Annotated in this window: 102 protein-coding genes, 1 tRNA gene, 2 pseudogenes and 1 riboswitch (1 of these 106 running past the window's edge); of the genes and pseudogenes, 53 read left to right on the top strand and 52 right to left on the bottom strand. The window is 56.7% G+C overall.

Annotated elements, in window-relative coordinates; translation table 11 throughout:
• The 9 genes from ACR0MI_RS10915 to ACR0MI_RS10875 all read left to right on the top strand — a co-directional run.
• Positions 1-742 carry the 3' portion of an Ldh family oxidoreductase gene (locus tag ACR0MI_RS10915; RefSeq protein ID WP_170614804.1) on the top strand. 269 nt of this gene lie to the left of the window's left edge, so 742 of the gene's 1,011 nt are visible here — the last part of the coding sequence; the start codon falls outside the window, past its left edge; it ends in the stop codon at positions 740-742.
• Positions 743-843: 101 nt separating this feature from the next.
• The gene (gene iadA, locus ACR0MI_RS10910) at positions 844-2,010 is read left to right on the top strand and encodes a beta-aspartyl-peptidase (protein ID WP_170614805.1); all 1,167 of its coding nucleotides are present in this window, start codon (positions 844-846) and stop codon (positions 2,008-2,010) included.
• 56 nt (positions 2,011-2,066) lie between these two features.
• Complete coding sequence (locus tag ACR0MI_RS10905) at positions 2,067-2,954, top strand: cyanophycinase (RefSeq protein WP_170614806.1); 888 nt, start codon at positions 2,067-2,069, stop codon at positions 2,952-2,954.
• A gap of 23 nt (positions 2,955-2,977) precedes the next feature.
• The gene (cphA, locus tag ACR0MI_RS10900) at positions 2,978-5,779 is read left to right on the top strand and encodes a cyanophycin synthetase (RefSeq protein WP_480854356.1); all 2,802 of its coding nucleotides are present in this window, start codon (positions 2,978-2,980) and stop codon (positions 5,777-5,779) included.
• Positions 5,780-5,794: 15 nt separating this feature from the next.
• Positions 5,795-7,531, top strand: coding sequence for a Mur ligase family protein (locus ACR0MI_RS10895; RefSeq protein ID WP_170614808.1), 1,737 nt, complete (start codon positions 5,795-5,797; stop codon positions 7,529-7,531).
• Positions 7,532-7,641: 110 nt separating this feature from the next.
• Positions 7,642-7,844, top strand: a riboswitch (cobalamin riboswitch).
• A 101-nt stretch (positions 7,845-7,945) separates the two neighbouring features.
• Positions 7,946-8,302, top strand: coding sequence for a DUF1636 domain-containing protein (locus ACR0MI_RS10890; protein WP_170614809.1), 357 nt, complete (start codon positions 7,946-7,948; stop codon positions 8,300-8,302).
• Positions 8,299-9,084, top strand: a complete 786-nt coding sequence (locus ACR0MI_RS10885) for an ABC transporter ATP-binding protein (RefSeq protein ID WP_170614810.1) — start codon at positions 8,299-8,301, stop codon at positions 9,082-9,084. The genes ACR0MI_RS10890 and ACR0MI_RS10885 overlap by 4 nt, the downstream gene beginning before the upstream one ends.
• Before the next feature lie 18 nt (positions 9,085-9,102).
• Positions 9,103-10,050, top strand: a complete 948-nt coding sequence (locus tag ACR0MI_RS10880) for an ABC transporter substrate-binding protein (protein ID WP_170817171.1) — start codon at positions 9,103-9,105, stop codon at positions 10,048-10,050.
• Position 10,051: 1 nt separating this feature from the next.
• Complete coding sequence (locus tag ACR0MI_RS10875; RefSeq protein ID WP_170817170.1) at positions 10,052-11,059, top strand: iron ABC transporter permease; 1,008 nt, start codon at positions 10,052-10,054, stop codon at positions 11,057-11,059.
• A 54-nt stretch (positions 11,060-11,113) separates the two neighbouring features.
• Here the strand turns inward: ACR0MI_RS10875 and tcuB are convergent, their stop codons facing one another.
• Genes tcuB through ACR0MI_RS10860 form a run of 3 tightly spaced genes read right to left on the bottom strand, consistent with a single transcriptional unit; the run spans position 11,114 to position 14,257 of the window.
• A complete protein-coding gene (gene tcuB, locus ACR0MI_RS10870) occupies positions 11,114-12,181 on the bottom strand; it encodes a tricarballylate utilization 4Fe-4S protein TcuB (protein WP_170614813.1) in 1,068 nt (355 codons plus the stop codon).
• The gene (gene tcuA, locus ACR0MI_RS10865; protein WP_170614814.1) at positions 12,171-13,565 is read right to left on the bottom strand and encodes an FAD-dependent tricarballylate dehydrogenase TcuA; all 1,395 of its coding nucleotides are present in this window, start codon (positions 13,563-13,565) and stop codon (positions 12,171-12,173) included. The genes tcuB and tcuA overlap by 11 nt, the downstream gene beginning before the upstream one ends.
• 11 nt (positions 13,566-13,576) lie before the next feature.
• Entirely contained in the window at positions 13,577-14,257 is a 681-nt protein-coding gene (locus ACR0MI_RS10860) for a GntR family transcriptional regulator (protein WP_170614815.1), read from the bottom strand.
• A gap of 122 nt (positions 14,258-14,379) precedes the next feature.
• Here ACR0MI_RS10860 and ACR0MI_RS10855 point away from each other — a divergent pair, with 122 nt between their 5' ends.
• Positions 14,380-15,399 carry an AbrB family transcriptional regulator gene (locus ACR0MI_RS10855; RefSeq protein ID WP_170614816.1) on the top strand — a complete coding sequence of 340 codons (1,020 nt, stop codon included), beginning with the start codon at positions 14,380-14,382 and terminating at the stop codon, positions 15,397-15,399.
• Here the strand turns inward: ACR0MI_RS10855 and ACR0MI_RS10850 are convergent.
• The 5 genes from ACR0MI_RS10850 to ACR0MI_RS10830 all read right to left on the bottom strand — a co-directional run bounded on the left by ACR0MI_RS10850 (position 15,368) and on the right by ACR0MI_RS10830 (position 20,930).
• Positions 15,368-16,348: a D-2-hydroxyacid dehydrogenase family protein gene (locus tag ACR0MI_RS10850; RefSeq protein WP_170614817.1), complete on the bottom strand. Its 981-nt coding sequence runs from the start codon at positions 16,346-16,348 to the stop codon at positions 15,368-15,370. The two genes, ACR0MI_RS10855 and ACR0MI_RS10850, sit on opposite strands and share 32 nt — an antisense overlap.
• Positions 16,345-16,581, bottom strand: a complete 237-nt coding sequence (locus ACR0MI_RS10845) for a hypothetical protein (protein WP_170614818.1) — start codon at positions 16,579-16,581, stop codon at positions 16,345-16,347. Before ACR0MI_RS10845 ends, ACR0MI_RS10850 begins: the two co-directional genes overlap by 4 nt.
• A 51-nt stretch (positions 16,582-16,632) precedes the next feature.
• Positions 16,633-17,721 (bottom strand): 4-oxalomesaconate tautomerase, encoded by a 1,089-nt coding sequence (locus ACR0MI_RS10840; RefSeq protein ID WP_170614819.1) that lies wholly within the window; start codon positions 17,719-17,721, stop codon positions 16,633-16,635.
• An 8-nt stretch (positions 17,722-17,729) separates the two neighbouring features.
• The gene (locus tag ACR0MI_RS10835; protein ID WP_480854351.1) at positions 17,730-19,760 is read right to left on the bottom strand and encodes a tripartite tricarboxylate transporter permease; all 2,031 of its coding nucleotides are present in this window, start codon (positions 19,758-19,760) and stop codon (positions 17,730-17,732) included.
• An 81-nt stretch (positions 19,761-19,841) separates the two neighbouring features.
• Positions 19,842-20,930 (bottom strand): type 2 periplasmic-binding domain-containing protein, encoded by a 1,089-nt coding sequence (locus tag ACR0MI_RS10830; RefSeq protein ID WP_170815755.1) that lies wholly within the window; start codon positions 20,928-20,930, stop codon positions 19,842-19,844.
• Between the two features lie 139 nt (positions 20,931-21,069).
• Between ACR0MI_RS10830 and ACR0MI_RS10825 the strand changes: the two genes are divergently transcribed.
• Together ACR0MI_RS10825 and ACR0MI_RS10820 are read left to right on the top strand one after the other, a co-directional pair.
• Positions 21,070-21,738, top strand: coding sequence for a response regulator transcription factor (locus ACR0MI_RS10825; protein ID WP_170614822.1), 669 nt, complete (start codon positions 21,070-21,072; stop codon positions 21,736-21,738).
• A complete protein-coding gene (locus ACR0MI_RS10820) occupies positions 21,735-23,102 on the top strand; it encodes a sensor histidine kinase (protein WP_480536208.1) in 1,368 nt (455 codons plus the stop codon). The genes ACR0MI_RS10825 and ACR0MI_RS10820 overlap by 4 nt, the downstream gene beginning before the upstream one ends.
• A gap of 184 nt (positions 23,103-23,286) precedes the next feature.
• Here the strand turns inward: ACR0MI_RS10820 and ACR0MI_RS10815 are convergent, their stop codons facing one another.
• Positions 23,287-24,132 carry a LysR family transcriptional regulator gene (locus ACR0MI_RS10815; RefSeq protein ID WP_170614823.1) on the bottom strand — a complete coding sequence of 282 codons (846 nt, stop codon included), beginning with the start codon at positions 24,130-24,132 and terminating at the stop codon, positions 23,287-23,289.
• Positions 24,133-24,218: 86 nt separating this feature from the next.
• On the opposite strand from ACR0MI_RS10815, the gene ACR0MI_RS10810 reads away from it, so the two are divergent.
• From ACR0MI_RS10810 to ACR0MI_RS10800, 3 genes are all read left to right on the top strand, one after another.
• Positions 24,219-24,686, top strand: coding sequence for a cytochrome c (locus ACR0MI_RS10810; RefSeq protein ID WP_170614824.1), 468 nt, complete (start codon positions 24,219-24,221; stop codon positions 24,684-24,686).
• Between the two features lie 13 nt (positions 24,687-24,699).
• Positions 24,700-25,608: a c-type cytochrome gene (locus ACR0MI_RS10805; RefSeq protein WP_170614825.1), complete on the top strand. Its 909-nt coding sequence runs from the start codon at positions 24,700-24,702 to the stop codon at positions 25,606-25,608.
• Positions 25,609-25,814: 206 nt separating this feature from the next.
• Entirely contained in the window at positions 25,815-26,612 is a 798-nt protein-coding gene (locus tag ACR0MI_RS10800; RefSeq protein ID WP_480442190.1) for a hypothetical protein, read from the top strand.
• Positions 26,613-26,687: 75 nt separating this feature from the next.
• Here the strand turns inward: ACR0MI_RS10800 and ACR0MI_RS10795 are convergent, their stop codons facing one another.
• The 3 genes from ACR0MI_RS10795 to ACR0MI_RS10785 form a co-directional block, all read right to left on the bottom strand.
• The gene (locus ACR0MI_RS10795; protein WP_170614826.1) at positions 26,688-27,335 is read right to left on the bottom strand and encodes a response regulator transcription factor; all 648 of its coding nucleotides are present in this window, start codon (positions 27,333-27,335) and stop codon (positions 26,688-26,690) included.
• On the bottom strand, positions 27,332-28,657 hold the full coding sequence (locus ACR0MI_RS10790; RefSeq protein ID WP_170817167.1) for a sensor histidine kinase: 1,326 nt from the start codon (positions 28,655-28,657) through the stop codon (positions 27,332-27,334). Before ACR0MI_RS10790 ends, ACR0MI_RS10795 begins: the two co-directional genes overlap by 4 nt.
• A 180-nt stretch (positions 28,658-28,837) precedes the next feature.
• On the bottom strand, positions 28,838-29,236 hold the full coding sequence (locus tag ACR0MI_RS10785) for a MerR family transcriptional regulator (RefSeq protein WP_170614828.1): 399 nt from the start codon (positions 29,234-29,236) through the stop codon (positions 28,838-28,840).
• 98 nt (positions 29,237-29,334) lie between these two features.
• Here ACR0MI_RS10785 and ACR0MI_RS10780 point away from each other — a divergent pair, with 98 nt between their 5' ends.
• Together ACR0MI_RS10780 and ACR0MI_RS10775 are read left to right on the top strand one after the other, a co-directional pair.
• On the top strand, positions 29,335-29,658 hold the full coding sequence (locus ACR0MI_RS10780; protein ID WP_170614829.1) for a PQQ-binding-like beta-propeller repeat protein: 324 nt from the start codon (positions 29,335-29,337) through the stop codon (positions 29,656-29,658).
• A 4-nt stretch (positions 29,659-29,662) separates the two neighbouring features.
• Positions 29,663-29,881, top strand: a complete 219-nt coding sequence (locus ACR0MI_RS10775; RefSeq protein WP_480442187.1) for a GDCCVxC domain-containing (seleno)protein — start codon at positions 29,663-29,665, stop codon at positions 29,879-29,881.
• Positions 29,882-29,950: 69 nt separating this feature from the next.
• Here ACR0MI_RS10775 and ACR0MI_RS10770 read toward each other — a convergent pair whose 3' ends face one another.
• The 4 genes from ACR0MI_RS10770 to ACR0MI_RS10755 form a co-directional block, all read right to left on the bottom strand.
• Positions 29,951-30,988 carry a glutathione S-transferase C-terminal domain-containing protein gene (locus ACR0MI_RS10770; RefSeq protein WP_170614830.1) on the bottom strand — a complete coding sequence of 346 codons (1,038 nt, stop codon included), beginning with the start codon at positions 30,986-30,988 and terminating at the stop codon, positions 29,951-29,953.
• A gap of 10 nt (positions 30,989-30,998) precedes the next feature.
• Positions 30,999-31,565, bottom strand: a complete 567-nt coding sequence (locus ACR0MI_RS10765; RefSeq protein WP_170614831.1) for a hemerythrin domain-containing protein — start codon at positions 31,563-31,565, stop codon at positions 30,999-31,001.
• Between the two features lie 74 nt (positions 31,566-31,639).
• Entirely contained in the window at positions 31,640-33,172 is a 1,533-nt protein-coding gene (locus ACR0MI_RS10760) for a glutamate synthase-related protein (RefSeq protein WP_170614832.1), read from the bottom strand.
• Positions 33,173-33,175: 3 nt separating this feature from the next.
• Positions 33,176-34,156 (bottom strand): glutathione S-transferase family protein, encoded by a 981-nt coding sequence (locus tag ACR0MI_RS10755; RefSeq protein WP_170614833.1) that lies wholly within the window; start codon positions 34,154-34,156, stop codon positions 33,176-33,178.
• Positions 34,157-34,302: 146 nt separating this feature from the next.
• Here ACR0MI_RS10755 and ACR0MI_RS10750 point away from each other — a divergent pair, with 146 nt between their 5' ends.
• Positions 34,303-35,214 carry a LysR family transcriptional regulator gene (locus tag ACR0MI_RS10750; protein WP_480491805.1) on the top strand — a complete coding sequence of 304 codons (912 nt, stop codon included), beginning with the start codon at positions 34,303-34,305 and terminating at the stop codon, positions 35,212-35,214.
• Positions 35,215-35,500: 286 nt separating this feature from the next.
• On the opposite strand, the gene ACR0MI_RS10745 is transcribed toward ACR0MI_RS10750, so the two are convergent.
• On the bottom strand, positions 35,501-36,394 hold the full coding sequence (locus ACR0MI_RS10745) for a LysR family transcriptional regulator (RefSeq protein ID WP_170817166.1): 894 nt from the start codon (positions 36,392-36,394) through the stop codon (positions 35,501-35,503).
• Between the two features lie 157 nt (positions 36,395-36,551).
• Between ACR0MI_RS10745 and ACR0MI_RS10740 the strand changes: the two genes are divergently transcribed.
• From ACR0MI_RS10740 to ACR0MI_RS10730, 3 genes are all read left to right on the top strand, one after another.
• Positions 36,552-36,962, top strand: coding sequence for a GFA family protein (locus ACR0MI_RS10740; RefSeq protein WP_321254612.1), 411 nt, complete (start codon positions 36,552-36,554; stop codon positions 36,960-36,962).
• A gap of 33 nt (positions 36,963-36,995) precedes the next feature.
• Entirely contained in the window at positions 36,996-37,202 is a 207-nt protein-coding gene (locus tag ACR0MI_RS10735) for a DUF1059 domain-containing protein (protein WP_170614837.1), read from the top strand.
• A gap of 561 nt (positions 37,203-37,763) precedes the next feature.
• Positions 37,764-39,530, top strand: coding sequence for an adenylate/guanylate cyclase domain-containing protein (locus tag ACR0MI_RS10730; protein WP_170614838.1), 1,767 nt, complete (start codon positions 37,764-37,766; stop codon positions 39,528-39,530).
• A gap of 546 nt (positions 39,531-40,076) precedes the next feature.
• On the opposite strand, the gene ACR0MI_RS10725 is transcribed toward ACR0MI_RS10730, so the two are convergent.
• Positions 40,077-42,362 (bottom strand): adenosylcobalamin-dependent ribonucleoside-diphosphate reductase, encoded by a 2,286-nt coding sequence (locus ACR0MI_RS10725; RefSeq protein ID WP_170614839.1) that lies wholly within the window; start codon positions 42,360-42,362, stop codon positions 40,077-40,079.
• A 129-nt stretch (positions 42,363-42,491) separates the two neighbouring features.
• Here ACR0MI_RS10725 and ACR0MI_RS10720 point away from each other — a divergent pair, with 129 nt between their 5' ends.
• The gene (locus ACR0MI_RS10720) at positions 42,492-42,923 is read left to right on the top strand and encodes a DUF1489 domain-containing protein (protein WP_170614840.1); all 432 of its coding nucleotides are present in this window, start codon (positions 42,492-42,494) and stop codon (positions 42,921-42,923) included.
• On the opposite strand, the gene hisG is transcribed toward ACR0MI_RS10720, so the two are convergent.
• Genes hisG through hisS form a run of 3 tightly spaced genes read right to left on the bottom strand, consistent with a single transcriptional unit; the run spans position 42,924 to position 46,249 of the window.
• Positions 42,924-43,613 (bottom strand): ATP phosphoribosyltransferase, encoded by a 690-nt coding sequence (gene hisG / locus ACR0MI_RS10715; protein ID WP_170614841.1) that lies wholly within the window; start codon positions 43,611-43,613, stop codon positions 42,924-42,926.
• Positions 43,610-44,698 carry an ATP phosphoribosyltransferase regulatory subunit gene (locus ACR0MI_RS10710; RefSeq protein ID WP_170614842.1) on the bottom strand — a complete coding sequence of 363 codons (1,089 nt, stop codon included), beginning with the start codon at positions 44,696-44,698 and terminating at the stop codon, positions 43,610-43,612. Before ACR0MI_RS10710 ends, hisG begins: the two co-directional genes overlap by 4 nt.
• Positions 44,699-44,701: 3 nt before the next feature.
• Positions 44,702-46,249, bottom strand: coding sequence for a histidine--tRNA ligase (gene hisS, locus ACR0MI_RS10705; protein ID WP_170614843.1), 1,548 nt, complete (start codon positions 46,247-46,249; stop codon positions 44,702-44,704).
• A 131-nt stretch (positions 46,250-46,380) separates the two neighbouring features.
• Between hisS and ACR0MI_RS10700 the strand changes: the two genes are divergently transcribed.
• Positions 46,381-46,575 (top strand): SlyX family protein, encoded by a 195-nt coding sequence (locus tag ACR0MI_RS10700; protein ID WP_170614844.1) that lies wholly within the window; start codon positions 46,381-46,383, stop codon positions 46,573-46,575.
• A 4-nt stretch (positions 46,576-46,579) separates the two neighbouring features.
• On the opposite strand, the gene ACR0MI_RS10695 is transcribed toward ACR0MI_RS10700, so the two are convergent.
• From ACR0MI_RS10695 to dnaE, 3 genes are all read right to left on the bottom strand, one after another.
• A complete protein-coding gene (locus ACR0MI_RS10695; protein ID WP_170614845.1) occupies positions 46,580-46,948 on the bottom strand; it encodes a hypothetical protein in 369 nt (122 codons plus the stop codon).
• Between the two features lie 47 nt (positions 46,949-46,995).
• Positions 46,996-47,214 (bottom strand): YMGG-like glycine zipper-containing protein, encoded by a 219-nt coding sequence (locus tag ACR0MI_RS10690; RefSeq protein WP_170614846.1) that lies wholly within the window; start codon positions 47,212-47,214, stop codon positions 46,996-46,998.
• A 90-nt stretch (positions 47,215-47,304) separates the two neighbouring features.
• Positions 47,305-50,805, bottom strand: coding sequence for a DNA polymerase III subunit alpha (gene dnaE / locus ACR0MI_RS10685; RefSeq protein WP_170614847.1), 3,501 nt, complete (start codon positions 50,803-50,805; stop codon positions 47,305-47,307).
• 343 nt (positions 50,806-51,148) lie between these two features.
• Here dnaE and xdhA point away from each other — a divergent pair, with 343 nt between their 5' ends.
• The 7 genes from xdhA (at position 51,149) to ACR0MI_RS10650 (ending at position 60,537) form a co-directional block, all read left to right on the top strand.
• Positions 51,149-52,510: a xanthine dehydrogenase small subunit gene (xdhA, locus tag ACR0MI_RS10680; RefSeq protein WP_170614848.1), complete on the top strand. Its 1,362-nt coding sequence runs from the start codon at positions 51,149-51,151 to the stop codon at positions 52,508-52,510.
• Positions 52,507-54,909 carry a xanthine dehydrogenase molybdopterin binding subunit gene (xdhB, locus tag ACR0MI_RS10675; RefSeq protein ID WP_480854330.1) on the top strand — a complete coding sequence of 801 codons (2,403 nt, stop codon included), beginning with the start codon at positions 52,507-52,509 and terminating at the stop codon, positions 54,907-54,909. The genes xdhA and xdhB overlap by 4 nt, the downstream gene beginning before the upstream one ends.
• Positions 54,909-55,844, top strand: coding sequence for a xanthine dehydrogenase accessory protein XdhC (gene xdhC, locus ACR0MI_RS10670; protein WP_170614850.1), 936 nt, complete (start codon positions 54,909-54,911; stop codon positions 55,842-55,844). The genes xdhB and xdhC overlap by 1 nt, the downstream gene beginning before the upstream one ends.
• Positions 55,841-57,358, top strand: coding sequence for an ABC transporter ATP-binding protein (locus tag ACR0MI_RS10665; protein WP_170614851.1), 1,518 nt, complete (start codon positions 55,841-55,843; stop codon positions 57,356-57,358). Before xdhC ends, ACR0MI_RS10665 begins: the two co-directional genes overlap by 4 nt.
• Before the next feature lie 63 nt (positions 57,359-57,421).
• Complete coding sequence (locus tag ACR0MI_RS10660) at positions 57,422-58,504, top strand: ABC transporter permease (protein WP_170614852.1); 1,083 nt, start codon at positions 57,422-57,424, stop codon at positions 58,502-58,504.
• A gap of 3 nt (positions 58,505-58,507) precedes the next feature.
• Positions 58,508-59,428, top strand: a complete 921-nt coding sequence (locus tag ACR0MI_RS10655; RefSeq protein WP_170614853.1) for an ABC transporter permease — start codon at positions 58,508-58,510, stop codon at positions 59,426-59,428.
• A 35-nt stretch (positions 59,429-59,463) separates the two neighbouring features.
• Positions 59,464-60,537: a BMP family ABC transporter substrate-binding protein gene (locus ACR0MI_RS10650; RefSeq protein WP_170614854.1), complete on the top strand. Its 1,074-nt coding sequence runs from the start codon at positions 59,464-59,466 to the stop codon at positions 60,535-60,537.
• A gap of 229 nt (positions 60,538-60,766) precedes the next feature.
• Here ACR0MI_RS10650 and ACR0MI_RS10645 read toward each other — a convergent pair.
• A pseudogene (locus ACR0MI_RS10645) lies at positions 60,767-61,999 on the bottom strand (HlyD family secretion protein).
• 3 nt (positions 62,000-62,002) lie between these two features.
• Positions 62,003-62,404, bottom strand: a complete 402-nt coding sequence (locus tag ACR0MI_RS10640; protein WP_480442174.1) for a hypothetical protein — start codon at positions 62,402-62,404, stop codon at positions 62,003-62,005.
• A gap of 129 nt (positions 62,405-62,533) precedes the next feature.
• Between ACR0MI_RS10640 and ACR0MI_RS10635 the strand changes: the two genes are divergently transcribed.
• The 3 genes from ACR0MI_RS10635 (at position 62,534) to ACR0MI_RS10625 (ending at position 64,661) form a co-directional block, all read left to right on the top strand.
• Positions 62,534-63,607 (top strand): FAD-dependent oxidoreductase, encoded by a 1,074-nt coding sequence (locus ACR0MI_RS10635; protein WP_170614856.1) that lies wholly within the window; start codon positions 62,534-62,536, stop codon positions 63,605-63,607.
• Positions 63,604-64,257: a DUF938 domain-containing protein gene (locus ACR0MI_RS10630; protein WP_170614857.1), complete on the top strand. Its 654-nt coding sequence runs from the start codon at positions 63,604-63,606 to the stop codon at positions 64,255-64,257. Before ACR0MI_RS10635 ends, ACR0MI_RS10630 begins: the two co-directional genes overlap by 4 nt.
• A gap of 65 nt (positions 64,258-64,322) precedes the next feature.
• Positions 64,323-64,661, top strand: a complete 339-nt coding sequence (locus tag ACR0MI_RS10625) for a carboxymuconolactone decarboxylase family protein (RefSeq protein WP_170614858.1) — start codon at positions 64,323-64,325, stop codon at positions 64,659-64,661.
• A gap of 68 nt (positions 64,662-64,729) precedes the next feature.
• On the opposite strand, the gene ACR0MI_RS10620 is transcribed toward ACR0MI_RS10625, so the two are convergent.
• The 4 genes from ACR0MI_RS10620 to ACR0MI_RS10605 form a co-directional block, all read right to left on the bottom strand.
• Positions 64,730-67,237 (bottom strand): GcvT family protein, encoded by a 2,508-nt coding sequence (locus ACR0MI_RS10620; protein WP_170614859.1) that lies wholly within the window; start codon positions 67,235-67,237, stop codon positions 64,730-64,732.
• 180 nt (positions 67,238-67,417) lie between these two features.
• Positions 67,418-68,815, bottom strand: a complete 1,398-nt coding sequence (locus ACR0MI_RS10615) for an FAD-binding oxidoreductase (protein WP_480854324.1) — start codon at positions 68,813-68,815, stop codon at positions 67,418-67,420.
• 23 nt (positions 68,816-68,838) lie between these two features.
• Positions 68,839-70,632: a gamma-glutamyltransferase gene (gene ggt, locus ACR0MI_RS10610; protein ID WP_170614861.1), complete on the bottom strand. Its 1,794-nt coding sequence runs from the start codon at positions 70,630-70,632 to the stop codon at positions 68,839-68,841.
• A gap of 70 nt (positions 70,633-70,702) precedes the next feature.
• The gene (locus tag ACR0MI_RS10605) at positions 70,703-71,689 is read right to left on the bottom strand and encodes a 2-hydroxyacid dehydrogenase (RefSeq protein WP_170614862.1); all 987 of its coding nucleotides are present in this window, start codon (positions 71,687-71,689) and stop codon (positions 70,703-70,705) included.
• A 138-nt stretch (positions 71,690-71,827) separates the two neighbouring features.
• On the opposite strand from ACR0MI_RS10605, the gene ACR0MI_RS10600 reads away from it, so the two are divergent.
• Positions 71,828-72,349 carry an SH3 domain-containing protein gene (locus ACR0MI_RS10600; RefSeq protein ID WP_170614863.1) on the top strand — a complete coding sequence of 174 codons (522 nt, stop codon included), beginning with the start codon at positions 71,828-71,830 and terminating at the stop codon, positions 72,347-72,349.
• 15 nt (positions 72,350-72,364) lie between these two features.
• Here the strand turns inward: ACR0MI_RS10600 and ACR0MI_RS10595 are convergent, their stop codons facing one another.
• Positions 72,365-72,871: a ferritin gene (locus ACR0MI_RS10595; RefSeq protein ID WP_170614864.1), complete on the bottom strand. Its 507-nt coding sequence runs from the start codon at positions 72,869-72,871 to the stop codon at positions 72,365-72,367.
• 252 nt (positions 72,872-73,123) lie between these two features.
• On the opposite strand from ACR0MI_RS10595, the gene ACR0MI_RS10590 reads away from it, so the two are divergent.
• Together ACR0MI_RS10590 and ACR0MI_RS10585 are read left to right on the top strand one after the other, a co-directional pair.
• The gene (locus tag ACR0MI_RS10590) at positions 73,124-74,113 is read left to right on the top strand and encodes an NADPH:quinone reductase (protein ID WP_170614865.1); all 990 of its coding nucleotides are present in this window, start codon (positions 73,124-73,126) and stop codon (positions 74,111-74,113) included.
• Between the two features lie 89 nt (positions 74,114-74,202).
• A tRNA-Gln gene (locus ACR0MI_RS10585) sits at positions 74,203-74,277 on the top strand.
• Positions 74,278-74,499: 222 nt separating this feature from the next.
• Here ACR0MI_RS10585 and ACR0MI_RS10580 read toward each other — a convergent pair.
• From ACR0MI_RS10580 to ACR0MI_RS10570, 3 genes are all read right to left on the bottom strand, one after another.
• Entirely contained in the window at positions 74,500-74,853 is a 354-nt protein-coding gene (locus ACR0MI_RS10580) for a hypothetical protein (protein ID WP_058279967.1), read from the bottom strand.
• A gap of 188 nt (positions 74,854-75,041) precedes the next feature.
• Positions 75,042-76,037: an HIT domain-containing protein gene (locus ACR0MI_RS10575; protein ID WP_058279966.1), complete on the bottom strand. Its 996-nt coding sequence runs from the start codon at positions 76,035-76,037 to the stop codon at positions 75,042-75,044.
• A 181-nt stretch (positions 76,038-76,218) separates the two neighbouring features.
• Complete coding sequence (locus ACR0MI_RS10570; protein WP_170623303.1) at positions 76,219-76,776, bottom strand: hypothetical protein; 558 nt, start codon at positions 76,774-76,776, stop codon at positions 76,219-76,221.
• Between the two features lie 90 nt (positions 76,777-76,866).
• Here ACR0MI_RS10570 and ACR0MI_RS10565 point away from each other — a divergent pair, with 90 nt between their 5' ends.
• Positions 76,867-77,433 (top strand): Crp/Fnr family transcriptional regulator, encoded by a 567-nt coding sequence (locus tag ACR0MI_RS10565; protein WP_170623301.1) that lies wholly within the window; start codon positions 76,867-76,869, stop codon positions 77,431-77,433.
• Between the two features lie 247 nt (positions 77,434-77,680).
• Here the strand turns inward: ACR0MI_RS10565 and ACR0MI_RS10560 are convergent, their stop codons facing one another.
• The 7 genes and pseudogenes from ACR0MI_RS10560 to ACR0MI_RS10530 all read right to left on the bottom strand — a co-directional run.
• Positions 77,681-78,376, bottom strand: a complete 696-nt coding sequence (locus ACR0MI_RS10560) for an ATP-binding cassette domain-containing protein (protein ID WP_170623299.1) — start codon at positions 78,374-78,376, stop codon at positions 77,681-77,683.
• A complete protein-coding gene (locus tag ACR0MI_RS10555) occupies positions 78,376-79,545 on the bottom strand; it encodes an FtsX-like permease family protein (RefSeq protein ID WP_480442303.1) in 1,170 nt (389 codons plus the stop codon). The genes ACR0MI_RS10560 and ACR0MI_RS10555 overlap by 1 nt, the downstream gene beginning before the upstream one ends.
• Positions 79,542-80,876 (bottom strand): HlyD family efflux transporter periplasmic adaptor subunit, encoded by a 1,335-nt coding sequence (locus tag ACR0MI_RS10550; RefSeq protein WP_170623297.1) that lies wholly within the window; start codon positions 80,874-80,876, stop codon positions 79,542-79,544. Before ACR0MI_RS10550 ends, ACR0MI_RS10555 begins: the two co-directional genes overlap by 4 nt.
• Before the next feature lie 322 nt (positions 80,877-81,198).
• Positions 81,199-81,459 (bottom strand): DUF302 domain-containing protein, encoded by a 261-nt coding sequence (locus ACR0MI_RS10545; RefSeq protein WP_480854401.1) that lies wholly within the window; start codon positions 81,457-81,459, stop codon positions 81,199-81,201.
• 867 nt (positions 81,460-82,326) lie between these two features.
• Positions 82,327-82,428, bottom strand: a complete 102-nt coding sequence (locus ACR0MI_RS10540; protein ID WP_480490951.1) for a DUF2474 family protein — start codon at positions 82,426-82,428, stop codon at positions 82,327-82,329.
• On the bottom strand, positions 82,425-83,426 hold the full coding sequence (gene cydB, locus ACR0MI_RS10535) for a cytochrome d ubiquinol oxidase subunit II (RefSeq protein ID WP_170613850.1): 1,002 nt from the start codon (positions 83,424-83,426) through the stop codon (positions 82,425-82,427). The genes ACR0MI_RS10540 and cydB overlap by 4 nt, the downstream gene beginning before the upstream one ends.
• Positions 83,427-83,488: 62 nt before the next feature.
• Positions 83,489-84,469: pseudogene (locus tag ACR0MI_RS10530) on the bottom strand (cytochrome ubiquinol oxidase subunit I); the annotation flags it as partial.
• A gap of 116 nt (positions 84,470-84,585) precedes the next feature.
• On the opposite strand from ACR0MI_RS10530, the gene ACR0MI_RS10525 reads away from it, so the two are divergent.
• Together ACR0MI_RS10525 and ACR0MI_RS10520 are read left to right on the top strand one after the other, a co-directional pair.
• Positions 84,586-84,966, top strand: a complete 381-nt coding sequence (locus ACR0MI_RS10525; protein ID WP_170613811.1) for a hypothetical protein — start codon at positions 84,586-84,588, stop codon at positions 84,964-84,966.
• The gene (locus ACR0MI_RS10520) at positions 84,963-86,180 is read left to right on the top strand and encodes an HlyD family secretion protein (RefSeq protein WP_170613854.1); all 1,218 of its coding nucleotides are present in this window, start codon (positions 84,963-84,965) and stop codon (positions 86,178-86,180) included. The genes ACR0MI_RS10525 and ACR0MI_RS10520 overlap by 4 nt, the downstream gene beginning before the upstream one ends.
• 317 nt (positions 86,181-86,497) lie before the next feature.
• On the opposite strand, the gene ACR0MI_RS10515 is transcribed toward ACR0MI_RS10520, so the two are convergent.
• From ACR0MI_RS10515 to gntH, 3 genes are read right to left on the bottom strand one after another with little or no spacing between them, the layout of a single operon-like run.
• A complete protein-coding gene (locus tag ACR0MI_RS10515) occupies positions 86,498-87,721 on the bottom strand; it encodes a HupE/UreJ family protein (protein WP_170613855.1) in 1,224 nt (407 codons plus the stop codon).
• Positions 87,722-87,773: 52 nt separating this feature from the next.
• Positions 87,774-89,540 (bottom strand): hypothetical protein, encoded by a 1,767-nt coding sequence (locus tag ACR0MI_RS10510; protein ID WP_170817404.1) that lies wholly within the window; start codon positions 89,538-89,540, stop codon positions 87,774-87,776.
• A gap of 54 nt (positions 89,541-89,594) precedes the next feature.
• Positions 89,595-90,788 (bottom strand): guanitoxin biosynthesis MBL fold metallo-hydrolase GntH, encoded by a 1,194-nt coding sequence (gene gntH / locus ACR0MI_RS10505; RefSeq protein ID WP_170613857.1) that lies wholly within the window; start codon positions 90,786-90,788, stop codon positions 89,595-89,597.
• Positions 90,789-90,914: 126 nt separating this feature from the next.
• Between gntH and ACR0MI_RS10500 the strand changes: the two genes are divergently transcribed.
• Positions 90,915-91,496 (top strand): TetR/AcrR family transcriptional regulator, encoded by a 582-nt coding sequence (locus ACR0MI_RS10500; protein ID WP_480854316.1) that lies wholly within the window; start codon positions 90,915-90,917, stop codon positions 91,494-91,496.
• A 371-nt stretch (positions 91,497-91,867) separates the two neighbouring features.
• Here ACR0MI_RS10500 and ACR0MI_RS10495 read toward each other — a convergent pair whose 3' ends face one another.
• Positions 91,868-92,197, bottom strand: a complete 330-nt coding sequence (locus ACR0MI_RS10495) for a hypothetical protein (RefSeq protein WP_170486693.1) — start codon at positions 92,195-92,197, stop codon at positions 91,868-91,870.
• The gene (locus tag ACR0MI_RS10490; protein ID WP_170486695.1) at positions 92,194-93,000 is read right to left on the bottom strand and encodes a VOC family protein; all 807 of its coding nucleotides are present in this window, start codon (positions 92,998-93,000) and stop codon (positions 92,194-92,196) included. The genes ACR0MI_RS10495 and ACR0MI_RS10490 overlap by 4 nt, the downstream gene beginning before the upstream one ends.
• Positions 93,001-93,569: 569 nt before the next feature.
• On the opposite strand from ACR0MI_RS10490, the gene ACR0MI_RS10485 reads away from it, so the two are divergent.
• A complete protein-coding gene (locus ACR0MI_RS10485) occupies positions 93,570-95,486 on the top strand; it encodes an adenylate/guanylate cyclase domain-containing protein (RefSeq protein WP_170817402.1) in 1,917 nt (638 codons plus the stop codon).
• 59 nt (positions 95,487-95,545) lie between these two features.
• Here ACR0MI_RS10485 and ACR0MI_RS10480 read toward each other — a convergent pair whose 3' ends face one another.
• Positions 95,546-97,180 (bottom strand): winged helix-turn-helix domain-containing protein, encoded by a 1,635-nt coding sequence (locus ACR0MI_RS10480; protein WP_170817401.1) that lies wholly within the window; start codon positions 97,178-97,180, stop codon positions 95,546-95,548.
• 166 nt (positions 97,181-97,346) lie between these two features.
• Here ACR0MI_RS10480 and ACR0MI_RS10475 point away from each other — a divergent pair, with 166 nt between their 5' ends.
• The gene (locus tag ACR0MI_RS10475; protein ID WP_170609804.1) at positions 97,347-97,763 is read left to right on the top strand and encodes a hypothetical protein; all 417 of its coding nucleotides are present in this window, start codon (positions 97,347-97,349) and stop codon (positions 97,761-97,763) included.
• A gap of 177 nt (positions 97,764-97,940) precedes the next feature.
• Here ACR0MI_RS10475 and ACR0MI_RS10470 read toward each other — a convergent pair whose 3' ends face one another.
• Positions 97,941-98,888 carry a DMT family transporter gene (locus ACR0MI_RS10470; RefSeq protein ID WP_480441988.1) on the bottom strand — a complete coding sequence of 316 codons (948 nt, stop codon included), beginning with the start codon at positions 98,886-98,888 and terminating at the stop codon, positions 97,941-97,943.
• A 327-nt stretch (positions 98,889-99,215) separates the two neighbouring features.
• Here ACR0MI_RS10470 and ACR0MI_RS10465 point away from each other — a divergent pair, with 327 nt between their 5' ends.
• The 3 genes from ACR0MI_RS10465 (at position 99,216) to ACR0MI_RS10455 (ending at position 103,056) form a co-directional block, all read left to right on the top strand.
• Positions 99,216-102,488, top strand: a complete 3,273-nt coding sequence (locus tag ACR0MI_RS10465) for an AAA family ATPase (protein WP_480854313.1) — start codon at positions 99,216-99,218, stop codon at positions 102,486-102,488.
• Between the two features lie 146 nt (positions 102,489-102,634).
• The gene (locus tag ACR0MI_RS10460; RefSeq protein ID WP_480854310.1) at positions 102,635-102,883 is read left to right on the top strand and encodes a hypothetical protein; all 249 of its coding nucleotides are present in this window, start codon (positions 102,635-102,637) and stop codon (positions 102,881-102,883) included.
• Positions 102,880-103,056 (top strand): hypothetical protein, encoded by a 177-nt coding sequence (locus tag ACR0MI_RS10455; RefSeq protein WP_480491491.1) that lies wholly within the window; start codon positions 102,880-102,882, stop codon positions 103,054-103,056. The genes ACR0MI_RS10460 and ACR0MI_RS10455 overlap by 4 nt, the downstream gene beginning before the upstream one ends.
• 182 nt (positions 103,057-103,238) lie before the next feature.
• On the opposite strand, the gene ACR0MI_RS10450 is transcribed toward ACR0MI_RS10455, so the two are convergent.
• Positions 103,239-103,715 carry a nucleoside deaminase gene (locus ACR0MI_RS10450; RefSeq protein ID WP_170619917.1) on the bottom strand — a complete coding sequence of 159 codons (477 nt, stop codon included), beginning with the start codon at positions 103,713-103,715 and terminating at the stop codon, positions 103,239-103,241.
• A 248-nt stretch (positions 103,716-103,963) separates the two neighbouring features.
• On the opposite strand from ACR0MI_RS10450, the gene ACR0MI_RS10445 reads away from it, so the two are divergent.
• The 4 genes from ACR0MI_RS10445 to ACR0MI_RS10430 all read left to right on the top strand — a co-directional run bounded on the left by ACR0MI_RS10445 (position 103,964) and on the right by ACR0MI_RS10430 (position 108,912).
• Positions 103,964-104,950 (top strand): M14 family metallopeptidase, encoded by a 987-nt coding sequence (locus ACR0MI_RS10445; RefSeq protein WP_480854308.1) that lies wholly within the window; start codon positions 103,964-103,966, stop codon positions 104,948-104,950.
• An 890-nt stretch (positions 104,951-105,840) separates the two neighbouring features.
• Positions 105,841-106,206 carry a hypothetical protein gene (locus ACR0MI_RS10440; RefSeq protein ID WP_480491689.1) on the top strand — a complete coding sequence of 122 codons (366 nt, stop codon included), beginning with the start codon at positions 105,841-105,843 and terminating at the stop codon, positions 106,204-106,206.
• The gene (locus tag ACR0MI_RS10435) at positions 106,181-108,133 is read left to right on the top strand and encodes a prolipoprotein diacylglyceryl transferase family protein (RefSeq protein ID WP_170817433.1); all 1,953 of its coding nucleotides are present in this window, start codon (positions 106,181-106,183) and stop codon (positions 108,131-108,133) included. Before ACR0MI_RS10440 ends, ACR0MI_RS10435 begins: the two co-directional genes overlap by 26 nt.
• 632 nt (positions 108,134-108,765) lie before the next feature.
• Positions 108,766-108,912, top strand: a complete 147-nt coding sequence (locus tag ACR0MI_RS10430) for a hypothetical protein (RefSeq protein WP_480442435.1) — start codon at positions 108,766-108,768, stop codon at positions 108,910-108,912.
• A gap of 18 nt (positions 108,913-108,930) precedes the next feature.
• Here ACR0MI_RS10430 and ACR0MI_RS10425 read toward each other — a convergent pair whose 3' ends face one another.
• Positions 108,931-109,149: a hypothetical protein gene (locus tag ACR0MI_RS10425; RefSeq protein WP_170808434.1), complete on the bottom strand. Its 219-nt coding sequence runs from the start codon at positions 109,147-109,149 to the stop codon at positions 108,931-108,933.
• A gap of 88 nt (positions 109,150-109,237) precedes the next feature.
• Between ACR0MI_RS10425 and ACR0MI_RS10420 the strand changes: the two genes are divergently transcribed.
• Positions 109,238-110,143: a LysR family transcriptional regulator gene (locus ACR0MI_RS10420; RefSeq protein WP_480854303.1), complete on the top strand. Its 906-nt coding sequence runs from the start codon at positions 109,238-109,240 to the stop codon at positions 110,141-110,143.
• An 854-nt stretch (positions 110,144-110,997) separates the two neighbouring features.
• Here ACR0MI_RS10420 and ACR0MI_RS10415 read toward each other — a convergent pair.
• Complete coding sequence (locus ACR0MI_RS10415) at positions 110,998-112,401, bottom strand: SpoIIE family protein phosphatase (protein ID WP_480854302.1); 1,404 nt, start codon at positions 112,399-112,401, stop codon at positions 110,998-111,000.
• A gap of 88 nt (positions 112,402-112,489) precedes the next feature.
• Positions 112,490-112,867, bottom strand: coding sequence for a hypothetical protein (locus ACR0MI_RS10410; protein WP_170614900.1), 378 nt, complete (start codon positions 112,865-112,867; stop codon positions 112,490-112,492).
• Positions 112,868-112,987: 120 nt separating this feature from the next.
• Between ACR0MI_RS10410 and ACR0MI_RS10405 the strand changes: the two genes are divergently transcribed.
• From ACR0MI_RS10405 to ACR0MI_RS10395, 3 genes are read left to right on the top strand one after another with little or no spacing between them, the layout of a single operon-like run.
• On the top strand, positions 112,988-113,542 hold the full coding sequence (locus ACR0MI_RS10405) for a SiaB family protein kinase (protein ID WP_480854300.1): 555 nt from the start codon (positions 112,988-112,990) through the stop codon (positions 113,540-113,542).
• A gap of 9 nt (positions 113,543-113,551) precedes the next feature.
• Entirely contained in the window at positions 113,552-113,941 is a 390-nt protein-coding gene (locus ACR0MI_RS10400) for a DUF1987 domain-containing protein (protein WP_170614902.1), read from the top strand.
• The gene (locus ACR0MI_RS10395; RefSeq protein WP_170614903.1) at positions 113,938-114,993 is read left to right on the top strand and encodes an adenylate/guanylate cyclase domain-containing protein; all 1,056 of its coding nucleotides are present in this window, start codon (positions 113,938-113,940) and stop codon (positions 114,991-114,993) included. Before ACR0MI_RS10400 ends, ACR0MI_RS10395 begins: the two co-directional genes overlap by 4 nt.
• The last annotated feature ends 350 nt before the right edge of the window (positions 114,994-115,343 follow it).

The following is a 115,343-nucleotide window of genomic DNA, read 5'->3' as shown; positions in this document are numbered from 1 at the left end:
ACATTCCGCCATCGATCTCGGGTTCGAGGCGCTGACAAAGGCTGCGCGCGAGCAGGGCGTGGCAGTGCTTGCAATCCGCAACAGCTATAACTGCGGTGTTCTGGGATATCATACATATCGGCTGGCGCAGGCCGGTCTGGTGGGTCTGGGCTTTACCAACGCCCCCGCTTCGATCGCACCATCCGGAGGATCGAAACCTGTGGTTGGCACCAACCCGTTCTCGGTTGCGGTTCCCGGCCCGGACGGGCAGCCATCGCTGCTGATTGATCAAAGCGCCAGCACCATCGCCAAAAGCGAAGTGATGAAACACGCGCGCGAAGGCAAGGCCATTCCTGTCGGCTGGGCGCTGGATCCCGATGGCAACCCGACAACCGACCCCAATGTCGGCCTCAAAGGCTCGATGGCGCCGTCCGGCGGCTACAAGGGCGTGGGCGTTGCATTGCTGACCGAGGTCATGGCCGCCGCGCTGACCGGAGCCACACTGGGCATCCATGCATCGCCGTTTTCGGGTACCGCCGGTGGCCCACCCAAGACCGGCCAGTTCTTTATTGCAATCGATCCCGCCGCCACATCCGGCGACAGTTTCGCCACTGGGATAGGCGCGCTGTTAGATGCAATCAGGGCGCAGTCGGGCGCCCATCTTCCGGGGGACGGTCGCGGCGCGAAGCGCGCTGCGTCACAGACCGATGGGGTGGCTGTCAATGTTGCCACCCTGGACAAAATCGAAACCTTCCTGAACTGAATCTGGCGGAACATGATCCACAGGTAATCGCACGGAATTGTTTGAGCTTTGCGAAAGGGTCAAATAAAGAACGTTCGTTTTGTATATGACGGACCGCAAATATGCTGACCCTGATCAGGAATGCCAATCTTTTTACCCCCGAGCCCTTTGGGATCGGTCATCTTTTGGTCGCTGCCGGACAGATCGTTTATCTGGGCCGGGACCTGCCTGATCTGGGCGGGCCGTTGCAGGTTGACGTGTTGGATGCCGAAGGCGCGCCGGTTGTGCCCGGTCTGATCGACGGCCATGCCCACATCACGGGTGGGGGCGGCGAAACCGGACCTGCCAGCCGAGTGCCGCCGATGGTATTGTCCTCGTTCACGCGGGCGGGCGTCACCTCGGTCGTTGGGGTTTTGGGGACCGACGATCTGACCCGCAATACGCAGACACTGGTGCAGCAAGCCTACGGTCTTCGCGCAGAAGGACTTTCGGCCTGGTGCCACACGGGCGGCTATCACGTCCCGCTGACCACGCTGACCGGGTCCGCCCGTGGCGACATCGTGTTCCTTGACCCGGTCATCGGTGTCGGTGAACTGGCGATCAGCGATCATCGCTCCAGCCAGCCGACACTGGACGAGTTCCTGCGCATTGCCAGCGAGGCGCATGTTGCAGGGTTGATGACAGGCAAGGCCGGGATCGTTCATTGCCATATGGGGGATGGCGTGCGCGGGCTTTCGATGCTGGAACAGGCGATCGAGACCAGCGAAATTCCGGCCCGGGTCTTCAATCCGACCCATGTCAACCGCAACAAGCCGCTGTTCGAACAGGCCGTCGCCCTTGCCCGTCATGGCTGTTTCATTGATGCCACGGCCTTTCCCTGCGCGCATGTCGATCCAGGCATTTCCGCTGCCGAAGCCTATGTTCAGTTTCGTGATGCCGGCGGGCGGACAGACCGCTTCACCATCAGCTCCGATGGTGGCGGCTGCCTGCCCGCATTCGACCATGAGGGCAATCTGACCCGTTTTGGCGTTGGCCTGTCTGACACATTGCCCGAAACGCTGGCCGAGATGGTGGGCATGGGCGTACCTCTGGATGAGGCTCTGCGCCCGTTGACATCAAATGTCGCCGACCTGCTGAAATTGCATGGAAAAGGCCGGTTGAGCAACGGAAAAGACGCCGATCTGGTGGTTCTTGACGAAAACCTTGGCATACGGCATGTGATGGCGCGGGGGGAATGGCATGTCCGCAGCGCCCAGATAGCCCGGCGCGGCATGTATGAACAGATATAAGCGCCTGTGCGGCCCCGGCGGCTGCCCCGCTTCAGGACGAAGAAGGTAATCTTGACATGTGCCCTGCACCCGTTGATGCAGACACCCCTCGCGGGTTCATCATTCCGATTGGTGGCGGCGAAGACCGCGTGAAGGAAATGCAGATCCACCGCAAGTTCGTGGAGCTGTCAGGCGGCGCGGATGCCGACATCGTTGTGATCCCGACCGCCTCGATGCTGGAAGAAACGGGGCCGGACTATAACCGCATCTTTTCCGAGCTTGGCGCGGGTCAGGTCGAATTCCTGCCCATCTCGCGCCGCGCCGACTGTGACAACCCCGATTACGCCGGAATGCTGGACCGGGCGACCGGCATTTTCATGACTGGTGGCAACCAGTTGCGCCTGTCCGCGATTCTCGGCGGAACGCTGGTAGCGCAGAAAATCCGCCGCCGGAATGCGGCGGGCGTGCCGGTTGCCGGAACCTCTGCCGGGGCGTCGATCATGTCCGAGCATATGGTCGCCGGAGGCAGCAGCAACTCGGCCCCCGCCGAAGGCAACATCACGCTTGCACCGGGCATGGGCCTGACCAACGCGGTGATCATCGACCAGCATTTTACCCAGCGCAATCGGCTGGGGCGCCTTCTAACCGCCTCATCTTTCAACCCTTTTCTGATCGGCCTTGGAATTGACGAGGACACCGCCGCCTTTATTGGCCCCGACAACGTCCTGGAGGTTGTTGGCAGCGGCACGGTCACGGTCGTTGATGCCAGCCATCTGACGCATTCCTCGATGTGGGATGCACGCCGGGGCGAAGCACTGAGCCTTTTAGGTCTTCGGCTTGACGTTCTGGGCGAAGGGTGCCGTTATGACCTGATGGCTCGCCAGGCTTTTCCGCCAGATGAGCATATGGCGTTCTGCACCTTGCCCGATTTGTCCGGCGACGAGGACGCCTCCGGGGGGAAATGAACAATTAATAAACGAGGAGCCTTATGAAAATAATCTCTACCAATGTCTTCGTCGGTCCCAACGTCTGGGCAAGTTTTCCGGTTATTCGACACGTCATTGATCTGGGATTGTTGGAAGATTGGCCCTCGGCCCGAATAGGCCCCGAATTCATCGACGCATTGGTCGCGGCCCTCCCCGGCCTTGCCGAGCATGGCTGTTCCTATCGCGAGCCCGGCGGCTTTATCCGCCGTCTGAGCGAGGATGAAGGCACCTGGCTGGGTCACGTGCTGGAACATTGCGCCATCGAGGTTCAGAACGTGGCCGGCACGGATGTGACATTTGGCCGGACGCGGGGCACAGGCGAACCCGGCCAGTACAATATGGTCTACGAATACCGCCAGCGCGACGTGGGACTTGATGCCGGGAAACTGGCCATGCGCCTGCTGATGCACCTGCTGCCGCAAAACCTCAAGGAAGCCCTGGACTATGATTTCGATCCCGATTTCGATTGGGACGACGAGTTGCGCAGCTTTGTTCTGCGTGCCCAACGCAAGGAATTCGGTCCCTCGACCGGGTCGTTGGTCAAGGCCGCCGAAGAACGTGACATTCCATGGATCCGCCTGAACGAAGGATCGCTGGTTCAGTTCGGGCATGGCAAGTATCAGCGACGCATTCAGGCGACCATCACGTCCGAGACCAAACATATCTCGGTCGAGATTTCCTGCGACAAGGAAGATACCCACAATCTGCTGAACGATCTGGGTCTGCCGGTGCCACAACAGCGCATGGTCTATTCGGCCCGCGAAGCCGCAAAAGCAGCTGGCCGGATCGGATTTCCGGTGGTGGTCAAACCGCTGAATGCCAATCACGGCCGCGGAGTATCGATCAATCTGAACTCGGAATCCGAGGTCGAGGCCGGTTTTGCCGAGGCCAAGGAACACTCGCGAAGCCGCGCCATTCTGGTTGAAAGCTTCATTACAGGATTTGATCACCGGATGCTGGTGGTCAACAACAAGCTGGTCGCCGTCGCCAAACGGGTTCCGGGTCATGTGATGGGGGATGGCAAGCATACGATTGCTGAACTGGTCGCCATCGTGAACCAGGACCCGCGCCGGGGCATCGGGCACGAAAAAGTGCTGACCATGCTGGAGATCGACAATCAGGCCAAACGCCTGATGGAAAACGCCGGAGTGACCGAAGAAACCGTTTTGCCGGAGGGCGAGGTTTTCTATTTGCGCTCTACCGCGAACCTGTCCACAGGCGGCACGGCCATCGACCTGACCGATGTGGTTCATCCCGACAACCGCGACATGGCTGAACGCGCCATCATGGCGGTTGGGCTGGATGTAGGCGGTGTCGATTTTCTGATCGACGACATCACCAAGTCCTACAAGGATATCGGCGGCGCGATTGTCGAGGTGAACGCAGCCCCCGGATTCCGGATGCACGTGGCTCCGTCCGAAGGCCAACCGCGCGATGTTGCCGGTCGGGTGATCGACATGCTGTTCCCGGTCGGGGACAAGACACGCATCCCCATTGCGGCAATCACGGGAACCAACGGGAAAACCACAACATCGCGGATGTTGAACCATATCATGAAAACCAGCGGCAAGACCGTTGGCATGACCTCGACCGACGGGGTCTATGTGGATGGCAAGCTGAGCGTCAAGGGCGACATGACCGGGCCCAAGTCGGCCCAGATCGTGCTGCGCGATCCGATGGTCGATTTCGCCGTGATGGAGACCGCGCGTGGCGGGCTGGTGCGTTCGGGCCTGGGCTATCAACGCTCGAACGTGGCCGCCTGTCTGAACGTATCCGCCGACCATCTGGGGCTGGGTGGCATCAACACGGTCGAAGAGCTTGCCGTGGTCAAACGCGTCGTGGTGGAAAGCGCCACGGATACGGCCGTTCTGAACGCCGACGACATCAACTGCCTGAAGATGGCGGATTATGCCGGGGCAAGTCAGATCTTCTATGTCACGACCAATCCCGGCCACAGTCTTGTGAAAGAACATATCAAGGAAGGCGGCAAGGCCATCGTGCTGGAAAAAGGCATGAACGGCGACATGCTGACCATATACGACAATGGCCTGCATATCCCCGTGCTCTGGTCGCACCTGATCCCGGCGACACTGGAAGGCAAGGCGATCTTCAACGTGCAGAACGCCATGTTTGCTGCCGCCATGGCCTATAGTTTTGGCGTTGATCTGGACAACATCCGCCACGGGCTGCGGACCTTTGACACCAGCTATTTCCAGGCACCGGGGCGGATGAACGTTTATGACGAACATCCGTTCAAGGTAATCCTGGATTATGGCCACAACCCCGCCGCCCTGAAGGCAATGGCGGCGCTGGCCGACCAGCTAGAGATCAAGGGCCGCAGGCTGTGCGTCGTATCGATGCCCGGTGACCGTCGTGACGAGGACGTCGAGGATGCGGGCGCGGCGCTGGCCGGTCATTTTGACCACTTCATCTGCAAGGCTGACGACCGCCGCCGCGGACGCGGGCATGACGAAATTCCTCAGATGCTGCGGCAGGCGTTGATTGCAGGCGGCACGCCGGATGAGGCGATCACAATCATCCCTGATGAGGTCGAAGCGGTGACGGCGGGTCTTGAAATGGCAGCTCCCGGCGATCTGCTGGTGATATTCGGCGACGACACCACCCGCTGCTGGAAACAGATCATCTACTTCAATTCGGATGGCGACGCACCTGAAGCTGAAGCAATCGGAAAGCCTGCCCCTATTGAGACCTCTTTCGAGGACATATTCGACAGCGATCAGGCCCTGATCCGGGACGAGCGCGGCGTGCGTCTGGCCCGCGAAATCAGCGAAGACGCGGATTGAGCCGAGGGCACCGGAATGGACAGAATTGAAGAGCTTGAGACCGCGCTGACCATCCCCAGCGCGACCAGTGACGCGTTTCGGGTAGACGATGCGCGCCGGCTGACCGGGCCCGGGTTGCTCTGGGATCACCCGGGCGCAATCATGGACGTCTTTTTTGACCAGGAGCAGTCTTCGCGTGTCATTGAGCTGTGGCAGCATCATGCACGTCGTGTGCTGGATGCTCTCGGCTGGCACCAGGAAAAGCTGACATATCGGGTATTCACCGGCGGCGTGAACCTTGCGATTTCAGCGCCGATGGATCAGCTATATTCAGCGATCTTTGCGGTCCAGACCGCATGGCATTTCTGTGCCGCGGCGCTGGTCGGGGAAACACCCGGCGATTTCGACAAGATGATCGCCAACGTCCGCGACGTCATGGCCAAAGAGGCAAATCCGGCCCTGATCGCCCTGATCCAGGCGGCCTCGGCGCGGGGCGTCGATATCCTGTGTGACGACGACGAGATTTCGATCGGCCACGGGGTCGGAAGCCGGACCTGGGCCTGGAACGCTCTGCCTGCGCCTGATGAAGTCGAGTGGGACGCCTTGCACAACATCCCCGTCGCCTTCATCACCGGAACCAATGGCAAGACCACAACGACCCGGCTGCTTGAGGCGATCGCCCGGGCGGCGGGCAAGGTTGCCGGGCTGACCTCGACCGAGTTTGTCCGCGTCGGCGACGACATCCTCGACCGTGGTGATTATTCCGGCCCCGGCGGAGCGCGCATGCTGCTGCGCGACCGGCGGCTTGAAGTCGCCTGTCTGGAGGTTGCCCGTGGTGGAATCCTGCGCCGGGGTCTTCCAACCCATGCCGCCTCGGCTGCGGCTGTCACAAATGTCGCCAATGATCATCTGGGTCAGTATGGCGTCAACACGGTTCCGGAGTTGGCGCAGGCCAAGTTCGCCGTGCACCGCACCCTTAAGAAAGATGGCGTTCTGGCCCTGAACGCGGATGACGCGTATGTCCGGGATGAGGCACTGAACACGTCCTGCAGGATCTGGTGGTTCTCGCTGGACCAGAAAAACGCACTGATCCAACAATCCCGCGAGCAAGGACATTGTTGTGCCTTCCTGCGGGACGAGATGATTGTGTTCTTCGATGGCTTCTCGGAACAACCGGTGATTTCGGTTCACGATGTGCCGCTCGCCATGGGCGGGGCTGCCAGGTACAATATTCTCAACGCAATGACTGCGCTGTGTCTGGCCCGCGCACTCGATATCCCGATAAAGGCCATTCGCGCCGGATTGTCCGGGTTCAAGCCAGACGCCAAAGATAATCCTGGCCGGTGCAACGAGTTTTCACATAACGGCGCCCGTGTCTTTGTCGATTTTGCGCATAACCCACATTCGGTCGCAGCGGTGTGCGAGGCTTTGTCCGGACTTCCGGCAAAGCGCCGCTTCATACTGCTAAGCCATGCCGGGGACCGGTCCGATCAGGACATCATCGATGTCACGCAAACGGCCTTGCGGTTCCAGCCGGATGTGGTCGTCGCTGCCGAGCTTGAGGGCTATCTGCGGGGACGCAACCTTGGTGAGATTCCAAAGCTGATTAAGCAGGCGGCAATGGACAAGGGTCTTCGGGATGAGCAGATCCTGAGCGCGCCTTCCCCGACCGAGGCGAGCAGGACAATACTGGATCAGATCGAACCGGGCGATCTCGCCCTGTTGCTGGTCCTGTCCGAGCGCGAGCAAGTCTTAAAACTGCTGGAAAACTGAACCCCTACGCTGAATCCGAGAGCCTCGGGCGGTGAAATTCGAACACCGCCCTGCCCAGCCGATCCGATTGTCCTGCCAATAATTCTGTATTGACGCATGCCCGGGTCTGAGGCACTTAGCTAGTAGATGGTTCCCGAAGGAAGACCCGAGGGATGAAAAGGGAATACGGTGCGGCCCTGAAGGCCAAGTCCGTAACTGCCCCCGCAACTGTAAGCGGTGAGCGACGCCAAACACCCACTGGCCGAATAGGCCGGGAAGGAAGGCCAAGCAAGGACCCGCGAGTCAGGAGACCTGCCATCAGTGTTCAACCAACCCAGGGCGGGGCGCCCTGGAAGGAGGCTTAGATGGCACGTCAGTCACGTGTTTACATGATCAGCACCTTCTGTCCGCGCTTGGCAACAAGTGGAGCGGACCATGTCAGACGCCACTGATCATATTCTTCTGATCTGTTCGACATGCAACGGTGATTTGTCTGCGGACAAAATACGCTCTTCTTTGTCAGATGCGCTACCTTCCGGGTTTGCCATTCGCACGGTCGATTGCATGGCCGGGTGTGCGCAGCCGACAACTGTTGGGTTTCAGGCCGCCGGCAAAGCCCAATACCTGTTCGGTGACATCCGGACCCCGCATGACATCGCGGCCTTGGCCGAATTCGCGTTGCAATATCAGAACAGTGCCGATGGATGGACATGCGCGTCCGACAGGCCGAGCGCGCTTTTTGACAAAACCCTTTCCCGTTTGCCCCGAATGATTTTGGAGGAGCCTTCATGACGACCTCTGCATTTCTTGCCGTGCGTGACGTCGAATACTATGCGCTGAATGGTGATGTTCTGCTGCAAGCGGCGTCTTTTGAACTGGAAGAAGGCGCAATCCTTGCAATTGCCGGGCCGAACGGGGCCGGGAAGACGACGCTTCTGAACCTGTTGTGCGGCACGGCCGAACTGGTGCTGGGCGACGTTTTGATCAATGGGCGCAGCCTGAAACACATGCCCGCCAACGAGCGCGCCCGAATGATCGCTGTTGTCAGTCAGCACGAACTGCCGGATAGCAGACTGTCTTTGCGGGAATATGTGGCCTTGGGGCAAATCCCGATCCGGGCTGATCGGTCGAAAGAGGGCCACGCCGCCGAACTGGACAGGGTTTTGAACCTGACAGGTCTGAGTGATCTGGCGGACAAACGAATGGGCGTACTTTCCGGGGGTGAACGTCAACGTGCGCATATTGCGCGCGCTCTGGCACAGAACCCTTCGCTTTTGTTTCTGGACGAACCGACAAACCATCTGGACCCCGACGCCAAGGGGCGGATGCTGTCGCTGGTTGCCGAGTTGGGCATCACGGTGGTTATGATCGTCCACGACCTCGTCATGATCCCCGAATTCGCCACCCATGTGGCCATGATGAAATCCGCGCGGCTCACGGGCTTTGGTCCCGTGGCCGATGTGCTGACCTCGGACCAGGTTCGGGAAACCTTTGGCGTCGACTACCTGTACTTTCACCATGAGGGCCGCGTGATTCCGGCGCTGGATATCCGAAAAACCTCGGTCTCAAACTAACCCTAGGAGCATCTTTGAATGAAACAGATCTGGTCGGTGGTCCTGACCACAGCCCTGGCAGGCGGTGCGTCGGCACAAGAAATTGCCGTCGACAATTGCGGCAAGCCGCTGGTTTTTGAAACTGCGCCCGAGCGGATTGTCGTGCACGATATGAACATGACCGACATGGCCTTTGCGCTGGGTCTGCAGGACAAGATCGTCGGGCTGACCGGCATCACCGGATGGTACAAGACCAGCCCGGAATTCGATACGCTGCGCGGCGACATTCCCGAGCTTGCGCCCAAATACCCAACGGTCGAGAACCTTGTGGCCGCCGAACCCGATATGTTCTTCGCGGGCTGGTATTACGGGATGAAGCCGGGCGGAGACGTGACCCCTGACACGCTGGAACCCTTTGGCATCAAGACCTTGATCCTGTCCGAAAGCTGCGTGCATCTGGACAAGGACCGCCCCGAAGCCAGCATGAACCTGCTGTTTGATGACGTTCTGCGCCTGGGCCAGGTCATGCAGGTCGAAGACAGGGCGAAGGAACTGGTTGATGGTTGGAAAGAAGAACTGACCGAGATCGAAACCCGGACCGCCGATCTGCCCAAACCGCGCGTTTTCCTGTTGGATGGTCCGGCTGATGCGCCCTTCACCGCGGGCAAGTTTGCCATTCCCGATGCGATGATTTCCGCAGCGGGCGGTGAAAACGTGACCCATGACATGGATACAAGCTGGGGCCGCACCTCGTGGGAAACGGTGGCGGCCGCCAACCCCGAATTTCTGGTGCTGCTGGATTACCAGACCGGCAACGGCGCCGAGGATACCTTCAAATTTCTGCAGGAGCATCCGGTGATGTCCCAGACCGATGCCGTCAAGAACGAGGCCTGGATTGGCCTGCGGTACGAGGAACTTACCCCCGGACCGGCAAATATCGAGGCGATCCTGAAAATGGCGCAGGCCATGCATCCGGATCTCAACTGATATGGGTCGACTTGGCCTGACACTTCTGCTGGGGGCGGTCGTTCTGGCCGCCCTTTTGCTGATCTCAACCATCTACGGCACCACATCCATTCCGGTTTCCGACACGTTCACCGCTGTCTTGCTGGGAACAGGTCTGAGTGACCGGGAAATGTCGCCGTTGCACCGGATCGTGTTTGATTTGCGCCTGCCGCGCGCCCTGTTCGCGGCCGTAATCGGCGCCGGGTTGGGCATCGTCGGCGTCGTCCTGCAAACCACAACCCGCAACGATCTTGCTGATCCTTTCCTGTTCGGCCTGTCCTCGGGTGCGGCGGCCGGCGCCGTGTTCGTGATCACCGTGACCGGCGACGTGCTGGGCTTTTGGACCCTGCCGTTGGCCGCGTTCTGCGGCGGGCTTGTGGCGTCGGGCATCGTGCTGGCGCTGGTTCACGGTTTACGCACAAGCGCGCCCGAAAAACTGATCCTGGCCGGGCTTGCGGTTTCGTTCCTGTTCTCGGCCATCACCAACTACCTGATTTTTGCAGGCGACAGCCGCGCCGCGCATTCCGTGATTTTCTGGATGCTGGGCGGTCTGGGCCTGGCCCGCTGGGAGACGTTTCCGCTGGTCTGCGCAGGCCTGCTTCTGATCCTGAGCTTTTCTCTCTACCGCAGCCGCTGGCTCGACGCGCTGCTGACCGGCGACCTTACTGCCTCTACCCTCGGCGTACCCGTGCGCGGACTGCGGTTCAGCATGTTCTTTGTTGCGGCGCTGGCAACGGCGGTGTTCGTCTCGGTCGCCGGTGTCATCGGTTTCGTCGGTCTGATGGTCCCTCACATCGCCCGCGGAATCGCGGGGCCGCTGCATGGCCATCTGCTGCCGACCGCAGCTCTCGTCGGCGCGGCATTGCTGACGGGCTCGGATATTATCAGCCGTTTGTTGCTGGCCCCGCAGGAATTGCCTGTCGGGATCGTGACAACCTCAATCGGATCGGCGTTCGTGTTCCTGCTCCTGTTCAGGACCAGAGCCCGCTGACCGGACCCTTTCCACCTTCCATCCAGGGCGCAAGCAGCGGCTGGTGCGAACCATTTATGTGCCCCGCTTCCTCTGTGCATCTCTGACAAGTGCGGCGAGGCGATAGAACCCGTGTGCCATCTTGGTATAGGGCATGAGCAGGAAGAAGGTCAGAACCGACCCCAGATGGATGGCCAGAAGAGCGGGCATCACTGTGGTCGAGCCGAGCACGTAGAGGACAAGGCCGCTGAGGCCAACAAACCCCAACAGCAGGATAAAGCCCATCTCTGCACCCCACGCGGACGTGTCGCCTAGGTCACGATCGGATTTCTGCTTCAACATGACCATGCCGCCACAGCCGATGGTCAACAGGATACCGCCTGAGACGCCAAGCAGTTTGGGTAATGACCAGAATCCGTAGGGTGCATACAGGCCAAAGCCGTAATGCATCGCTGTCGCAACCGAGGTTGAGGCAAAGCAAAGCAGGAACCCATACATGATCGCCTGATGCATGTGTCGGCGGGCGTGGCTGAACCGGTCTTCATCTTCGAAATTGCAGCCTTCGCCGTGGCCGGCCGCAAGATCCTGCATCGTCCCGGCGCGTTTGAACGCCGCTGTCAGATCGGCCCATTGGACTGACTTTCCGTCAACCGCACGCCAATAGCGGCGCAAGCTGATGGCGATGCTGAACAGCGGCAGCAGGAAGGCGGGCATAAAGATCGCCACCATCGCATTGTGGGAAAGAACCGCATAGAAACCTTCGCCGCCAGAAGACCCGATTGCCCGGATCGCCCAAAACAGCGCGGCAAAACCGAGGACCAGCGCAAGCGCAATTGCCCCTCCTTGGGTGTGGAAGCGACGCGCCAAAGGCTGGGGCCAGGCGAAGCTTTCCCAAATGTCCCGGCGCACTTCGGCCAAAGCAGCAGGCAGGTTCAGATCAAACTCGTGCGGGGCGGTGTACTGGCAGGCATAATAGCAACCCCTGCAATTGTGACAGAGGTTGGCAAGTTGTGTGATGTCGCCATCCGAGAACGCGCGCTCGGCGTGCAATGACGGGAAAACCGAGCAGTAACCCTCGCAATACCGGCAGGCATTGCAAATCTCGGCCTGACGGCGGGCTTCCTGTATCAGTTCAGTTTGCATAAGCGGCGGCCTCACGTCCTGCGATACGTCCGAAAACCGTTCCAATGGTCATGCCGAACCCGGCCAGATACCCCTGCCCCAGGATCGAGCCGGCCATGGTTTCCCCCGCCGCCCAAAGGTTCCTGATCTTGCCGTTAGGGGTCGAACACTGTGCCGTCTCGTCGACCTTGAGCCCCAGATAGGTGAAGGTCACACCGGTGCGCAGCGAGTAGCCATAGAACGGCGGTTCCGAGATTGGGCGGGCCCAGTTTGTCTTTGGTGGTGTCAGGCCGGATGTGGAAACTCCGTCCAGCTCGGTTGGATGGAAGCCGCTGACGTCGCCACAGGCGGCATTGAATTCGGCGACCGTTGCCTTCAGCTTTCCGGCAGGCAAGTCCATTGTGTCGGCCAGTTCATCCAGAGTATCAGCCTGAAGCGGCGGGAAAACAGACGGCATGAACAGGTTCAGCGATTTGGCGTCGATGATCACGTAGCCCACCTGTTCCGGCTGAGCTGCCACCAGACGACCCCAGATCGCGTAACGCTTGGGCCAGACATCCTCGCCCTCGTCATAGAACCGCTCGGCGTTCTTGTTCACGACGATGGAGAACGGCACGCAGTCAAGACGGGTGACAATGCCGCCGTCAAACTTGGGCGCGCGTCCGTCGATCGCAACGGCATGGCATTGGGTCGGGTCGCCGACACTCTCGACACCCTGATCCAGCAGATCGGCCAGCACCACACCGCGATTATAGGGCGTTCCACGGACCAGGAAGTTTTGCGCCGCCGGTCCCCAGGCACGGGTCAGCCAATCGGTGTCGGCCTGAAACCCGCCCGAGGCGACAATGACGGCCTTCGGTGCGATGCGGTGGGACTGCCCCTCGTGGGTATAGTCGACCCATTCGACCCTGTCGCCATTCAGTTCCAGATGGGTGACGGCAGCCTCGTACAGCACTTCAACGCCCAGCCCTGCCGCTGTTCTGTAATACGCATTAACCAGAGACTTGCCACCACCCATGAAAAACGCATTTGTTCGCGCCAGCGACAGGGTCCCCGAAAGCGACGGCTGGAACCGGACCCCGTGTTCTTCCATCCAAGGCAGGCATTCCTCGGAAGTGCGGATCGCCAGCCGTGCGAGACGCTCGTCAGTTTGTCCGTCGGTCACCTTCAAAAGATCGGACAGGTATTCGTCCTCGCCATACGCTTCGACAAGCGGGCCCAGTGGGCCCGAGTGCATGCAGCGAAAGTTGCGGGTGTGGCGCGAGTTTCCACCGCGATAGGGTTTCGGTGCTGCCTCCAGGATCAGGACACGGGCGCCCGCCTCGGCTGCCGTCATCGCGGCGCAGAGGGCGGCATTTCCCCCGCCGATCACTGCAATATCATAAGCTTCGGTTTGAGGTGCCATTTCCGATTGTCCTATTGGCCTTGATCGCTGGTGCGATCTCGTTCCTGCAATGCGCGAATGCGCATGCGTTGCGCAGCCTGGATATGCGCTCGCATTTCCGTCTCGGCTGCCGCCCCGTCACGTGTTTTGAGGGCGGCCATGATACGGCGATGTTCGGCCACGGCAGCCTCAGCCCGATCGCTGTCCAGCAGTTGCGATGGGCCAAGGATCAACAAAGCCTTTTGCAAGGACAGCATGGATTTTGCCAGAAACCGGTTCTTGGCCGCATCCAGTAGCGTTGCGTGAAAAATCCGGTTGATCCGCGCCGCATCCGGACCTGTTCCCGCCTCGGCCAGACGCTCATTCAAAACCTCAAGCTCGTCCAGTTCCACGTCCGACGCGGCCCGCGCAGCAAGGCGCGCTGCAGTGCCTTCAAGCACGGCGCGCATCTCGTACAGTTCCATGACCTCGGCGTAATCCAGGCTGCGTACCGTCGCGCCCAATCGTGGGACATGCGTGACCAACCCGTCGGCCTCAAGTTGACGGATGGCTTCGCGGACCGGCGTTCGGCTGACGCCCAGCCGATCGGACAGCTCAATCTCCCGCAGTCGTTCACCAGGCAACAACGACCCTTCGCGGATCTCGTCCAGCAATCTCTGATAGGCAGAGCTGCCTTGCGGGCCGGGCTGTAATGGGTCGTCCTGAATAGTCATAACACTCACACTTGCATATTGCGTCCACTTGTATACATTTGGATACATAGTGAGTCAACAGCGTCGGAAACCAACCTTTGTCCACCCCAGGAAACCAGACTTCGCTCTTCGTGAAGCGGTCGATGACCCTTGGCCTCGCGGTGTTCGGCACTGCGATCTTCTGGGCGCTGGACCTGCCGCTGCCGTTTTTGTTCGGTCCAATGACCGCTTGCCTGATTGCGGCACTGGCTCACGCACCAATGGAAGGCTTTGGTCAGGTTTCTGTCGCAGCCCGGACCATTCTGGGTGTCGCTGTTGGTGCCTCGATCACGGCTGCCCTGTTCGCCGATCTGCCCAAGATGGCAGCATCGATCATGTTAATCCCCTTCTTCATCATTCTGATCGCGCTGGTCGGCGTTCCGTTCTTTCGCAAGGTGTGGGGGTTCGATGAGAAAACCGCATTCTACGCCGCAATGCCGGGCGGATTGCAGGACATGATCATCTTCGGGACCGAAGCCGGCGCCGATCCACGCACCCTGTCGCTGATTCACGGCACGCGCGTTCTAATTATTGTCACTTTGGCACCGCTGTTTCTGACAGTGTTCTACGATGCTGAACTGACCAACCCCATCGGGCAGCCCGCAAGCAATCTGCCGGTGCACGAAATTCTGCTCATGGTTCTGGCCGCTTTGGTCGGCTGGAAAGGCGGAGAGAGAATTGGCCTGTTCGGCGCATCCATCCTCGGGCCGATGATCCTGACCGCTGCTCTGTCCGTGGGGGATTTCATCCACTCCCGTCCTCCGCGTGAAGCTATTCTGGCTGCGCAGTTCTTCATCGGGTGCGGGATCGGAGTGAAATTCGTTGGCGTCACATGGGGCGAATTGCGCCGTGTCGTTGCCGCCGGTGTTGCCTATGTCGTTGTTCTTGCCATCTTGGCTGCGGGTTTTACGGCTGTTGTCACCACACTCGGGCTGGGTCGCCCTGTCGAGGCGTTCCTTGCTTTTGCACCCGGAGGTCAGGCCGAGATGACTGTGCTGGCCATTGTTTCAGGCGCGGATTTGGGATTCGTGATCACTCATCACCTGACGCGGATTGTGCTGGTGATCATTGGGGCGCCCATCGCGGCCAATCTTATTTTGCGCTGGTCCAGACCTCGGGATTGATCATATGGATCGGAGCGCCTTCGGCAAAGGCGTTCACCTGATCAAAGATATCCGCAAATTGCAGGTCAAACTCATCTTCGGTCACAAAACCGATATGCGGCGTTGCGATCAGGTTGGGATGCGACAGCAACGGGTCGTCAGGATCGGTCAGCGGTTCGGTGTCAAACACGTCAATTGCCGCATTTCCGGGGCGGCCGTTATTGAGCGCCTTCAACAGCGCGCCGGGTTCGATCAGACCGGCCCGCGACGTGTTCACAAACAGCGAACCGGGCTGCATCGCCCGCAAGTCGGCTGCCGTGATGATACCGCGGGTTTCCGGTTTCAGGCGCACATGGATCGAAACGACATCGCTGCCGGAAAAAAACTCCTGTCGGCTGGATGCGACCGCCGCACCATCGGCGGCTGCGCGGGCGCGGCCATCTTCAGACGACCACCAAACAACGCTCATGCCAAACGCCTCGGCATAGCCCGCAACGGCCCGGGCAATACGCCCATAGCCATAAAGGCCCAGTTGTCGCCCGCGCAGTGTCTTGCCGACCCCGGCTTGCCAGCGCCCCGCCTTGACCGATTCCATTTGCGCCGGCAGGTTCCGCATTCCGGCCATGGTCAGCGCCCAGGTCAGTTCAGCAGCAGCGTAAGACGGCGTGCCCGCGTGCATGTTCGAACAGAACAGCACTATGTTGTCAGTACATGCCTGAACGTCCACATGCGGATAGACGCTGCGCTGGCTGATCAGGCGCAAGTTGGGAAGTTTCTCAAGCAACTCACGGGTTACCCTGGTGCGCTCCCGGAACAGGACCAGCGCTTCGGCGTCCTGCAGGCGCGCGGCCAGGGTATCCGTATCTTCGACGTGATCTGTCCAGACCGTGACCTCATGGTCGGCCAGCTTTGAAAAGCAGGGCAAGCCGCGCAATGTGTCGAACCAATCATCGAGAACATGGACTTTCACCGGCTTTCAATACCCCGCTCGGCTTCGAGCTTTCTTGGAGTTGGGACAAAATGCGCTGCCTCAAGCGCTGCCAATGCGTTGCGAACGCGCTCGCTCTGATCAAGCAGGTGATTGAACTGTTCATCGCAGCCCGCAATCGGTGCCGGATACTCGGTCATGTCCCGTCGCAGCGCGGCTTGCGCCAGTTTGAGTTCCTGTCGAGCAATGTCGAGGCATTCGGAATAGTGGTCCATCGTGACACCTCCTAACTGTATACCAAAGTATACCAATTTAGATTTACCCGATCAACTCCCATCCCACACACTGCTAGGAACATAGACATGACCATCCGCCAGTTTGCGTGCGGTGCGCACCAATCCAGCTGAGTTCAGGGCAAATCCGCCCTCGTTGGAGAAATCCACAAGGACGTCGATCTTGCCCGAAGCGTGCTCCAATACCACCTCAGCCGGACTGGTTTCCATTTGTTCGACTAGCCCGGCTGCAACCGTTTCCGGCGTCAATGCACAGGAGGCCATGCATTGCGCGCCCGTAACGGCCATTGTTGGATGAGTCTTCCAGGGCATGAAGTACCTGACCGCGATCGTACCCCCATCTTTCGCAGGGGCCAAGATACCAAACTTGGGCGTCACGGATTTCGACACATCGCCCATTCCCATCCTCTGACCCGCTTCGATCCGAATGGCCTCCATCCGTTCAAAGAACGCGCGGTTTGCGTCCAGTTCTTCTGCGTTTTCATATCCGGTCAAACCAAAATCGGCAGCCCGGGCGATGGCCATCGGCATCGCGACATCCATGCAGGTCAGTTCGATCCCCTGGACCGTATCACGCAGGTTACCGGTGGGCAGGAACGCGCCGGTGGATGATCCGACGACCCCCATGAAACCAAGCTGTATCGGCGCTGCGGATCCCGGGACACCGGCTATTTCAACGGCGCCATCATAGGTCAGATGGCCCGCCGGCGTTTGCACCTTTGCCACCACCCGCGCCCCGGTATTGACGGCGCGGATGCGGATTTCGGTTTCACCACCTTTCGGCGTGATCAATCCCATCTCAATCGCCGCCGGGCCGACCCCGGACAGAATATTCCCGCAGGTAGGTTTGAAATCGATCAGCCTTTCTTCAACCGACACCTGGGCAAAGAAATAGTCGACATCCGCCCAGTCATCGTCGCTGGCCGACAGCATAGCGACCTTGGTCGTAACTGCCGCGCCGCCGCCTATGCCGTCGATATTCAGCGGGTGCCCGGCACCGAGGGCGGCAATCAGAACCTCGGCCAGCAAATCCAGATTCTCGGGCAGGTCAGAACGCCGGAAATACGGGCCGCGCGAGGTGCCGCCGCGCATGAAGACAAATGGGATCGCTGTCTGGGGCATCGCGCGGCTCATTTCAGCGGCCATGGCAGATCAAGCATGTCCTGCAGCAGACCAGGCGGAAAGTCGCGGTTCAGAGCGCCCGCCATAAAGCACATGAAGCCGACACCGCAGGCGGTCAGGATCAAAGCCATCGGCCAGCTTGACCCGGCGCGCACACGTAGGAACGCGATCAGAAAGCCGATCAGGGCAAGGATAAAGCCCACAACCCATGTTGCCGCGATCAGGCTGGCAAACCAGGCCAGTGTGGACCACAGACCGTGTGGGGCGCTGGCGTCCTCACCCGCTACTTCTTTGTCCGCGAAAATCGCATCCCCCTCGGGCCGACGCATCATCTGGAGCAAAAGGATCACGCAGCAGAACAGTGAAACGCTGCCGATCACCAGCGGGATGATCTTGTCGGTCATGTTGTAGTCGGGGATCATGTTGGCATTGACCAGTGTAAAGATCAGATAGGCCATGATCACCAGCAGGAAGACCAGCGGCGCGCGCTTGGTGCCCGCCTGAACATCGCCCTCGGCCATGATCATCTTGGCCTGTCGGATGCCCAGAATGACCGAAACGACTGTGACCACGATCAGGACGATCACAATGGGGCTGAAAACATACTCCATGCCCTCACCTAAGCTCTTGCGGAAGCGGAACGAGGCGATCTGGAAAGCCTGATTGGTGAATTTCTCAACCGGGTTCGAAAGCACGAAACCGATCAGGAAGGCCGGGCGCGACCAGTCGAAGCGGCGCAGGAAAATGCCGATCAGACCTATAACGAACAGGGCCAGCAGGTCTTCGAAATTCTGACCGGACTGAAAGGCCGCAAAGCTGATCAGCATGAACAGGAACGGTGCAAGATAGGTAAAGCGGATCGTGGTCAGCTTTGCGATCCCGCCCGAGGCCGCTATGCAGAGGATCGTCCCCACAACATTGGCCAACGCCAGCAGCCAGACGATCGAATAGGTGATGTCGAGATTGTCTTTGAGCATGCTCGGACCGACCTCGATATCGCCGGATCCCAGCAGAGCAACCGCGCCGATGAAGATCGCCATGGAGCCGGAACCCGGAATACCGAACAACAAGGTCGGAACCAGACCGCCGCCCTCTTTTGCATTGTTCGAGCTTTCCGGGCCTATGACCCCGCGCACTTCGCCCTTGCCGAAGTTGCTTTTGTCCGGCGTCGATTGCACCGAATGACCATAGGCGATCCAGTCAACGACCGACCCTCCCAAACCGGGGATGATGCCGACAACCACACCGATGATCGAACAGCGGATCGACAGCCAGATATTGGCGAACCAATCCTTGACACCGTCCAGCCATCCGGCACCCAGCGAAGCCCCTTCGGCAATCGATCGGTCCTGCCGCAAGAGCGAGACAATCTCGGGTACCGCAAAGATACCCAAGCCGACGATGACCAGTTTCAGACCGTCGGTCAGATACGGGATGTCATAAGTCGCCATGCGCAGAGACCCGCCCGCGTCGGCCTCACCAATAGTTCCGACCATCAGGCCAAGTCCGGCCGCAGCAACGCCCTTTAGCGGTATGCGACCGGCCAGAATGGCAACCATAGACAGGCCGAGGATGGTAATCATCAACATTTCGGGCAGGCCAAAAGCCAGAACGATCGGTCGTGCAACCAGAATGAACATGGTCAGGAAGGTCGCCCCGACCAGACCACCAAACAGGGACGAGGCAAAGGCGGCGGAAAGCGCCCGCGCCGCTTCGCCCTTCTTGGCCATCGGAAAGCCATCGAGCACCGTCGCCTGAGATGCGGAACTGCCGGGTATTCCCATCAGAACCGACGCAAAAGTGTCAGATGTCGGGACAACGGCGACCATCCCTATCATCAGCGCCAAACCCAGGATCGGGTCCATTCCGAACATGAAAGGCAACAGCAGCGACAGCCCGGCGATTCCGCCAAGTCCCGGGAACACCCCAACGGCCAATCCCATGACGACGCCAAGCACCAGATAGCCCAGAACGATGGGTTGCAGGATCAGACCCCACGCGTCACCAAGCGCAGGAAGAGCGGTGGCGAAAACCTCCATAGCGGCCGCCTTTCATATGATTTTGATGGAACTCAGAAAGCGCGCGCCTCGTAGTGAGGGCGCGCGCTGAATTGGGCCGGCTTAGTTGAGCTCGACGCCGTAGGCTTCCTTGAGCCAGTTCAGGACATATTGCTTGGCGTTGTCGTCAACGCTTGTCGCGGTTTGCAGGGCCGCTTTTGAGCCGTCACCAACAAACACCGGGTATTTGCCAACGCGTTTCGAGGAGATTTCCGCGAAGTCGCCGCGCTCGGTCACAGCCTTAAAGGCCGCAGTATATGCGTCGACAACGTCCTGAGGTGTATCACCGGGCAAAAACGCAAGCTTCTGAACCGGAAAACCGGCTACAAAGAAGGCTTTCCAGGCATCCCATGCCTCGCCGCTGGTTTCGCATCCTTCGGTTGCTTCGCAGACCTCCTTGAAGGTCGGCATGTCCGGGAAAGTCGGGTCACGCACGATGTTGCCATCCGCATCCAGGGCACCCCATGTCATCATCGGCACGGCCTGACCGGATTCGACCAACGGGCCCGAGCCACCCAGATAGCCGGACGATGTCTGGTAGTCGATATTGGCCTCGCCACGTTCAAACATCAGGCGACCGTCACCGCGACCCTTGATGCCAAAGACAGGCTCAACATTCATGCCCAGCATCTGCCATGCCAGCAGCGGCACCAGGTCCAGCCGGGTGGCGCCCTGCGATCCGTAGATGAAGTTGATATCTTTCAGCGCATTGGCGGAACCGTCAAACTTGGCGCCATCTTCAGCGTTCAGATAGGCAACACCACCGGTTCCCGACGCCATGACCGGAATCCAATCATTGTATTCATAGCGCACGCGCGGATCGCTCAGCAGATAAGGAAACTGCGTCGATCCCGACGTACCGAACAGCAGCGTGCCGTCATTATGCTTTTGCTCCTGAAACCAATTCGCGCCCTTGGTCGACCCTGCGCCCGGCATGAATTTTACAACCACAGTCGGCTGACCCGGCAGCGCCTCGGACAGAAGCGGAGCGAAAAAGTTGGCCCATTTAGCCGAACCGCCCGTTTCCGAAAACGGTATAACCCATTCAATGGTCTTGCCCGAGAAATCGACCTCGGCAGTGGCGGGTACCGCGATGCCGGCAGCGGCGATCAGCCCCACGACGGCGCGACGGGTAAAGCTGGAAATGGTCATTGGTTCCTCCCTGTTGACCAGACAACCACGCCAACGGCTCTCGCGCCACCGTGATTGCAAATAGAACTGCGGGGTTGATTCCCCCTCCCATCTGGCAATCATGAGGGGCCAACCTTGCGCGAAACTTGCAGGAGACCCGATGCGGATCGTCATTGTCGAGGACAACGAAACGCTGGCCAACGCCATTGCCTACCGGCTGCGCGATCGTGGTCACGCGGCAGATATTCTGACCGACGGCGACGCAGCCGACCTTTTCCTTGAGCAGGAGGGCGCAGATTTGGTGGTACTGGACATCAATCTGCCGGGGCAGTCCGGGCTGGAAATCCTGCGAACCCTTCGCAACCGAGGCGATGGCGTGCCGGTCATACTGCTGACGGCGCGTTCCGAAACCAGCGACCGCGTGTCTGGCCTGGACATGGGGGCTGACGATTATCTGGTGAAGCCGTTTGAAATGGACGAACTGGAGGCCCGAATCCGGGCATTGTCACGCCGCAAGCAGCTTGACTATGGCGCGAAAGAGACCATCGGAGGCCTGGAATTCGATCGTGCCGCAAGACAAGCCAGTGCGCGGGGAGAGGTATTGGACATTCCGCGCAGGGAATTGGCGGTTCTGGAATGCCTGCTGGAACGACGCGGCAGAATTGTCCCCAAAAGCCAGCTGAACGACTACGTTTATGGTGTCGGTGCAGATGTCGAGGATTCGGCGGTTGAACCCCACGTGTCGCGCCTGCGCAAGCGGCTTCAGCCATTGGGGATAAGGATCAAGACTGCCCGTGGCCTTGGGTATCTGCTTGAGGTGCAACAGTGATTGGGCACGGATCGCTCAGGCTGCGATTGTTTCTTCTGATCCTGACACCTCTGGTCTTGCTTGCCGTTCTGCTTGGGTTCTGGCGCTTTACGGTCGCCCAGAAAACGGCCCAGGAATTGTTTGATGACAGCCTGCTGTCTGCCGGTCTCGCAATCTCGCGCGATGTCGCCATTTCAGGGGGGGACGCTTTGCTCCCCTCAACGCGCAGCATGATCCGCGACTCGTCGGGCGGAGAGGTTTTCTATCACGTGACAGGGCCCGGCGGCATTTACGTTACGGGTTATGCCTATCCGCCGACCTCAACCGACGCAGGCGATCAGGATCCTTATGAACCATTTTTCTTCGAAGCTGTTTATCGCGATGAACCGGTCCGCGTCCTGCGGATGACGGAACGCGTCACTTTGGAGAACCTCGCTGGTGACGCAACTGTTACGGTCTGGCAGCTCATGGCCGACCGCAACGCCTTTGCCAATCAGCTGTCGATCCGGGCCGGGATACTCATGGGTATCCTGCTCGCCACTCTGGCAATCGTCGTCTGGTTCGGTGTGGCGCGCGGTCTGCGGCCCTTGCTGGATTTGCAGGACGCAATCGACCTGCGATCGCCGGATGACCTAAGTGAAATCAAACGCCCCGTTCCAGTCGAAGTGCTGGGTGTCGTCAAAACCCTGAACCGGCTTTTTGGTCAGGTTGAACGCAGCATCAACGCCCATCAGACATTCATTTCCGAAGCCGCGCATCAGCTAAGGAACCCAGCAGCTGCGGTCCAGTCCATGGCCGAGGCCCTGCGGGATGCAAAAACGGAGGACGACAAGGAACAGCGCATTCAGGAACTCATGACCGCTGCCAAAAACTCGGCCACTGTGGCCGAACAGTTGCTGTCCCTCGAAAGGCTCCGATATCCAGCACATCTGGAACAGATAGGAGAATTCGACCTTCGTTCGGTTGTCGAGGAGGCCTGCGCAGAAATGGGTGTCCACATCCTGGCGAAGGGGATCGAATTCGAAGTTGCCATGCCGGATACAGCCGTAATGGTTTCGGGCGATCAGGTTTTTCTGAACGAGGCTGTCAAAAACCTTCTGGACAACGCGCTGAAGCACGGCGGCGGTCTTCTCAGCCGGATTTCGGTTACGCTGCACCGCGATGACAAGGTCGTGAAGCTGACTGTGGCCGATGACGGAAAAGGCCTAGACCCCGACCACAGCGAGGCAGCTTTTGGGCGATTTTCACAACTGGAGCACTCCGAAGGCAGCGGGCTGGGCCTGTCCATCGTTGCCGCCGTCGCACAGCGTCACGGTGGGCAGGTTTCAATCAACAAAGCCGCGCGTGGCGCAAGCCTAACGCTCGAGCTTCCTTGTGTTCCGTAAACTCTGACCGGGTTTCAACGTTGCCCACCCTTCCCATCTAACTGGTCCATTTCATCACCGGACATGGTTCTATCGAGATGATAATTTCAGACACAGGCGCGCGTTGGCCCCGCGTAAACGCGGTGGTTCTATGTATGGCTGTTCTGCCGAATAGATGGCCGCAGTACTTCTTTTCGGTATGATGTCAACGTGCCAGTGCTTTGGGTAACCGTCCAGCCAAAGCCCGCTGAACAACGGCAAACCTCGGGGTGTGCGCGATTTCCTCAAGTGTCGCGACCCAGAGCGGAACCTCAAAATCCGGAACCGCGTCGTCCGACCTGCGAAGCCGGGCGTCCGCGTCGCCAATGAATGTGGGCAGAAAGGTCTTGCCCACGCCCGAAGCCGCCATCTGCTGGAGGACCAGAAAACTGTCTGCTCCGTTGGTCATATCGTCAGCATTCACGTGTTCCGCCATCCATTTAGCCGGGAGCGAGCGGCTTAATGCGCCATCAAGCCTCATCCATTTTAGATCTGGGCAACCATCATCGTAAACTCCGAACGACAATGTACCCGAGCGTTCCCCAACCAGACCTTCCCCAAGCTGAACCGACGGCCGTACTGCGATATCTGCGGTCAGCCGGGGCAGATCATGGTGGCTGTTTCCACTCAACAAAGTCAGTTCCAAGCCGGGATACAGCATTGAAATCTCGGTCAATATTTGTGGAAGCACAAGCTGGCAAAGACTGTCAGTGGAAGCAATGCGCACGCGACCGACAGGGGACCGGTTTGCGCCCACAATTGCCCGCTCCACCGAAAGGACCGCGTCTTCAACGCCTTCCATGGCAGAAAGAACTGCTCGGGCCTCGGGGAGCGCGCAATATCCCGACGGGCTTTTCTGAAAGATAGTGCAGCCATTTCGCTGTTCGAACGCGGCCACTCTGCGCAGGACCGTTGCATGTGTGACACCCAAGGCAGACGCCGCTGCATTCAACGATCCGTATTTGGAGACGGCAAGCGCGTATCGGATATCATCCCAATTGTCGTTGTTCATAAATTAACAGGGGACGACGAATAACAAACAATTACAAGAAAATTCGTTCAAGCTAACATTCGGTGTATTGAACAGGGAGAAATACCATGAAGAAGAAAATTACGATTTTCGCGGCAGGTCTTTTGTCGGTAGCCGCAATAGGAACAGCCATCGCCCAGGAAAGTCAGAACCCGGCTGTAAAAGCTCGGACCTCAATCATGAAGCTTTATGCCTTTAATCTGGAAACACTCGGCGGAATGATAAAGGGAGAGGTAGAATACGATGCCGAGGCGGCAACTCGGGCTGCCAACAATATTGTCGTTCTGACGCAGATCGATCAATCCGCAATGTGGCCGGCTGGTTCCGACAATGCGTCCGACCCCGCCACCCGTGCCCTGCCCGCCATCTGGGAAAACTTTCCCGACGTCGGAGCCAAAGGGCAAGCGATGGCTGAAGCCGCCGTTGCGATGCAGGCTGCGGCAGGACAAGATGTGGAAGCCGTGAAAGCGGCGATGGGACAATTGGGCGGAGCCTGTACGGCATGTCACAAGGCATACAGAGCGCCAGAAAACTGATGAGGCACTGAAGGTGCGGCGTTTCTTTCGATTGGCCGCTGGTGTCGTAATTTTGGTCGGGTTGGCCGGTGTTCTGCTGACCCGACCGCAAAGAGTGAATCCGGCGCAACTGAATGATGTCACCGCCGATCTCGTCAGAGGTGAGGCTGTTTTCTATGCAGGCGGGTGTGCGTCCTGCCACTCACCACCAGATGCCACCGGAGAGGAGAAGCTTAAACTCGCCGGAGGGCGTCGGTTTGAAACGGGTTTTGGCACATTCATAGCCCCCAACATATCCAGTGATCGGGAAGCCGGAATTGGCTCATGGTCTGCGCTGGATCTGGCCAACGCCCTGCTTCATGGCACGGGTCCCGAGGGGCAACATTATTACCCGGCTTTTCCTTATACGTCTTATGCCAACATGACCTTGGAGGATGTTGCGTCTCTCCATGCCTTCCTCGGCACCCTGCCAGCGGTGGCCACGGAAAGTGACGCGCATGAGGTCGGCTTTCCTTTCAACATTCGACGCGGGCTGGGGGGATGGAAGCTATTGTACCTGCAGCCAGGCTGGGTGGTTGAAGGCGATCTGACGGACCAACAAGCCCGAGGCCGATATCTGGTCGAGGCGTTGGGACACTGCGCTGAATGCCACACACCGCGAAATGCCTTCGGTGGTCTGCAACGTGATCTGTGGCTGGCAGGCGCGCCAAATCCAAGCGGGAAAGGTCGCTTCCCCGGCCTGACCGCCGACCAGCTTGATTGGTCTGAAGCTGACATAGCGGAATACCTGAGATCCGGTTTCACACCGGACTATGACAGCGCGGGTGGTGAAATGGCGGAAGTCATCGAGAACACATCACAGCTTACAGATGACGACCGCTTGGCGATTGCCGCCTATCTCAAAGCCGTTTCCCTGCCGTCCGCTGCGCCTGTGCCGGAGTAACTGCCGTTCGAGGAAATGGGTCTTTGGTATCGGGAAACCGCCCCTGTGATGCGCCCCGAAACTGACGGTGGTTCAAAAGGCCACAGGATCTTAGCTAAGACGTTCGGCTTGAAATTCGTCAGACCTAAGCCCGATGTGGGAAGGCCCGACCAAGGGTAGCCTGTCTTCAGTATCAAAAATCGCGTCAAACGGCAATGGAGGCGGAAATGAAAGCCCGGAAAAAGTTAGGTCAACTTCTAAGCACAGTGGCATTGGCTTCGTTGATTGCTGCGACGCCCTACGTGCCAAAGTTTGACGCAGACGGTCGCCTTCAGTTTGAACCGGTCTACGCGTTCGCCAAAAGCGGCAAGGGCAAAGACGGGGATGATCGCGACGATGACCGGGACGACAACTCGGGATCGGGAAATAGCGGCCGTGGCGGTGACCGCGACAATGACAGGGATGACGATCGAGACGACGACCGGGATGATGATCGTGACGACAATTCAGGATCGGGCAAAGGCGGTCGTGATGTTGACGACGACGATGATGACTCAAAGCGCTCCAACAGGGGCAGCGGTAAAAAGGATCGGTCTCAGACCGGTGGCAGACCAACTGGTTCGGCCGGGATAACGAAGGTTGAGACAAATGCGAGCGGCATCGAAGTTCGTTACGCCGACGGAACCAAGGAAGAGATCGAAAACGGCCGCTATGAAAGAAAGAATGCGCAGAACCGAACCGTCGAGGAACGTCCCGCGACTGGTGCTGACGTCTCACGGCTGCGGTCTTTGGCGAACGGCATCTCTATCAACAACGTACGCTCAAGTGGCCAAGGCGGCGCATCTGGCAGCCGCCCCACGAAAATTGAACGCCAAGGCGACAACATCGAAGTGAACTACGCCAATGGGTGGAAAGAAGAGATCGAGTTTGGGCGCTATGAACTGAAAGATCCGTTCAACCGGACTGTTGTTGAAAGAAACGCAACCGCCTCGGATCGACGCAGATTGCAGGCAATCGCAAATTAAACGGCGCTCCTGGCAGAAGTACCCCAGGCGGTCTCTCATAAGCAGAGACCGCCTTTATCATCGAAGACACCGCGACTAGTCTCCTTTGTTCCAAGCATCGTGCGCTATCAAAGCGGCCTCCACCCGATTTCTCGCATGAAGTTTGGACAGGATCGCCGTCATGTAGTGCTTCACGGTTTTCTCCTGAAGACCCAGCGCTACGGCGATTTCCCTGTTGCTCAACCCCTTGGCCACATGGCGCAGGATTTCCTCCTCGCGATGCGTGAGATCATTCAGGATGTCTCTGTTTTTGCGGGCACCGTTTTCGCTGTTGATCTTAAGCAGCACGCGTGAAGCAAGACCCGGCGAGACAAACCCTTCGCCCGCAGCAATGCTGCGCAGAGAAGCTGTCAGTTCGCTCGCTGTCACGCCCTTGACAATGTACCCTATGGCGCCGGCTTCCAGTGCATCCGCAACGTCACTGCTGTTTTCCGAGACCGTCAGGATCGCAATGAAGGGTGGGTTTGTCATTGCCGCAATCTTGCGTGTCGCGCTTATCCCGCCTCCCGGCATCGAGAGGTCAAGAATGGCGATGTCTGGCTGATGCGTTCCGACGAGCGCTATCGCCTCTTCCGCACTTGAACCGGCGGCGAGAACCTCGAACCCGTCGGCCTCATCCAAAGTACGCTGCAGGCCGTCCCTGAAAATCGGATGATCATCCGCTATAACGACAGATGTGGTCATAATGCACTCATCTTTCTGGGAAATAATGTCATTGCTATTATGGTGCCGTTGCCGGGGCGCGACGAAACACTGAACCTGCCACCAATGCTCTCGACCCGATCTCGCAAGCCCAATAATCCCTGCCCACCATCGTCGCGCAAAACGGTTTCGTCCGAAGTGTCAAACCCGGGTCCGTCGTCGCTGACCTGAATGACGATGCGGTCACTTTGCACTTCACTGGTGACCGTGCATCGGGAATCCGGGGCATATCTTGCTGCATTGGAGAGTGTTTCCTGCAAAAACCGAAAAACACACAACTTGTCGGACAGTGACAATTCCGGCGACTGGCGCCCTTGAAACGAAATCTCCGGCCGCAACGGGCTGTGTTCCGAGTGATCTTCTACAGCCCTCTTCACGACATCAATGAGCGTAAGGTTGTCGATGTCCGGAGCCGACAACCCCCGCGACAATGCACGAATTTCTGTAAGGGACTTCTGCAAAGACTGATGAATTTCTTCAGCCTCTTTGGGCCTTGCAGACCCTTCCGGAAACGCTGCCTCCAATCGAAGGGCGGCCAAGGACAGGTACTGAGCGGGACCATCATGCAGTTCGGCACCAAGCTTCTTGAGAAACCGATCCGTTTGCGTGGCGTATCTTTCCGACGCTTCGACGACACGCGACCGCAACTGGGCGTTCTGCTCGGCCATCTGTTCGCTTTCTGCAAGGCGCTTTTCCAGAAGACGCCCCTGTCGCTGAATTGTGTTGTCGCCAATTGCAACAATCGAAAACAACACGATCGTGCTGGCCACAAATGCCGAGCCGACAACCAACCAGCTTGTTCTTCTTGCCTTGGCAAGGTCCAGTTCCAGTTGATCAGCCCTTTCGTAGAACTCGGCAACCGCAATGATTTCACCGGACCAAAGCTCGCGAATGGGGCTGTACACTTCAAGCAAAGGTATCCCAAGGGCCGCTTCGGCGGCGCTTTCGGCATGATCAAGCTCTTCAAAAGAGCCGGAGATTTTTCCGCCCCAAGCTTGCTTCAGATCGTCGGTTGGACTGAATCGGCTGCCAATTATCGCAGTATCCGAGGCGTGGGCGATGACACCTCCTTGTTTCCAGAATTTGTAGGAGACAACGCGGTCGCGCATTGGCTGGGTCATGAATATCTCGTCCAGTGCCCGGCTTGCCTGCTCTGAAATTCGGTCGCCGTGCGCCAATTCCTGACTGAGGGGGGAAACGATGCTTTCCATATAAAGCGCGGCAGAGTTGGCGGAGTTCTGGACGACAGCATTCTGAATTCGATTTGACACCCAGACCCCGACTATCGCGGTAGCAGTGCCCATCACGGCAATACTGGCCGCAAGAAAAACTCGCGACAGCGACCAATTGCCAATTGTCAGGTCAGCTATTTTTCCTCTCATTGTGAAATCGACTATGAACTACAATCTCTTAACGCACCACAGACCTTGGTCTGACGTGAACTGTCGGCTACTCGAAACCCAGGTTCTGACCCAGAAGCCAAGTCAGGTGTCTTCCATCTTTCTCAGTCTTTGCAGCATCGGGCAGTGAACGTTGCCACTATCACAATTGGCTGTAAGCTCGCTCAAGGCGCGCTCCAGGCGATTGAGTTCATCAATCTTGCTACGAACACTGACAATGTGAGCCTCGGCTAATTCTTTGACTGATTGGCAGTCATCGGTACTTCCCTCTGACAGTTCCAAAAGCGCCTTGGCGTCTGAAAGCGGAAACCCCAGGTCACGGCACTTCTTCAGAAAGTGAAGTCTTCCGACATCGTTCGGTGAATAGAGGCGACGATTGTTCAGAGCTCGCGCGGGTCTTGGTACGATACCTTCGCGTTCGTAATAGCGGATGGTTTCTATTCCGACACCGCTTTGCCGGGAAGCCTCTCCTATCGCAATCATGTGAAGTGACCCTCTTGATCCTGTAGTCGCTACAGGAGTTATACAATCTGACAGTTGGTGCCTCAACTTGATCAAATTTAATACCCACGGAGTGAAAGATGAAGAAATACGTGATCCTAAGCTACCTTGGATCGGTTTCCGCTCTGGGCGTCGCAACATGCTGTGTTCTTCCAATGGCCGTGATGTTGCTGGGCTTTGGAGGCAGCTGGTTGGCGGTATTCGGAAAAATTGCTGCGGGAAGTTATTACGTTCTCGCCATCTCCACAGCACTGGTCGCGATTGCGTGGTTTCTATCTCATCGAAACAGGGCTTTGTGCCAGTTGAAATGGTGGCTAGTAGGAAGCTCGTTGATCACCGCACTGGCATGGGTCATCGTGTTCAAAGAGGCTCAGATCAACGACTATCTAATCATGAAGATGTGAGACAATGACGAAACAAACCGTGGTGCTCGACAGTACTCTGACTTGCCCTGAATGTGGGCACGTCGAAACCGAGAAAATGCCAACAGACTCCTGCCAGTGGTTCTATGAATGCAAGTCATGCAAGGCCGTTTTGAAGCCGCTGGAGGGCGATTGCTGTGTATTCTGCTCTTACGCGACGGTCCCATGTCCGCCAATCCAGTTGGGGGATGACTGCTGCAGTTAGTATCGCATATGGGGCGGCAACTTTGGGTCCGTCGATGTTGAAACGTTACATGCGCGCCCAAAATGAAGATCACTTCGCTTGGCGATGGTCCGCCAGTTCCGGATGTTTGTAGGCCTCGGGGTATGTCATTGGTTTCGAGGGGCCAAGGGGTACAACACCATTCCAGCTTCGACCAAAATACCCTTGGCGGCAGTGTTCAATTGAACCGCTGTTTTCCACGCCCGGCACGGAATGCGCGCGGCAAAGCCAGCGCCATAGGTTCCGGTAGTCAAGGATCTGGGCACCGTTGAGCTTCATACGCAGGTAATAGACCGGGTCGTGTCGATACAGCGTCGGAAACAGGCGAAGGTCTGCTTCGGTGAAATGATTGCCGGTCAGAAACATGCGACCGTCGCTGGCAAGGCGGGCGTCAAGCCGTGACAGAGTGTCAAAATAGGCGGTGAAAGCCGCCGCATATACGCTTTGATCAGACGAAAATCCGGCTTTGTAGGCACCGTTGTTGATATTGACGTAAATCAGCTCGTTCAGCTCGTCGATTTCTGTCCGAATGGCCGGATCATCCGGGTAAAGAACTGGCCGTTCATCATTGCCACGCGAACTGCCCAGTTCGACCGCATTGCGATCCAGCATGCGAATGATCTCGGCGCTTTCGTTATTGACGATGCGCTTTGACTTTTTGTCGTACAGGATTGGAACCGATTTTTCTTCAGAACTTTCTGCCAGATATATGTCGCGCACCAGCCTGAAACCCTGGCCAGTGCCGGTTTCGGCGGTGCATTCCGGAAGTGTTGTTCCAGTCAGCGAAGCCACGAGGTCAGGTGCGAATTGCCAGTGGTTCGGGCCTTCAGGGTCTTCTTCGTCTGTTCGGTTGGGAAACACCACATCCATCGAAATACTGCCCTGCAGGCCCAACACGTTGCGGGCCAGTGTAACCCGGTGGCACCACGGGCAGTTGAGCGCGACAAACAGGTGATACCTGCCCGGTTCTGCGGGAAAATCAGTATCGCCGATGGCATGCCGGAAACCGCTGACGCCGCGCACGAATTCCCCTCGGGCGCGGCGCAGTTCGGCATTTGACTGATCTTCCTGTTTAGAACGGTCCGTCATTGTTCAAGCTTCACCCTCTCAGACGGTGGTGCAGAATGATAGGCACCGCAAGCTCTTCTTCATCACTTAGATGGCGTTTCAGAAAGGCCTCGATCACTTCCGACGTGTCGCGCAGCGCTCCGACCTCTGAACGTGCCTGGGCCTCATCCAGATGGATCAGCTTGATCGCCCGATTGGCTGTTCGGGTGTATTGATCAAGGACCAGATCAAGATCTGCATGATCCTTTTCCAGTACCTCCAGGCCCGCATCAAAGCGGGGGTCCGCCGCAGAGAGTTCGGGGAAATAACTGCGATCTTCCCAGCCGTGATGGCCGTGCAGATTGCCGACAAGCGCGTTACCATAATAGGACAAACGGGCGGCGTACGCGTCGGGTGACACCGTTCGGTTCAGAAAATGCTCGGCATCGGTCCGAACCAATTCGGCAAGACGGCGAAACATCTGATGGGCGCCCAGCCAGTGCCGCGTTTTCTCTTTGAAGCCGGGATGGGAGTCCCAGCTGTCGCGCGGATATTTGTCGAGCAAGACCTGCATCTCGCCCGGCATGTTTTCGGTGCGGATATTGTGGTTATCAAGCATGAGCTTACTCCTTTCCGCAAGGATGTGTGGCCCAAATGTTCCGACCGTTAGACCCACGGCTGCACAGCCGCTGTCTATGTCCGCACACCGGCAAAGCGAATTCCGCTCAAATCCGAGACACTGCGTTTCCATGTCGTGATATCGCGCAGACTGAAATCGCTCAGCGATGGGTGACCGCAGGCTCTTGCCAATACTTGCATCAGTTCGACACTCGCACCGAAGTAGCGCGCAAGCCTCTCCGCGCTGACTTGTACATCCAACCTTTTCCGCAGCTCGTGTTTCTGCGTCGCTACGCCAACCGGGCAATTGTTGGAATTACACATGCGAGCCGCAATACAGCCAACGGCCTGCATGGCCGAATTGCTGACCGCAATTGCATCAGCGCCCAAAGCCATTGCCTTGGTGAAATCCTCGGCCACGCGCAGCCCGCCGGTGACAACCAGTGTAACTTCGTGGCCTGTTTTTTGATCCAGATGCGCCCGGGCACGTGCAAGCGCCGGGATCGTGGGTACCGAAATATGATCACGGAAAATCAGCGGAGCGGCGCCAGTGCCACCGCCCCGACCATCCAGAATGATGTAATCGGCGCTGGCCGCCAGCGCAAAGTCGATGTCGTCCTCGATGTGATTTGCGGACAATTTGAAGCCAATCGGAATACCGCCAGAGCGTTCCCGCACCTCATCCGCCAGTTTGCGGAAGTCTTCCGGGCTTTCCAGATCTGGGAAGGTCGCAGGCGAAATCGCGTTTTGGCCCGGCTCCAGCCCGCGCACCTCGGCAATTTTTCCCTGCACCTTTTCACCAGGCAGGTGGCCACCGGTCCCGGTTTTCGCGCCCTGTCCCCCTTTGAAATGGAAGGCTTGTACGCGTTCCACCAACTCCGGCCGCCATCCAAACCGGGCCGAGGCGAGTTCGTAGAAGTAGCGAGAGTTTTCCGCCTGCTCTTCCGGCAACATGCCACCCTCTCCGGAACAGATGCCGGTCCCGGCCAGTTCGGCGCCACGTGCCAATGCGGTCTTTGCCTCCTCAGACAGGGCCCCAAAGCTCATGTCGGAGACAAATAGCGGGATATCCAGTTTCAGCGGCTTGGTGGCCCGTGGGCCGATTGTGACCGAGGTCGATACCAAGGCGCCATCCAGCAGTGGCTTTCGCGCCATCTGCGCGGGCAGAATCTGGATGTCGTCCCAATGCGGCAAATCTTTGCGCGGCACGCCCATGGCGCCCATTTCCCCGTGGTGACCCAACTTGGAAAGGCCGTCCCTTGCCAGTTCATGAATGCGGGCAACCGTTGGCTCTTCGGGGGTCGGCGTCGCCTTGGGCACATCGCTCACCGGTTCGGGTGCCGGGTCGCCCTCGGACAGGTCACCCAGTCTGGTGTGGCTGCCGTCGCAGAACGGAGCATTGGCGCTGGCTTTACAGCGGCACAAAACAGCCGGGCCGTCCTTTTCTGCCATGAACTTCAGCGGGGCAATCCCGGTTCCGGTGTGGCTGCCGTCGCAGAAGGGCTGTTTTTGTGAGCGCCCGCACCGGCACCAGAAATAGGTTTTACCTTTCTCAAGCTCGACACGTTCCGGGGTCTTAGCGGCGATGATGGGTGGTGTGGTTGTCATGTCTTAATCCAATCTGTCGCGATCATGGGGTAAGGAGTAGTCGATACAGGGACCTATCGGGATGACCCGCGACGGGTTCACCGTTTCGTGACTGGCATAATAGTGGTCCTTGATATGCGCCATGTTGACGGTCGCTGCGACGCCGGGCTGTTGGTACAGATCCCGTACATATTCCGACAGATTAGGATAATCCGCGATCCGGCGGATATTGCATTTGAAATGACCCACATAAACCGGGTCAAAACGCACAAGCGTCGTGAACAGGCGCCAGTCTGGCTCGGTAGTCTTGTTTCCGGTCAGGTAACGCTGTTTGCCCAAACGCTCGTCCAGCCAGTCCAGGGTTTCGAACAATGGGACGACCGCCTCTTCATAGGCATCTTGCGTGGTGGCAAATCCCGCCTTGTAGACCCCGTTGTTCACGGTGTCGTAAATCCGGTCATTCAGGGCATCAATCTCGGGGCGCAGCTCCTTTGGATAGTAGTCCCCCGGCTTTGCTCCGATCCCGTCGAACGCCGTGTTGAACATCCGGATTATTTCGGGGGACTCGTTCGAAACAATGGTCTTGGTCTTTTTGTCCCAGAGAACCGGTACTGTCACCCGCCCGGAATAGTCCGGTTTTGCAGCGGTATAGACCTGGTCCAGAAAATCTGCGCCGTTGATTGTATCCGGCACGGCACCTGGACCTGGTCGAAATGTCCAACCGTTCTCTGCCATGTACCAATGCACGACCGAGATCGAGATCATTTTCTCCAGTCCCTTGAGTGTGCGAAAGATCAGCGTTCTGTGCGCCCAAGGACACGCCAGAGAAACATAGAGATGGTAACGCCCGGCTTCGGCCTTGAACCCGCCTTCGCCGCTTGGTCCGGGCGCGCCGTCTGCTGTGACCCAATTCCTGAACTGTGGTGCCCGCCGCACGAACCGACCTGCGGTATCCGAGGTGTTGTACCATTGATTTACCCAGCGTCCTTCCTGCAGAAGTCCCATGAGCTGTCCTTTCCAAGCCGCAAACCGTGCCACGTGTTAAGACGTGCCGCATCGTTTCGCTTCAGACTAACTGGTTCATTTTCTTCAACCCAGAGACTAATATTAGCCCACTTTGTTCTAATTTGGAGAACGATGCCGTGGGCTAGATGGAAGACATGCGACTGTTCGTTGCAGTCATAGAAGCGGGCAGCATAACGCGGGCTGCCCAGAGCCTTGGAATTGCAAAATCCGCTGTCAGCCGAAGGGTTTCTCTGCTGGAGGGTCGCTATGAAACTGTTCTGATCGACCGGCAGCGTGGAAACTGGGAAATAACCGAGACCGGCCGCGAACTGTTTCAGAGAGCAACCCGACTGCTACAGGATATGGATGAAATCACGGATGATTTCACAAGCACTTCCGCCGTGGTCGAAGGACCGTTAAGTGTGAGTGTTCCGCTGGAGTTTGGTGTTTCATTCCTTCAGCCCGCACTTTTTGACTTTAAGCGGAAATACCCGCAAATCCGGCTCACCGTAAACTTCGACGAACGCCAGGTGGATCTGTCCCGAGAGAATTTCGATCTGGCTATCCGGATAACGAACGAACCTGAGGCCAAGCTACTCGCAACGCGTGTCGGCTCTGTTTGGCATGGACTGTTTTGCAGCCGAGGGTATCTGGAGACTCATCCTGCCCCAAAAGAACTGCGAAATCTCCATGACCATCAGTTGTTGTACTTTGGATCAGCCCACCGCGCAACATGGGAGTTTCTTTCAACACCCGGAAAGACGGAAATCTTTGAGTTCCAACCATACCTCAACTCCAACAGCGGGACGTTCTTGCTGAACGCCGTGAAGCAAGGATTAGGAATAGCCCGCCTTCCCAATTTCATCCTTGGAGATCTGCAACACTCAGACGACATTGTTCAGGTGCTACCTGAAGTGAAAATCGAAAACTGGGGCATTTTTCTGGTGCATGCTGAAAACAGACGTATGAACCGCCGCATGAGGTTATTTACCGAAGCCATCAAAACCTTCTGCGCCCGGTCACAAAAAAGCATCCAGGTGTCTGACACCGCATTTTAGGGTGGCCGCAATCTATTCGGCTTGCCTTTGCGAATTCCCGCTTCAACAGTGTGATCGTGGCTTGGAATGAGAATCCCAATTGCGCTGGACACGACAAATTCTTTCATGCCGCGCACATGAAGCTGCGACAGCCCACTCCCGGATGCTGTCTCAATCACAATGCAGGAATACGGACCTGTTCCCAATATTCTTGGTCTTAGTCGGATATACGCGGCGGGCGCGGAATTCTCCAAAAGGGCTCAAACGACCAGCTTCAGCGAGCATTTGGTTTTTTTGGCACTTCCCGCTAAACACCCGCCTCTGTTGACACAACTTCTGACTTCGATCGGAGCCACTTGAGAAACAGCATTACCTCCGGTCGATGATGATCCGGCAGAGTGTGGATGTAGTAGACGCCAAATAATGGCTCAGAAAACAACTCCACCATTCTGCCTGCCTGAAGATCATCCTGAAAAAAAGCACGCGCTGTGTAGGCAATGCCGTCGCCCCTACGAACGGCAGCCATGATCAGGTTACCCGGCATGTGATTGACTGAGAGAGGCTGCTCTGGAACGACACCGTGGAAGGTAAACCAGTCGCTCGCTTCGTTTGTTCCTAATTCTTGCAACCACAGAAACTGCGTTAATGATTCCGGACTGTTCAGGTCCTTACCTTCAACCAATTCCGGCGTAGCGACGACAATCATGTCAGAAATCAGAACCGGGTCTTCATCCGGCCTTGGCCTACGTTTGTCATGATATCGAATTGCTATGTCGATCCCACCCGGACGAGGTTCAACCAACTGTGACGTTGGATTAAGCATAAGTGTAATTTCCGGGTGTGCGCGTTGAAATTCAGCCATACGCGGAAGTAACCACTCCACGGCGAAGGCTGGTGACATCGTGACCTGTACTGGCTGGTTTGTTGCTGCCTCTGTTACGCGCTCCACGCCTCGGCCAACAATTTCAAAGCCTATACTGAGCTCGCGAGCCAAACGTTCCCCCTGAGAGGTCAACGAAATACCTCGGCCACGTTTTTCAACCAAAGGTATGCCCAGGTGCTTTTCCAGGGACTTTACCTGCTGACTGACTGCAGCTTGCGTTACGTTCAAGCATTCTGCGGCCAAGGTGTAGCTGCCCACTTCTGCCACGGCAGAAAAGGCGCGGAGGGCGTTCAAAGACGGCAGGTTCAACCAATTCATATGATAGTTTTTCTAATATATGGGTAGAACAATTGACTCGCATAACGGCGACGAATTGGCAATGCTTGGGTGAAGACAGTCGAACTCTATCACGCCGACTTAGCGAAAAAACTATCGTCCGTGTCGCGCCAACTCTCGAACAAAAGGAGCTATCCAAATGCAAGGTTTTGAAGGTGGTTGCTACTGCGGTGCAGTTCGTTACCGGATTAACACGGCCCCAGTCTGGTCTGGCCATTGCCATTGCAGATCATGTCAAATGGCACTTGGCGGGGCTTTTGTCACTTGGGCAAAAGTGGCGTCCGAGGATTTTGCTGTAACAAAGGGCGAAATCCGAACAGTTCAAAAAACACCAGGTGTCACGCGCGGCTTTTGCCCGCAGTGCGGCACCACTCTGACCTATGCAGCCGAGGGGGAGATCGAAGGTCAGGACTGGAGTAAGGACGCTTGGTTTGCCGCTTCCACCTTGGACGATCCATCCGCTGCAGAGCCCAAGGCCCATATTTTCGTTTCTCACAAACAACCGTGGATCAAGCTCAATGACGGCCTTCCTACGTTTGAGGAGTTTTAGACGAACCGCGGAGTTACACTGGAGGAAAACACAATGAGTACTGCGTTTTCGTACGCCTGCAAAGACTGCGACGGCATGGAAACCTGCCCCGGCAAGGTCGTGGCTTCTACAGAAGATGAAGTATGGAAATTGATGGAACTTCACGCGGTGATCGCGCACGGAGAAGATCCGAGCACTTGGGATGCTGAGACACGCGATTATCTAGGCAAGCTGATAAAAACTCACGACTTCGGCAAATAGTTCGCATTCAGCGAAGTGTTGGGATCGGTACGGGTCCACCCCAGCCCGAATACTTGCCAAAGAACCTTCGTTCCAATTCGGAGTTCACTGGAATGTTAATGGTAGCGGTTCACTTGCTGCTGCATCTGGGTACAAAGACGCAGGATACGAACCAATGGGCGAACGAAACCTGCTGTGTGTGCGGTCTGTGCAAACGTGGCGTTTGAGGTCTGACGAAGCATATCGATCTCCTGTGTCTGACCTTACGTTAACCGCCATCACAGGAGAGGTCTGTGAACTAGGACACAGACGTTTGCCAATCGCTTTGGAGGCCACCGACGCAGCGTGATTGGTATGCAAGGCGAGGCTCAACGAAGTCGAACAGCCAGATCCCTTGCGGAGGCTTTTTCAAAGCTTGCCTATAAGCTGGAAGCAACAAGTTTTGCCATTGGCCTTCAATCCGCTTGCTGTCGCTTTGGCATTCAGCATTCTTTCTGATTTTCCTCCGGTCCCCACTGGGAACAATCGATTTAAGTCTTTCAAAATGATATACTGCTAAAGCTTGTTAGCCGGGAGATCAGAATGGAACGGCGTCTTGCCACAGTGCTTGCGACGGACGTTGTCGGATACTCCGCGTTGATGCAACGCTCTGAAGCGGACACAGTTAAGCGCCTTAAGCGATTGCGGGATATCGTCAGCGATTTGGCGGAGCGTCATGGTGCTCGGGTCATAAGCTGGGCTGGTGATGGAGCGTTGGCGGAGTTCACCAGTCCGGTTTCAGCGGTCCGAGGGGCCTTTGAATTGCAGCGTGAACTATCGGCCCCTCATAACGCACAGGAAATCGGCCTCCAGTTGCGGATCGGCATACATCTTGCCGATGTGATTGTTGATGGGAAAGATCTTCTGGGAGACGGTGTGAATATCGCCGCGCGCATTCAGGCAGAGGCTGAGCCGGGCGGAGTTCTGGTTTCAAGCGCAGTATTCGAACAAGCCAAACGTGGGGCGCAGGTGCGGTTCATGCCCATGGGTCACCGGCGTTTCAAAAATATTGAAGATGCAATCGAACTTTATGCGATTGAGGGAGACCTCGGACTGCACAGTTGCATGCTTACGAAAGGCTTGCCTCAATCACAGGCTGCCAAGCCTCAGCAACGTGATAACGGTGTTATTGTTCTTCCCTTCCAGAACCGCAATATCGATCCAGAGCAGCAGTACTTTGCGGAAGGTTTTACAGAAGACGTTATCACAGAGCTTTCCCGCTTCACCGAGTTGTTCGTGATTTCACGAAATGCCAGCTTCTCGTTGGAAGGACGCGATTGCGCGCCAGAAACGATATGTAACGAAACGGGTGTTCGGTATGCGGTTGAGGGGGGCGTAAGGGTTTTGGGAAACCGCGTGAGGATTTCCGCGCATCTTTTTGATGCGGCTCGTGGTGCGCAGGTTTGGTCCGAAAACTACGACTGCGACGTGCACGAATTGTTCGATGTTCAGGACGATATGGTTGCCAAAATCTCGGCCGCCGTCGCGGGTCGCGTCGAGCGGCAAGCGGAAAAATCTGCCCGGGAAAAACCTACGGAAGACATGGCGGCTTATGATTGCTTGAAGCGAGGGCTTCACCATCACCGCATTGGCGGGGTCACACGCGAGAATGCCGAATCCGCCATTAAGTGGTTTAATAGAGCCTTGGAAAAAGATCCGGCGTTCGGTCGCGCTCAGGCATGGCTGGCCTGTGCTGTAGCAACGCGGGACGAATGGCTTGGGATAAAGGACGAAGACCGCTACTGGGAAATGGGGCGGCGCGCTTTGGAACTGGACTGTAATGATGCTGAAGTGCATCGGATCATGGGGTCACTGTCCCTTTACAAAGAGGACTTTGACAATGCGCTTTATCATTACACGCGCGCGCTCGAGATTACGCCAAACCACGCGTACATAGTGGCGCACGCGGGCAATGTTCACAATTATCTGGGCGACGGAGAAAAGGGGTTGGTCTTCCAAAGGCGCGCCGAAGCTCTTGACCCGTTCCTTCCAGAGTATTGCCGGGAAGTGGGCGTCATTGCGCATTATGTTTTGGGGGACTGGGAAGCCTGTTTTCAGGCAGCAACAGCATTCCCACGAAGGACCCGGCGCGCAGCCGCATATCGAGCCGCAGCTGCCCTGCATTTAGGCGACCCAGAGCGGTTGAATCGCGCCATTCGACGATTGGCCACGATTGATCCGGAATTCGATATAGAAGGGTTTCTTTCTGTCGAACGCTTCCAAGACAAGCGGCGCAATGAGCAGCTTCGGGAAGAGATGTACCAGGTGCTGGCCATCATGAACAACGGTCTCTTGCGTGCGGTCGTGTGACAAACTTTCAAAACACGGCAAATGCTTCCTTGCAAACCCGCCACACAGGCAAACACACGAGATGTGTCGAACCCTCTTTTTCATCAGAACGCATTTGTTCAGAAACAACTGACGGCGCGCAAAACCAGTTCGTGACACCTGCTGAGGCGGCTCCAAGCTCCGCCGTATTGCCTGTTGCAACATCAGCGAGAATTTTTATTGCCCATGTTGCGTGAAGCTGCCCCGGACAACCGCTGCTGCCTCCGAAATTGGGTTTTGGGTTCGTCTGCACGTTAAAAAGCTCGTTCCGCGCAACTCAAACATTGACGGCAGGCGCAGTAGATTTCGCTTTCTGACGCCTGTTGCCTTCAATTATCGTCTGGCTTCGGCGCGCACTAGCAAACTCGAACCAACAAAACCAAGGCGCCGGCGATTAATGACCCGGCGTCTTATTTCCCTTTTTGGGCTCAGATTTTCGAATAATAGGCGCTACTGACCTTGTTAATGGGTGCCAAAACCGCCGAAATGGGTTCGTATTGCCTGGCGGTTCACAGCGCGGCTCAAGCATCATCCGTCACATTTGGAATGCCCGCAGCTCCGGCATGTCATGCAACCTTCGATCATCACCATGTCGAATTGGCCACATGAAGGGCAGGCCTTTCCGCGTGGTGCGTCCATGTTCACCACCTGTGCCTGCGGGTCGGACTTCAAGCCCATGCCTTCGCCCTCAAGAAAGCCGATGTTGATCAAGTGCTGCTCGATGACTCCGCCGATCGCCGCCAGAATCGAGGGGATGTATTTGCCCTTGACCCAGGCGCCGCCGCGCGGATCGAACACCGCTTTCAGCTCCTCGACCACGAAGGACACGTCGCCACCGCGCCGGAACACGGCCGAGATCATGCGGGTCAGGGCCAGCGTCCAGGCGTAATGCTCCATGTTCTTCGAGTTGATGAATACCTCGAATGGTCGACGACGGCCCGCGATCACGATGTCATTGATCGTCAGATAGATCGCGTGCTCGCTGTCCGGCCATTTCAGCTTGTAGGTTGAACCTTCCAGCGATTGGGGTCGGTCCAGCGGTTCGGACATGTAGATGACATCGCCGCCATCGGCTTCGTGTGGGGCGTCGGCGCTTTCGCCGGGTGCCTTGTCCGAGCTTTCCGAGACGGTCAGAACCGATCCGGTCACATCGTTCGGGCGATAGGTGGTACAGCCCTTGCAGCCCTGATCCCAGGCCTGCATGTACACGTCCTTGAAGGCATCAAAGCTGATGTCTTCGGGGCAGTTGATCGTTTTGGAGATCGAGCTGTCGATCCACTTCTGCGCGGCAGCCTGCATCTTCACATGATCCAGCGGTGTCAGAGTTTGTGCGTTCACGAAATAGTCTGGCAACGCCTCGTCACCGAACTTGTCGCGCCACATCTGCACGGCGTAATCCACGACCTCTTCCTCGGTTCGCGATCCGTCTTTCTGCAACACCTTGCGCGTGTAGGCATAGGCAAAGACCGGCTCGATCCCTGACGACACGTTCCCGGCGTACAGGGAAATCGTTCCGGTCGGTGCAATCGACGTCAGCAAAGCGTTGCGGATACCGTGTTCGCGGATTGCGTCGCGCACATCGTCATCCATCTTCTGCATCGTGCCGCTGGCCAGATATTTCTCGGCATCGAACAGGGGGAACGCGTCTTTTTCCTTTGCCAGGTCCACCGACGCCAGATACGCGGCGCGGGCTATCGCGTGCAACCAGCGCTCGGTCTGACGCGCCGCCTCGTCTGAGCCATAGCGCAGGCCCAGCATAAGCAGAGCATCCGCCAGCCCGGTCACACCCAGGCCGATACGGCGCTTGGCCTGTGCTTCGGCGGCTTGTTCAGGCAACGGGAATTTTGACGCATCGACCACATTGTCCATCATCCGAACCGCCGTGGCGACCAGTTCCTGCATCGCCGCCTCGTCCAGATGGGCACCTTGTTCGAACGGTTCTGCCACCAGTCGCGCCAGGTTGATCGACCCCAGCAGGCAAGCGCCGTAGGGCGGCAGAGGCTGTTCGCCACACGGGTTCGTGGCCGCGATGGTTTCCACGTAGCTAAGGTTGTTGGCCTGGTTGATCCGGTCGATGAAGATCACACCCGGTTCGGCATAGTCATAGGTCGCCTGAATGATCTTGTTCCACAGATCGCGCGCCTGAACGGTGTGATAGATCTTGTCGCCGAACACCAGCTCCCACGGCCCGTCCGCCTTGACCGCCTCCATGAAGGCATCCGTCACCAGCACCGACATGTTGAACATGCGCAGACGGGCCGGGTCGGATTTGGCGGTGATGAACTGCTCGATATCCGGATGGTCACACCGCATGGTTGCCATCATCGCGCCTCGGCGCGATCCGGCGGACATGATGGTTCGGCACATCGCGTCCCACACATCCATGAACGACAGCGGACCGGATGCGTCCGCCGCGACCCCGTGCACATCCGCGCCCCGCGGACGGATGGTCGAGAAATCATAGCCAATCCCCCCACCCTGCTGCATCGTCAGGGCGGCCTCTTTCAGCATATCGAAAATGCCGCCCATGCTGTCAGGCACTGTTCCCATGACAAAGCAGTTGAACAGGGTCACACGCCGCGCGGTTCCTGCGCCTGCGGTGATGCGGCCCGCTGGCAGGTATTTGAAGTCTTCCAGCGCCTCGAAAAACTTCTGCTCCCAATGCGCCGGGTCGTTCTCGACCTGCGCCAGATCGCGGGCGATGCGCCGCCAGGAATCCTCGACCGTCTGGTCGATGGGCGTGCCATCCGCCTTTTTAAAGCGGTATTTCATATCCCAGATCTGCTCGGCGATGGGGGCGGCAAAGCGGCTCATTGGTGATTCCCTGTACTGAAAGAGGTATCCAGACTACCCCAAACCCTGCCCCTACCACAACACCTTGATGACTGCGCCTTACGAGCTACAATATAAAGATGCACTTCGGGACGACTCTGTGGGAAAGCTGTGGATAAGTACGTAAACCTCATAAAACTATCCGTCGGCTCGGAAAGCGTAGACACGCTGATGGCGTGGCAGGACGGCCGCATAGCGCTTTATGAGGACGGCTGCCCGCGCCACGTCACCCGTATGTGGCCCAAGCGTGAGGCCGAAATTCTGAACGGCGGATCAATCTATTGGGTGATCAAGGGCGTCATCCAGTGCCGCCAACGCATCCTGCGGCTGGACGAGGTACGCGGCGAAGACGGCATCCGCCGCTGTGCCATCGTGCTGGACCCCGAGATACACCGTACGCAGACCGCGCTGAAACGCCCGTTTCAAGGCTGGCGCTATCTGAAACCCGAGGATACTCCGGCCGATCTGCCACAGGGACGCGAGCAGGACGATGCCCTGCCCGATGATCTGAACCGCGCGCTGGCAGAGATTGGTGTGCTGTAATTAGCCCAGCCGGTCCAGCAGATCGGACAGAACGGCCTTGTCATCAGCGTCATAGCTCGCGACGCGGCTGCACCAAAGTGTCGCCTGCGACTGCAGTATAAGTCCATCCGACAGGATTTTCAGATGGTTGGCCCTCAGGGTTTCCCCGGTTGACGTGATGTCCGCGATTGCCTCGGCGGTTTCATTCACCACCGTGCCTTCGGTCGCGCCCTGGCTGTCGACCAGAGTGTAGTCGGCCACGCCCGCCTCGGTCAGGAATTCACGCACCAGCCGATGATATTTGGTGGCAATGCGCAGCCGGTGGCCGTGCACCTTGCGGAACGCCGCCGCTGCAGCATCCAGATCGTCCAACGTGTCCACATCGACCCAACAGGCAGGTGTCGCAATGATCAAATCGGCATTTCCGAACCCCAATGGCGCGATCTCTTCGACCTGTTGTTCCCAGCGGGGCAATTTTTCGTGGACAAGGTCCGTTCCCGTCACGCCCAGATGGATCCGCCCTGCTGCAAGTTCCCGCGGAATCTCCCCCGCCGACAGCAGGATCAGCGATACGTTGTCGATCCCCTCAACCTTGCCCGAATACTCGCGGTTTGATCCACTGCGCGACAGGGTGATGCCACGCTTTTCAAACCAGGCGAAGGTCTTTTCCATCAGCCGGCCCTTCGAGGGAACGCCCAGTTTCAGGCTCATCTTGCGCCCTCCTCGATCTCGAGCATCAGGTCGGGGCGCAGGACACCACCCACTGCGGGAATTTCCGCGCCGTTGCCCAGTTGCCGGGTCAGCGCGTCATAGCGTCCGCCGGTTGCGATGGGCGGCAGATCGGGACGGCCTTCGGCGTAGAAGCCAAATACGAACCCGTCGTAATACTCCATGGATGTCCGGCCATAGGCGGCTTCGAAATCCAGCCGTTCCACGTCGACCCCACGCGCCTGAAGCGAGGCAATCCGCGCCTCGAGCCGATCCAGCGCAGGGGTGATCTGCGGCAGATCAACGGCCACATCGCGCAAGCGCTCAAGCGCGAAAGGCATCGTTTCGCGGACATTCAGCAGCGTCTCCAGACCGGCCAGTTCGCTGTCCGAAATCGGAGGCGTCTCGCGGTCTTCGCGCAGTGCCGCGATGCGGGCTTCGATTTCCGATGAGCGCCGCTTGCCGATCATGGGGGATTCAAATGTCATCGGATCGGACGCGTCCAACAAAGCGTCCCGGCCCGCCGGAGCGGGTTTACGTCCGGCAAACCGGTCCAGAAGAACACGGAACCGGCGGGGTCGCCACAGGTGCCGCATCAACGCGGCCTTACGTCGTTCAGTCGTGCTCAGGCCCTGAACGGCTGCGGTCAGTATACCGATATCGCCGGTGGCTGCGCGCAGGGGCAGACCACGAAGCTGCAGCGCAAAAAGCGAGAACACCTCGGCGTCCGCTCCGGCGGGATCGTCGCGATCAAAAACCTCGTACCCGACCTGAATGTATTCGTTTGCGCGGTCCAGATCGTGTTCCTGACGCCGGAAAACCTCGCCCGAATAGGTGTAGCGCGCGGGTTCGGCACCTTCGCTCATGTGCATCTGCACCACGGGCAGGGTGAAATCCGGGCGCAGCATCTGTTCGCCGCGCAGCGCGTCCGAGGTCACATAGGCCCGGGCGCGGATGTCCTCGCCGTAGAGATCCAGCAGCAAGTCTGCCGATTGCAGCAAAGGCGGATCGACCACCTGCGCCCCGGCGGCCTCGAACCGGACGCGCATCATCGCGGCGCGGGCCTGAATCTGAGAGCGGTTGGGCATGCGTCAGTCCTGACTGTTCAGAATTTCACGCACCTTGGCGACCAGATCGCCGCGCGGCACTTCGAACTGGCTGGGGCGTTCTTTCCATTCCTCGAGCGTGGCGCTTTCGGCAATCTTCGCGCCCAGGATAAGGTCCTTGATCTGCACGATGCCACCCGCCTTTTCGTCACCGCCTTCGATCACTGCAATCGGAGAGTTCCGTTTGTCCGCATATTTCAGTTGGTTGCCAAAATTCTTGGGATTGCCCAGATAAACTTCGGCCCGAATGCCTGCGTTGCGCAGTTCCGCGACCATTGCCTGATAATCAGCCATGCGGTCACGGTCCATGACGGTGACAACCACGGGGCCAGTGGCCTGCGCTGCGATGCGGCCCTTTTCCCGCAACGCGGCCAGCAGGCGATCAACACCGATGGAGATGCCAACAGCAGGCACTTTCTGCCCCGTGAAACGGGCAACCAGATCGTCGTAGCGCCCTCCCCCTGCAACGGAACCAAATTGCCTTTTACGTCCCTTCTCGTCGAAAATCTCAAAGGTCAATTCGGCCTCAAAGACAGGGCCTGTATAGTAGCCCAATCCGCGCACCACTGACGGGTCAATGACGATACGGTCCTCATCGTAACCTTGTGATGCAAGTAGTTGCACAATTTCCTGAAGCTCAGCGATTCCTTCAGCACCTATCGCGCTATCTCCAACCGCAACCATCAGTTTTAGCAAAGTGTCGGCATTAGTTGAGCCGCGTGCCGTAAGGAAATCGATCACTGGTTTAACTTGTTCTTCGTTAAGACCGGCACCTGCGATAAACGCTCCCGAAGCGTCCTTGCGTCCGCGCGTTAGCAACTCGCGAACGCCCTGTTCACCGACCTTGTCAAACTTGTCGATAGTACGAAGTACGTTGTTCACAACGATGTGATTGTATTTCTGAACTTGTTTATTAAACGCTTCTTGAGGACTTGCTGTTTGCCCCGCTTTTACGTCTCCTAAACCGATGGTCTCCAACACACCATTCAGAACCTTGCGGTTATTCACCCGCACCAGATAGTCGCCGCGCGGGATGCCGACGGTTTCCAACGTATCCGACAGCATGGCGCAGATCTCGGCATCGGCGGCCATTGAGGCCGTACCGACCGTATCGGCATCACACTGATAAAACTGGCGATACCGCCCCGGACCCGGCTTTTCGTTCCGCCAGACCGGCCCCATTGCATAACGGCGATAGGGCGTCGGCAGATCGTTGCGGTGCTGTGCGTAGACCCGCGCCAGTGGTGCGGTCAGGTCGTAACGCAGGGCCATCCAGTCGCCCTTGTCGTTCTCGTCCACTTCCTGCCACGCAAACACGCCTTCGTTCGGGCGATCCACGTCGGGCAGGAATTTGCCCAGCGCCTCGACAGTTTCCACTGCGCTGCTTTCCAGGGCGTCAAACCCGTACCGATGATAGACGTCCGCAATAGCCCGCAGCATCTCGGTGCGCTGCGTGACTTCCTGGCCGAAATAGTCGCGGAACCCTTTCGGCGTCTCGGCCTTGGGGCGGGGCTGTTTCTTGGGCTTGGCCATGTGGGGCGTCCTTGGGAGTTTTCTTGTTCCGCGCGCGGTCTATCCCATGGTCTGTTTCGGGGCAAGGCGCGCTTTCTCTGGCCACGGCGTCACAGGGTCGCTATGACCAGCCCCAGAGACAGGAGCCACCCATGCAGCATCTGGAAGAACAGATCGCCCACCTGACCCGTACAGTCGAAGACCTGAACGCGGTTGTCACGCGGCAACAAACCGAGATTGAACGCCTGACCCGCAGAGTTGAGATGCTGTTGCAACGTGAGGCTGAGCGCGCGCAGGAAGGGTCCGGCGGTGTCGTATTCGGCGACGAGCGCCCGCCGCATTACTAAAGGGTTACAGTCCCAGCGTCGATTTCACCGCACTGTCCACAACACCGCCCAGCAGCGCATCCTCGTCCCCGGTGCATCCTTCGGTCAGCGCGGCCAGGAAGGTTTCGCGCAGCTTGGCTTTGTCGTCCTCGGACGCGGCGTATTGTTCGATGTCGATCTGGCGATTGTACAGAGACAGGGCCGTCATCTTTCCGACCACGTCCAGGACGTACTCGTCATTCCCGTCTGCCTCTTCGATGACTGATGCGCAGGTATGGTACATCAGCGGCAGCGCTTCCTGCATCATCTGGTCCGCTTCGTCATCGGCCAGCGCAAATCCCGGCGCGGCGATAAAAGCGACCATCGAAATCAGTTTGAACCCGTGAAAACGCATGGCAAGTCCTCTCAAATTGGGCAACGATCCTATTTTGGGATCGGTGGTCACTTTTTATTGGCGCCGATGATGGCCCCGACAACAGCCCCCGCAGCGGCCCCTTTGCCATCGCCGACCAAAGCACCAACGCCCGCGCCGATCAAAGCGCCTTTGAGCGCGTCTTCCTGCTTGTCCTTATCCGCCAAAGCTTGAGTTGCGGGCAACAATGCCAGTGACGCCACAGCAGCAGCGACCAGTATTCCCAGACGTCTTCCTGAAATCCCCATTTGGCGTCCTCCCATGACTTAACCCAAATGAATATAGGTAGAATTCCAGCCTAGCTTGGTGGCAATCTTCTGGCAACAAGCCGTTGGACGTCAGATTTCCTCGACCGACATCACGCCATCCAGCGATTTGATCGCGCCTTTGATCTGCGGGTTGATCGGAAAATCCTGCCCCAGATCCATTTCCACATCCCCAGGCAAGCCCGGGTCAAGCAGACACAGATGGATCGGCCCCTTCGCCGCGCCCTTGGCTGCACCGGCAGCGTCTTCCAAAACCTTGGCGACGGTGGGCAGAACCTGCGGCTGATCCACGAAGATGCGCAGCCCGGTTGCGCCCGCCTCGGCCACCACCGAGTCCACTGGCCCAACAGATCGCCCGAGCAGTTTCAACTGATCCGACTCCATCGTCGCCTCGGCGGTGAGAACCACCTGCGCGCCGGTTTCAAGAAATTCCCGGCATTTCTCCAACGTATCCGAGAACAGCGTGACCTCATAAGCTCCGGTCGGATCAGAAAGCTGTGCAAAGGCAAAGCGGTTGCCGCGCGCTGACTTGCGCTCCTGTCGTCCGGCAACGACACCGGCCATCTTGGCGATCAAAGGGCCGGAACGCGCCTTTTCGGTCACTTCGTCCAGGGTCAAAACCTGCTTGCGCTTCAGCGCAGGCATGTAATCGTCCAGTGGGTGGCCTGAAAGATAGAAGCCGATTGCCTTGAACTCTTCGCTCAAGCGTTCTGCCGGCAACCAGTCGGGCGTCGCGGAAAGCCGCGGTTCGGGCAGATCATCCCCGGCCTCACCAAACAGCGACACCTGGTTCGAGTTCTTCTGGTCGTGGATCGCCGCCGAGTACTGCACCAGTTGCTCAAGGCTTTCGAAGACGCGGCGGCGGTTCTTGTCGAGCTGATCAAAGGCCCCCGCCCGCGCCATCATTTCCAGTGGACGTTTACCGACCTTCTTCAAATCGACCCGGCGGGCAAAGTCAAAGAGGTTCACAAACGGCTTGTCCCCACGCCCTTCGACAACAAGGTTCATCGCCTCGACGCCTACGTTCTTGAGCGCGCCCAGCGCGTAAACCAGCTCTCCGTTCACAACGTCGAACGTCGCCAGCGAGCGGTTTACACAGGGCGGCACATAAGGAAGCTCAAGCCCTTTGCGGACCTCTTCAAAATAAACGGCCAGCTTGTCGGTCAGGTGGATATCGCAGTTCATGACCCCCGCCATGAACTCGACCGGGTGGTTCGCCTTCAGCCAACCGGTTTGGTAGCTGACCACTGCATAGGCAGCCGCGTGGGACTTGTTGAAACCATAGTTGGCGAACTTCTCCAGCAGGTCGAAAACCTCGCTGGCCTTCTTGGCATCCACGCCATTCTCACCCGCGCCCTTTTCGAATTTAGGGCGCTCGGCGTCCATCGCCTCTTTGATCTTCTTACCCATCGCGCGGCGCAGCAGGTCCGCGCCACCAAGGCTGTACCCCGCCATCACCTGCGCGATCTGCATCACCTGTTCCTGATAAACGATGATGCCCTGTGTTTCCTCAAGGATATGGTCGATCAGAGGATGAACCGAGGTGATCTCGCGCAGCCCGTTCTTGACCTCGCAATAGGTCGGGATGTTTTCCATCGGGCCCGGACGGTACAGCGCCACAAGGGCCACGATGTCCTCGATGCAGGTCGGCTTCATGCGCTTCAGCGCATCCATCATGCCCGAGGATTCCACCTGGAACACCGCCACCGTCTTAGCCGCCGAATAGAGTTTATACGTGGCCTCGTCATCCAGCGGAATGGCGTTGATCTGGTTTTCCGCCCCTTCGGCGGGTTCATAGAGCTCCGTACCATCCGCCGCCACATGCAGGGGCCGCCCGGATTTGAAGATCAGATCCATCGCGTTCTGGATCACGGTCAGCGTCTTCAGACCCAGAAAGTCGAACTTCACCAGCCCGGCCTGTTCGACCCATTTCATGTTGAACTGGGTTGCGGGCATGTCGGACCGCGGATCCTGATAAAGCGGCACCAGCGCGTCTAGCGGGCGGTCCCCGATCACAACACCCGCCGCGTGGGTCGAGGCGTTCCGCAGCAGCCCTTCGACCTGCTGGCCGTAGGTGAGCAGGCGGTCCACGACCTCTTCGTTGCGCGCTTCTTCTCGCAGGCGCGGCTCGTCCTTCAGCGCCTTTTCGATGGAAACGGGTTTAACGCCTTCAACCGGGATCATCTTGGACAGGCGGTCCACCTGGCCGTAGGGCATCTGCAACACCCGCCCGATATCGCGCACGGCGGCCTTGGACAGCAACGCGCCGAAAGTGATGATCTGCCCCACCTTGTCGCGCCCGTATTTCTGCTGCACGTAGCGGATCACCTCTTCACGGCGGTCCATGCAGAAGTCGATATCGAAGTCAGGCATCGAGACCCGCTCCGGGTTCAGAAAGCGTTCGAACAGGAGTGAATAGCGTAGCGGGTCAAGGTCGGTAATCGTCAGCGCATAGGCCACCAGAGAACCCGCGCCCGACCCCCGCCCCGGCCCCACCGGAATGTCGTGGTCCTTGGCCCATTGAATAAAGTCCGCAACGATCAGGAAGTAACCTGGGAAACCCATCCCTTCGATGATGCCCAGTTCGAAATCCAGCCGTTCCTGATACTCCTCAGGCGTCACGGCATGCGGAATCACGGCCAGACGTTTCTGCAAGCCCTCATTTGCTATGCGACGCAGTTCGGCAACCTCGTCATCTGCGAATTTCGGCAGGATCGGATCGCGGCGATAGGCCATGAAGGCACAGCGTCGCGCGATCTCGACCGTGTTCTCGATCGCCTCGGGCAGATCGGCGAAAAGGGTCACCATTTCCTGCTGCGACTTGAAATAATGCTGCGCGGTCAGACGGCGGCGGCCTTCCTGCTGGTCGACATAAGCCCCTTCCGAGATGCAGATCAGCGCATCATGCGCCTCATACATATCCGAGGTGGGGAAATAGACGTCATTTGTGGCGACCAGCGGCAGGTTCTTGGAATAGGCCATCTCGACATGGCCACGCTCGGTCAGACGTTCCGCTTCGGGCTGGCCATCCTCGCCCGGGTGGCGTTGCAGTTCAATATAAAGCCGGTCCGGAAACATCGCGGCCAACCGGTCAACCAAAGCCTCTGCCGCCGGGCGCTGCCCCTGTTGCAGCAACCGCCCGACCGGCCCGTCGGGACCGCCGGACAGGCAGATCAGGCCGTCTGAGCGGTCGGCCAGTTCATCCAAGGTCACCTGCGGAAGCTGCCCGCCCTTGTCCACATAAAGGCAGGAGCTGAGCTTCATCAGGTTCTCATATCCAACCTCGGACTGCGCCAGCAGCACCAGCGGCGCGGGCGCCTTGGGTTTTTCGCCGGGTTGCGACTGCACATAGGTAAGATCGACCTGACAGCCCATGATCGGCTGCACACCGGCACCGCTGGCCGTTACCGAAAACTCGAGCGCGGAGAACATGGAATTGGTGTCCGTCACGGCAACGGCAGGCATCTCCATCCTCTCGCACAGGGCGGGCAGCTTTTTCAGCCGCACAGCGCCTTCGAGAAGAGAGTATTCTGTGTGAACGCGGAGGTGAATGAATCGAGGGGAACTGCTCATGCCGTCTACGCTATCCCACCCGGCGGAGTTGCAAAAGCAGGAACCGCAGCTTTGAAATGCCGGAAAAATCGGCGGCGATTATTCGGCTTTTTCAGAAGGTGCTTCGGGGACGGCAGACCCATTCTACCAAAAATCGCTTTAATAACAACCGACTGACCGTTATGAAAAAGCGACATTCACAAGTCGCGGGTGCCTAATGGTGTATCATACAGGCAGTTTTTCTTGCCAGACAAGGCGCGCTGTTTCTAACATCTGACGGCAAGCTATCCGCCCGCCACTCTTTCTACGTCGCATCGAAGGAGGGCCTAACGGGCGCAACTGGGTAACGCGACGGGTTTCTCGTATGAATATCACGTTTCTTCTGAACGGAGAGACAGTGGAGCTGGCGGACGTCAATCCGACAGCGACCCTGCTGGACTGGTTGCGCGAAGATCGTGGCCTGACCGGCACCAAGGAGGGCTGCAACGAAGGCGATTGCGGGGCCTGCACCGTCATGGTGACGGATGAGGGTGGCCACAAGGCGCTGAATTCCTGCATCCTGTTCCTACCGCAATTGCATGGCAAAGCAGTCCGCACCGTCGAAGGTGCCAGCGGCCCGAATGGCGAGTCCCATCCTGTTCAGCAGGCGATGGTTGATCTGCACGGGTCGCAGTGCGGCTTTTGCACCCCCGGTTTCGTCATGTCGATGGTGGCAAGCCACGCCAATGGTGCCACGGATCACGACACACAGCTTGCCGGAAACCTGTGCCGGTGCACGGGATACGCCCCGATCATTCGCGCGGCTGCAGCGGCCGAGGCGCAACCGGTTCCGGTTTGGGTCAAGGACAAGCCGGTGGCAACGCGGGTGACTTCGCCCATGCTGCCGGGGTCAACGGATGAACTGGCGGCAGTTTATGCTCAGCATCCTGACGCCACCCTGGTTGCCGGCGCGACCGATGTTGGGCTTTGGGTCACGAAACAACTGCGGGATCTCGACCCGGTGATTTTCCTGAACCGTTGCGATGACCTGAAGGAAATCACCATCACGGATGATGACATCCGTTTTGGTGCGATGGTCGACATGAACCGCATGGGTGAGGCGCTAACCGATCTGCACCCCTCCTACGCCGAGATGATCCGCCGTTATGCCAGTGTTCAGGTGCGGCACGCGGCGACCGTTGGTGGTAATATCGCCAACGGCTCGCCCATCGGGGACAACCCGCCCGCCCTGATTGCCTTGGGTGCAACGCTGCATCTGCGCAAGGGTGACGCGCGTCGCTCGATCCCGCTGGAAGAGTTCTTCATCGACTATGGCAAGCAGGACCGCGCGCCGGGCGAATTCGTCGAAGCGGTCAGCTTCGCACGTCAGGAAGATCGCCTGAAAGCCTACAAACTCAGCAAACGGTTTGATCAGGATATTTCGGCCGTTTGCGGGTGTTTCAACATCATTGTGGCAGACGGTGTCGTCGCTGATGCGCGTATCGCGTTCGGCGGCATGGCTGGCATTCCCAAGCGCGCTTCGAATGTCGAAGCGGCCCTGACAGGCAAACCCTGGACACATGAGACTGTTCAAGCCGCTATCCCAGCCTTTGCCAACGACTTCACGCCGATGACGGATATGCGCGCCTCGGCCACCTACCGATTGGAGACCGCAAAAGCGATGCTTGAGAGGTACTTCCTCGAAGATCAGGGTGAAGTCACAAACGTTTTGGAGGTGTCGGCATGAGTGTGACCAAACCCCTCCCCCATGACGCGGCGCCGCTGCATGTCTCTGGAACCGCGCGCTATGTGGATGACATTCCGACACCCAAGGGATCGCTGCATCTGGCCTTTGGCCTTAGCCCGATTGCCAAGGGTACGATCACGTCGATGGATCTGTCAGCGGTGAAAGCTGCCGATGGGGTCGTCATGGTCATGACCGCCGATGATCTGCCTTTTGCAAATGACGTCTCTCCGTCGATCCATGACGAGCCCTTGCTGTCGGATGGCACGATCCACTACATTGGCCAGCCCGTTTTCCTTGTTATCGCCACCAGCCATCTGGCCGCGCGCAAGGCAGCCCGGCTGGGCAAGATCGACTACGCCGAAGAAACCCCGATCCTGACGGTCGAAGAGGCTTTGGCCGCGGACAGCCGGTTCGAAGATGGTCCCCGTATTTATGCCAAAGGTGACGCTGATGCCGCCATCGCCGGGGCCGCGCATGTCATCGAAGGCACGTTCGAGATCGGCGGGCAGGAGCATTTCTATCTGGAAGGTCAGGCCGCGCTGGCCGTGCCAAATGAGGGCGCGGATATGCTGGTGCACAGCTCGACCCAACACCCGACCGAGATTCAGCACAAAGTGGCGGATGCCTTGGGTGTTCCCATGCATGCCGTTCGTGTTGAGACCCGCCGCATGGGCGGAGGTTTTGGCGGCAAGGAAAGTCAGGGCAACGCTCTGGCCGTATCCTGTGCCGTGGCCGCCCGCGCCACCGGCAAGACCTGCAAGATGCGCTATGACCGCGACGATGACATGATCATCACCGGCAAACGCCACGCCTTCCGTATCGCATACAAGGCCGGTTTCGATAAAAACGGGCACATTCAGGGTGTTTCCTTCCTGCAATATGCCATTTGCGGCTGGGCGCAGGACCTGTCCCTGCCTGTCGCCGACCGTGCGATGCTGCATTCCGACAACGCCTATCTGTTGCCAAATGCGCGGATCGAAAGCCACCGGCTGAAAACCAACACCCAATCCGCCACCGCTTATCGCGGCTTTGGCGGGCCGCAGGGTATGGTTGGTATCGAACGCGTCATGGACCACGCAGCCTATGAATTGGGCTTGGACCCGGTCGAACTGCGCCGCCGGAATTATTACGAACCGACTCATGCTGTCGCGGACGCTGAGCCTGCGGAAAAACCTCTGGGCCATCCCGATCCGCACGAAGACCTGACCAGCCGCGGCGCTGTTGAGATGGGGGACGCCCCCGTGCGCCCCTTGCCCGCAGGCGGCAACACCACGCCCTACGGGATGGAAGTCAGCGATTTCGAATTGCACGGAATGACCGAAAAGCTGCTGAAAACCAGCGATTACGCGTCACGCAAGACGGCCATCGAGAAGTGGAACGCCGAGAACAGAGTGATTAAGAAGGGCATCGCTTTTGCCCCGGTCAAGTTCGGTATTTCCTTCACGCTGACCCACCTGAACCAGGCGGGTGCGCTGGTGCATGTGTATCAGGACGGCTCTGTCCACCTGAACCATGGCGGCACCGAAATGGGTCAAGGCCTGTTTCAGAAGGTCGCGCAAGTTGCGGCCTCGCGCTTTGGTATTCCGCTCGAGATGGTGAAGATCACCGCAACCGATACCGCGAAGGTACCCAACACCTCGGCGACGGCAGCTTCGTCGGGCAGCGATCTGAACGGTATGGCGGTGAAAGCCGCCTGCGACACGATCCGCGACCGGATGGCCGATTATCTGGCCGAACGCCATCAGGCCGATCCGTCGGCGGTGACATTCTCGGATGGCTATGTCTCGATCGGAGAGGAACGCTATACCTTCGCCGAAGCTGCCGCACTGGCTTATCAGGGCCGCATCAGCCTGTCGGCGACCGGGTTTTACAAAACACCCAAGATCGAGTGGGACCGGATCAAGGGCCGGGGTCGCCCGTTCTTTTACTTTGCCTACGGTGCCTCGATCACCGAGGTCGCAGTAGACACGCTGACCGGTGAAAACCGCATCCTGCGCACGGATATCCTGCACGACGCAGGTGCGTCGCTGAACCCGGCGCTGGACATCGGACAGGTCGAAGGCGGGTACGTTCAGGGCGCAGGCTGGCTGACGACCGAGGAACTGGTTTGGGACGGCAAGGGCAATCTGAGCACCCATGCGCCGTCGACGTACAAGATTCCGGCCTGTTCCGACCGGCCCGACATATTCAATGTCGCGCTCTGGGATGGCGAAAACCGCGAGGACACGATCTATCGGTCGAAAGCGGTCGGAGAGCCGCCTTTCATGCTGGGCATTTCCGCCTGGCTGGCACTGTCAAATGCAGTGGCGGCTTGCGGGGACAGCTATCCGGCATTGGATGCGCCCGCCACGGCCGAAGAGGTCTGGCGCGGGGTCCAAAGGATGAAGGGAGGCATCTGATGGGATTTGATCGGGAGGCTTTGAGGGAGGCGGTCAATACCCACGGAAAAGTTGTCCGGGTGGTTATCGCCGGGATCAAGGGGTCGTCCCCGCGCGAGGTCGGGGCCGCGATGCTGGTCTGGAAAGACGGGCAGTCCGGCACGATCGGAGGCGGCACTTTGGAATTTCAGGCGGCGGAAGCTGCAAGAACACAAGCCGTTTCGTCCCGCCTGACGCAACATGCGCTTGGCCCCGATCTGGGCCAGTGCTGCGGTGGTGCTGTGACGCTGCTCAGCGAGATCTATGATTTTGATGCGGTGGAAGGGCTGGATGACAATATCATCGCTCGCCCGGTTTCGACAGGCGCGATGCCGCTGTCGGTCAAACGGATGCTGGCGCAAGCCCGGGGTCAGGGTGTCGAACCCGAAGCTCAGTTGTTAGACGGCTGGATGGTCGAGCCGGTTCACACACCGGCCCGCAATCTGTGGATCTGGGGCGCCGGCCATGTGGGACGTGCCCTGGTCGATGTCCTGTCCCCTCTGCCCGATCTGGCAATCACCTGGGTCGATACCGGGCCTGAGCGGTTCCCGGAAACGGTGCCGCCGGGTGTAACCGCTGTTCCGGCCGCCAAGCCAGCGGAACTGGTTCGCCATGCACCGCGCGATGCCGAGCATTTGGTCCTGACCTACTCGCACAATCTGGACCTGGAGCTTTGCAACAGGCTGCTTTTGCACGATTTCCGCTTTGCCGGGCTGATCGGCTCGGCTACGAAATGGGCGCGATTCCGATCGCGGCTGGCGGCACTTGGGCACTCGCCCGAGCGGATCAGCCGGATAAGCTGTCCAATCGGTGATCCGTCACTGGGCAAACACCCGCAGATGATTGCCGTTGGCGTCGCGGCGCAGCTTTTGCGCCCTGCCCGGCAGAACGAGTTGAAAAAGGACCTGAGCGCGTGACCACTCCATTGTTAAGCTTGCAGGGGCTGACCAAAGCCTATCCCGGCGTCGTGGCCAATGATCAGGTGTCCTTTGACATCGGCGAAGGCGAAGTTCACGCCCTGCTGGGTGAAAACGGCGCCGGCAAATCCACGCTGGTAAAGATGATCTACGGGCTGGTGAAGCCCGACAGCGGCACGATGCTGTTGCGCGGCCAATCCTTTGCGCCGCCGGAGCCCCGTGCCGCACGGGCCGACGGGATCGCGATGGTGTTCCAGCATTTCTCGCTGTTCGACGCACTGAATGTGGCCGAGAACATCGCATTGGGGATGGAGAACCCGCCACCCATGGGCGATCTGGCCTCGCGTATCCGGCAAGTGTCCGAAACCTACGGTCTGCCGCTGGACCCGTATCGCACGGTTGGTGATCTGTCTGCGGGCGAACGTCAGAGGGTCGAGATCATCCGCTGTCTGTTGCAGGAGCCCAAGCTCTTGATCATGGATGAGCCGACCTCGGTTCTGACGCCGCAGGAGGTAGATATCCTATTCGAGACGTTGAACAAATTGCGGTCCGAAGGAACCTCGATCCTTTATATCTCGCACAAGCTGGAAGAAATTCGCACGCTGTGTGATCACGCCACGATCCTGCGTCTGGGCAAGAATGTGGGCGAATGCGTTCCGTCCGAGACCTCGGCGCGGGACATGGCCGAGATGATGGTCGGTTCGACCCTGCAAACGCCGGAACGATCGGGGCGAGAGTTCGGGGACGTTGCGCTGGATGTCAGCGGATTGTCGGTGCCCTCGCCTTCTGAGTTCGGGACCGCGCTGAAGAATGTGCATATGACCGTCCGAAAGGGCGAGGTTCTGGGCATCGGGGGTGTTGCGGGCAATGGGCAGGACGAATTGCTTGGCGTGCTGTCCGGAGAAATTCAGACAACAGCCGACGCGATCAAGTTCAATGGACAACCGATTGGCAAATTGGGTCCGACCGCACGGCGAAAGCTGGGTGTTCTGACCGCTCCCGAGGAGCGGTTGGGTCATGCGGCCGCTCCGGATATGAGCCTTACCGAAAATGCCCTGCTGACTGGATCGGTCCGTGAAGGGTTGGAGAACAACGGGTTTCTGAAATGGGCCGAGACCAAGAGTTTCGCCGAAAAGATCATCAAGGCCTTTGATGTCCGCACGCCCGGGCCGGAAAATGCGGCCCGGTCTCTGTCCGGCGGCAACCTGCAGAAATTCGTTATCGGACGCGAAGTGTTGCAAAACCCCGACGTTCTGGTGGTGAATCAGCCCACTTGGGGTGTGGATGCGGCCGCGGCGGCCTCAATCCGACAGGCCATTCTGGATCTTGCAGCCAAGGGTACTGCCGTCATTTGCATCAGCCAGGATCTGGATGAGCTGATGGAGATCTCGGACAGTTTTGCCGCGTTGAATGAAGGACGCCTGAGCGCGCCACGCACGACCACAGGTCTGACCGTGGATGAGATCGGCCTGATGATGGGCGGCGCGCATGGCATGGAGGTGGCTCATGTGTAGACAGATTGACCGCCTCCGGCGGGAGTATTTTCAAAAAGATGAAGAACTTGGAGGGATGAGCAGGTGATTGTGTTGGAGAAACGGCCGCAGCCGTCCAAGGCGTGGTCTTATGCGACCCCTCTGGTGGCCGTGCTGGCAACGATGGTGTTTGGCGGGCTTTTGTTCGCTATTCTGGGCAAGAACCCGCTGCAGGCAATCGGCACCATCTTTTGGGAGCCATTGTTCGGTGAGTTTTCCTTCTACTACCGGCCGCAACTGCTGGTGAAAGGCGCGCCGCTGGTGCTGATCGCGATTGGCCTTTCGCTGGGTTTCCGGGCCGGCATCTGGAATATCGGTGCCGAGGGTCAGTATATCATGGGCGCCATATTCGGCGCTGCTGCGGGACTTGCGTTCTACCCATTGGAGGGCTGGTACATCTTCCCGATAATGGTGATCGCCGGTGCGTTTGGTGGCTGGCTGTGGGCGATGATCCCGGCCTTTTTGAAAGTGCGCTTTGGAACCAACGAAATCCTTGTTTCGCTGATGCTGGTCTATGTGGCCGAGCAGATGCTGGCCTCGGTTTCTCTTGGCCTGCTGAAGAATCCCGAAGGGTTCGGCTTTCCCGGCTCGCGCAACCTGCAATCCTATGAAAGCGCGCATAATGCCGAACTGATTGCGGGATCGGGGATGCACTGGGGTGTCGTGACCGCCTTGATCGCGGTGATCTTTGCCTATGTGCTGCTGAACCGTCACATGCTGGGTTTTCACATCCGCCTGACAGGTGAGGCACCGCGGGCGGCGAAATTCGCCGGTGTAAACCCTGCTCGTCTGATCCTGTTCTGCCTGGGCCTGTCCGGTATGCTGGCCGGGTTGGCAGGCATGTTCGAGGTCTCGGGACCGGCCGGTGTCGTCAGCATCGATTTCAACGTGGGCTACGGCTTTACTGCGATCATCGTGGCCTTTCTGGGCCGCCTGCACCCGGTGGGTATCCTGCTGGCCGGTGGCCTGATGGCGCTGACCTACATTGGCGGCGAAATCGCCCAGTCTCAGATGGGCCTGCCGGCCGCAGCCATTCAGGTGTTCCAGGGGATGCTTCTGTTTTTCCTGCTGGCTTTCGATCTTCTGACAAACTACCGCATCCGTGCGGCCCGTAGCGAGGTGGCGTGACCCATGGACCTTGGTGAAATCAATCCCGTACTTCTGGTCGCCTCGCTGATGGTGGCCGCAACCCCCCTGCTTCTGGCCGCGATCGGAGAGCTTGTCGTCGAAAAGGCTGGCGTTCTGAACCTTGGCGTCGAAGGCATGATGATTGTGGGCGCGATCAGCGGTTTTGCAATCTCGGTCGAAACCGGCTCGCCTTGGCTGGGGTTCATCGCGGCTGCCATCGGTGGAGCCGTTCTGTCCCTTCTGTTCGTCCTGCTGACGCAAGTGGCGCTGGCCAATCAGGTCGCCAGTGGCCTCGCGCTGACGCTGTTCGGTCTTGGGTTCAGTGCATTGATGGGGCAGAGCTATGTAGGGATCAAACCGCCCAGCATGGGCGACATCCATATCCCTGTGCTGAGCGATATCCCGGTCATTGGCCCGATCCTGTTCCAGCACGATCCGATCCTATATGTCGGGATCGCTCTGACGGCCGCCGTCTGGGCCACGCTGAAATACACCCGTGTTGGTCTGATCCTGCGCGCGGTGGGTGAAAACCACGATGCGGCGCACGCCCTGGGCTACAAGGTCATCAAGATCCGCATCATGGCGATCCTGTTCGGCGGAGCCTGCGCCGGACTTGGCGGCGCGTACATCAGCCTGATCCGTGTTCCGCAGTGGACCGAGGGCATGACCGCCGGTGTTGGCTGGATTGCTCTGGCTCTGGTCGTGTTCGCAAGCTGGAAGCCGTGGCGTGCATTGTTGGGTGCTTATTTGTTTGGCGGAATCACAGTGTTGCAGCTTAATCTGCAGGCAGCGGGCGTTGCCATTCCAGTCGAGTATCTGGCAATGTCGCCATACATCATCACGATCCTTGTGCTTGTGATCCTTTCGGCCGACAAGAGCAGCGCACCTGCCTCACTGGGCCGGACCTTCCATGCCTCGCACTAGACGGGGCCAACTGAACCAACTTGGGGAGTAACTAAATGAAATTCACAACACTTCTGACAAGCGCCGCCATGGCGCTGGGTCTGGCGACAAGCGCCATGGCCGAAGACAAAACCAAGGTCGGGTTTGTTTATGTCGGCCCCGTGGGCGACGGCGGCTGGACCTATGAACACAACAAGGGCCGTCTGGCCGTTGAAGAGCATTTCGGTGACAAGGTCGAAACCGTGTTTGTTGAATCGGTGCCCGAAGGACCGGACGCCGAGCGTGTGATGACTCAGATGGCGCTGGAAGGTGCTGACCTGATCTTTACCACCTCGTTCGGCTACATGGACCCGACCATCAACGTGGCCAAGAAATTCCCGAACGTGAAGTTCGAGCACGCAACCGGCTACAAGACTGCCGACAACGTCTCGGTCTATTCGGCACGCTTTTATGAAGGCCGCGCCGTTCAGGGCCACATCGCAGGGAAAATGACCCAGTCGAACATCGTCGGTTACATCGGCTCGTACCCAATCCCCGAAGTGATCCGCGGCATCAACTCAGCCTACATCCACGCCAAGAAGGTGAACCCGGCTGTCGATTTCAAAATCGTCTGGGCCTACACTTGGTTCGACCCGGCGAAAGAGGCCGACGCGGCCACTGTTCTGATCGAACAGGGTGCGGACGTGATCCTGCAGCATACCGACTCGACCGCGCCGCAGGCGGCCGCGCAAGAGGCAGGCAATGTCATCACGTTCGGTCAGGCCTCGGACATGAGCGAATACGCCCCGAAGCCGCGCGTATCCTCGATCATCGACAACTGGGCGCCTTACTACATCGCGCGCACCCAGGCCGTTATGGATGGATCGTGGGAAACCGTGAACACCTGGGACGGCATCAAGGAAGGCATGGTTGAGATTGGCGAAATCTCGGACGCAGTGCCTGCTGACGTGAAAGAGGAAGCGCTGGCCATGAAGGCAGCCATTGCTGACGGCAGCTACCACCCGTTCACCGGCCCGCTGAAAAAGCAGGACGGCAGCGACTGGCTGGCCGAAGGTGAAGTTGCCGATGACGGTACTCTGGCCGGTATGAACTTCTATGTCGAAGGTCTGGAAGGCGAGATTCCGCAGTAAACACTGTAAGATTGAAACATTAGGGTTGGCCCTCGGGCCAACCCTTTTTTGTTTCCGTGGCAGCTACGGCACGGCAGATCGCCAGAATACAGCAGGACCTGATTTCAGTTGGCGACTGTTCCCCATCGCCCCAAGCAAAGCCCTATCCATACTGGCTGTCGTTCGCCAGCGTGCTTGCGAACCGCTGCCGCAAGACCGGCCGTTGCGTGTTAACCGGCAAGCAGATTGATCAATGCCCGCTCAGAACCAGCGTGTTGACCGGCATCAAGATCAGGCGCAGGCGCAGGCCAGCCGCGTGGACGACACCGATCGTGTCGACGACATGCAGAAACGCAGCCTCCCAGAAACCCAGGTCTTCATGCTCCAGCCGCTCGTGGTTGTCCGTGTACACATTTGCCAGACAATTGCTGCCCGCCGGAATGTCGTCCGCCATGCCTTTGTACAGCGGTTCGAGATAGACAAGGATCGACCCGGGCACCGTATTGGTCTGCACATCGCGCAATTCGTCCGAGGGGCGGATCTGACCCGAGGGGATCACGTCCTGCACCTCGACCACAACCATCGGGATCACCGTAAACGGTTTGGTCATGCAGCCAAGTTCTCCGATCATGCCGGGCTTGATGACCTGTGCGGACAGCTGATTGAAGGCCGCCTGGAACCGGTCATGACCGGACGAGGACGGAACCAGAATACCAGCCGGGCGCAGCAGCGGGCTGACATAGTCGCCGACCTGCAATCCGAACTGTTCGACACGGCCCGTGACCCCCGCATTGATGACGGTTTTGTCCAGCTCGGTCAGTGCCGCGTCCAATTGTGCATTGGCGCTAGCCAGTTGCGCGGGAATCAACTCTTCGATCTGTTGCACGACCGCAGCGCGCCGGGATTGGGCTGCTGTCACTTGGGCTTCACGCTCGGCCACCAGGTTTTCCAGGCGGTCGATTTCGGCCAGACGCACAGCGCTTGATCCTTCGTCGCGCAAGGTCGTGTTGCGCTCAAGATCCTCCAGCGCCTGATCAAGTGCGGCCTTTGCGCCGGCAATCCCGGCTTCCGCCTCGGCCAGATCGGTTTGTGCGACTTTCAGCGAGGCCTGAACCTGCGCGATTTCAGCATGCGCCGCCTCGACCTGCGCGGTCTGGGTCAGATCCTCGATCCGGAAGATCGGTTGCCCGGCCGTGACCTGTTCGTTGTTACGAACGTAAACCTCGGACACACGCCCGCCCAGTTGCGGCAGGATGGTGACAGTGCGGAAATAGGACGCCGCCGTGCTGCTGGCGGGATGAAAATAAAACAGGGTGGTGATCACGGTCAGCGCCAGAATGGCACAGGTGGTCAGACCCCAGCGCAGTTCGTACCACATGGTGAACAGTGTGATCTCATGTCCGATCCGCTTGCCCTGAACATAGCGTCAAAACAGATAATCCGGCAGTACCGTGACCAGCGCACACATCAATGTCTCAAGCATGAATTAGTGCTCCTGCTGCGGTTCTTGTGCCGGTTGTGGCGCGGGTGGTTCCGGCGCGCGCTGCGGCGCCAGGGACCGGATGGCATCGGCAATTCCACGCAGGGGTGCAGCAAAATCCGGGAACTGAAACCCGGCCACAAGGATCGCCGCGACCCAGAACAGACCGTTATGAGTGAACAACGCCAGCAGCGCCAGAATACCCACCAGCTGAAATTGCGGATGGTTGGACTGGTGTGCAATTTTCTCGGGGATCGAATGCAGGGTGAAATATGCAACCCCAAGCAAAACAATCACGACAACAGTAAAAACCAGCATGAAAGTGAAAAGAAAATCGCTTCCGTCTGCCTGTGTCACGTAGGACGGAATATGTCCCGTGGCCATCGGGTGTAAATCTGCGGCGTTCACCCTGCCCTCCCTTTATCTGATTGCCCACTGTTTGAATGGGTTGAAGCGCAAATTCAAGCCTGCTTGAATGACCTGACCCCGCTTCACGGGTTGTGTTCCAAAAACATCGATTCAGACGGGTAAAACGAGTTGATTGATTTTCTGATCATTGGCGGCGGCATCGCCGGTCTGAGCGCGGGCGCACGCCTGTCGCAATTTGGCTCTGTCACCGTGCTGGAAGCAGAAGACGCGCTGGGGTATCACGCTTCGGGTCGGTCGGCTGCCCTGTTCGAAGAAAGCTATGGGCCACCGTCGGTGGTCGCGTTGAACAGGGCCGGTGCGCAGTTTCTGCAATCCGATAACGGCGGTTATCTGACACCTCGGGGGATCATGCTGGTTGCGGCACCCCATCAGGCCGAAGAATTCAGGAAAGATGCCGAAAACCTGAGCGTGGCGCCGATTTCCACGGAAGACGCCTTGGCCCGTGTCCCGATCCTGGACCCGGACACGCTGGCATTCGCGGCAGTTGGTCATGCCGCGTTTGACATCGACACGGACCGGTTGTTGCAGGATTTTGCCCGAACCATACGAAAGAACGGCGGCCAAATTCTGACCAGGCGCAAGGTCAATGCAATCAGCAAGCCCCGGCACTGGGAAATAAAGGCAGATCAGGTTTATCAGGCCCGGATGCTGGTCAATGCCGCTGGCGCATGGGCTGATGAAATCGCGGAACTGGCCGGGATCGCACCGCTCGGCATCACGCCGTATCGCAGATCGATGGCCCGCATTCCTGCGCCGGGCGGATATGACGTGCGCGGCTGGCCCATGATGCTGGGTGCCGGCGACAGCTGGTATGCCAAGCCGGACGCGGGAAACCTTATCGTGTCCCCGAGCGAGGCTGATCCCGTCGCCCCCCACGATGCCTATGCCGATGACATGGTTCTGGCTGAAGGGTTGGCCCGGTATGAAGCGATGGTCACGGAACCCGTCAACCGGGTTTTGGCGAACTGGGCGGGATTGCGCAGCTTTGCCCCGGACGGAACTCTGGTTCTGGGGCCTGATCCCGGCGACCCTTCATTCGTCTGGTCCGTCGGTCAGGGCGGTTACGGGTTTCAAACCGCACCCGCTGCATCACAGCTTGTCGCGGATCTGACAACAGGCGCCGCCCCCGAACTGGATCAGGAAACAGTCGCCGCTTTGAGCCCGGCGAGGTTTAACGCATGACCCGCCGCAAGTTGCCCTCGAACGCGAGCGTTGCGACGCCGGAGGCCGGCGGCAAATTGGTTGCTCCGGCCGCGAGCCGGAACAGCGGTGTTCTTTGCGACCTGTTGCTGCAATGGGCACCGCGTTCAGGTTCCGCGCTTGAGATTGCCAGCGGCACAGGCCAGCATGTCAGTGCCATTGCGACCGTCCTGCCCGAAGTCAATTGGCAACCGACCGAAATTGATCCTGTTCGCCGCGCCAGCATCGACGCCTATACAACGGCCCTGGCCAACGTATCGAAGGCCGCGCATCTGGATGCCACAACCGAGGGCTGGCACAAGCAGTTTGCAGAGTTCGACCTTGTGGTCCTGATCAACCTGCTTCACCTTATCAGTTGGGACGAAACAATGACGCTTCTGACGGAAGTCGCCCGGGCGCTGTGCGTAAATGGGCGTTTTGTCCTTTATGGCCCATTCAAGCGTTCCGGTACCCTGACCAGCGACGGTGACCAACGCTTTCATGACGCCCTTTTCCAGCAAGACCCTGAAATCGGGTACAAAAACGATGATGACATCGCCGAATTCATGGAAGGGCAAGGATTGAGTGTTGTCGAAAGAGTGGAGTTGCCTGCAAATAATCTTGCCTTCATAGCGGATAAACGCGGCAACTGATCAAGATCAAAGTCTGATGGTGACCTTCGATATATTCCGTTTTTTGTATATAACGGAGAACGTCAATGACCTGGACGACAAAACTGTCTGAAACCCGAAGCGGTTTGCGGAACCTGAATGGGGCGATTCCCGACACGGCGCGCGCCTTCGGCGCATTGGGAAAATCCGTCAAAGAAGGCGGTGCGTTGGACTACAAGATCAAGGAATTCATCGCCCTTGGGATGTCGATCGCCGTGCGCTGTGAACCCTGCATCTCATTGCACACAGAAGCTCTTGTGAAAGCCGGGGCTTCACGCGACGAAGTCTCGGACGTGCTTTCAATGGCCATCCAGATGGGCGGCGGACCATCCATGATGTACGCGGCCAAGGCATTGGAATGTTTCGACGAACTTTCCAATAAGTAACAATTCGTTACACTACAAGCCAAGCGCAAAAGGCGGCGCAATTCAAGTGCACCGCCCATGGTCCTAACTTAACCGTCCTTACGGATGGTTTCGTTTTTCGGATCGTAGGGGCTGTCGCAGGTCACGACCGCATCCCACAGCTTGTCCTGCATCTTGACCTGCAGCTTGGTGCCTTCGACCGCCAGCTCGGGCTTCACATAGCCCATGCCGATGGATTTCTCAAAGGCCACCGAATATCCACCCGAGGTCAGACGACCCACGCGCTCACCTTCCGGCGTGTACAGCGCCTCGCGGCCCCACGGGTCGGCATCGTCCGGGCCGTCGATCAGCAGGGTGCAGCATTTCACGCGCACGCCGGTCTCTTCCAGCTTGGCCTTGCCGTAGAAGTCCTTGGACAGGTCGACAAAACGCGGCAGATCGGCTTCCAGCGGGGTTGCATCGCGGCCCAGTTCGGTGCCGAAGGCGCGATAGGATTTCTCCTGACGCAGCCAGTTCTGAGCGCGTGCACCGACCAGCTTCATACCGTGCTTCTCACCAGCTTTTTCCAGCAGGTCGAACAGGTAGTTCTGCATCTCGATCGGGTGGTGCAGTTCCCAGCCCAGCTCACCGGTATAGGCCACACGGATCGCGTTGACCGGGCACATACCCAATTCGATCTGACGGGCCGACAACCACGGGAAGCGCTTGTTGGACAGTGCGGTTTCCGGATCGGCGTCTTTGATGATCTCTTTCAGAACGTCACGCGACTTGGGTCCGGCGATGGCGAAGACGCCCCACTGGGTGGTCACGTCCTGAATCTCGATGTAACCGAACTCCTCCATCTTGTCCTCGGCCGCCTTGCGCAGATAGTCGGCGTCATACTCGGTCCAGGCACCGGCAGAGACGATGTAGTAGTTGTTCTCGCCGTTGCGGACGATGGTGTATTCGGTGCGGGTGGTGCCGTGCGAGGTCAGCGCGTAGGTCAGGTTGATGCGTCCGACCTTGGGCAGCTTGTTGCAGGTGAACCAGTCCAGGAACTGGGTCGCACCGGGGCCTTTGACGACATGCTTGGTGAAGGCCGACGCGTCGATCAGGCCAACGCCTTCGCGGATCGCCTTGGCTTCTTCGACGGCATGTTGCCACCAGCCACCACGGCGGAACGAGCGGTTTTCCTTGTCGAAGTTGTCAGGTGCATCGACGGGGCCGAAATAGTTCGGGCGTTCCCACCCGTTGACCCATCCGAACTGTGCGCCACGTGCTTTCTGCCGATCATAGGCCGGAACGGTACGCAGCGGACGGCAGGCTTCACGCTCTTCATCCGGGTGGTGCAGGATGTAGACGTGCTCATAACACTCTTCGTTCTTGCGCGCCGCGAACTCGGTGGTCATCCAGTTCGACGAATAGCGTTTCGGGTCCAGCGAGGCCATGTCGATCTCAGCTTCGCCATCGACCATCATCTGAGCCAGATAATAGCCGGTGCCGCCCGCGGCGGTGATCCCGAACGAGAAACCTTCGGCCAGCCACATGTTGCGCAGGCCTGGTGCCGGACCAACCAGCGGGTTGCCGTCGGGGGTATAGCAGATCGGGCCGTTGAAGTCGTCCTTCAAGCCGGACTCGGCACAGGACGGCACACGCTCGGCCATTGCCATATACTGATCCGCGATCCGGTCCAGATCCAGCGGGAACAGGTCGGCACGGAAGCTGTCCGGCACGCCATGTTCAAAGCGCGCGGGTGCGCCGTGCTCATAGATACCCAGAATCCAGCCGCCACGCTCTTCACGCGCGTAGGACTCGTTGTCGGCGTCACGCACAACGGGGTGTTCCGGGTTGCCTGCTTCGCGCCATTTGACCAGCTCGGGGTCTTTGTCCATGACGATGAAGGTGTGCTCAACCGGGATGGCAGGCATCTTGATGCCCAGCATCTTGGCAGTGCGCTGTGCGTGGTTGCCCGATGCGGTCACGACATGCTCGGCTGTGATCACGACCTTCTCGTCGCTTTCGACAAGGTTGCCACCCTTTTCCACCATTTTGGTGCAGGTGACTTCCCAATGGGTGCCGTTCCAGTGGAACGCGTCGGCCTGCATCTTGCGCACGATATCGACGCCACGCTGACGGGCCCCCTTGGCCATCGCCTGCGTTACGTCCGCAGGGTTAATATAGCCGTCTTCGGTGTGATAGATCGCGCCCTTCAGGTCCGAGGTCTCGATCAGCGGCCAGCGTTCCTTGATCTGCTCCGGTGTCAGCCACTCGTAGGCGACGTCGCAGGTTTCGGCTGTGGACGCATAGAGCATGTATTCATCCATACGCTCTTGCGTCTGCGCCATGCGCAGGTTGCCGACCACGGCAAAACCAGCGTTCAGGCCGGTTTCCTCCTCGAGCGTCTTGTAGAAATCGACCGAGTATTTGTGGATGTGAGTTGTCGCATAGGACATGTTGAACAGCGGCAGCAGACCGGCGGCGTGCCATGTCGATCCGGACGTCAATTCGTCCCGCTCGATCAGCATCACATCGTCCCAGCCCGCCTTGGCCAGATGATACGCAATCGAGGTGCCGACGGCGCCGCCGCCAACGACCAGTGCTTTGACTTGGGTTTTCATGTGCCCGCTCTCCGGAATGAATCTGTTTGGCATGGTTTATGACGAATGGCGCATCTGACCGCAAAGTCCATCCGACGCAAAAACGGACAAAACCGACCTTAGTGCACGAACAAAAGAAGTTCGGTCAGCTGAAGATCGCTGAATTTGAGTATTTGGGAAAAGATGAAGCGGCAGGGCCGCTCACAATATCTTGCCCGGGTTCATGATATTGTCCGGATCCAAAGCAGATTTGATTGCGGCCATGTAATCCAACGCGGCCCCAAGCTCTCGATGAAGGTAGGGTCGCTTGCCTTGCCCGATGCCATGTTCACCCGTGCAAGTTCCGTCCATAGAGATGGCCAGATCATTCAGCCAGCCGACGAATTGTTCAGCATTGGACACCTCGGCTGTATTGTCCATGTCGATCAACAACAGAGTGTGGAAGTTGCCGTCCCCGACATGCCCTACCATCGGCGCGACCAGGCCCAGCTCGGCCGCTTTGGCCTGCGTGGCAGTCACACATTCGGAGAGACGCGAGATCGGGACGCAGACATCGGTCGAAATACCACTTGTGCCGGGTCGCAACTGCAGACACGCCCAGTACATGTCGTGGCGGGCCTGCCAAAGCCTGTTACGTTCTTCCGTGGTCGAGGTTGCGGCGAAATCGGTACCGCCAAACTCATCCGCGATGTGTCCGAAGGTTTCGGCCTGTTCGATGGCACCGGATTCGGACCCGTGAAACTCGAGCAGCAAGAGCGGTGTTTCAGGGAGAGCCAGGCCGGAATAGGCATTGGCCGCCTTGACCGACAACTCGTCCAGCAATTCGATCCGGGCCACGGGGATGCCGTATTGGATCGTCATCATGACGGCCTGACAGGCCGCATCTACGGAGGGAAAAGAACTCCGGGCTGAACTGATCGCCTCGGGGATGCCCTGAAGGCGCAGCGTCAGTTCGGTGATAATGCCCAAGGTGCCCTCGGCCCCGATCAGCAGTCGGGTCAGGTCATATCCGGCCGAGGATTTTTTGGCCCTGTGACCAGTGCGAATGATCCGCCCATCCGGCATCACGGCCTCGAGGCTGAGTATATTGTCCTTCATCGTGCCGTAGCGGACGGCATTTGTGCCTGACGCGCGGGTCGCAGCCATCCCGCCCAGCGAGGCATTCGCCCCCGGGTCGATGGGAAAAAACAGGCCCTGATCCCGCAGATACGAATTCAGATCCTCACGCGTGACACCGGGTTGCACAAGACAGTCCAGATCACCGGCATTGACGGCCAGTATCTTGTTCATCTGGCTCAGATCAACACAAACCCCACCTGCGGGCGCGTTCACGTGCCCTTCCAGCGAAGTGCCGGTTCCAAATGCAATCACCGGCACTTTGTGAAGGGCACAGGTGCTGACGATATCCGAGACTTCTGCGGTTGAGTGTGGAAAGACCACCGCGTCCGGCGGCTGGTTTTCTATCCAGGTCGTTGTATGCCCATGCTGCTCGCGGATGGCATCACCCGTTTGCAGCCGGTCCCCGAATGTCTGTTTCAGGATACCGATTGCGGTTGCAATCCCGTCCTCATTCCGGGGCAAAGCGTTTGCCTGCACCATGGTCTTTCCTTTCTGTCGCCCGGTTATTCACCCAGCGCTATACCTTCACGACGCGGGTCTGCGCCACCGCTCAGAACCTCTCCGATTTCGATGGCATGCAGGCCCGAGGTCAGATCCCGGGCATTCACTTCGAAACCCAGCTCGGTCAGGGCATCCAGGAAACCTTCTGCACCGGTGCCCAACTCGACATCATATGTCCCAAAGCGGTTGACCAGATGCGGCAGGGAAACGGCCTGCTGCACATCCATACCCCAATCGGCCCAGGCGATGATCGATTTGGCGACATACCCGATGATGCGGCTGCCGCCGGGTGAACCTATGGCCAGCACCGGAGCACCGTCCTGCATGACGATGGTCGGGCTCATCGACGAGCGGGGGCGTTTGCCGGGTTCAAGCCGGTTGGCAATCGGGACGCCGTCCTTGTGCGTTCGGAACGAGAAATCCGTCAGTTCATTGTTCAGCAGGAAGCCGCTTGTCATCAGCCGCGAGCCAAAGCCGTTTTCGATTGTCGTCGTCATCGACAGCACATTCCCATACCGGTCAACGATCGAGATATGCGACGTCGACGGCAGCTCCAGAGAAACATCATCCGCCAGGTTCAGGGCGTGGTCGAACTCGGGCTTGCCGGGTGTTGCCTCGGTCAGGGCACCTTCCTGGTTCAGCAGCGAACCGCGCTGGGAAAGATAGTCCGGGTCCACCAGACCGGCGGTCGGCACCGGGACGAAATCGCTGTCAGCCATGTAGCGACCGCGATCGGCAAATGCCAGTCTTGAGGCGTCACCGATCAATCGCCACGCTTCGGGATTTTCCGGCCCGAGGCCAGCCAGATCGTAGCCGTCCAGCATTCCCAGAATTTGCCCGACCGTCAGGGCACCTGATGATGGCGGGCCCATGCCGCAGACCTCATAGGCCCGGTAGGCCGCGCAAACCGGCGCGCGCTCTACCACCTGATAGAGCGCGAGGTCGATCCCGGACAACACACCCGGATTGCCCGGCGCCGAGCGAACTGTGTTCACGATGCCCGCAGCAATATCGCCACCGTAGAACCCGGCTGAGCCTTCACCTGCCAAGGTGCGAAGCGTTTCGGCATATTCCGGGTTTGTCAGCCGCTGCCCCTGTTCCAAAGGTGCCCCACCGGGCAGGAAATATTCGGCCGTAGCAGGAAAACGCGCCAGACGCTCGGCGTCGTTCGCGACCAAAGCCGCCAGTCGAGGCGACACCAGAAATCCGTCATCGGCCAGCGCGATGCCGTCCTTGAACAACGAGGGCCATGAGCTGCGCCCCCAGCGCCGATGCGCTTCTTCGAGCAAGGCAGGCGTACCGGGCGTTCCCACAGAAAGGCCGCCGACAACGGCATCGAAGAACTTCAGCGGCTCTCCGTTTTCGTCCTGAAACAGCGTGGGTCTTGCCGCGAGCGGTGCAGTTTCACGCCCGTCCAGAGTGGTCAGCTGACCGCTGGCCGCATCGTACCAGACCAGAAACGCGCCACCGCCCAGACCTGACGATTGCGGCTCGACCAATCCCAGAACAACCTGAACGGCAACCATCGCGTCCGCCGCCGTGCCCCCGTCGCGCAGCACCCGCGCGCCCGCCTCGACCGCAAGCGGGTTGGCGGCGGCCACCATCCAGTCTTGCGCTTCAACCGGGGCCCCGGCCATCTTCGCTTCAAGCGCTGCGATCACCTCAGCGGTCAGCGCCTGCGCCTCACCTTCGGTCGCCGCCTCGGGCGACACCGCGTCCGCAGTTTCCTGAGCGAATACCGAAGTGGTCGAGACAGCCACAGACAGAAGCAGTCCTGAAATCAATCCCCGTTTCATAGTGTCCTCTCAATCTAATAATGATGAAATACACGATCGCCCCGGCATTTCCGACCGGGGCGTCATTTTGTCAAAGCATTGATGGCACCACCTGATCCGGTGGGCGATGCCCGTCCTCGAAGGTTTTGATATTGATGATAACCTTCTCGCCCATCTCAATCCGCCCCTCCAGCGTGGCGGACCCCATGTGCGGCAACAGGACAACGTTGGGCAGTTGCCTCAGGCGCGGGTTGACGTCGGTACCGTGTTCGTAGACATCCAACCCTGCCCCCGCGATTTCGCCTGACCGGATCATGCGGGTCAGCGCATTTTCATCGACCACCTCACCGCGCGAGGTGTTCACAAGGACAGCCGACGGTTTCATCAGTTTCAGACGACGTGCGTTCATCAGATGAAAGCTTGACGGGGTCGACGGGCAGTTGACCGAGATGACATCCATCCGCGATACCATCTGGTCCAGGCTCTCCCAATAGGTCGCTTCAAGTTCTTCTTCGATCTCGGGGCGCAGCCTGCGGCGGTTGTGGTAATGCACCTGCATTCCGAACGCGGCGGCACGGCGCGCGACAGCCTGACCGATCCGGCCCATGCCGAGGATGCCAAGCCGGCGACCGCCGATCCGCCCTCCAAGGAATGCCGTGGGCGCCCATCCCGTCCAATCGCCCTTTTGCATGATCGCCAGCCCCTCGGGGATACGGCGTGTGACGGCCAATATCAGCGCCATTGTCATATCCGCGGTATCATCGGTCAGAACACCGGGTGTGTTCGAGACCAGTATCCCACGCTGCCGCGCGGTCGCGACATCGATATTGTCGACGCCGGCGCCATAATTCGCGATCAGCCGCAGGTTTTCACCCGCCTGCCCCAGCAGTCCGCCGTCAATGGTATCCGTGACCGTCGGGACAAGGACATCCGCCTCTTTCACGGCCGCGACAAGCTCGTCGCGGGTCATGGGTGTATCATCGTCCCGCAGGCGCACATCAAACAGCTCGCTCAATCGGGTTTCCACTGCCTCTGGCAACCGTCGCGTAACGACAACACTCAGACGTTCTCTTGGCACTTTCGCCCTCCCACTGCTTTGCAAACGTGCGCGCGCCATGTCATCGTGGCGCAGGATAAGGCGGGGCACAAGAACCCCACGGCCATTGAGTCGACCTTTTTTCGAAACCCGTTGAACAGGTATAAGAGCAGGCATTCGGTGAGTGGTTTTCTATCGGTAAAACGCCCGGTTCTGGCGATCCTGTCTGTATTTCTGATCGTGTTCGGCACATTGGCGGCCAGCGCGCAGGACAAACGCGGCCCCGTCACCAACCTACCGTTGCCACGTTATGTGTCGATGAAAGCCGCTGAAGGGAATGTGCGCCGCGGGCCATCGCTGACCCATCGAATCGATTGGGTGTTCAAACGGCGCGGGATGCCGTTGCAGATCACTGCCGAATACGGAAACTGGCGCAAGGTTCAGGATCGCGACGGCGCCGGAGGTTGGGTCCACTACGCCCTGTTGTCAGGCGTACGGACCGTTCTGATCGAAAGCGACATGCTGCCGGTCTATTCCAGTCCCGACCCTGCCTCACAGGTCAGCGCTCATTTCGAAGCGGGCGTCGTGGCCCGCCTTGGAACCTGCACGGTTGACTGGTGCCGCGTCTCAGCCGGTGGCTATCGCGGCTGGACGCTGAAAGGTAACCTGTGGGGCGTTGATCCTGCAGAAATCCGGGAATAGCCCTTTCGCCGGCGTCTATTCCGGGTCGCCAACGCCGCGAGCGCCAAGCTCCTGATCCAGCATCAAAAGGTGCCAGCGATCACCGTTGGCGGCCTTTGCCTTGTCCAGCACCTGACCTATCAGATCCTCTTCCTCGATCTGCTCGTCCAGAAACCAGTTCAACATGTTCTGGGTGCTGAACTCCCTGACTTCCTGCGCCAGTTCGAACAACGCATTGATCTGACCTGTAACGGTCTTCTCCTGCGCCAGCGCCGCTTCCAGCACATCAACCGGCGACCCGAAATCCGCCTGGGGTTTGGCAATCCCGTCAATCTCTATCCGCCCCCCACGCTTGGCCAGAAACTCGAAGATACGCATAGCGTGTGCGTTTTCCTCTGCCGACTGGCTTTTGAACCACTGTGCAAAGCCCGGCAGATCCTGGGATTCGAAATAAGCGGCCATCGCAAGATAGGAATACGAGGCGTGAAGCTCATTGTTGATCTGACGGTTCAGGGCGTCTGAAACTTTGGAATTCAATTGCATTTCTGAGCCTCCTTGGCACGTGTCTTGCGGATGTCCGAAAGCTAATCCCTGAAATCCCCATTTTCAATGCGATTTCCATTTTTTATTAGTTATTTCATTATCTTAATTGACACTTTTCGCAACTGGAATTCAATTGCAGCTGGCCTGCGGCAAAACAAGGAATCCGCCGTACCTGTCGCTCCCAATCCTTTACTGGGGCTGGCAATTCACGCCGTCCCGGCTACTGTTGCGGCGAGACAAGAAGGGATGACCATGAAAGCCGTCACTTATCGCGCCTTTGGTTCCGCAGGCGACGTTCTGAAAGTACAGGATGTGCCCTCAACCCCTCCGGGGGTCGGAGAAGTCACAGTTGATCTGGCGTTTTCAGGTGCCAATCCTTCGGATGTCAAAGCCCGCGCCGGAAGCAGACCCGGCGTGACCAAGCCGCCATTCCCAGTGATCATCCCGCACAGCGACGGGTCGGGGGTTGTCGCGGCGGTTGGCGAGGGAGTCCCAACCTCAAGGATCGGTCAACGCGTCTGGCTCTGGAACGGCCAGTGGCAGCGACCGTTTGGCACAGCCGCCACTGAGATCACGCTGCCGGCCGAGCAAGCCGTGCCACTGCCCGATTCCGTGTCTTTCGAAACCGGATCCGTACTGGGCATTCCGGGCCTGACAGCATGCCACGCCGTATTCTCTGGCGGTGACATCGCGGGGCAAAGCCTGCTGATTCACGGCGGCGCTGGCACGGTCGGCTATCTGGCTGTTCAACTGGCAAAGTGGGGCGGCGCCCATGTCATCGCCACGTCCGGTCCGGGCAGTTTCGAAAGGGTTTTGCAGGCCGGAGCAGATGCGGTTCTGGACTACAATGCCCCGGACCTCGCGGATCAAATTCTGCAAGCCAACAACGGGCGCCCGATCGCCCGAATCGTCGATGTCGAATTTGGCCGGAACGTCGAGACGAACACGGCAGTCATCGCTGAAAACGGACGGATCAACACTTTTGGGTCCGCCAAGGAAATGCTTCCCGTTCTGCCCTTCTACCCCCTGATGTTCAAAGCGGTTACGCTGGAGACCATCCTGGTTTATCTATTACCCATGGCCTCCCGTTCTGCAGCAATCGAAAAACTCCACACCGCACTTGAGGCAGGTGCCTTGTATTGCCCAATCCAGCAGGTTTTTTCTATCGACGAGTGCCCGGCGGCGCACGAATTGGTCGCGACCGGACATCGCGCCGGGGCGGTCTTGATTGAAACAAAATAAAGGCTTGAAAAAATTTCTGGGGCAACCGAGATTTTTGCAGGAAAGCCCTTGAACACCGCCACCAACAATCGTAGATAGCCGCTCACCGTTGGGGTGTAGCCAAGTGGTAAGGCAGCGGTTTTTGGTACCGTGTATCGTAGGTTCGAATCCTACCACCCCAGCCATAAGAACAAGGGCGCCACGCGGTGCCCTTTCTTGTTTGGTGTCCAACTTGGTGTCCAAACGCTCTTTTCAGCGCTTGGTGCGCCTTTAGTCAAGCAAAGCCGTCACAACCGCAAAGGAAGCCAGACCGCAAAGCAGGGCCGATAGCTGCAAACGTGAGTTTGCCTGAGTGCAGAGGCGGAACACCAGCTGGCGGCTGGTGGACGATGCCCAATACCGGCAAGTTAGGTAAGTATTCGTCGCATATCTCTTTGCAACGCCGCTCTGTTTCCACGCGCACGTTTGTCTGTTGCCGCGGTGTGATTGATGCCTATCAAACGACACCTGGCTATTATCTGAGAATTCAGCGAAGCAAGCACGTCAATGCGCGGATTCTTCTTTGGAACGTCCGATTGGATAACGTAGCCTTCTTCGCGAAGCGTGTCCGCTTCAACACCAAAGTCAGCGATCAACATCGAAATTTGCGCCAAATGGATCAGGTCGGAAGGTGTCCAATCGTTGTAGGCGCGCTGTTCCTGCAGCTTTTCGAAAGTGTATCCGGCTTCCAATTCGATTAGTGACGGGTCGCACGCTTCCAAGGGCCATGGATGCAAGTTCTGGGCCGTTTGGACCAATTCGATTTGCGTTCTTGTTTCGGTTACGCGTGGCAATGTGGTTGACCTCGGTTCAGAATAATGTGGCTTAAGCTTACTATGAAAACGCAACTTGAATCACAAGAAATGAGGCGCTGGGCGCAAAATGAGATCAAGCTACTATGAACGTTTTTTCAGTACGACTGCTTTCGTGGAATGACACCGCGCACACCACCGCGTGGATTAGGCATGTCCCCATCTCGCCGCGGGATCAAGTGGACGTGGCAGTGAAAAATCGTTTGTCCGGCGGCCTCCCCGGCGTTGATGCCGACGTTGAAACCCGAAACTGAACAGTCCTTGTTGAGAATATCAGAGCGCATTTCTTCGAGCATGCGCCGCATTGCGTTCAGCTCAGGCTGAAAAAGATCGAAATAGTCTGACACATGCCGCTTCGGGATTACCAATGTGTGTAAAGGTGTAACAGGAAATCCATCTAGGATAGCGTAGCAAAGTTCGTTTTCAGCGATGACACGATCTGCTGATACTTCACAAAAGACGCACCCTTTCTCTCGATGCGCATACGCCTTCGCCACGTCGCGAAAATCAGCGTCGTCTGTATCTCGTTTATTGGTATTGCACGTGATGCAAAGTGCTTGAAAGTTGCTCAGATCATCCTGACCGCCTTTGCTACGAGGGATGATGTGATCCACATGCAAGGCGATTTCCGCGGCAGATGCACCGCATAATTCACAGCGATACTTAGCCTGCTTTAGGACTTCATAGCGAACCGACCCCGGCACATAACCCTTCGCGTTGAAGCGATGCTTCCAAATGCTGTCACCGCGTTTTTCAATGTAGTCAGCAATCTTGCCTTCACATTGGCCGATCAAAGTAGATCGATCTTCTGCGCTCATATTACTTATGTCTTTTAAGCGGTATCCAACAATCCGGCCCGCAAGTTTCACTGGGTCCACGATGCCGTTATTTGTCAGCACCTTCCCAACCATATTCTTAGTACGGATTTCGTAGTACTCGATTTGTGACCTATCGTGTAGCAGCATAGCTTTCGCGATCTGCTCGATGCTCGCTTCGCCGCCAGACTTGAGAAGCTCAAGCAGCATGACGGGTTGATAAACATGCGACATACGCATGTCCTCATTAATGTATCGCTGCAGGTGTTCAACATTCATTGCCCGCCACATTAGCGACGCGACCGCTGCTCGCAAACGGCTAAGTGGCTGTGTCTTTCCGCTTATCGATAACGACTACCTGCCTACCGCGACCTTCGATACAGTTTATTCCCAGCAGCCGCTCAAAGCGGACGTTGGAGAAACCTGCAGCGAACGGCAGCTCGGAGCCCGAAGCGGACGTTCAACTGAACTTTGGTCGCTGGCGTATTCTCCGTATAGCGAACTCGACTAGAGCAATCAGCAAGGCGGTAAACACAATCGTCGAAAAGAAAGCCTTGCTCACCGACGCCAAACTTGCCGCTGTAACCAGTGCTTCGGGAACGCCAAGACCGGCATTTAGCATCCAGACGATCAACCCATTCTCAGCATAGTCCGCGATTGCCGCAAGATAAGCTACAGCGGCAACGGCTCGATACCATCGAGCAGTCGAGCCAAAGGATTGCGACAACCAATAAAGCGAGCTGGCGCTCGAAATCACCAATATAGCCGGGTACACCGTGTCCAGTGGAATTTGCATGGTAAGATAAACTCGTCGTCCTTCTTCTCCGAGTGCGGAAATGAGTGCCAAGGCATCAGCGTAGGAATAGCCGTTTGGTCGCAAGTCAAATGCCCTAACCCCGGTGATCCGTTCAATATCTGCAAGCGGACCGAAGACCATAAGAAAGTAAACGAGCATCGCGGCGCACCAGAACAGCAGCATTCGTGAACCATGATGTGGGTAGGGAAGTGAGTTATTCATAGATTTTCTCCAACATTGACGATGCTGGACTATCAGTGCGCGGCCGGTTCAAGCATTATCATTTGATAACGTGAGTTAGGGGCGCGTAGAGTGGAAATTCATCTGAAAACCATCGAAGAATTCATGATGGAACTCCCGGACAAAGATCGGGAGACACTGGTAAATGCATTCGAAATACGTAACTGGCCAATCGGAACTTACATGTCGAGCCAAGGTGAGCGAGACGAGAATGAGTATTTCCTACTAAGTGGACGTGCGCGAAGCGTAGTCACCGATGCAGATGGTACGGAGGTAACCCTGAACCTGTACGCCGCTCCAATGGTGATAACGCCCAACATGGCCAGAACATCAGATGGATGTTCGTTGGTGGATATTGAGATTTTGGACGACGCCGTTGCTGCGACAATGCCAGCTGCGCAGTTGATGGACCTAATGGTAAATTTCCAAAGCATACGCGAATGGGGTAATAACTTGATGCGCGAGGAGTTGACCCGCAAAGTTGGACGCGAGTGGTGCCTTGCAGCATTGAGCGCGCGGCAACGTTTAGAGTGGTTTCGAAAGGTACACCCGGGGTATGAAGCGCTGTTTGCTCATTTCCACATTGCTTCATACCTGGGAATGACACCCGTCACATTGAGCAGAGCTCGTAATAGGTGATTTCAGTCAATTATTCTTAGGCGAAGGCGGTCGTAGTTCGGAACCATTCACTTGCTAGCAATGGCGGTTTTGTCCCGCAAGGCAGACATTAACTGAATTTACCCGAATGACCGCACCGAGCCCATTGTGCTCATTAGTCGGGAACGCAGCATTCGACAAAATGGGCGGACATCGGACCTTAGCTGCGACCGCGAAGTGGTCAGGCTCCGCAACCGAAGCGGAATTCCAAAACGTTCAGAAACTCGTTTCACCTGGGCGCAGTGTCTTCGACAACGCGACCATCTTCCAGGGTGATAATTCGATCAGCAAGATCGAGGATGCGGTTGTCATGGGTTACCATTACAGTGGTGGTGCCGCGCGCTTCGCCAAGTGACTTCAACATTTCCACGACTTGTCGACCGCTCTCTTTATCCAAAGCAGCCGTCGGTTCGTCAGCAAAAACGACACGAGGGTTCGAAACAAGCGCGCGCGCAACGGCGACGCGTTGCTTTTGCCCTCCTGACAAGTTGGCCGGAAGATAGTCAATTCTATCCGATAGGCCGACCAGTTTCATCATGTGTTCTACCGCTTTCGCGCGTTTATCCGCCGATCCTTTGCCGTGAACTTCTAATCCCATCAGTACGTTTTGCCTTGCGGTCAAGCTCTCATGGAGGTTGTGGGCCTGAAAGATGAAACCCACCTGTCTGCGGATCATATCGCGATCCGCACCAATCGCCGATGCCAAATCGTGCCCAAGCAAGTTGACTTGCCCATCCTGAACGTCCCGCAAACACCCCATAATAGTCAGAACGGTTGTCTTACCTGAACCAGATGGCCCCATAAGTACAGTCAGCCCGCCTTTGCGGACTTTGATGTTCACATCGAACAAAGCTTGTTTTTTCGCTTCACCGGTGCCGAACCAGTGATTTACGTGTTCCATGAGAATGGCGATCTGGTCGCTCATCAGAACAAATCCGCCGGATCAGCTGCGGAGAGCTTACGCATGGCGAGCAACCCAGACAAAACACACGCAGCCAGCGTACCTAAAAATACCAAGGCAGCCCGAGAGAAATCCATTGATACCGGCAAACCAGTCGCGCCGCTTAGAACACCGTACAAAAGCAGCGAAACCAACAGTCCCGGAACGAACCCCGCGACGGCAAGAATTAAGGCCTGCTCGAATACTATCCCCGAAAAGAAACGCCTCGGATATCCCATAGCTTTGAATGTCGCGTATTCGCGGATGTGATTGGCAACATCTGTAGACAGAACCTGATAAACGATGACGATGCCGACCAGAACGCCCATTAGCACACCGAAACCAAAAATTATGCCTGTCGGACGTTCAGTAGTCTGATAGGCAAGATCCGCGGCGATAGCGTCGTCTCGGGCTATGACAACTACGCTTTGGGTGTTGAGGGTGTTAGCTATCTGCGTGACCGCCCCAGCGGTTCGACCACCGGGCGTCAGTTTGATCAGAATACGGTTGGGAGCAGCAGAAGATCGGTTTGGGAACAATCTCAGAAAGGTCTGGTCGGATACGAGCATGACCCCATCGGCGGTAAAACCACCGCCGATCTCTACGGTTTCAACAACGGTCAATTCCCGGTTATTGAACTCGAACCTGTCGCCAATGAGTCCAAGCGCGGCGACGTCTCCTGATACGCCCCTTGCCGCTTTATCCACGACGGCAGTATCCGCCAGTGTCAACCGTTGGCCCATTCCAGAAAATTCTGCCCCCAGAAAGTGAGCATAGGTTGGATCGATGCCATAAACCTCTAAACTGGACATCTCCCCATCCGGCAACCGCCATTCAGCCAGGCCAATGAACAAAGGAGCGGCATCTGATACGCGCTCGACAGAGAGTATCTGTGGAATATGACGACGCGCAACATTTCCACCATCTGAGAACTGGCGCGCGTCAGAAGGCATCAAGAGGGCATCAGCAGAAAATAACGCGTAAGGCTTTACGCCAGTGTCTTGCATGGACCCCTGTATGCCAAGCTGGACGAAGACGAGAAGGTTTGCAAACGCGACCCCTGCGATAGCCGCCGCAAAGCGTCCTTTGTTATGAGCCAGTTGCAGCCACCCAATTGGCATTCGTCCCAGCACTTTGGCCAAAAGCGTAATCAATTTTGCTCCGCAGTGTTGATACGCGCAATCACTTCCAGATTTGTATATGTCGCGGCTAACCCGGATGATGCTTCATCAAGCGTCACGATCACCTCCACGACACGGGCATCGGTATTTGCCGCAGGATCATCTTGTATGATGCTCTGCCGATTAATCTGAAGACCTATTGATGACACACGACCCGACAGATCATTTGGTAGTGCACGCGCGTTCAGCGTCACCGTGTCACCGAGAGAGACTTGTCCAATCATTGTCTGGAACACTTCAAGCTCGGCCGACATGCTCCTCGTGTCACCTATATCTGCAACGCCTTCGGAACCTGGTCTTTCTCCCGGACGCAAGTGAATTTCCAAAACCTGGCCATCAATCGGTGATCTGACATATGCGCGTTCCAAATCCGCCTGCGCGCGGAGTAGCTCGGCGCGGGCTGTCGCAACATTCGCCTGTGCCACTGCGACATCGGATTGCACCGCATCCCCATCTGTAGCAAACCGCGAAAGCGTGGCCCGTGCGCGCTCTACTTCGCGAATGGCCTGAGCAGCTTTACTTTGGACTGCATCAAAAGTCGCTCGTGTGACAACCTCTTTCTGCAGAAGAGACGTTGCACGCTCCAGATCCGCCAACGCTGTCTCTGCTGTTGCTTCTGCGCTTAACAGCGACGCTTGCGCTTCTTCTAGGCTCGCCATGTTCAAAGCGCGTGACCGGTCCAGCGAGACTTCAGCCGCCTTAACGTTGGCCTGAGCCAGTTCAAAAGAGGCTTCTAGCTGAGACAGATTGTCTAGAACAGCGATCACGTCTCCGCGTGTCACGGTATCACCCACTTCGACCTCAACAGTCTCGATTCTGGCGTCACTTGATCCGAACGGCATTGATACGCTTGCGACATCCCCCCTTGGGATCAGCCGTCCCAGCGCCAGCACGTCGCCTTCACTCTCTACAGAAACCTTTGCACCGCTTTCGATTTGCTCTACCGCGACTGCGATTGGCTTATCGCTTCCTGCACCGGGTTGAAGGCCGGTAACCGAAAAGAATGCACGCAAACCGGGTGGTTGGAAATACAAGCCCAACACTCCTCCCAACATGACCGAAACGGGAATGATCAAAAAAAGTGCTCGTAGCGGGATTGACCGTTTTTGTCCTATTTCAGGCCCAACTACGTGCGTAATACCTGCATCCACTAAGGGCAGGGTTTCCTCTGGTGCAGACGTGTTCCCGGATTGATTGCTGATCATGCATGGTACTCTTCGTCGCTCAATTAGATTGATGTGAATGCTGCCTGCCGACTGGATCTCGGATCCCTCAAATAGACGAGCTATCAAATCGTAAGTCAATCGACGGGTGGTCGCAGACAATAGGCAAAATAGTTGATGGGAATAATCGTTGCTTAGTCCGCTATCCGGTCATCAGATGCCGTGCGCACTACGCTCTAGCAGCGAATGTCCGGCAATCGGCCTAGAAACGCAGCATTACGAGAACACGTCGAAGGCCTGGTTTAGGCCGTTGTCATACATCCCAAAAAAATTGACTCATCGGCAGCTTCAACCGCAGAGCCAACCTTCTGACGACTTGGTTGAACGTCTGCATCGAGCCCAAAACGGACGACGAAAAGATGGCCAATCGGCAAAGGTATTTTTTGCGTTTTCCAACCAGCGGCTACTCAATTGCCGTGCGAAATGTTGCGGTAAGCCGTTTGTTCAAACCGTGATGAGGTTCGGCTGAAGAACCGTAGTGCAACTCCGCCAAAGCAGCGATGTCATTGAAAATGACTACGGAGCCGCCTTCTTCATTCGCGTATACCAACAGTTTTTGGCAAAAGGCATCCAAACCAATCGCCGGAAAGCCCGCCATAGCCACACCACCAGGCGCTGGTCCGCCGAATAGCAAGAGTACAGCATCCGGCAACTCCGTCCCCAGTTGGGACGCTTCCCCTAACGACCCAGCCGGATATTAGTAGGTTTAGAACCCAGCTGATGTTCCATATGGCGGCTTTGTCCGCAGAGCGGACGTCGGTTGCGATTTCGTGAATGACAGCATCGAGCCCAAAGCGGAAGTTCACTCGCCTAAGGTGAAAAGAGTGGTTTTGGACGATTTTGCATTAGCCTAGTCCCAAGTAGAAGAGATAAACATCCAGACGCCAATCCCATTGCGAGGGCATTGGCAACGAATACTCCGCCAAACAGGGATATCGCTGTTCTTCCCGCCTGTTCGATAGATGTGTCTGCTACGATAGATATCCATTCTTGAAGGTATAGTGTGAACAGGACCGATAGCCCCACAGGCGAAATTATTAGCGCTGCGCCGAGAGAGGTCAATCCTCGGCCGAAGACGGCCCGAAGCGTTGATCCTTTCAGTACTATTGCGGCTGTGGAAGCAAAAACGACAAGCGCAGAGAGCAGGACGAGTAACATGTCCACAATGGGGGACAGGTCTTTCGTGACAGTTCCTGTAAGGGCTGAGGTGAAGGGCATCAGAACGAAGGTCGCAAGCCCTGCAGCAAGGAGACCAGTTAGCAACTTTGGCAACATGCCAGACGAGCGGCTAGCGCCACGTTTCTTTTGCTTAGGTGGAGCGGGCAGAGCCGGATCGATCTGATCCCACTGCAAGGACATTGATTTTGGACGAGAGAGCATCATAGCCCCTTTGAATTGTTAGATATGAGACGACCCAGCAAGCCGCGTGTTATTGGGAATCTGGTAAGCTGGAACGGGGTTTCTTTCGGCTCTTGGACTAATGTTTGCGCGAGTTGGACATGCCGACGCGCGCATTGGTATCTTCGCCATTTCAGGTGATGAGCAACCTGATCACGTAAGCGACAGTCCCCAGGCAAAAGACGCTGCCGAACCAGATCGCGCTGAACCAGAAAACTTGCTTTAACAGTTTCAATGGTAGCTCTCCTCTGGATCGACCTTTCCGCGGAAAACCCAATACGTGTAGGCGGTGTAGGCCAGGATTATGGGCAACAGAACGACGGCTCCGACCAGAGCAAAGGCCAAACTGCTGTCCGGCGCGGCGGCTTCAGCAATCGAGAGGCTTGGAGGTAGCATATAGGGATAGAAACTGATCCCAATGCCAATGAAGCAGACGACGAACAAGACAATCGCGCAGAAGAAGGGTTGATAGTCTCGCTGTTCCCTCAGGCTGCGATCAAGCATCCAAGCAATGAGAGCAACAACAGCCGGCACACACACAGCGAAAACAATACCTGGCCACGAAAACCATCTGATCAGGTAGATTGGATCTTGGAACGGGGTCAAAAGACTAACGAGGCCAATCAACCCGAGCGTCATGAGCATCAGTGGACGTGCATAGGAACGCATCTGGTGCTGTATTCCGCCCGTTGTTTTCATATTGAGCCAGGTCGCGCCCAGCAAGGCATACCCGATCACCAAGGCCACACCCGTCAAGACAGAGAACGGCGTCAGCCAATCCCACTGTCCACCTGCGTACAGCCGATCCTCGACAGGGATACCCTGAACCAGAGCGCCAAGCGCGATGCCTTGGCAGATGGCGGCTACGGTTGACCCCCCATGAAACGCAACATCCCACAGCCAGCGCCCGCGCACGGTTCGCCAGCGGTATTCGAAGGCAACACCGCGGAAGACAAGCGCAAGAAGCATCACGATAACGGGCAAATAGATAGCGGGCATCACCACGGAATAAGCCATCGGGAAAACAGCAAACAACCCTCCGCCGCCCATGACCAGCCAGGTCTCGTTCCCGTCCCATACAGGCGTGACCGAGTTCATCATGACATCGCGATCTTTGTCGGTTTTCGCGAATGGGAAGAGGATTCCAATTCCAAGATCGAACCCGTCCAAGATCACATAAGTCAGAACAGCAAAGGCGATGATACCTGCCCAGATTGTCGAAAGTTCAAGCATTACGCTGCCTCCGCCAAAGTAGAGATTTCAATGGGTTTGTGACTTTGCTGGAAACCTTCGACAGGTGGTTTTCCTATGAGGCGCAGCATGTAGAACGTGCCTGCTCCGAAAACCGCGAAATATACGACGATGAAGGCTATCAGAGATGCGGCAACTGTAGGTGCATCCACTTGTGAGAGTGAGTCCGATGTCCGCATCAGCCCATACACCGTGTAGGGTTGGCGCCCCACTTCGGTGGTGACCCAACCGGCCAGCACCGCCACAAACCCACTGGGTGCCAAAAGAACGGATGTCTGGTGCAACCAACGATCTTCGTTGAGGCGGCCGCGAACCCGTTGAACAAGCGACCACAAGCCAACGCTCAGCATGGCAAAGCCAATAGCGAGCATGACGCGAAAGCTATAAAAGACGATCGCAACCGGGGGTTCTTCGTCGTCAGGAATAGTGTCCAGCCCGTCAAGCGGCGCGTTGGGATCATGTTTCAGGATCAGCGATGATAGTCTCGGGATTTCGATGGCATAGTCCACGCGCTTTTCATCTTCGTTTGGAATACCGAACAGGATCAGCGGCGCACCTTCGGGATGGCTGTCAAAGTGACCCTCCATCGCCATTACTTTCTGCGGCTGATGCTCCAGCGTGTTCAAACCATGAAGGTCGCCCGCGACGATCTGCAGAGGGGTAACCAGAACGGCCAACCACATTGCCATCGAGAACATTCGGGTGACCTCCGCCGTGCGATTGCGGCGTAGCAGGTGCCAGGCCGCAACCCCGGCTACCACAAAAGCAGTGGTGAGATAGGCGGCAAGAACCATGTGTGTCAGGCGGTAGGGAAAAGACGGATTGAAGACAATCGACCACCAGTCGACGGGAATGAACTGCCCCAGTTCGTTGATGTCGAACCCGGCCGGGGTCTGCATCCAGGAATTGACCGACAAGATCCACGTAGCCGAAATCAGAGTGCCGAGGGCGACCATCGCCGTGGCCATCATGTGTAAACCGGGACCGACGCGTTCACGACCAAAGAGCATGATGCCGATCCACCCTACGCCCCGCAGGAACAGCCCTCAGAAACCACACAACAACCAACCGAGAATTGACGTTCTCAAGACACTTGAAACCTACACGCGCAGCTTGGCTGCGCAACAAAAGGACCTGAAACATGAAACCACCCGCGTTCCTGATGGCGCCCTTAGTTGGCGTCATTTCAACTCCGGCCTTTGCCGCTGGTGGCGATCCCAGATGGTGGGTCGCGCCCAATCAAACCGACACCTATGCATGGGTCGGCTTGGTCGTTCTCGCCCTTGCGATCCTGCTGGTCGTTCACCTCTATGCGCGCTTTGAACGTTACACCGAACACAAATCAATCGGCACTCCGCTGCGTACAACTATTCCGACGATGCTTACAGTAGCTTTGGCGTATGAGCTGATGCCGGCCCTCAGCCACTTCAGCAATCTACTGCCGGGCGCCCTAATCCTGACCGCAATCGCCCGCGACTTTATGTTGTGGTGGCGCCCGTCGAATGAGGAGTTGGTGAAATGATCGAACTGCTCGTCACATCCTTTCCGTTTGTACTGCGCGTGATCTATCTGAAGTGGCGCGGGCTACCGGTCACTCTGTACAACGTTCACCGAGCGCTTTTCATGTGGTTCGTCCTGGCACTGATCGTGTTCTTCGCAGTTTTCTACTACTACCCCAAATCTTACACTGGTCTTGTGCCATTCAGAACTGTTCCGGTCGTTGCCGAGAACGGTGGAACAGTAACAGATATCTACGTAAAGGGCGGTGATCGTGTAGAACCGGGCGATCCGCTGTTTGCAGTCGAGAATGCGTCGGAACAAGCAGCAGTAGATTTTGCAACCAGTAAAGTTGAGGAGATAGAAAGCGCGAAACTGGCAGCTGAATTGCAGGTCCAAACTGCTCAGGCCGTGGTGGATGCCGCAGTTACCGCCAGAGAACAGGCTGAGCTGGTGCTGATGGATCACGAGGCACTTCAAGCAAAGGGCTCTGCAGCATTTCAAGTGAGCCAGTTGGAACGCGCCCAAGCTACCTTGAGCACTCGGGAAGCAGAGGTTGAGGCTGCGGAAACGCAACTTGGTGTGGCTCAGGTGCAGGCGACTGCCGTTTTTCCGGCCCAGCTTGCATCAGCACGCGCGTCGCTGAAGCAGGCCCAGGTCGAGCTGTCCAAGACTTTGACACACAGCACTGTCGACGGCGTTGTTGAACAAGTCACCCTGAATGTCGGTTCGCGCGCAGCGCAAGCAGCGATGAGCCCCGCAATGCTGATTGTACCGGATCGGAAAGATGCAGAGAAAGGACGCATCGTTGCTGGTTTCTCGCAGGTTTCTCGCACCGAACTGTACGAGGGAATGGCCGCAGAGGTGGCGTGCGAAAGCAACTTCAACATCTCGATGCGCAATACCGTTCTTCCTGCAAGGATCGTACGTATTCAGGAGCAGATTTCTTCCGGTCAGCTAGCGCCTAGCGGTCGCCTGATTGAGCCCAGTGAAAAGGCGAAACGGGGTCAGATCGTTGTGCATCTCGATCTGGTGCACCCAGAGCACCGCGAACTTTTGGTTCCAGGTAGCGGTTGCATTGTACAATCCTACACCACCAATTTTGAAGGCGAAATGGAAGGAACACTTGTCGCCCACGGGATTCAGGCCATGGGTATCATCAAGGCGGTCGGTCTACGGGTTAAAGCTTGGTTCGGTCTGACTTCGGGTATCGGCTTGATCGGTGGTGGTCACGCCTGACTTTCCAACTCCATCCATTTTCAAAAATTGGGGCTCCCAACAAATGTTGGGAGCCGTTTCGACAATTTGCAGACAGATCGCACGTCAAATAAATGCGAGTTATGTGACGGCTTGGCTTAATGCAGGTCGCCTAAATCTTAGCGGAGACTAGTCTGCAATGTGCTATGTGAATCTATCGGCTGCTTTGACTGCAAAGTAGACTTTGAGCAGAATTCACTGACTGACCGGTATAAGCCCAATCTGTCTTATGCTACGGAACAGCCGAATGTGCGCTTTTCTCCCAGGCGGCCATCACGGCACGCGCCATCGCAATGACCTTAAGCCAGCGTGGAGTAAACCTCGGCAACTCGCTGAAAGGTCCAGAAGAAGGCGATAGCCGCGCATCCACCGGCTAAGCCCACTCGTAGGGACATCCACAAACTGGAGTTCACGCGTCGACACATTATCAAGGCAGGCCAGAGCGCAAGAATAATGGCGACCTGGCCAAGCTCGACGCCAAGATTGAATGCAAGCAAGCTCTGCCAGATGTTTGGGGATGCAACCTGCAAAATCTTGTGCAACACAAAGCTAAACCCAAGCCCGTGCAAGAGGCCAATCAGCGTTGTCAGAAGCACCATCGTGACCTCAGAGCGCGCGCTGTCCTTAAAACTCATAAACGCTGCGACGGCAGCAAAAATGATAGATAGCGCGATCCCGGTTTCTACGGCAGGAACAAACCACGCGCCCGATGGTATAAACCCGAAAAACCCCAGCGACAGCGTTACGCTATGCCCAACGGTAAAACCGGTTGCACGCAGCAATAGCGCCCTGAGGGTCTGCGCTCCAATGACCAAACACACAACAAACAAAACATGATCCAACCCTTCGAGGATATGTCGTATGCCTTCCCAGACGAAGCTGAGGAATCCTCCATACCCCTTCTTCTGAATCACCAATGGTTCAGTCATCAGACCCCGAGATCGGAAAATCTGAGGTGTGTCTGACGCGTAGTCGAGAATAAGGTTGGCCGTTTGGTCCTGATCCGGCAAGCCGGGGTCTAGCACGCTAGCAATGCTGTACGATTGCACCGGGCCGATAGTGTCATAATACAGGACAAGATCAACAATCGTGTCACCTACATAAAGCGGTGGCGCTAAGGCCGTTTCGGTGTCTACTGCCAGTTGAGCCTCGGCCAAAGTTGCAAATCCGGGCTCATTTCCAACGCGATGCAAGCGAACGGACTTAACTGTTCCTCTTAGGCGCTGTTTGTCGACCAACAGATGCAACCCACCTTCAGCGAATTGCCCCAAACCATTGGGATCGCTCACGACAGCTCGCAAGTCGACAAAGTGGACCAACTGACCGTCGCTCATGGCATTAGTCGTGAATGGTGCAGCTTTCGGTAAGGCATCACCATCCTGATCACCGACCTTGTCTGCAACCAGATAAGGCATGGGCGTGCGGATGTAGATACGCAGACCGTCTTCGAAATGCTCGACATGCGAAATTCGAACGTTGAGGTTAAGTAAAAAATGCGCCGAGGCTGACAGCGTCAGTGACAAAAACACACCGACAAACAGAGCGCCGAAAGCAAAAACCTTTGGTCTTAAACACTTATGCATTTGGATCGCGAGCCTCGATCACAGTTAATCCATCCAGCTTCCATTGCCCGGATTCAGGTACAACCTCGGTCAGCACCCGAAACGTAACGGCGCGCATGTGGGCATGCCCCCAATGACCGCCTTGGGCTTTCACTGTCCATTTGGCCAGAGTGCTAAATCCACCCGGCTTGAGGGTCGGGTCAACGCGCTCTAAATTCAGGTCTCTAATTTCGGTAACTGTAGCAAGACTGCCTCCTGGCGTTCGGATCACGAGACCACGTTCAACCTCTGTTGCGATATCACTCAGAGACGCTTCCGTTACAATGTGTGTCAGCTCTGCCTTTCTTGCTGCCGGCGATATTTCCAGGGTCACTGTGTTCAAGTTTTCGACCATCGAGCGCAGTATATCCTCCGCAACCTGCGGCTCAGGGGGCTCGGGCTTATTCCAGGGTAATTCCGGCAAATATCCCGAAAATACAAACGTTGCCGATGTTGCGGCAATCATAGTCACGCAACCGGCACGCTTTGCGACTTTGCCTTTGGTTAGCAGGAGAAAACAGAGTGAGACGGCACTGATAATCCCGGCGATCAAAGCCACGGTCGGTTTCTGCCGTTTCTGCTGTTCAACTGGAATCTGAGTAACAGATGCTCTTTGGTATTGGAGTAGGTGGTTCTGCCAGTGAAACTGAGGGTCCGCTGGTGTAACAGCTCCAAAGAACGGCCCCGCGATATCGTTTGAAATCGTTGCGACGCGGGAAATTTCCTCGTCAAACATATCCCATGTAACTGTCACATGATCGGGAAGTTCTGCCGATGAGAAAGACAGGATGGCGCCGATAAACGCATTGTTCACGGACACTTCCTTTCCAGGCTCGACAACCTGAAAACCCTGCGATGTTAGTTCCAGGAGCTTTGCTGTTGCGTTTGACGGTTGCACTGATTTGCCATCAATGGTCACAGGGTTACGTGAAGCCAGGAAGGACGCCGCCTGGTTTACAATCAAGGCGCTACGCTGTGGTGAAAGTGTTTGTCCCACTGTGAAAGTTTCACCAATCCAAGGCGCGAGTTCTCGCAAGCGGATCAGCGTCTCATGCCGAACTTCACGAGGTTCGATGTAAAGAAAGCTGGAAGTTCCGTCCTGCGCTTTTCGATTCAGGCTTTCAGCAGAAAAACGGCTATCCCACGGATCAGGCCAGTGAATCTTTAACTCTGCTGGCTTTGACAAGAAGCGAAAATCCGTGACCGGAACCTCTCGGTCAAAAACCTGCATCCCGATAGTCACCAGTGGTTCGCCATCCCGCGATGGAGGCACTATAGTCAGCTCCTTGGGAACTGAGTTTTGAAACGGAAAGAACACCTCGACGAACAAAACACGCAGATCTGTTGGCGGGCTAGGAACAATTTGACCCGAGAATGGATCGCGCTGACCCGCAAGCGGTGAGGCCCGGTCTATGCGCGTTCGGTATTCTAACTTTCTGATTTCAGTTTGTAGGGCCTGTCCGTCCCTTTCAACAATAGACAGCGCCCGACTTTCGGCTTGGGCAGAACCTTGATCGGACTCTTGTTCAACCTCCGGCTTACCCTCGACGAAATCGGATGACAAACCGATTGGCAGCATATCCGCAAACAACGGAATATCTTCGACATAGATCTCAAGGTCGACGTAGACCCCATCATCTTTGACATGAAGGACAGCGATATTTGGGGCGACTTCTGAGCCGTTAGTCAGAACGACATCTGCCGATACGGCCTGTGCACCTGAGGCCATCAGGCTCAGCATCAGGAATAGTCGGTACAGATACTGCCAAATCGGAATTTTGTTCACTCCTGAACGTTAATTATCCGGCATTGGCGGTGGCGTGTAACCCTCCCATTTTCCCGCTTTGACTTTGTCCGACGGTTCTTTTTCTTTTGAACGCGGGGCATTGATGTACTCGTCGCTTACAGCTGGTGGCAACGCATAGTCATCAACACTCGCTTCTCGAACAACGATCTGATCCTTAGTTACGTTGATCACCTGTAGATCTCGCGCCAGCGTGAGCGGTCCATCGTATGTCGAACGGACACCTTCCAGGATTGCCTGATAGTTTTCGGGCGAAAGAACAGAGTGATACCCTAGGGCCATGCGTGGCTCGACAGCGGACATAACTTTGCCGAAAGCCGCAGGTTCCGTATGAACGCGCGTAGCTACATAAGTCGCTTGTTTCATGTCCCAGCCAAAATAAGGGGCTAGCGCATCCGGTGGTAGAAACGCCTCGTGAGAAGCGAGGTCCGCCCCTTTGGCATATTCGACATACCACTTGTTCGGGTAAGTATCGCCACCAAAGACGTATTTCAGCCCATTCCATTCCAGAGAGTAGCTCACGGAACCATCAAGGCTGTGGATCGCAGGCCAGGACCGGATCGTGACATCGTTCTCCTGATAGACGATCTCGTTTTCCTGCATGTAGTCGAATTCGGTGACATCAAGCTTTGCTCCATCGTCTGGCAGCGCGCCCGTTCGCGTGGCCAAGTCCCAGGCATAGGCTTTGGACATGCCTTCAACATAGGCTTTGGTGCCCAGTTCATCTTCCGATCCGGACGGGCCGAAGATGCGGAGCGGGGTATATCTACCCGAAAGCCAACCCCCAACGTGGAGGCCCATGAAGTCTCCAACGTGATCAACATGCAAATGGCTGAAGAAGACCTTGTCGACCTTTGCAAAGTCCGGTCGCAGCGAAAACAGGTTTCCCGTTGCGCCAGTTCCTACGTCAAACAGAAAGACGTCCCCATTCCCAAGTTCCACATAAAACGAAATAGAAACTGCGGACTTGGTTTGGTTTGGCATCCCTGTACCCAATGCCGTGATACGCATCTCATCCTCTCCGAGGATTTCAGTGTTAGGAAAGTAAGACGCGGGATAAACACCGTTTTCGATTGCACTGGCACTTCGACCTGTCGGCAAGGCGTTTTGCGCCGTGGCTGTGCCAGCCAGTGTCATACCTAAGGCCATCAATGTGCCGGCTGCGGTTTTCACTAAGTTATTCATTGATCCCCCCCTTCAAAGCGAAGCCTCTCAAGAGAACACGAATTCGTGAACCCCTCGTTCACCATAGACATCTCTACGGTAAGTCCATAGACTGCTCTATGTCAAACAAAGAATGCTGTAATCTGAATGTCAGAATCTATCGCTCGAAACTCACCAAAAAACGCCGCGACCAAGGAAGACTGGATATTGCTGGCCTACAAAGTACTCAATGAGGGCGGCGTTTCTGCGATAAAGGTCGTGCCAATGGCAAAGCGACTGAACCTGACAAGCGGCAGCTTTTACTGGCATTTCAAAAACGTCAGTAAGCTTTTGGATGAGGTTCTCAGATATTGGGAACAGGAACTGACTGACAACGTGATCACAAAGGCAAAGACATTTGGCGGCACCCCGGAAGACCGCATTCTTCTTCTTATGAAAAAGGTCATTGAAGAGGACGCCGCTTTGCCAGATCACGCTGTCTCAGTGTGGGCGAATACCGATGAGAAAGTAAGAGAGGCGTATCAAAGAACCATCGGCAAACGATTCCAGTTCGCCGCCTGGATGTTTGAACAGGCCGGGTTTTCGAAAGAAGAGGCGAAAGCGCGTGGAAGATTGATGGTTACTTCGCTGATGGGTGACTCCTCGACCGGTCTGAAAGCGCGAGGCGATTGGGAAAAGGTTATAGAGCGGGAACATGCAATTCTTGTCGGAAAGAAGAAGATAGAATAAAAGTATTGTCCGGCATTGTGAGTTTGCTCGAAACGGACCGCCAGTTTCAAATTGCACTGTAGGAAGATCACACGCAACAATGCCAGATGCCGACGTTCAGTATGTGACCATCAAGGTCCGCTTCGTCCGCATTGCAGACCTTGGGCGTTATTAACTGAATGTCCGCATTGAGCCCAAGGGAGACACCCTGCTTCTGTCAAGTTCGCAACTGCGGCATCCCGCAGTGACTCTTGGCCAGCCGCAGGCAGCATTAGAACCGGACGTTCGTTTGGTCCGCAGCGAAGACTGAAGGGGTCGTGTCTGCAACGCGGACGTTTCTGCCGGTCGCTGATGCAGCCAAATCACCTTGATTGCTCAGCTGGATTGCCGGGTCAGAGATCAAAACCGCCAGCATCAAAGCCGCCGTCAAACCCTCCGAAATCGCCGCCGCCAAAATCGGGTTCCGGGAGCGGAACCGCAATTGGCGGGCTGGGTTCGATCGGCAAGCCGGGCTCAGGTGGTAAGACATCGGGCGGCAGAACGCCCGGCGGGCGCGGATAGTAACCACCCCAGCGCCACCAGGGGCCACGACCATAGCCGACATGGACGGAAACGCCGGTCCGCACGTTGGGCTGGCCAGTGTTAGGCTCGCAGGCGGTCAGTGCGAAGGTCGCAGCGACAAGAGACACGGGCAAGGTCAGGCGCAGTATGGGCACCATCATGCCGCACCTCCGATCAGCGACACCCCAACCGCCGCGCCGGTGGGATCGAGCAGCACGGCTGCATCTTCGGCGACGGTCAGCGGGCCTCCGCCCAGTTCCTGAGACCGGGCAATGGCCCGACCGATATCCGAGACACCAACGTAGGGCAGCCATGTCGGTTCCGCTTTGCGTCGGGATATCCGCACCAACCCGCCACGGACGGCGCCACCGCTGGAAAAGACGGTTTGACCATTCTTCTGCGCGGTCTCCCATCCGGCGAGCGCGTGATAGAAAGACCGGGCCCGGCTGGGGTTGTCAGTCAGAAGATCGGCCCAGTACCATGTGTTCTCCCGCAGTGAACCGTTCAGCGGGAACCCGCCCGGCCCGTCATACAGCACCAGCAACGCCCCGCTTGAGTCGCGAATGGTCGAGAACGTCCCGGCAGATGTGGCGAAGGGAGACCTGACCTGCTTGCCACCCCTGCCCAGGGCAATCTTCGTTGCGGCGATGGTATCGACGACGGTCAGCACGGGGACCCATTGCGACGGAAACTCGACATCAGAGCCCGCATCGGCAGAAGCGATCACACCGCCCAGCGCCTCTCCACCTCCGCTGACAGGAATATACCCGTCACTGGCCGGGGATCCGAATTGCCAGCCGAACATGCCGCCATAAAAGGACTTCGCCGCATCAGGGTCGCTGGTGATCAGATCAAACCAAGCAAAACTGCCGGGCACGATACTTTGACGCGTAGCGGCGCATCCGGCGATTAGCAGTGCCGACGCAGCCAGGGAAGTTCCCAGCATCATTCTGCGGTTCATCATCAAATCAGATCCCAACAATTCACTTTGGTCGAACTCGGTGAGTTAATCAGGCCGGCTCCGCCAAATCAACCGTCACTTGACGGTCAGTCGGGGTTCGGTTTCCAAGGAAATCTACCCGAGCGGCATTTCAGCAATCGGCGATTACGGCCGCATGTGAAACATCCGACGGCCGTGCAGTGAATGGCCGGATTGGTTTTGGACCTTTTGCACGATTCGAATGTCCGGTTTTTGGAAATCATGCCGCGCCGCCGCGGACAACACAGTGAATCGGTCGAGCAATCAAGGTGTTTTTCGCTGCGGACGCATCAGGCAGCTCCGTCCGCACTGCGGTCATTGATACGCTACGCAGCGAAAGACTGCTTTGAGCCCAAACCGGACACTGGTTCGCTACGCAGCATTCATCAATTTGGGCGGGAAGCGGACTTTCGCGGCACCTGCAAAGAGTAGGATTCGTCGCGGGGAAGCGGACATCCAGTTTGTGCCATGACAGCCAAATTGGTTGGACTATCAGAAGGGCACGCATTGTCGGGACTTCGTGACATCCGTTAGACTGTGAACAGGAGGGTCCTATGCAGCGCCGACTCGCCGCGATCATGGCTGCCGATGTCGTTGGGTATTCGTCGTTGATGGGCAGCGACGAGGCAGGGGTATTGTCCGCCCTGAAAACTCTGCGTTCAGAGATTTTTGATCCCGCAATTGCAAGACATCACGGGCGCCTCGTCAAGCTGATGGGGGATGGTGCTCTTGTCGAATTTGCTTCGGTTGTCGATGCCGTAAACTGTGGTGTCGAGATCCAGCGGACAATGGCTGAGGCTGCTCCGACCCTCGCCAACGGGTCGCAGTTGCAACTTCGGATCGGGATTAACCTCGGTGATGTCATGATCGCTGATGGGGACCTCTATGGTGACGGGGTGAATGTTGCCTCCCGCATTGAAGGTCTGGCTGATCCAGGCGGCGTCGCGGTTTCTGAGAGTGTCGCACAGCAGGCAATGGGCAAGGTAGATGCCGAATTTGAGGATCTCGGCCCGAAAACACTAAAGAACATCGCTGAACCGGTTCGGGTTTTCCGCGTTATGCCTGTTAGATCGCCCGCATCCATACGGCGATCAAACAAGCTTCCATTGATGACCGGTGCATTGGTGCTGGTTGGTCTGGGGGCTGTAGGCTTGTTAACATGGTGGATCGGCTTTGATCACGAGCCGCCCGAGGCAATGACCTTTGATGAAGCCGCTCTGTTAACAGAGCCAACAGGTCCGACCGTTGCGGTTCTGCCGTTTCAAAACCTTAGCAATACGGACGCCCGCGATTTATTGGCTGTTGGCATTGGCGAAGACATCATCGTTGAGTTGGGGAGTTACCAGGACCTCAATGTGCTGTCCCGCCAATCCACCCATTCCGTTGGATCGGACGAAAGTGACCCGCGCAGTATCCGGCAGAAATTCGGAGCGGACTATGTGCTGGAAGGTTCGGTTCGGCAGGTTGCAGATCGCCTGCGTGTGACCGCGCGGCTGATTGATACTTCAACAGGCCTTCAGGTCTGGTCGGATGCGTATGACGAAAGCCTCACAACCTCCAATATTCTCGACGTTCAGTTGCACATTACGGAAAAGGTCGCCTCTGCCGTGGGTGATGCAGGCGGGGCCATCAAGCGGATTCACGCAGGACACGCGCGCGCGAAGCCTCCGGAAAACCTGTCGTCTTACGAATGTTCGCTTTTGCGTGTCGGGTTCATGAACCGGCGTGACATGCAAAAGCGCGTTCGCGCCTGTATCGAGCGGGTCGTGGAAGAGGAGCCCAATTACTGGCGCGGTTGGGCGCAGTTGTCCGAGGCGCTTCAGACTGACGTCAAGTTTTTCACCGGCTTGTACGAAGGAACGCAGGAAGAAAAAATTGCCCGGGCCGAGGACGCCGCTCGTAAGGCAGTTTCACTCAATCCCTATTCTGCGCGCAGTCATTTTCTGTTGGCGCTTGCCCTGCAGCTTCAACGCAATCTCGACGGGTTTTTCTCATCAGCCGAGACCGCGCTTTCACTGGGGACGGACCGGTATCTGCAGGGGCAGATCGGCTATGAATTCATTTGGTCAGGGCGTTTGGATTTGGGTGCCGCACTTGTTGAAAACGCCATTGCACTTGATCCCAACGCAGCCGACCCAAACTGGTATCAAGCGCTTGCTGAGTATCATTTCTTGAATGGAAATTACGAAACGGCATTGGAAATTTACCGCAAAGGGGCGCAGTCTGACCTGTGGTGGTCGGTTTCCATCGAGGTCGCGATTTTGGCCGAGCTTGGTCCGCACAGTGCCGCTGTTGCGGCGAGAGACCGGCTCTACAAAATCCGGCCAGGCATTAAAATTGCAGACATTGTATGGGTGTATCGGCGCTTTGCGCGACCCGATGAGCTCATTCTTCCTTTTGTTGAAGCTTATCGAACTGTAGGAATGCCGGAAGGACAGTATGCCCCTTTGGATGTGGAGAGCGGGGGTTAACGTACGTAGCTATCGGTATGGAGATGGTGCGGATAAGATTGATCACAAATAACTCAGCCTTACTCGGGCACTCCCGCCTTTTGCAGGCTTGCCAGCCAGATCCGCCGGTTTTCGGGATGGTTTTTTGATCCTGCGAATTGCCTGCGCATCGCGGAAATTGACAGTTTCGGGTTGATCTCAAGTGCATCTTTAACAGCCTCTTGGGCATCGTCTTGTCTGCCCATCTCGGCAAGAGTGGCCGCGCTCAACAGGTGGTGAAACAGTCGCCAAGTATTGCTTGTTGCCACCGCGCCCAACTGCCGGGCTGCGTCCAGCGCTTCTTCGTAGCGTTCCAGGTGAAACAGTATATGACCCTGGTAAAAGTACATGTTTTGCAACATCGGGTCTCGCGGGCTTAACCGGATCGCCATCTCTATCTCAGGCAGGGCAAGGTTTTGCATGCGGAACCAGTCATAAGTATGTGCCAATTCCAGCCGTATACGTGCATCATTGGGGTTGAGCGCGACAGCGCGTTCGAGATTTGCGATGGCTGGATCGGCCTCTCCGGTAAAGCGGTAGATATAACCAAGGGCCGCATGCGCCTGCGCGTCCTGATCGTCCAGTTCAATTGCTCGCTTGGCCGCTTCAGCTGCGGCAATCAACGTGTCCTGAGGAGTATCTGACCACTGAAAGAAGAATATCGTTCCCAGCGCGCGGGCCAACAGGCTGTGCGCTGCCGCGAATTCCGGATCGGCTGCGATGGCGGACTGTGCAAACGTCACCGCGTCGTGCTGGGCCTCTTGCGAAAACACGGCCTGCCGCGCCCGGCCGCGCAAATACAGATCCCAAGCACCCATGTCTTCGGTCGGTTTTTCCTGCGACCGTGCTTCGCCGGACTGATATATCTCAGGCAACAACTGGCCGGCGATGGCCCGGCTGATCTCGTCTTGAATATTAAAGACATCCGTTACCTGACGATCAAAAACCTCGGCCCAGATGGTTTCGGCGCTGTCGACATCAATAAGTTCTCCGCTGATGCGCATCTGACCGTCGGCCCTTCGGACGCTGCCGCGGACAACATAGCCAACCCCAAGGTCGCGCGCGATTTCTATCGGGGTTACCTGATCCTTCGCGTAAGAGAACATCGTTGCGCTGGACACAACGAACAGTTCCCGATTGCGCGACAGATGCGCGATCAGGTCGTCGGTGAGACCATCGACGAAATACTGACCAGTTCTTTCGTCCCCGATATTGTCAAACTGCACAACGGCCAAAGAGGGTTTTCCGGTGTCCGGCAATCGCTGCCAGTCGGCAAATATTGAGAGCGACAGCATGGCGATTGCCAAAGCCAACAGAACACCCGCAATAAGAACGCCGCGTTTGGGCACCTGGGTAATGCGCTCAGGCGGTTCATCCGATGCAACCGGGGCCACAAATTGGAACCCGCGCTTTGGAAAGGTTTTGATGTAGTCTGAGCTTGCCGCAGTGTCGCCCAAGGCCTTGCGCACGGACCGAATGCGCGTGTTCAGCGCCGCATCGGTGATCGCGGCGCCGGCCCAAATCTCATCAATAATCTCTTGCTTGCTGACAATTCTATCTCGGTTCCTGACGAGAAATTCCAGCAATTGCAGGGCCTGAGGTTCCAGAGCAACCGCTTCGCCACAGCGGTTCAATCCCTGTGTCGCATCAAGTTGGAACTCCAAAAAACGGTACATACTGAAACTTACACTCCGCCATGTCCTTGGCTCAACGAAGTTTGCGGATTGTCAGATGAATGTCAGAAAAAATCAGATTCCGATCAAGCCCGGCGCGTTCGCCCGGCGTAACGTTTCCGGGGGTTAGCGTTCCGTAGCATTACTCAAAAAAATAAGGAGATTGGATATGGCCCAACTGAAAAAACTTTGCATCGCGGCTGCGGTCGCTCTGGCGGGGAGCACTGCATTGGCTGAAACGGATCTTGAGGCGGCGTTGGATAACGGTGCCGAGCGCCTCAATGCCGATCAGATCGCAGAGCTTCTGATCGGAAATACTGTCACAGCCACCTCTGGAGAGAAGAGATTTCGCTTTTTCTATGACCCCAACAATATCGTGAGCGGAGAACTTACGAACGGTGGATGGAACGGTGCCGGCGCATTTGCCATCACCGATACAGATAAGGTTTGCGTTTCCATGGCAGCCGACAAGGGGCGCTATCGCTGTATGACAGTTCTACGTGTCGGGGACACGGTGCATAAGTTCAGTGCCGACGGAAAGAGAACTTTCGAGCTGCACAGCTTTGAACCGTCTACCGGTCTCTGAGTTTCGGTTTCAAACTGGTTCTTACACTGGACCTGCCATTTTTTTTGGCTAAGGAGAAATGGCAGGCACGAAATCAGCTGCCCTGTTCTCCATGCGCGGTGAATGTCCGACTTGAGCGGAAATGGTTTGTCATAGGTCGAACACTTCCGGTGTCCGCTAAGGACCGGGCGTGTAGCCTTAGATTGGAGGTACGGCTCGCACGGTGACCAACTGTCTGGCCGCGACCCTTTCGCGATGTATCATATACAGCCCCGCACCGATGATGATCGCAATGCCAAGCAGACTAAGCGCGTTCGGGAAGTCGTTGAAGACAAGATAGCCGAACAAGGTCGCCACAGGCAGCTCAAAATACTGCAGCGGCGCCAGCGTGACAGAAGGCGCAAAAGACAGCGCATAGGTCATCATCATGTGGCTCACCGTCGCGAAAAAGCCAGCGCCCAAAAGCCACAACAACGCGATGTCTGTCGGCCAAACGGGATCAAACAAATCAGAGCCGGAACCTTGCGCAACAATTAGAGCTGGAATGCAAAACAGGCTGGCGATCAGGCCGGTGTGGAATTGCAGGGTCACAGGGTGCACCCGACGCGACAACCCCCGGGTCAAAAGAATGTAGAAAGCGAAGGCAACTGCCGTGCCAAGCGGAATAATGGCAACCGCGCCGAAAGCTGCGAAACTGGGCTGTATGACGAACAACACCCCGACAAACCCCACAAGCGCCGCGCCTACGCGACGCGGGCCGACGTCTTCACCAAGATAGAACTTGCCGACCAACAAGACGATGAAAGGGGCAACGAACACGATTGCCAGCGCATCGGCAAGGGGCATCACCCGGATTGCGGCAATGAAGCAAAATGTTGCGAACACCAGCAGCAATGAGCGGAAAACCAGCACCATCACCTGACCTTTCGCCACGCGCAACGACAGCCCCATTATCCAGATGAAAGGCGCCATTAGCGCGCACTGCACCACAAACCGAGCAGCCGTAATCTGCCCAACCGGCACACTGGTCGACGCGAGTTTCGCAGACACGTCCAGCAAAGGAGCGGTTAGGCAAAACCCCAGCATCAGCGCAACGCCGACAAGGGTGCGATCCGGAGATTGAGGTATGGGTTCAGCAGAGGTCATCGTTTCATTTAGAGATGTCGCCAAATGCGTGTCTGTTCTCAATACGACCACAGACAAAAGTCCCACAATCCACGAGTTCGGGTTGAATTGGATATAGCGCTCGTGGCGAATGTCTCCTCTGAAGGGCCGCACAGCCACATCAGGTGGCCGGGCCAAGGGGCAGCTAAGGGCCGAAAGCCACCATTGCTGTCCATGGGAGTTCTCTTGTGGGGGCAACTCTACTCGGACATTGGTAATGTGTCTTCACTTCCCAGAATTTTGAAACAGATCCAAAAAGCTTTGTGAAAACATCAAAATCAGGCAAGCTGAGTCCGGGGAGAATTGTGCATGCCTGATGTCGCAAGCTGGCTGGCTGAACTCGGCTTAGAAAAGTACGCAAGGGATTTCGACGACGTCGAAATCGATTTTGAAACTCTTCCAGAGTTAACAGAGGAAGACCTCGTAGAGCTAGGTTTGCCACTTGGCCCAAAACGCAAGGTTTGGGCTGCTATCCAACGCCTTAATGGAGAGCTGAAGGAGCAGTCAGAGCGTGCCTTTGCGCCGGCCGAAAATGGCGGTGACAGTACGCCAAGCTCCGAAGGTGAGCGAAGGCAACTCACCGTGATGTTTGTGGATCTGGTGGGATCAACGGCCCTTTCGGCGCAACTGGATGCCGAAGAAATGTCCACCATTATCAGGACCTATCAAAATGCGGTTGCCGGTGAAATTGCTCGCTTCGAAGGTCACGTCGCCAAGTTCATGGGAGACGGTGTCATTGGTTATTTCGGCTGGCCCAGGGCGCATGAGGACGAAGCCGAAAGAGCGGTGCGGGCAGGCCTTGCGATTGTTCGAGCCGTGGGAAATCTCAATGTAGGGGGGCAAATGATCTCCTGCAGGGTCGGAATTGCAACCGGTATTGTTGTCGTCGGCGAGCTTGTGGGAAGAGGCACGGCGCTGGAACAAACGGTTGTAGGCGACGCACCGAACCTCGCGGCACGGCTTGAAGCACAAGCGGGTTCCGGAGAAGTTTTGGTTTCAGAGGCAACACAGGCTCTGATCACCGGCGCTTTTGAAATGGAAGTGACAGAACCTTTGTCGCTGAAAGGAATTGACGGACCGGTGGCGGCCTACAGAGTTCTTGGCGAACAGGATCAGGAAAGCCGCTTTTCACTGCGCTCGGACGGCATGACGCCTCCACTGGTGGGTAGGGACCAGGAACTGGCACTGTTGCTTGAGCGATGGAAAACGGCACGTGACGGAGAGGGGCAAGTTGTACTTCTGGTTGGCGAAGCTGGAATCGGTAAGTCGCGCATCATGCGCGCCCTGGAAGACGCGATTGGAAACGAGTCACACACGCGGTTGATGTATCAGTGTTCTCCCTTTCACGGTGACACTGCGTTCTGGCCCGTCACCCAGCAATTGCACCGCGCTGCGAGGTGGTCCCGGGACGATGACAACGAAGCGCGGCTGACCAAGCTTGAATCACTTTTTGACCGTAATGACATGCCAATCATCGCGAAACTGCTTGGCCTGGACGGAGCCGAACGATACGGCACAAGTGATCTTTCGCCTGCCGCGTTGCGTTCCAAGACGTTGAACGTCCTGTCCCGGCAGGTTCTGAAGTTGGCCAGGCAACAACCTGTGGCATTTTTTCTTGAAGACGCGCATTGGATTGATCCGACGACACTGGAATTACTGGAATTGACAATTGACGCGATCGAGGATGCGCCGGTGTTGATCGTGTTGACATCGCGCCCGGATAATCAGCCCGATCTCGCGGCGCATCCACATGCCACGCGACTGGCGTTGAACCGACTGGGCCGCGCAGGTGTTGATGCAATTGTCGAACGACTTGGCGGACGAAAGCTGAACCGCGAGACAGTAGAGGCGATCATTGAGCGGACAGATGGCATCCCCTTGTTCGTGGAAGAACTTACCAAGGCGGTGGTTGAGAGTGGTCAAACGGCAATTCCCGCTTCGCTCCACGACTCGCTAATGGCGCGGCTAGACCGCACGCCAAAGATCAAGGAGATCGCGCAATCAGCGGCCTGTATAGGACGAGAGTTTGATCTGGGCCTTTTGGTGGTTGCGATAGAAGGCAAAGAGGACGAGTTGCGGGAAGGTCTGGCAGGATTGGCATCGGCCGAGTTGGTATTTCGACGCGGTGTGGGCGAAAACGAACGATATGTATTTAAGCATGCGCTGGTGCGCGATGCAGCCTATGAAAGCCTTCTTTTGTCACGGCGGCGCGTGGTACATGAGCGGCTTGCCGGAGCACTTGAAAATGTTGCGCCACCAGAAATTGTTGCTCGTCACGCCGAGGCTGCCGGTCTGACTGACAAAGCCATAGAGCTATACCGCGAAGCTGGCAGCTTAGCTGTTAAACGTCCGGCTTTTCGCGAGGCTGCGTCGCATTACCAATCTGCTCTGCGTTTGCTTGAGCAGGAAGGAAACAGGCATAGCGAGGCGTTGTCAGTTGCAGCAAAGCACAGTGTGACATTGATCGGTGCGGAAGGCTACACCGCCAATGAAACGATAAAGGCTTTTGAACGCGCGCGCCAATTGCTTGATGGATTTGATGATGCGCCTGAATGGCCAGTCATACGATACGGAGAGTGGGTCAGTCGCTATGTCAGCGCCTCGCTGCCTGAAGCGGAAGCTATTGGGCACGCGGTTTTGAATGATATCGACATTAGTGATCAGCACAGGTTCCGAAGTGTCGCAAATCGAATGGTCGCGACTTCAAAGACAATGATGGGCAGGTTTACCGACAGTCTGCCGTATTACCAAAATGCCCTCAATGCCTACGATCCGTCGCGCGATTCCGATCAGGCTAACCGCTTCGGAACCGACGGAGGTGCGGCCGCGAACGTTTATCTGGCTTTGACGCACTGGTGCCTTGGCAACATTGATAGCGCATATTCTCACGCTGAAAACGCAACTGCGACCGGGGATCAACCTGGGCATCCTGCGCTCAGCCGTGCTTACATTCTGGGTCATATTTGTTACCTGAAATATTTGAACCACGACGCCGACGCCCTTCAATGGTCAAACAATGTGCTTGCTGTCGCGGATCAGGCACAGATCGATATCTGGCGCAGGATTGGCCTGACAACACGTGCTGCTATTTACGCGGATCGTGGCGATTTTGAAGCGGCCCTGGTAGATGCCGATGACTGTCTTGCAGCGCTGATCAAGGCGAATACGCTATTGTTCACTGGTTTTCCAATGCGCGCAAGAGCACGTGCCTATATCGGTCTAGGAAAGCTGGACCAGGCCGAAAATGCACTCGCGGCAATCGAACCGATGATGGAAAGAACCAGCCAGAGGTGGGATGAGGCGGATACTTATTGTGCCAGAGCGGAACTCGCCATGGCGTTTGGCGATCCTGATAAAGCGGAAAGATGTTACCGTGAAGCCATCAGGATAGCTCAGGGGCAGTCCGCGCTTAGCTGGGAAAGACGCGCGGCTATCCCGCTCGCTCATTTGATGGCAGACCGCGGGGCCATATCAGAAGCACTTAAGCTATTGGCTGACGTGCAGAACAAGTTTCCCAATCGCGTTCAGTGTAGCGATCACAACGCAGCATTAGAGCTCCTCACTATTCTGGAGAGGTCTTAATCACTCGTGTCATCGAACCCAGTGAAAATAAGATTTAGCTTGAAGTAGAACAAACGTAGTCTCGCCGGTCTTGTCAGAAGAACTTGGCTTCTGGCGTGTAGCTACCATCATCTGGTCCTCTGTTTCCTGACCTGACCGTGGCGCAGGTGACCAAGGGGTTCGCGCGACTGCGACGGCAACTGTGTCTGGAGCGGCCGGGATTGGTGTTTCACTCGACCCGCAAGTGGTTCATCACCCAGTGCGAGCGAACCGGTGTGCCTGAGCACTTCACAGCCTCTCTGGTCGGGCACAAGTCGGCACGGTCGGAGAACGGGATTACCTACGGCATCTACTCGGCTGGTATTAGCGACGAGCAACGTCGGTCGATCGTTGACCAGATACGGCTTCCGGCATGAGCTTCCCAGACATCGACGCGTTCGAGGAACGGGCTGCTATTGCTGAATTCGATGGCGGGTGCACCCGTAGAGCGGCAGAAGATCTGGCGGCTCGTGCTCAGGGGTTCCGAGACGCTGAAGCCTACTGGCAATGGCTGGCTGACTATGTCGTCAACCGAAGACCACCTTCATAGACAGAGCCCTCGGCGGCCCTTAGCGGGTTGCCGGGGGATCTCTGCTTTATTTTCTTTTTTTGCCGAAGTCGATGTTGGTCGTAGGTGGCGGAATGAACGTAATGCGGACGTAATGGACGTTGTTCCGGGACGCCCCACCTTTTTGATTATCAGCTTTTTTACTTTGATTGGAAGATGGCCTTCTATTGCCAAAAGCCTCTGTGCCCCTCGGCAACTTCATCCTCGATTTCAGAGAAGGGCCCACGGGTTTCAACGTGGCGCTGACCGACGCTGAAGACGGCCTCACAGGGCATATCCAGTGTCAGGTTTTCCTGATTGTCACCTGTCAAGACAGCCAAACGCTTTTCGGTCATACCATAGACGACTGTTCCGATCCCCGCCCAATAGCAAGCTCCCGCGCACATGCAGCAAGGTTCTACCGAAGAATATAGTGTACATTTTTCAAGGAATTCAGAATCATAAAGACGGCTCGCCTCTCGTGCGACATTCAATTCGGCGTGGCCTACCCCCTTATAATCTTTGTAGCTGTTGCCGGAGCGGATGAGGACATCTCCGTTGGGATCAACCAGTGTCGCACCGAAAGGGTGATTGCCAGCCTGACGACTTTCTTTTGCAATCCGGATTGTCTCGCGTAAGTGCTGAAGGTCGAGTTCTCTCATATCGGTCTCCTGCGGATTGATTATCAACAGCGAAGATTTCTATTCGTGCCGCAATGTCAGTATAATCGTACTTATAATCGGGCCTCTACGGGCAGAGTGACTAAGTGTTTCGCTATGGGCTCAGTGCGGTCATCCAGAAGACTCTTTTTAACGACCGGTGTACGGACAAGCCCGACGTTCGCGCTTCGGGCATCCCGGCAAGAAAATGTATTCAATAGTTGTCTGAGCACGAGTTATGATCGGCCATTATGGACATCAATTATATCACGATAGAGTCGGACACACCCGGGCAAACGCTTTCACTACGTATCGTCAAGTTCCAAGGCTCAGAGGGTAACCCGTCCGTTTACATACAGGCCGCACTTCACGCCAATGAGATGCCAGGCGTTGTCGCAATTGACCGGCTGATCCCTCGCATTGCGGAAGCCGAAGGAAGTGGGCGTTTGGCCGGAAACGTTACGCTGGTACCCTACGCCAACCCGATTGGACTTGCTCAAGGCGTGTACGGAGAAACACTGGGACGCTTTGACCTCTACGGCAGAGTTAACTTCAACCGATCATTTCCAACCGGGACGTTGGAGGAAATGTCGTGCAAGCCCGCTGCTGATCGCCTGAAAGCAACCCTGATTGAAATGGCCGTAGCAGCGGATGTCGTGCTGGACCTTCATTGCGATGATGAGGGACCGATTTATCTTTACGTTCCTGAGCGTCAGCTGAACGAAGGTCTCCGCCTTGCCCGGGCAATGCAGGCGAGCGTTATTCTGACTGACGCCAATGATGATCCCGTTTCCTTCGATCTCGCCGTGGGGAGGCGATGGGCAGCAGAAAACCGCGAGGAAGACAAACGTTTCGCAGCGACAATAGAACTACGTGGAATGATGGATGTTACACCTGAATTGGCCCACCAGGACGCAGACGGTATTTACAGGTATTTGGTCGAACTTGGGGCCATTGTCGATGAGATTGCTGACATCAATCCAAATGACCCGATTGTCGGTGATGTTGATGAAGCTGTTCTAATCTCGACGCCGGAGGCTGGTGCTGTTCTTTACGACGTTGATGTCGGTGATTGGGTCAAGGAAGGACAGCGACTTGCGGTAGTCGTCTCCGAACCAAGTACGAAAGGTCAAGAAATATTATCTCCTTTCGACGGGCAGGCAATGACACGGCGAGATCGACGGTTTGTTCGTGTGGGCGACGATGTCATCAAGGTTCTGCGTCATCCACTACCTTAGACCTTCGGTTTTTGTTGAAGATTGATGCACAAGAAGGGCTCCCATCAGTCATTCGCAGCACTAGGATCGAACGTCCACACCCCCGAACCGCCAACACCAGCAACCACCCGTCAGCCCCCGGAACGACTCGTCAGCGGGTCGTCAGCGCCAGTGAACGGTCACTCTAGCGGTCAGAAATGCCCCCGAAACCGCCACTCGCCAAGTGTGCTTGCGTCCATGTGAAAAAGTATGACGAACTCGACAAATTAGAAGTTTGATATGCATCAACGCGCTGCACGTCACTGACCAATAGTATCAACACCCAGCACAAATTTAATGCGAGTAGTCGGTTCTTGGAGCCACTCCGCAAGGAGAACGCGCGAAGGGAGAAGATGCGACGGCGACAGCTGCTAATGGGGATGACCGCGTCGGGCTTTGTGGGCTTGTCCGGCTGCGAGGCGATGGGCGAGCATTCTCAACAACCTAATGCAGAGCAAAGTTTTTTGCTCAATAAATACTATCTCGACGGAGTGACCGAGTTAGGAGGCTATTTCATTGGGTATTTCGCTGCACTTAAGTTTGGGCAGCTTTCTCTGTGTTACGGTGACACCCTTCACTCATCGGAGTTTCGGGGCCTGAGGCCGGGTCCGAGTCGCATTTGTGGCTCCAGTCCCGTTCCAAGTGCAGAGGCAGTGACTTGGCGTCATTCCGAATTGGGTGTCGACGGCTTGTGGCGCCCTTTGTCCCCGCCAATAAAGAGTCAACTTCTCGCTACAGCAGAGGGACAGGTTGGCTGGAGCTGCCTGCAACCGAGCTCAAGGGTAAAACTGAAAACCTCGGACGGTTCGGAGCTGCAAGCACTTGGCTGCTGCGAGTACCTGAGCATGACAATTCCGCCGTGGCGACTTGGCATGAAGGAATTGGTCTGGGGCAGGTTCGTTTCCGAGAAGAACTCCGTTGTATGGTTGAAGTGGAGCGGCGAGCATCAAAGGCGTCTGCTCTTCTGGAATGGTGTTCGTGCAGCGCCTCAAAGCATTGCGCATGATCAGGTCGTGTCCAACGATTTCTCAGTGGCTATTTCATCCGACACAACACTGCGAGCCGGACATCTAGGTTCAGAGATTCTCTCGAAAGTGCCAGTCGTAAAGAAGCTTGCTCCCGTCGCATTGCTCAATGTTCACGAGCACAAAAGACTTGCTCGCGGCACTTTAGAAGCGCGTGGTGGCCAATATGATAAAGGATGGATAATCCATGAAACAGTCGTCTGGCCTGATTGATCGGGTGATGTGGGGGAAGCTGGTATATGGTGTTTTGTTCTGCGTGATCATACCCGCCTATATAGCTTTCTGGGCTACTCGCCTCGAATTCCTTTCATTGCCAGCTGTCCCAGATGCCCCAAGCGTGGGTCTGATCCTTTTAGGGCTCGGCATAACGTTCATGGTCTCGGGGATTACAGCATTATGGGTGCATGGGGGTGGCTTGCCGATGAATGCCTACCCGCCCTCGCGTTTTGTTAGGCAAGGGATTTATAGATGGATGAGCGAGCCAATCTACATTGGCTTTGTTTTGGGCTGCTTCGGCGTTTCAATTGCCCTGAACTCCCCGGCGGGTCTCTGGGTTGTTTCACCTGTCGTTGGCCTAGCATGTGCTGCTCTGGTGTACGGGTATGAAAGGCCGGACTTGGTTCGTCGGTTCGGCGGGCAGTATGCACCGCCCTGGTTACGTCTGCCTCCGTCTGATATGGAAACGCCGACGCTTCAGGATATCGTTTCCGTTGTTGTACTGGTCTTCGGCCCTTGGTTAATCTTGTACGAGACGGTTGAGCTCATTGGCGTCGTACCACCGGTACTGCACTCAACCCTCCCTTTTGAAGAAGGCCTGCCAGTCTGGGGGTTTTCGACTGTAGTCTACATGACAATTTATCCTCTCGTTGTTCTAGCTCCACTGGTCGCTCAGCAACGAGATCATTTGCACGATTTCGCGCTCGGAGGACTAATTGCGACCGCGATCATCATCCCTTTCTACTTAACAATACCTATCATCGCGGAGTTCCGCGAAGTCTCCGCTGATGCTGCATTCAGCAAGCTTTTGTTGTGGCAGCAGCAGTTCGATCGGCCGGTGACCGCTCTGCCTGCATTTCATATAGTTTGGCTACTGCTGGCAATTCGTCTGTATGGCCAAGCCTACCCGAGTGCTCGATTCCTATTCTGGACGGTTGGGATTCTTATCTTCGCTAGTTGCTGGACGACAGGTATGCACGCGTTGCTAGACTTGTTTGCAGGCATGGCGGTGTATGCAGTTGTTTCTAAGCGGAATGAGATTTGGAAATACGTACTGCACGGATCTGAGCTGGTGGCAAACTCTTGGAAGGAGTGGCGTTTCGGACAAACTAGGGTCATAAATCACGGTCTATATGCGGGTTTAGCTGCGTCCGTTGGTTTTCTAATCGTTGGCTTCATAAGCGGTCCGAGCATGTTTTGGACGATTGCAATCATAGGTATTTCAACACTTTTGGGTGCCGGAATCTGGGGGCAGATACTTGTTGGCTCCCAAAAGCTTCTGCGTCCATTCGGCTACTATGGCGGTGTTCTGGGGGCCGCAGTTAGTTTGGCTTTCGCCAGCCTAGTATTAAGTCAGGAGGTCCTGCCAATCGCAGCAGCCCTGTCCGTCGCGGCGCCCTGGGTTCAGGCAATCGGTCGCTTTCGCTGTCTGATCCAGGGCTGCTGCCACGGGGCTCCGACATTCGAAGGAAACGGCATTCATTATCGGCATAAGCGATCGCGCGTCCTGCAAATCGCAGGGCTGGGTGGAAAGCCTCTCTACCCAACACCTGTGTTCTCAATGGTGAGTAACCTAGTGGTCGGATTGTTGACCCTGCGATTGCTCCTTATAGATGCACCGGCCACATTCATTGTCGGAACCTATCTCATGCTTAACGGCCTCGCGCGGTTCGTCGAGGAGGCTTACCGAGGTGAGCCCCAAACACAGGTGTTTGGCGGTCTAAAGGTTTATCAGTGGACAGCTCTTTGCAGTTTTCTGGTGGGAACAGCGTTCACCATGTTCCCTAGTGCAGCGGTAGGGACTCAGCATTTCGGGTTCACACCGATTGTTTGGTTAGGATCTGTAGCTCTGGGCGCATTGGTGACCATTGCGATGGGTGTTGATTGGCCAGAGTCCAGTCGGCGCTTCTCCCGGCTGATTTGAGCAATTCCATTACCGATTGGCACTAGGACAGTTTCGCGCATCAGGACTGTTGAAGCGGAATTGCGTGGCTTAACGACTTCTTCAGCGGTCGAGAATGACCCGTGCTCACTCGTCCTTCGTCCTCATGCTGCTTATCGCTTAGCTCAGCAAAATGCCCCCGAAACCGCCCCAGTTCCGGCCACCGGCTGGAAAAGTTGATAGGTTTCATCGGTCGGCAAGGTTTCCTACCACCCCAGCCAGGTCATCGGAACATCGAGACGTAGACACCCGTGGCAGCCGTTTGCTACGGAAAATGCCCCCGTTTATGCCCCAGTGGTTTCGGGTGTTCTGCCTCCCCCTGTCTCTTCCTCTTTCCTGACCTCTAGCAGGGGTTCTATGGGGCTGGGGAACAGGTATAAGTAATGAATAGAAACCGGAGGATAGAGAGACCCGAGTATCCTCGTTCCTGATCCATAATACACAGAGGGAGGAGGAGGTTATGGGGGAAATAGAGAACCCATGGCACTCGCGACCGATCGACGTTCACCGCTGGTCGGATCATCCAGAGGTGGCAGAGTTGGTCGACCGCATCTGGGACGGCTGGCGCTGAATGGGCTTGGAGAGGCATCTAGGCATGTCAGGTTCGAGCCCAAATGTGTAAGATGCTGCGTTCGGCTCGGGTGGCAGCGACCCGCAGTTTTCTGACTTTACGAGGCAAAGGCCGCTGGGCATTGCGGATCGGCACGACCGGCCCGATAGCGGCCATTCGACGGTCTGCAGCGGGTGGGGATTTGCGCTAAAGGTCCGCCCCGAACCAGTCAGTACCTGCCGGGATACATGCTCATCATACTTTGGACATCGGCATCGCTGGAGAAGGCGTCCGGGTTGCGGGAAAGAACCTCCCTGATGAATTCCCGCCGGGACCGGGCGTCATCGGGCTGCGTTTCCTCAGTGCGGGGGCGCAGGGCGAAGTTGAATACACGCTGGATGAAGCCAAGAGCCTTTTGAAGCGGCGGGACTGTGCGGGTGCTGGTCATGAATGCATTCATCTCTCGGGCCTTTTCTGCTGCTGCGAAGGCTCTCCCACTGTAGTGGCTGCGGGATTTTCGGGTATCGGCCGCGGCGATGTGCTATTCTACAAAAATGAAGAGCGCATTCCGGAGCTGGTCAGAAATCAGGGTCTTTCTTGCCGTCGTGCGCGCGGGGTCCACCTTGGCTGCCTCGCCCCAGCTCGGCATGGCCCAGCCAACTGTTGCACGCCGCATTGAGGCGCTTGAGCATGAGCTTGGCATAACCTTGTTCGAGCGGGACACGCGCGGCTTCCGGCCGACCGCAACAGCGCGAGCAATCCTGCAGAAGGCGGAAGAAATCGAAGCGGCGGCGATTTGCCTGGCCGAGACAGTCGAAACGTTGCACAGCACCAGACCGATCCGGATCACGGCCTATTCCGGCAACTTCTCGCCCCGGGTCGCAACGATCTTCAACGAGTTCTCTTTGCTCCGCCCCGATGTCAGCTTCGAATTCCTGCCCAGCGTCGAAGTCCTGGATTTATCGGCTGGCGAAGCGGACATAGCACTGCGCGTGACAAGAAGCCCTCCCCATCCGGACCTCATCTGCCGCAAGATAAGCACCGCGCGTTACGCGCTTTTCGGATCCCATTCATACGCCGAAAAACACGGGTTGCCGACCTCGGTAGAAGACTTGTTCAACCATACGTTTGTCAGCTTCCTACGTGAAGGTGTGCCGTCAGCCTTTCACGATTGGCTGATCCGCTATGCGGAACCTGATCAGATCAGGCTAACCTATTCCGAGCTGGACCTGATGCATGCCGCCATCCGGTCGGGTCATGGCCTTGGCATCATAAACGTGAAACTTGCCGAAAGCGATGACACGCTCATTCAATGCTTTGCGCCGCTCGAGGAGATGAACTCGGAGCATTTGATGCTGATTGCGCCAGAGGCTTATCGTCGCCCCGAAGTAAAGGCCTTCGCGAAATTCTTCGCGCCCCGCTATGCTGCCATTTTCAGGTAGAAGCTTCCCGTGAAACCGGAATAATGAATTGCGGCGGTCAACCACACTGATTGGGTTTTCATCCGCACACCGACTGTCTATGAATTGCGCCCCGAGCGACCGCTCTCCGGCTAGCCAGCCTACGCTTCCTCAAACGGAAATTCCCGTTGGTCACGTCCGATTCCGGCTAACTGCGGTTATAATCTCAACCGAGGCAGACGACCGCTCCGCCCGCATTTCGGTCGTTCGCCCAACCTCCTCCTCCCTCTGTGTATTTTGGATCAGGAAGGAGGGTACTCGGGTCTCTCTATCCCCCGGTTTCTATTCATTACTTATACCTGTTCCCCACCCCCATAGAACCCCTGCTAGATGTCAGGAAAGAGGAGAGGTCAGAGGGCGTCAGAACACCCGAAACCACCGGGGCATAAACGGGGGCATTTTCCGTAGCAAACGGGTGCCACGGGTGTCTACGTCTCGATGTTCCGATGACCTGGCTGGGGTGGTAGGAATCCTTGCCCACCGATGAAACCTAAGAGCTTTTCCAACCGGTGGCCGGAACTGGGGCGGTTTCGGGGGCATTTTACTGAGTGAAGCGACGGGCGGAATGGAGCGTCAGCGGGTCAGCACGGGGCATTTCTGACCGCTGGAGAGGCCGCTGACGGCCCAGCTTACGAGACCGCTCACTGGCGCTGAGACGACCGCTGACGAGTCGTGCCGGGGGGCTGACGGGGGTCGCTGGTGCTGGTGGCTTACACTAAAAAAAACCGACTTTTCCTCTCTCACCTGCAGGCCAAGCTATCCTTTTTCGTCAGAACTTGGGCAGACCACAGTTTTTTCCCATAAGCAGCTACCTTGCTCACCTCATAAAAAGCACCCTAACTTGTATCTTGCAACGGACGAAAAGCAATCACCGTCAAATCATCCATGCGCTCTTCATTCTTTCTGTAATCTTGGAAAGCATCTTCGATGGCCGCCAAAAGCTCTTCCGAGTTCGACCAACTGTCTTGCTTAACTATCGACATTAATCTTTGAACTCCAAAGGCTAAGCGCTTTTCGCCACCCAATTGGTCGATCAGGCCATCGGTAGAGATAATCAGATCAACAATTTGATCTAAGTGGATTACGTGCTCGATAAATTTTGGCCCTCTTGGGGTGTCCGCATAACCAATACTTTGTTTATCGCCTCGGATGCGATCAACGTTGGCCACCGACTTAACCAACAAAGACATGTGTGCCCCTGCGAACTTGGCTATCCCTTTGCTTGAGTCGATCTGGCAAATTGCTGCGTCCATACCGTCGTTTGAAGTCGAGTTTTCAGTGTCCTGGTTTAGGAGGGTGCGAGTTAAATCGCTCAGTTTCGATAAGGCCGAAGCGGGGCTGAGCCTGTCGTTTTCATAGTAAAGCCGCTCGAGAGTAGCGATCGCCAGCATGGTCATGAAGCCTCCTGGTACACCGTGACCCGTACAGTCAATTACGGCAAGCGTCGAAATCTGTCCTTCCGACCTGATCCAGTAGATGTCCCCACCGACCAAGTCGCGAGGCTCCCATTTGACCGCAAAATCGGCGAAGGCGCTCTGACACTGACTTGCAGTAGGCAACAACCCCTGCTGAATTCGCGTGGCATAGTTTACACTGTCGACGATCTGATGGTGCGCTTCACGTATCGCGTTGACGCGTTCGACCTCCCGCTCCAGCATTGAGTTGTAGCTTTGAACAACTTTACCAATCTCATCTTCTGATTGGTACGGGACCCTCTGTGGATCATCGTATAGTTCGAACTTTTCAATAGCTTTCAACATTTGACCGAGAGGTCTGTTGATAAGCCATAAAAATGCAGCAGCACCTGCTAAGATCAGCGCAAGGCCTCCGAGAATTCCCAAAAGAACCACAACTCCAACTTCAGTCTGCAACTCATTGTTCAGAATCTCCTGATCAATTCGTGCCAACATCATTGTCGACCCTGCTGCTGTCGGGACGGAAACGACGATATCCAAACCGGTTTTTTTTATCCTGTCACAACCTATGGCAGGCCAGGAGGCCAAGGTTTTGGAGCTTTCCTCCAGCTTTTGTTCGGCGCAAATTACATAAGGAAAACCAGAATAGACGGCCAGCAGGCTCGTCGCTTGTGTAAAGTTTCGTGCTTCAACCAACTCAGCCAGCGGCCTCGCAATACGGTTTGCAATCGTTGCCATTTCCGCTGCGACCTGGTCCGTTTGAGCTTGTCTTTTGAAGTCATAATAAAAAAGAAGCACCACGGCATTAAATACACCCCCGATCAAGAGGGTCGCGAGAATGTGCTTTAGGAAGATGCGGCGACTTAAGAAGGCCCTGAGACTACGCACTAAACGCCTCTACAGTGTTTGGCATCTAGTTCCCGATGTTCTTCATAGCGGCCTGAAGAGCACCACGATTATTGACGATCATCTGAACAACCTTGTAGTCCCCGGAAATTTCCCGCACCAGAAAGTCTGCGGTCACGGTGTCGCCACCTTCGGTTATCATTTCAGAGCAGACGAAGTAATCGCTTCCTGCCGGAATAACCATGGGGTGAACATTTGCAGGGTATACAGTTTCAATCGCATTGGTTGTTGTATCCAGATAAGTGTAAGCACCATCGACCATCACGCCATCGACATGCGCAATCATGGCGGATTGGAGCTTTGCTTTCACCTCGGTCGGAATGTCGGCCGCTACAGCCGGTCCTGACGAAAGTATAAGGGCGACCACACATATTAGCCTAATCATGCTAACCTCCCCGCTGATAAGCCTGCACAATTGATACCCTAAAAATGCATAAATGTGTATCTTATGATATCAAGACCAGGATTGAACTTGGTGCCGTCCAAGCATGATCAAGGAGAACAGATGCTTGCCAGCGAAGTCTACGAACTACGTGCTAACCTGCGAAAACAGGGCGTTGTTTTCGCCTACAGCGGTTATGTAACCGAGAGCATTCTTAGCGGCGTCGGCGATGCGTTAAAGCAGAAGTTGGTATCTGAAGATGCGGACACCAAAACGCTTCGCAGTGTATTCGCAGTTTTTGTAGAGCAGATGCAGAATATCATCAGATATTCCGTTGAAAAGTTGCCTGCTGACGGTGAAACAGCGGTACTGGACATAAGTTACGGCATACTGACCATCGGAAACGAAGCTGGCAGCTATGTCGTTCACGCGGGAAACCTGATCCTGTTGAACGATGTCAACACTATGCGGAACCGGCTATCAGAGCTCCGCGATATGAACCGAGAAGAGCTAAAGGTCGCATACAAGGACCAACTACGAGCCGAAGCCGATAGTGTCAGCAACAGTGCGGGTATCGGGTTAATTGAAATTGCGCGTCGAGCGTCAAAGCCAATCGAGTTCGATTTTATGCGAGTTGATGACCAGCACGCATTCTTCGCGCTCAAAGCCACGGTTTAAGAGGGTAGAATGCAGAACATTAAAATCCCGGCGACAAACCGCACTCCGGCCGTGGCATTTGATTTTGATGCTGGTCACCTCAGGCTTATTGGAGAATCCTATCCAGAGGATGTTACGACCTTTTTCAATCCATTGTTTGATTCCCTAAAAAACTGGCTTTCCGAAGGTTCAAATACCGCCTGTCGTTTTGACTTTGAACTTATCTATTTCAACTCCTCCAGCGCTAAAGCCATCATGATGATAATGGAGCTTTTGGATTCCGCTGCAGAAATGGGAAAGAAAGTCGAAGTTTACTGGTTTCATGATCCTGAAGACGAAACCATGGAAGAGCTTGGCGAGGAGTTCGGAGAAGATCTTAAACACGCCAAGTTTTCGCTAAAAAAGTTGTCTGATCAATGACTATCGACGATCTTTTTGCCAAGGAGAGAGAAGCGTTGGAAGTCGCGGAAGCAACTTTGAGCAGCGGACAATTCCCAAATGAAGAGACGCGAAACTCAATAAAGAACCTCGTTGAAGAATACAGGAAACTGCTTCGGACGACACGACGAATGATGCGGTTGAGTGATCGTAATGAGCGGGAACTGAATGCATTGGCTGAAAAGCAGCGCATTGCGGCCGAAGAGGTAAACCGAAAAAACCAAGAGCTTGAAGCGTTGTCTGGGAAGCTTGCTAAGTACTTATCACCGCAAGTTTACAAATCGATCTTTTCCGGGCGCCAGGAAGTCAAACTCGCCAGCAAACGAAAAAAGCTGAGTGTGTTCTTCTCGGATGTGGCTGGATTCACGGAACTTACGGATCAGATGGAGTCTGAAGACTTAACGGAACTTCTGAACAGTTACCTGACCGAAATGGCAGCAGTCGCTTTGAGCTACGGCGCGACGATAGACAAGTTTATCGGTGACGCGATCCTTGTCTTCTTTGGTGACCCGGAGAGTAAAGGAGTGCGCGAAGATGCTTTGGCTTGCGTGAGAATGGCAATTGCGATGCGAGACAAGTTGGCTGAGTTGCAGGCTGAATGGAGGAGGCAAGGAATAAGACAACAACTACAATGCCGTATTGGCATCAATACAGGCTTCTGCACGGTTGGAAATTTCGGAAGTGACGACCGTATGGATTACACCATCATTGGTGGTGCCGTGAACGTAGCCTCAAGGCTAGAGCATCAGGCAGAGGAAGGAGAGATTTACATCTCTTACGAAACCAGGGCGCACGTAAACCACGAAATAGAAACCGAAGAGGTCGGTGCAATCCAAGTCAAGGGCGTGGCTCAACCCGTTATGACCTACCGCGTCCTGGGTCAAAAAAGATCGAGACCCCACCTAGAAAAAGTCTCTCATGAAAAGCCAAACTTTCGATTGGTTTTCGACCCGAACTTAATGACGTCAGAAGAACGGTCTGAGAACTCAGAAATCCTAAAGTCAGCGCTTGAATCTCTCCGTAAAAAAACTTGAGATTTGAAGGGCCGATGACTAGTGAACTTGGTTAACTGACCACAATTGATCAGGGACTTGGCTATTTATTAGACCCTGTTACCTGGGTCCGCATTACGTTCCTTCCGCCACCTACGACCAACGTCCACTTTGGAAAAAGAAAGCAAAGCAGTGATCCCCCGGCAACCCGCTATGGGCCGCCGAGGGCTCTGTCTATGAAGGTGGTCTTCGGTTGACGACATAGTCAGCCAACCACTGCCAGTAGGCTTCGGCATCCCGGAAGGCATTCCGCACGCTCAACGTCATCGATGAGTACAGCCGGGAGTGCTTGGCGATCCGTGTGGACCGCAAGCTGAACTCCAGCGATGTCA

The sequence above is a fragment of the Ruegeria sp. D4 genome (assembly GCF_056534475.1).
This window is presented reverse-complemented; position numbering and strand designations above follow the sequence as displayed.

Coding starts and splice junctions, on each gene's coding strand:
- cphA (WP_480854356.1), top strand. CDS start 2,978: ATGAAAATAATCTCTACCAATGTCTTCGTCGGTCCCAACGTCTGGGCA.
- ACR0MI_RS10730 (WP_170614838.1), top strand. CDS start 37,764: ATGGAACGGCGTCTTGCCACAGTGCTTGCGACGGACGTTGTCGGATAC.
- cydB (WP_170613850.1), bottom strand. CDS start 83,426: ATGCTTGAACTTTCGACAATCTGGGCAGGTATCATCGCCTTTGCTGTT.
- ACR0MI_RS10420 (WP_480854303.1), top strand. CDS start 109,238: ATGTGCTATTCTACAAAAATGAAGAGCGCATTCCGGAGCTGGTCAGAA.
- ACR0MI_RS10795 (WP_170614826.1), bottom strand. CDS start 27,335: ATGACCACATCTGTCGTTATAGCGGATGATCATCCGATTTTCAGGGAC.
- ACR0MI_RS10710 (WP_170614842.1), bottom strand. CDS start 44,698: ATGCCCAACCGCTCTCAGATTCAGGCCCGCGCCGCGATGATGCGCGTC.
- ACR0MI_RS10700 (WP_170614844.1), top strand. CDS start 46,381: ATGCAGCATCTGGAAGAACAGATCGCCCACCTGACCCGTACAGTCGAA.
- ACR0MI_RS10790 (WP_170817167.1), bottom strand. CDS start 28,657: ATGGGCACTGCTACCGCGATAGTCGGGGTCTGGGTGTCAAATCGAATT.
- ACR0MI_RS10690 (WP_170614846.1), bottom strand. CDS start 47,214: ATGGGGATTTCAGGAAGACGTCTGGGAATACTGGTCGCTGCTGCTGTG.
- ACR0MI_RS10595 (WP_170614864.1), bottom strand. CDS start 72,871: ATGCAATTGAATTCCAAAGTTTCAGACGCCCTGAACCGTCAGATCAAC.
- ACR0MI_RS10450 (WP_170619917.1), bottom strand. CDS start 103,715: ATGAGAGAACTCGACCTTCAGCACTTACGCGAGACAATCCGGATTGCA.
- ACR0MI_RS10475 (WP_170609804.1), top strand. CDS start 97,347: ATGGCCCAACTGAAAAAACTTTGCATCGCGGCTGCGGTCGCTCTGGCG.
- ACR0MI_RS10810 (WP_170614824.1), top strand. CDS start 24,219: ATGAAGAAGAAAATTACGATTTTCGCGGCAGGTCTTTTGTCGGTAGCC.
- ACR0MI_RS10410 (WP_170614900.1), bottom strand. CDS start 112,867: ATGATTAGGCTAATATGTGTGGTCGCCCTTATACTTTCGTCAGGACCG.
- ACR0MI_RS10905 (WP_170614806.1), top strand. CDS start 2,067: ATGTGCCCTGCACCCGTTGATGCAGACACCCCTCGCGGGTTCATCATT.
- ACR0MI_RS10815 (WP_170614823.1), bottom strand. CDS start 24,132: ATGAACAACGACAATTGGGATGATATCCGATACGCGCTTGCCGTCTCC.
- ACR0MI_RS10510 (WP_170817404.1), bottom strand. CDS start 89,540: ATGCTGAGCCTGATGGCCTCAGGTGCACAGGCCGTATCGGCAGATGTC.
- ACR0MI_RS10570 (WP_170623303.1), bottom strand. CDS start 76,776: ATGAATAACTCACTTCCCTACCCACATCATGGTTCACGAATGCTGCTG.
- ACR0MI_RS10400 (WP_170614902.1), top strand. CDS start 113,552: ATGCAGAACATTAAAATCCCGGCGACAAACCGCACTCCGGCCGTGGCA.
- iadA (WP_170614805.1), top strand. CDS start 844: ATGCTGACCCTGATCAGGAATGCCAATCTTTTTACCCCCGAGCCCTTT.
- ACR0MI_RS10395 (WP_170614903.1), top strand. CDS start 113,938: ATGACTATCGACGATCTTTTTGCCAAGGAGAGAGAAGCGTTGGAAGTC.
- ACR0MI_RS10495 (WP_170486693.1), bottom strand. CDS start 92,197: ATGATGGTGCCCATACTGCGCCTGACCTTGCCCGTGTCTCTTGTCGCT.
- ACR0MI_RS10775 (WP_480442187.1), top strand. CDS start 29,663: ATGACGAAACAAACCGTGGTGCTCGACAGTACTCTGACTTGCCCTGAA.
- ACR0MI_RS10855 (WP_170614816.1), top strand. CDS start 14,380: ATGACCCTTGGCCTCGCGGTGTTCGGCACTGCGATCTTCTGGGCGCTG.
- ACR0MI_RS10520 (WP_170613854.1), top strand. CDS start 84,963: ATGATCGAACTGCTCGTCACATCCTTTCCGTTTGTACTGCGCGTGATC.
- hisS (WP_170614843.1), bottom strand. CDS start 46,249: ATGGCCAAGCCCAAGAAACAGCCCCGCCCCAAGGCCGAGACGCCGAAA.
- tcuA (WP_170614814.1), bottom strand. CDS start 13,565: ATGGCACCTCAAACCGAAGCTTATGATATTGCAGTGATCGGCGGGGGA.
- ACR0MI_RS10445 (WP_480854308.1), top strand. CDS start 103,964: ATGGACATCAATTATATCACGATAGAGTCGGACACACCCGGGCAAACG.
- ACR0MI_RS10440 (WP_480491689.1), top strand. CDS start 105,841: ATGAAGGAATTGGTCTGGGGCAGGTTCGTTTCCGAGAAGAACTCCGTT.
- ACR0MI_RS10760 (WP_170614832.1), bottom strand. CDS start 33,172: ATGACAACCACACCACCCATCATCGCCGCTAAGACCCCGGAACGTGTC.
- tcuB (WP_170614813.1), bottom strand. CDS start 12,181: ATGCAAACTGAACTGATACAGGAAGCCCGCCGTCAGGCCGAGATTTGC.
- gntH (WP_170613857.1), bottom strand. CDS start 90,788: ATGAATAACTTAGTGAAAACCGCAGCCGGCACATTGATGGCCTTAGGT.
- dnaE (WP_170614847.1), bottom strand. CDS start 50,805: ATGAGCAGTTCCCCTCGATTCATTCACCTCCGCGTTCACACAGAATAC.
- ACR0MI_RS10745 (WP_170817166.1), bottom strand. CDS start 36,394: ATGAATTGGTTGAACCTGCCGTCTTTGAACGCCCTCCGCGCCTTTTCT.
- ACR0MI_RS10845 (WP_170614818.1), bottom strand. CDS start 16,581: ATGGACCACTATTCCGAATGCCTCGACATTGCTCGACAGGAACTCAAA.
- ACR0MI_RS10500 (WP_480854316.1), top strand. CDS start 90,915: ATGTCAGAATCTATCGCTCGAAACTCACCAAAAAACGCCGCGACCAAG.
- ACR0MI_RS10785 (WP_170614828.1), bottom strand. CDS start 29,236: ATGATTGCGATAGGAGAGGCTTCCCGGCAAAGCGGTGTCGGAATAGAA.
- ACR0MI_RS10895 (WP_170614808.1), top strand. CDS start 5,795: ATGGACAGAATTGAAGAGCTTGAGACCGCGCTGACCATCCCCAGCGCG.
- ACR0MI_RS10840 (WP_170614819.1), bottom strand. CDS start 17,721: ATGCCCCAGACAGCGATCCCATTTGTCTTCATGCGCGGCGGCACCTCG.
- ACR0MI_RS10455 (WP_480491491.1), top strand. CDS start 102,880: ATGAGCTTCCCAGACATCGACGCGTTCGAGGAACGGGCTGCTATTGCT.
- xdhB (WP_480854330.1), top strand. CDS start 52,507: ATGAGTGTGACCAAACCCCTCCCCCATGACGCGGCGCCGCTGCATGTC.
- ggt (WP_170614861.1), bottom strand. CDS start 70,632: ATGAAACGGGGATTGATTTCAGGACTGCTTCTGTCTGTGGCTGTCTCG.
- ACR0MI_RS10835 (WP_480854351.1), bottom strand. CDS start 19,760: ATGGAGGTTTTCGCCACCGCTCTTCCTGCGCTTGGTGACGCGTGGGGT.
- ACR0MI_RS10740 (WP_321254612.1), top strand. CDS start 36,552: ATGCAAGGTTTTGAAGGTGGTTGCTACTGCGGTGCAGTTCGTTACCGG.
- ACR0MI_RS10655 (WP_170614853.1), top strand. CDS start 58,508: ATGGACCTTGGTGAAATCAATCCCGTACTTCTGGTCGCCTCGCTGATG.
- ACR0MI_RS10735 (WP_170614837.1), top strand. CDS start 36,996: ATGAGTACTGCGTTTTCGTACGCCTGCAAAGACTGCGACGGCATGGAA.
- ACR0MI_RS10725 (WP_170614839.1), bottom strand. CDS start 42,362: ATGAGCCGCTTTGCCGCCCCCATCGCCGAGCAGATCTGGGATATGAAA.
- ACR0MI_RS10875 (WP_170817170.1), top strand. CDS start 10,052: ATGGGTCGACTTGGCCTGACACTTCTGCTGGGGGCGGTCGTTCTGGCC.
- ACR0MI_RS10770 (WP_170614830.1), bottom strand. CDS start 30,988: ATGACGGACCGTTCTAAACAGGAAGATCAGTCAAATGCCGAACTGCGC.
- ACR0MI_RS10430 (WP_480442435.1), top strand. CDS start 108,766: ATGTGTAAGATGCTGCGTTCGGCTCGGGTGGCAGCGACCCGCAGTTTT.
- ACR0MI_RS10485 (WP_170817402.1), top strand. CDS start 93,570: ATGCAGCGCCGACTCGCCGCGATCATGGCTGCCGATGTCGTTGGGTAT.
- ACR0MI_RS10490 (WP_170486695.1), bottom strand. CDS start 93,000: ATGATGAACCGCAGAATGATGCTGGGAACTTCCCTGGCTGCGTCGGCA.
- ACR0MI_RS10625 (WP_170614858.1), top strand. CDS start 64,323: ATGACCTGGACGACAAAACTGTCTGAAACCCGAAGCGGTTTGCGGAAC.
- ACR0MI_RS10765 (WP_170614831.1), bottom strand. CDS start 31,565: ATGCTTGATAACCACAATATCCGCACCGAAAACATGCCGGGCGAGATG.
- ACR0MI_RS10695 (WP_170614845.1), bottom strand. CDS start 46,948: ATGCGTTTTCACGGGTTCAAACTGATTTCGATGGTCGCTTTTATCGCC.
- ACR0MI_RS10755 (WP_170614833.1), bottom strand. CDS start 34,156: ATGGGACTTCTGCAGGAAGGACGCTGGGTAAATCAATGGTACAACACC.
- xdhA (WP_170614848.1), top strand. CDS start 51,149: ATGAATATCACGTTTCTTCTGAACGGAGAGACAGTGGAGCTGGCGGAC.
- ACR0MI_RS10825 (WP_170614822.1), top strand. CDS start 21,070: ATGCGGATCGTCATTGTCGAGGACAACGAAACGCTGGCCAACGCCATT.
- ACR0MI_RS10470 (WP_480441988.1), bottom strand. CDS start 98,888: ATGACCTCTGCTGAACCCATACCTCAATCTCCGGATCGCACCCTTGTC.
- ACR0MI_RS10435 (WP_170817433.1), top strand. CDS start 106,181: ATGAAACAGTCGTCTGGCCTGATTGATCGGGTGATGTGGGGGAAGCTG.
- ACR0MI_RS10405 (WP_480854300.1), top strand. CDS start 112,988: ATGCTTGCCAGCGAAGTCTACGAACTACGTGCTAACCTGCGAAAACAG.
- ACR0MI_RS10860 (WP_170614815.1), bottom strand. CDS start 14,257: ATGACTATTCAGGACGACCCATTACAGCCCGGCCCGCAAGGCAGCTCT.
- ACR0MI_RS10880 (WP_170817171.1), top strand. CDS start 9,103: ATGAAACAGATCTGGTCGGTGGTCCTGACCACAGCCCTGGCAGGCGGT.
- ACR0MI_RS10425 (WP_170808434.1), bottom strand. CDS start 109,149: ATGACCAGCACCCGCACAGTCCCGCCGCTTCAAAAGGCTCTTGGCTTC.
- ACR0MI_RS10575 (WP_058279966.1), bottom strand. CDS start 76,037: ATGAATGTTGAACACCTGCAGCGATACATTAATGAGGACATGCGTATG.
- ACR0MI_RS10615 (WP_480854324.1), bottom strand. CDS start 68,815: ATGGTGCAGGCAAACGCTTTGCCCCGGAATGAGGACGGGATTGCAACC.
- ACR0MI_RS10620 (WP_170614859.1), bottom strand. CDS start 67,237: ATGAAAACCCAAGTCAAAGCACTGGTCGTTGGCGGCGGCGCCGTCGGC.
- ACR0MI_RS10830 (WP_170815755.1), bottom strand. CDS start 20,930: ATGACCATTTCCAGCTTTACCCGTCGCGCCGTCGTGGGGCTGATCGCC.
- ACR0MI_RS10650 (WP_170614854.1), top strand. CDS start 59,464: ATGAAATTCACAACACTTCTGACAAGCGCCGCCATGGCGCTGGGTCTG.
- hisG (WP_170614841.1), bottom strand. CDS start 43,613: ATGAGCCTGAAACTGGGCGTTCCCTCGAAGGGCCGGCTGATGGAAAAG.
- ACR0MI_RS10590 (WP_170614865.1), top strand. CDS start 73,124: ATGAAAGCCGTCACTTATCGCGCCTTTGGTTCCGCAGGCGACGTTCTG.
- ACR0MI_RS10480 (WP_170817401.1), bottom strand. CDS start 97,180: ATGTACCGTTTTTTGGAGTTCCAACTTGATGCGACACAGGGATTGAAC.
- ACR0MI_RS10780 (WP_170614829.1), top strand. CDS start 29,335: ATGAAGAAATACGTGATCCTAAGCTACCTTGGATCGGTTTCCGCTCTG.
- ACR0MI_RS10465 (WP_480854313.1), top strand. CDS start 99,216: ATGCCTGATGTCGCAAGCTGGCTGGCTGAACTCGGCTTAGAAAAGTAC.
- ACR0MI_RS10560 (WP_170623299.1), bottom strand. CDS start 78,376: ATGAGCGACCAGATCGCCATTCTCATGGAACACGTAAATCACTGGTTC.
- ACR0MI_RS10885 (WP_170614810.1), top strand. CDS start 8,299: ATGACGACCTCTGCATTTCTTGCCGTGCGTGACGTCGAATACTATGCG.
- ACR0MI_RS10890 (WP_170614809.1), top strand. CDS start 7,946: ATGTCAGACGCCACTGATCATATTCTTCTGATCTGTTCGACATGCAAC.
- ACR0MI_RS10630 (WP_170614857.1), top strand. CDS start 63,604: ATGACCCGCCGCAAGTTGCCCTCGAACGCGAGCGTTGCGACGCCGGAG.
- ACR0MI_RS10750 (WP_480491805.1), top strand. CDS start 34,303: ATGGAAGACATGCGACTGTTCGTTGCAGTCATAGAAGCGGGCAGCATA.
- xdhC (WP_170614850.1), top strand. CDS start 54,909: ATGGGATTTGATCGGGAGGCTTTGAGGGAGGCGGTCAATACCCACGGA.
- ACR0MI_RS10525 (WP_170613811.1), top strand. CDS start 84,586: ATGAAACCACCCGCGTTCCTGATGGCGCCCTTAGTTGGCGTCATTTCA.
- ACR0MI_RS10800 (WP_480442190.1), top strand. CDS start 25,815: ATGAAAGCCCGGAAAAAGTTAGGTCAACTTCTAAGCACAGTGGCATTG.